Below are 112,891 nucleotides of genomic sequence, written 5' to 3'. Positions count from 1 at the left end.
ATTTCAAAGGCCTCAAGACCGGCGCGGTTGGCACGGTCGGCGTCGGAGAGGCGCACCTCGAGATCCCACGCCCTGTCGCCGCGCCGGATTTCCTCAAGCTGCGTGCCAAGGAAGGCGGCGCGCAATTGGCTGGCGATATCGGCAGCGGTGAGGCCCAGAGCCTCGGCCCCCGGTGAAAGCGTCAGTCGCAGTTCCGGCGCGCCGGGGCGCAGATCAAGGATCGCGTTGCGCACACCGGCATAGCTGGAGAGTTCGGCCAGCGTGGCGCGACCGGCGTCTTGCAGGGTGGCGAGGTCGGGATGGCTCAGGCGCAACTCCACTGCGACGCCCTGCGGGCCGATGCCCGGTTCGGTGAGGATCAGCGAGGAGGCGCCGGCCAGCGGTCCGATCTCGGCGCGCCAAAGGGTGATGATCTGATCAAGCGTTTGGCTCCGTGTGCCGGCGCTTTGCAGATCGACCGCGACGGTGGCGACATGGGCGCCGCTTTCCCCCGCCGACAGGTTGCGCCCCATGCGGGTGATGCGGCGGATCACCAGCGGCGCCGCGGCAGGGTCGGGGGACATTTGCGTATTTACCCGGTCAACCGCCGCCTCGACCTGCGCCACCGCCTCCATGGTGCGGGCGAGGGGGGTGCCGGCGGGCATCAAGATACGCGCCTCAAGCACATCGCCGTCGATCTCGGGCAGGGCCTCGCGCTTGACCACCCCGCCGCCCAAGGCGCCGACGGTGACGATCAGCGCGGCGATGGCCAGCCCCGAGACCAGCCAGCGAAAGCGGATCGCGGCATCGGCCAGACGCCCCACGCCTTGATCGCGCAGGGCGTTGAAACCGGCGTCGAAGGCGCGGCGAAAGCGTGATGGATTGTCCTGTGTTTTGCTGCCCGAGAGATGATGCGGCAGGATCAGGAAGGCCTCGATCAAGGAGGCAGCAAGCGCGGCCAGCAGGACCACCGGCAGCACCTGCAAGACCGCGCCGAGTTCACCGGCGAGAAAGGCCAGCGGCAGGAACACCGCCAGCGTGGTCAGAAAGGACGAGATGACGCCGGGCGCCACCGCCGCCACGCCCGCCGCGACATTGGCGACACTGGTGGAACCCTTGGTATGCACGGCGATGGATTCGGCGATGACGATGCTATCGTCCATCACAATGCCGATCGCCATCAACAGCGCGACCAGCGTCATCATGTTCAGGCTGAGCCCCGTCACCGCCATCCAGATGAACGCACCGGCAAAGGCCGCGGGCAGGCCCATCGCCGCCCAGATCGCGAAACCGGGGCGGAAGAAGAGGGACATCACGACGACGACCAGCACCAGCCCGATGACGCCGTTTTGCACCAGCATCAGCAGGCGGTCGCGGATGATCGAGGTCACGTCCTGTACCACTTCAATGCGCAGGGCGGGTGGCAGACGGGCGGTTTCCTGCGCGACTAATGCGGTGACCGCGTCGAGCACCCGCAGCGCGTCGGCATCCAGCGCCTTGGCGACATCAATGAGGATCGCGGGCGCCCCGTCGATGCTCGCGCGGTCATGGGGCGGCTCGAAACGCTCGGTGATCGTGGCAATCTCGCCCAGACTCAGCGTGGCGCCGCTGGGCAGCACCAGCACAGGGATCGCCGCCAGCCCCGCAGCGCTGTCGCGGGCGGCGGTGACGCGCAGGGTCAGATCGCGGCCCGCGCCTTCCAATGTGCCGGCGGGCAGGTCGATATTCTGCGCCGCAATCGCATTGGCCAAACTGGCAGGGGTCAGCCCGTAGCCCTCGAGCACCACACGGTCGGCGCTGATGCTGAGCGTGCGGGTGCCAAGCCCGCTGCGCGTGGCCGTGGCGACACCCGAAAGCGCGGTGATCCGGTCGGCAAGGCTCTCGGCGTAAAGGTCCAGTTCCGAGAGCGGCAAATCACCCGAAATCGCCACCGAGGCGATCGGATCGGAGCGGTGCATCTCGCGCACAATCGCCGGATCGGCGCGGGCAGGGAAACTGTCAATCGCCGCGACTTCGCTGCGCAGGGCGCTGATAAACCGCAGCGGATCATTGCCCGAACCCATGGTGGCTACGGCGCGGGCGCGGCCGGAGTGTGCGCTGCAACTCAGGGTTTGCAGCCCCTCGACACCCTGCACCCCGTCCCAAAGCGGCGCGCAGATCGCCCGCTCCACATCCTCGGCTGCGGCGCCGCGGTAGGGCACGGTGATTTCGGCCTCGACTGAGCGAAAATCGGGGAAAGTCTCGCGCAGCAGGTTCGGCACGGCAAAAAGCCCCGCCGCGAGGATCACCAGTAGCAGAAGATTGCCCGCCGTCGGATGGCCGGTGAACCAGCGGATCATTCCATGACCTCAACGGGGTGCAGGGGCAAACCGGGGATCGCAAGCGCGATATCATCCAAGACCACACGCTCGCCCGCCACCAGACCTTGGGTCAGCACAACGCGCCCGTTCTGGGTGAACTCGGGCGTGACGGGGCGCAGTTCCAGCCGGTTATCCGGCCCAACGATGCGCAGCATTCCGGCGTGCAACGCGGCTTCGGGCAAGGCGAAGGCATCGGCGATTGGCGCACCGGCAAAGGTCAGGTTGACCTGCATATTCGGCACCAAGGGCAGGCGCTGCGGCGGGTTGGCACCGGCATAGGGCGCCTCGACAGTGACCACCACCGGCACGCTGCGGGCACGAGCGTCAACGGCGCCCTCGATCCGGCTGACCCGCGCGGCCCAAAGCTGCGAGGGATCGGCCAGCGGACTAAGCGTCACATCAATCAGACGGGCGGGGATGTCGCGCATCATGTCCTCAAGCGACAGCCCCTCGGTGGCGCTGCCGAGAAGGCGGCGAAAACTGGCAATCGGCAGATGCGCGACGACCTCGACACTGGCGAGCGCATCGCCACGGATCACCACTTGGCCGGGGGCGATGGTCTGGAAGCGCTCGGCGCTGACCTCGGTAACGCGCAGATCGAACGGCGTGGTTAATGTGGTGCGCTCCAGCGCGCGGCGGGCGCGGGCGAGCGCGGCTTGGGTGCGGGCGCGCTGCGCAGCGATACGGGCCTCGCGGGCGGGGACCAGCGCCAGCGCGTTCTCCAGTTCGGCCACCGTGCGCCGCGCCAGAAGCGTCGCGCGCTCGACCTCATTGGCCCGCGCTTGCGGCATGGTGCCCTGCGCGATCAGGGTGTTGGTGCGGGTCAGATCGGCCTCGGAGAGCGCCAGACGTTCACGCTCGAGCGCCAGAATGCGGGTGGTGTTGCTAGCTTCGGCCTCGAGTTGCGCGGCCTCGGCACCAAGGGCGGCGAGATCGGCCTCGGCCTGCGCCAAAGCCAGTGCGTAATCGGCGGGATCGACGCGCAACACCTGCGTATCCGCTGGGATCAACCGGCCCGCTTGCAGATCGTCATGGCGCCAGATCACCTCGCCCTGCACCTCGGCCACCGCCACCCAGGTTTGCGCCGCGCGCAGGTTGCCCCAGACCGTGGCACTTGGGCGGATATCCTCGGGCGTGACGGTGAGTGTGCGCACCGCCAGCGCCTCTGCCTCGCCCTCGATCTGCGCCGGACCCGGCGCGGTGGAGATCATCCATGCGGCGGAGGCCACAGCGAGCGCGACGGGCGGCAGGGCGAGGAGTGGAGCGAGGCGCATAGGGTTAACCCTTGGCTACTGAGAGTGGATGCGAAGCGGCGGCGGTTGGCGTGGCGGGCGCCAATTTGGCGGCGCGCGACTCGGGGCGTGTGGTTGTGGGTGGGGTGAGTATATGTTAGTGAGTGATTGCTAACAAGAGAGTCGCAATGTCCATCCGTTTGAACGCCAAAACCCGCAAGGCGCAGATCGTGCGCGAGGTGCTGCAACTGGCCGATGAAATCGGGCCGGACCGGCTGAGCACCAATGATGTGGCGCGCGCGGTTGGGCTGAGCCAACCGGCGATTTTCCGGCATTTTCCGACCAAGGGCGAGATGTGGCTGGCGGTGGCCGAGGAGATCGCGCTGCAACTCACCGCCGCCTGGCGCCAGGCCGAAGCCGGGGCGGCGACACCCGAGGCGCGGCTCAGGGCGTTGATCGGCGCGCAACTGGCACAGATCGCGCAGACACCGGCGATGCCCTCGATCCTGTTCTCGCGCGAGTTGCAGGTTGATAATCCGGCGCTGCGCGCGGTCTTCATCAGGGTGCTGGGCGAGTTTCAGGCGCGGCTGGTTGCGGCAATCCAAGAGCGACAGGCAGGCGGCAGCGCGCGTCAGGATATAGCTGCCGAGGATATCGCGATGCTGCTGACCTCATTGGTGCAGGGGGTGGCGATCCGCTGGACCTTGGGGGCACGCGGCTTTGCGCTGGTCGATGAAGGGCTGCGTCTGTTCGATGTGCAGATAGCGCTGCTGGAACCATAGCCGCGGCGGTGGCTTTGTGGTGCCTTGGGTCAGTGTAGAGTGAAATGCGCCGGCGGGATCTGTATCGCCCAGAGGATGCCCTCGGCACCCATCTGATAGGCGGCTTCGGCCTCGAGCACCGCCGAGGCATGGGCGGTGAGCACCGTATGGCCAAAGCCGGTTTTGGCGGGTTGTGCGGCGATCTCCATGCCGGTCTCGCGCCAGTCAAAATGCAACTGCTCCGCCTCAGGCACAACCTGCCAGGTGATCGTAATCTGCCCACGTTCCTGGCTCAACACCCCGTATTTCGCCGCATTGGTGGCCAGCTCATGGATCGCCATGCCGATGGTCTGCACCGCCTCGGGCTGCAGGTTGACCCGCGGGCCCGTGATCGTCACGCGGCTCTCGGCTTCAAGCGTGGTGAAGGGTTCGAGATGACCGGCCACCACCGCCTCCAGCGAGACACTGGTCCAGGCGTTATGCACCAATAGATCGGTGGATTTCGCCAGCGAGGCCAGCCGCTGCCCGAAGCTGCGGTTGAACGCCTCGAGCGAGGGCGCATTGCGCGCGGTCTGGCCCTGAATGGCCAACACCACGCTGAGCATATTCTTGGCGCGGTGGATCACCTCATTGGCGATCAGATCGCGGGCGCGTTCGGCATTGCGGACCTCGGTCACATCGCGGTGGATGTTGGAGATCGCGATCACCTCGCCCTCGGGGTTGCGGATCGGCGCGCAGCTGATCCATACCTCGCGTTCAGCGCCGTCCTTGGCAATCCGCGTGGCCTCGAAATCGGGCAGGCGACCGGCGATGATCTCGTCGCGGTAATAGGTGATCCGCTTGGGCCAATCCTCGGGAAACAGCGTTTCCAGCGATTTGCCAAGAATCTCCTCGGAGCGGTAGCCATAGAGCCGCTCGGCCGAGGGGTTCCAGGTGATGATATTGCCATCGAGATCATAGCTGATCACCGCGTCACTGGTCGAGGCGACCAGCGCGGTCATCGCATTGGCGTTGATATAGGCGTCCTCAACGGCTTTGCTTTCGACGTGGCGGCGGGTGATATTGCGGTGCTGCACCACCAGATAGCGCCTCTCGCCCTTTTCAAAGCGGTTAGCGCTGAGCTCGAACCAGCGTTTCTCGGTCGGGCTGTCGCAGGGGTATTCGCAACGGAAACTCTTGCCGGTGGCGAGGGTTTCCTGCAGCCCCTGCGGCACGATCCGCGCGGCGGTGCTCGACGGCCCCTCGGCCTGCGCGCAGACCGCCATATAATTGCTGCCGATCGAGCAGTGGTTCAGGTCGCCGCCGTTGTCGATGCAGAAATTCTCCCAAGCCGCATTCGAGGCGATGATCTGGCCACCGGCGTCGAGCACGACCACCTCGTCATCGAGCGCCTGCAAAATATCCAGCATGCCGGACAGATCGTCACTCATGGCGGTGTTTTGCATCTGCATTTCCTCGGGTCTGGAGGGGCGGGGGCGGTTTTCGGGCGTTATGACCTTTGCATTTCTAATATGTAACCCTCAGATGTGCATTTTGTTGCGCGCTGTGGCGGTAAATTGCACGGGCAGCTGAGGCGGGCTTGGTTTGTGCGCTGCTCGAAAGGCGCGAATGCGGGTGATTTCGCGGGGCTTAAGGGCGCCACTGCGGGTCTTTGGCGACAAGTTCGACGGTATTGCCATCAGGGTCTTGGGTAAAGATGCCGCGCCAGCCGACCCAGTCAAAGCGCTGGATGCTATAGGGCTGTTTGAGCCGTTCATACCATGCGATCACCGCGTCTTGCTCTGCCCAAGGCAGGCTCAGCGCCAGATGATGCAGCGAGGAGGCAGGGCCGGTCCGGGGCGGTGTCTCGGCGGCCTCCACGCCGCCCGCCGCCGCGATGTCATGGCGAAAAAGTGCCAGCACCGCGGTATGCCCCGCGACGCCCTCGGAGATGCGAAAGAAGGCGATATCGCCGCCGCGCGGATCGTTGAACGGTGCAAGCCCGATCACATCGCGGTAGAAGGCGATCATCGCGTCGAACTCAATGCAGCGGATGGCGATTTCGCCCAAGCCTTGGACGGCAAAGCCTTTTTCAGTCATCGCGCTCTCCCTGTGTTGCGATCAATCCGGCGGCGGCGTTACCCATCGGCGCCCTTCGCGCCACGCTGGTCAGGCGCGCAGATTAGGGGGATGGGCGGCGGCCCGTCAATCATTGGCGTGATCGAAAAAGGCGGCGAAACTGCGCGAAGTGAACCCTCGGGCGGGTGCATGGCGTGGGCAATCTCGGCGCATCCTTTGGCAGGTGTATCAGGGCGATAACCGGTGGTTTGGCCGCAAAGTAATGTTGTTCAATATCAACTGAACACATTGGACAGGCCCCGCCAACTATGGCAGTTTGGCAAGGCGACCAAGACCGGAGAGAGCCGTGGACAGCACCGCCAAGCCCAAAAGCGCCGCGCAGGCGCGGGCCGATTTCATCGAGAAAACCGGCGTCATCGTGCAGTCCGAGGGTCTGCCACGGATCGCCGGTCGGGTGCTGGCGCTGTTGCTATATGACGGGGAGCGGGTGTCCTTTGGGCAGCTGGCCGAGGCGCTACAGGTCAGCCGTGGCAGCATCAGTTCCAGCGTGCGGCTGTTGGAAACCCAGCAATTGATCAAACGCGTCGCTGAACCCGGAGACCGGCAGGATTACTTCCAGATCGCACCCAGCGCCTTTCCCAATCTGATCGAAGCCTCGGTGTTGCGCATGCGCCGCGCCGCCGCCGATATCGAGGAGACGCTGGGCGAGATCCCCGTAACCGAGGCCGGATCACGGCAGCGGGTGGCGGAATTCGTCCGCTATTATCACGCGATGACCGAGGCGATGACCGAAACCGCGCAGCACCTGCGCAGGCGTCCCTGACGGCTTAGCCCTGTTTTGGCGCGGTCACCTTGTCCTCATCATGATCCGGCCCTTTCGGCAGGAACCGGCTGACAAAGCGCCCGAAGCCGTCGACATAGGTCAGCGCCACCGGCACCACCACCAGCGTCAGCAGGGTTGACGAGATCAGCCCGCCGATCACCGCATGGGCCATCGGCGCGTTCTGGCCCGAGCCCTCATGGATGTTCAGCGCCAGCGGCAGCATGCCAAAGATCATCGCCAGCGTGGTCATGATGATCGGCCGGAACCGCGTGCTGCCCGCCTCCAGTAGCGCGTCATAAAGGTTCATCCCTGCGCGCACATGCTGGTTGGCGTTATCCACCAGCAGAATGGCGTTTTTGACCACCAGACCCATCAGCATGATAAACCCGATCATCGAGAACATATTCAGCGTGGAACCGCCGACCAAGAGCCCCGAGAGCACCCCGATCAGCGCCAGCGGCAGCGCCACCATGATCGCGACGGGCTGCAGGAACGAGCCGAATTGCGAGGCCAGCACCAGATAGATGAACACCACCGCCAAAAGCAGAGCCGAGGCGGTGGAACTGGCGGTCTCGGCCAGTTGCTCGGCGTCGCCGCCGGTGCGCACGCGGTAGCCTGCGGGCAGGGATAGCGCATCCATCGCCGCTTGTATCTGCGGCGTCACATCGCCCAGTGTTACGCCTTCGAGATTGGCGCTGACGGTGATTTGCCGCGACAGATCCATCCGTTCGATCTGTGAGGGGCCAAAGGAGGGCACGATATCCGCCACTTGATCCAGCCGCACCATCTCGCGGCTGCCGGTGGCGCCGCTTTGGGCAATCGGCAGGGCGCGCAACACCTCAAGATCATTGCGCAACTCCGCCGGCAGCCGCACCCGCACGGTGAAATTGCGCCCGTCCGGCGCGGTCCAATCGGTGACATCCTCACCGCCCAGCATCGGCCGCAGGGTGGCGCCCAATTGCTGCAGGCTGACGCCGAGATCGCTGGCCGCATCGCGGTGCAGACGCACGCCCAAGACCGGCTGCGCGGCATTGAGGCTGCTTTCGACATCCACCAGCCCTTCGATCCCTTGCAACTGCCGCACCAGCCGGTCGGCAAAGGGCGCCAGCACATCGAGATTGTCACCAAACAGATTGACCTGCACCGGCGCCTCAATGCCACCCATGCCTCCGGCGGCGCCGATCACATAGTCGATGCCGGGGATCGCGCGCAGCGCGGCGCGCACCGGCGCGGTCATCTCTTGCGGGCTGCGGCTGCGCTCGGAGGGTGGGCGCATGCTGGCGATGATCGTGGCGGCATTCTGGCCGCTGGCCTCGGTGCCGGCGTTGATCGTGGCATAGGTGCCGATCACCTCGTCAAACTCGCGCAAGAGACGCTCGATCTGGCGGGTCTTGCCGGCGGTATATTCCAGCGACGAGCCGACCGGCGTCTCCACATTGACCTGAAACTGGCTGTTGTCCTCGGGCGGGATAAACTCGACCCCGACCAAAGGCACCAGCGCGAAACTGCCGACAAACGCGGCCAGCGCAATGCCCATGGTGACCAGCCGAAAGCGCAGCGACCAGCGCAGCACGGCCCTATAGCGCGCGCCGAGCCAGACCATGAAGCGTTCGAATTGCGCCACCAACCGGCCCAGAGGCCCGCGTTTGGCACCAGGTTCGGCGGCGGGATCATACCAGACCGACGACAGCATCGGATCAAGGGTGAAAGCGATGAACATCGAGATCAGCACCGCGACAGACACCGTCACCCCGAACTGCAGGAAGAACCGCCCGATGATACCCTCCATAAAGGCCACCGGCAGGAACACCGCGACAATCGACAGGGTCGTGGCCAAGACCGCCAGCCCGATCTCATTGGTGCCATCCAGTGCCGCCTGCCGATGCGATTTGCCCATATGCAGATGCCGCATGATATTCTCGCGCACCACAATCGCGTCATCGATCAGCAGGCCAATCGCCAGCGAGAGTGCCAGTAAGGTCATGATATTGAGGGTAAACCCCAAGGCATAGATCACCGTCATCGTGCCGATCACGGCAATCGGCAGCGTCAGACCGGTGATCACCGTCGAGCGCCAGGAGTTGAGGAACAGGAACACGATCAGCACCGCCAGCGCGGCGCCCTCGACCATCATATTCTGCACCCCGTGGTAGGATTGCTCGACCGGCAGGGCGTTGTCGCGCACCACTTCAATGGTGACGCCCTCGGGCAGTTCATCCGCCATCAGGCTGGCAATCGCATGGCGCACGGATTCCGCCACGGCGACGGTATTGGCGCCTTGGGTCTTGACCACATCGACCGCCAGCGCCTGTTCACCGTCCAGTAGCGCCAGCGAGCTGCGCTCGGCCTCGCCATCGACCAGCGTGGCGACATCGCGCAGCCGCACCGGCTGGCCACCGCTGCGCGAAACAATGATATCGAGAAAATCCGCCGATTGCTCGATGCGGCCCTCGATTTGCAGGGTCTGGACGATCAGTCCCTGCTCGATATCCCCGGCGGGCATGTTCTGGTTCTCGGCGCGGATCGCCGAGGTCACCTCGCCAACGCCGACGCCAAAGGCAGTCAGCCGGTCGGGGTCAATCTCGACATTCAACTGCCGCGGGATGCCGCCAACCACAGTGGCGCGGCCAACGCCGGGGATGTTCATCAGCCGCGGCTCGATCACATCCTCGGTCAGCGCGGTCAGATCGCGCAGCGACATATCATCCGCACTGACCGCCAGCGACAGAACCGGCAGTTCGGCGGGGTCGAATTTGAACAACAAGGGCGCATCGGCGGTGTCGGGCAGGGTCGCCTCGACGGTGGCAATGCGGTCGCGCACATCCTGCGCGGCGGTGGCGCTATCGATGCCGAGATCAAACATCAGGATGACCATCGCCTGACCTGAGCGCGCGGTTGACTGCACGCTGTCGATGCCGCTGATCGTGTTCACCGCATCTTCGATCGGGATGATCACGTCATTCTCGACCGCCTCGGGCGAGGCGCCGGGGTAAGAGACCACCACTGCCACCACGGGGAAATCCACATCGGGGAGTTGCTCGATCGGCAGGCGTTGGAAGGAATAGAGCCCGATGACGGTCAGCGCGACCATGATCATCGTGGCAAACACCGGTTGGTTGACGCTGATACGGGTCAGGAACATCGCTTAACGCTCCACCAATTCGACCGCGTCGCCGGGTTGCAATCCGGGCAGGGGCGCGGTGATCACCCGGTCGCCCGCCGAGAGCCCCTGCGTGATCCGCGTCAGGCCGCCGGTCCAGGTGCCACCGCTCTCCACCGCCACGCGCTCGAGCCGCCCGTCGGTGATGCGCAGCACATAGGCGCCCTCGGCGTCTTCGCGCAGGGCGGCGGTGGGCAAGGCAATCGCGTCTTCGGCGCGCTCGATCACCACCTGCGCGGTGGCGAACATCCCGCCCAGCAATATCCCCTCGGGGTTGTCGATGGTGACATAGACCGGCACCGTGCGGGTGCCCTCCTGCGCCACTGGGTTGATCCGCGCGACCACGCCGTCAAAGCTTTGCTGGGCGATGCCGTCGACGCTGACCTGCACCGCCTGACCTTGCCGCAATAGCGCACCATCGGCGACCGCGGCATTGGCGCGCAACTCGACGGTGGTCAGATCGACGATGCTGATCAAGGGCGTGCCGGCGCCGACATATTGGCCCGGCTCGACCGAACGCGCGGCGACGATACCGGCGAAGGGCGCGCGCACCGTGGCATGGCGCAGGCGCAGCTCGGCGCTGGCCACCTGATCGCGCAAAGTGTCGAGATTGGCGCGGGTTTGGGTTACGGCATTGCGCGCCTCGTCCAGACTGGCCGAGGTGGTGACGCCGCGATCGACGAGGGTCTGCACCCGCTCGAGCTGGTTGAGCGCCAGATCCAGCTGCGCCTGCGTCGCGGCGGCGCTGCTCTGGGCTTGGTTGAGGTCCAGCGTCAGCGTCTCGACATCCATCTGCACCAGAAGTTGCCCCTCGGTGACCGGATCGCCCGGGCGCACCGCCACCTGCCGCACCTCACCGCCGGTCTGCGACGACAGTTGCGTGTTACGCCAAGGGGCGAGCGTGCCGCTGGCGCGGACACGACGTTCGAGGGCTACGGGCGCCAAAACCTGCATCTCGTCAGGGTTGATCTGCATGACCAAAGCGGGCGGCGCGTCACTGGCGGCCTCAACGCCAACCTCGGCCTGCGACGCGGGGTCAGCGAGTTGCGTGCTGTAATAGCCAAAGCCACCCGCACCGATCACCGCTAGAGCCACCACGGCCCAAGGCCAGACGCGCCGCTTTGGCACTTGCCCCGAGGCGGCGCGCAGCTCGCGGCCCAACTGCCGGTCGGACTTTGCCCAATCGGGTTTGCCACTGGTCGGCGGTGTCGTGACCTGTGTCTTGGTGGACGAGGAATTGGTCTGCGGGGGGCTATCCTGCGGGCTCATCAATGGTGCTCCAGCTTTGATCGGCGCACCATACGCATAATGAGCGTTCAGTCAAGATTGAACGAAATACCCACGGCGTATTGAGCACACACGAATTGGTGCGGAACTGTCGGTATTCCCCGGGGTCGGCGCGGTGATTTTAATCGGTATTTACTATGCGCATTTGCCCCTATATCGTTCCTCTGGAAGGGCGGGGCCTGCCTCTGACACGCAGGCCCGCTCGATATGCGGCGGTGTCAGCTCTCGGCCATCCAAAGCAGGATATATTCGATGAATGAAACCCCGGAACTGGCGTCTTTCCTCATGGATGCGGCTGCAGGTGAGTGCGCCGCACCCGAGGCGCCCCTCGATGCCGCGCCGCGTCACGGCATTAACCCCGCGGTGACGCTGCTGGATGTGACGGTTGCGCCGCCGAATGCCATCCACACCGATGGCGATGCCGAGCGATTGATCCGCGCGATCAGCGAGGCCAACGGCCTGATCCCCGAGATCGGTTTCGCGGTGATGACGACACTGCAGGCGCGTCTGCGGGCGGCGCAATGGCGGGTGACCTGTGTGATCGCCCTTGGCGACGGGCGGCAGGCACCGCGGGTGATCGACCTCTGGCCCGTAGACCCGGCGCGGCGGGCCTACGGGTTGGCGCTCGACATCGGCTCCACCACACTGGCGGCCTATCTCTGCGATCTGATGAGCAGCGAGGTGATCGCCAATGCCAAGATGGTCAATCCGCAGGTCTCTTATGGTGCCGATGTGATGTCGCGGGTCAGCCATTCGATGATGTATCCCGGCGCGCATCTGCAGATGACAGCGGCGGTCCGCGATGGAGTGCGCCGCCTGACCGCCGAGGTGACTGCGCGTTGTGGCATTGAGGCCGCAGAGGTGCTCGACGCGGTGGTCGTCTGCAATCCGATCATGCACCACCTTTATCTCGGCTTTGATCCCTATGAGCTGGGGCAGGCGCCCTTCACCTTTGCCACCTCCAAGGCGCTGCACGTGGCGGCGCGTGACATTGACCTGCCGATCCATCCGCTGGCGCAGGCCTATCTGCTGCCTGCAGTCGGCAACCATGTCGGCGCGGATGCGGCGGCGGTGATGCTCTGCGAAGATCTGCACTGCAGTGAGGCAATGACGCTGGTGATCGACATCGGCACCAACGCCGAGTTCTTTCTGGGCAATAGCAAAGACATTGTCGCCTCCTCCTCGCCCACCGGTCCGGCGCTGGAGGGGGCCGAGATCACCCACGGGCAACGCGCCGCGCCCGGAGCCATTGAGCGGGTGCGTATCCATCCGCTGACCAAAGAGATACGTTTCAAGGTGATCGGCTCGGAACTTTGGTCGGATGAACCGGACTTCGAGGCGTCCATTCGCGGCATTGGCGTCACCGGTATCTGCGGCTCTGGCGTGATCGAGATGGTGGCGGAAATGCGCATGGCGGGGCTGATTGACCCGACTGGGCGCATCGGCACCCGTGACGAGACCGGCTGCGCCGCCTGTTTTGCCGATGGGCGCACCACATCGGTCACGCTCTATCACTGCAAGCGGCATATCTATGTCACCAACAATGATGTGCGCGAAGTGCAGATGGCGAAAGCCGCGCTCTATGCGAGTTTGCGCCTGTTGATGGATGATCTGGGCGTCAGTTCCGTTGACCGGATCGTGCTGGCGGGGGCCTTCGGCAGCCATATCTCGGTCAAACATGCGATGGTTCTGGGTCTGATCCCCGATTGCGCGTTGGAACATGTCAGCGCGGTGGGCAATGCCGCGGGCGCGGGGGCCTGTGTTGCGCTGATGGATGTCGAGGCGCGGCGGCAGATCGAGCGCGCGGTGCAGCATGTGCGCAATGTCGAGACCGCGACGCATGCGGATTTTCAGGCGTATTTCCTGAGCGCCTCCGACATTCCCAATGCCGAGGACCGCTTTCCAAGTCTCGCCGCACGGGTGGTCTTGCCCGAGGTCGCTTTTGGCAAACGCTCCGGCCGCAAAAACCCCGACCGCATGCGGGGCAGGCAATAGGCGCGGGCGCTCCCATCTCAACAGGTTTGACCCGTGGCGCGGCAACAGGCTACCAATGGGGAAACCACATCGGGTGACCCATGCGCTGGCTTGACGAGTTGACCTCGACCGCACCGACAGATGCCATCGCGCTGGTCGATTATGACGGCGCGCGGATCGACTACGGCGCCTTGGATGTGGCGGTGTCGGAGGCCGAGGCCCTCTTGCAAACTTACGGCGTGCAGGGGGGTGACCGCGTGCTGGTGGTGGCAGAGAACTGCGCGCTATTGGTGGCGGTGTTTCTGGCGGCGATGCGCCTGCGGGTGTGGTGCGTGCCGGTCAACGCGCGGCTCTCGGACGCTGAATTGGACGCGATCCGCGAAGATGCGCAGCCACGAGTGACCCTCTTCACCGATCACGCCTCCCACGAGGCAGCGGCACATGGCGCGCGGCTGGGCACCACGCGGGGCGGGCCGGTTTTGGGGCGCGCGACTTGCCTTTTGGCGGACCCGACAGTTCAGGCCGAACCTGTGGCGGACAGCCCCGAGCGGCAAGTCGCCGCGCTGGTCTATACCTCGGGCAGCACCGGCACGCCGAAAGGGGTGATGCTGAGCCATACGAATCTCATGTTCAACGCCCGGATCACCGCCGAGCGGCGCGGGTTTGCCCCGCAAGAGGTGATCCTTCTGGCGCTCCCCTGCACCCATATCATGGCGCTCTCAACCGCGCTTTTGGCGGGGCTCTCTGCGGGAGCGACGGTGCAACTGATGGCACGGTTCTCAGCGGATGAGACGCTCAAAGCGCTGGCCGAGGGGGCGACGGTGTTCTCGGGCGTGCCGGTGATGTTCGAACAGATGCTGCGCCGGATCGAGAGCGGCGAGGCCGACCTCAAGGCGCCACGCTTGCGGCTGATCGGGGCGGGTGGCGCGCCGCTTGATCCGGCGCTGAAGGCAAAGGTCGAGGCGCGTTTCGGGCTGACGCTGAACAACGGCTACGGGCTGACCGAGGCCGCGCCGGGCGTGGCCTCGACCGCCTTTGGACCGCCGCGGACGGATGGCGCGATCGGCTATGTCTATCCGCAATGCGAGGCGCGGATTGACGCGCCCGCCGAGGATGGCACCGGCGAACTGCTGTTTCGCGGGCCGGGGGTGATGCTGGGCTATTACCGCAACCGCGAGGCTACGGCGGCCGTGTTCACCGAGGACGGGTTTCTGCGCACCGGCGATCTGGCGCGGCAGGATGCCGACGGCGCGCTGCATCTGGTCGGGCGCTGCAAGGAGTTGATCATCCGCTCGGGCTTTAACGTCTACCCGCCCGAGGTCGAGGCCGCGCTGATGGGATGTGCGGGCGTCTTGCAGGCAGCGGTGATTGGCCGCGCGGTCGCGGGGAATGAGGAGGTCTTGGGCTTTGTCACCACCGATGGCAGCACCGATGCGACGATGATCGCGGACCAATTGCGCGCGCGGCTGGCGCCTTACAAACGACCGCAGCATATTGTGATTTTGGACGAGATGCCGCTGACCTCAGTGGGCAAAATCCGCAAACCGGCGCTATCTGCGATCCCGCTTGGCTGAGGCGAATGGCGCTGGCCTCTCTCGCCTCGGTTCTATGAGAGCTTAATCGGCGGCACATGCGACTACTGGCTCTCGGCCTCAATCGTGCGCCCTAAAGTAACCACATAACCCAGCGCCAAAGCCACCTATCCACCGGGTGTCGCGGCAGAACCGGCGAGCAGCCCGCCGTCGATATTCAGCTCGGTGCCGGTCATATAGGCGGCCTCATCCGAGGCCAGCAAGACTGCCAGCGCGGCGACCTCTTCGGCGCTGCCAAAGCGTTTGAGCGGCGTATCCGCGACCATTGCCGCCTCGCGCTGGGCGCGGTCCGGCCCGTCGCCCAGCATCATCTCCCACATCGGGGTCATGATCGCCGCCGGATGGATCGAGTTGCAGCGGATCGCCAATCCCTGCGCCGCGCAATAGAGCGCGACGGACTTGGTATGGTTGCGGATCGCCGCTTTCGACGCCGCATAGGCCGCCGCCATCGGAATGCCAACCAGCCCCGAACGCGACGAGATATTGATGATACTGCCCGTGCCCTTTGCCCGCATCGCGCGGATCGCAAAGCGGCACCCCAGAAATGTGCCGTCACTATTCACCGCATGCACCGCGCGCCAATCGGCAAGACTGGCGTGTTCGGGATCATGGGCAGGCGGCGCGCCGTCAAACGGGCCCTCAAAGCCGGTGATACCGGCGTTATTGACCAGCACGTCAATGCTTGGATGCTGCGCGGCGACGGCCTCCCAATCATCCTCGCGCGTGACATCGAGCGGGAGGAAATCCGCCCCGATCCGCGCGGCCATGGCGGCACCGGCCTCAGAGTCGATATCGGTGAGAATGACCGCCGCGCCCTCATTGACAAAGGCCTGCGCGATGGCGGCGCCGATGCCGCGCGCGCCGCCGGTCACGAGTGCAGTTTTCTGGTGCAATCTTGGCATATCGGCTCCGATTCCTTGCGGCGACGGGGTCAGACCCGCGCGGGTTGTGGCTGCGAAATATTAGCGGTTTGATCCCGCATGTCATTGTAAATCACCGGCATCCGGCCTCGCCAGCGCTGCCATTGTTCATCGCGGGTGATCAAATCGGCGATGAAATGCGCGACATTTATCCGGCTGATCTTGCCCGCGTTGAAAATCGCGCTGCGGATCGGCGAGGGATGCGCCTCGATCGCACTGATCTCGGGGTGGTCAACCAGCGCATCGGGGCGCACCACCGCCCATTCGATCTGCGGATCATTCTGCCCGATGGCAAGCCGCAGATACTCCGCCGCCGCCTCGTTATCGACATGGGGCGGCAGCACCAGACGCAGCAGCGCGATCACCGCTTTCTGCGCCAGCGAGATGCGCTCATTGAGGTCGCGGTTGCGATTGCCCGAGGTGTTCATCAGCACGAATTTCACCGGCTGCTGTGGGGCGTTGGCGCGGATCGCATCGCAGAGGCGACGGGTGGCATCGGTAACCAAGCGGCGCGGCGCTCCGTAGATGCCTTTGACGCTGAGCGTGTGGCCCAGACAGGAAGCGACCGCATCGCAACCTGCCACCAGACGCATCAATTCGGCATCACTCAGGACCAGAAGACTGGCTTCGGTGAGGCTGAGATCGGGGTGCTGGCGCAGCGCCTCGGGCAGGGAGGATTTGGCGCGCAGCACTGCCCTGACCCTATGTCCGCGGGCCAGCAAATCCGCCACCAACAACCGCCCCGTGGCACCGCTGGCGCCGACAACCAAAACTTCCATGACCACTCCAATTGCTGTGTTGCTTCGAGATACAGGCAGAATAACCCAGCGGCACGCTCATGCGAATTGACTAGAGTTCTTCATCTGATATGCAAATACGCATGGATTGGCGGGCGGTGAAATTCGACTGGAACAAGGCGCGGGCGTTTTTGGTCACCGCCGAAGAAGGCTCGCTCTCTGCGGCGGCGCGGGCCTTGGGCATGGCGCAGCCGACGCTGGGACGACAAGTTGACGGGCTGGAAAAAGAACTGGGTATTGTCCTGTTCGAGCGGGTCGGGCGCGGCTTGACCCTGACGCCCAGTGGCTTGGAGTTATTGGACCATGTTCGGGCGATGGGCGAGGCGGCGGGGCGGGTGTCCTTGGCCGCTTTAGGCCAGTCGCAGGCGCTCGAGGGCACGATCTGTATCTCCGCCAGCGAGACCTATGCCACTGTGTTGCTGCCGCCCTTGATCGCGCGGTTGCGCCAAGAGGAGCCGGGGATTCAGGTGGAGATCGTGGTCGCCAATCACGCCAGCGATCTGCGCCGCCGCGAGGCCGATATCGCGATCCGCAACTTCCGCCCCACCGAACCCGATCTGATCGCCCGCAAACTCGGCGAGGCGCAGGCCGTCCTCTATGCGACGCCGGACTATATCGCGCGGCTCGGTAATCCGCGTGCGCCCGCCGACCTGCAACGCGCCGATTTCATCAGCATGGATCACAGCGATACGATGCGGAAAGGGCTCAACCAGCTTGGGCTTGGGCTTACTGAGGCGAATTTCCCGCTACTCACCGAGAGCTTTCTGGTGATGTGGGAGTTGGTGCGGCAAGGGGCGGCGATTGGCGTCTTGGACGCCCATATCGGTGATGCCGATCCTTTGGTGCGCCGGGTGCTGCCGGATCTGGAGCCTCTGGTGTTTCCGATCTGGCTGGTCGCACACCGTGAGTTGACCACCAGCCGCCGCATCCGCAGGGTCTATGAGTTTCTCGCCGAGGGGCTCAAACGCCGCTAGGCGGGACGGGCAGGGCGCATTGCCACCCGCCGCGCCAACCCCTATGCAGCACCCAGATTGCGCCCATATGGGGCGGTAGATGGAGCGCTTATGGCCAAGATCCCCAATTCCCGCATCGACCGGCTGCTGGCCTCGATGGGCTATGGCTCGCGCCCCGATATCGCGCGATTGGTGCGCTATGGCGGTGTCACGCTGGATGGTGCTGCGGTGAATGACGTCAGCACGCGTGTAGCGTTGACGCCGGATTTGCCCCAGCGGATGAAGGTAAGCGGCGAGGGGCTGGACCCGCTGGCGGGGCTGGTGATCTTGATGCACAAACCGCTGGGCACGACCTGTTCGCATAAGGAGGCCGGACCCTTGGTCTATGACCTGCTGCCAGCGCGTTGGCGGCGGCGCAAACCGGCGATTTCCAGCATCGGGCGGTTGGACAAGGACACCTCGGGCCTGTTGCTCCTGACCGATGACGGGCCGCTTTTGCACCGGATCACCAGTCCGAAACGCCATATCCGCAAGACCTATCGCGCGACGCTGGCGCGCCCGCTGGATGGGACCGAGGCGGCGCTATTTGCCTCGGGCGATTTGCTGCTGAATGGCGAGGAGAAGCCGCTGGCGCCGGCCGAACTAGAGGTGATCTCGCCGATGGAGGCGCGGCTGACGGTGGTCGAGGGGCGCTATCATCAGGTGCGGCGCATGTTTGCCGCCGCTGGCAACCATGTCGAGGCGCTGCACCGTGAGGTACTGGGCGGGCTGACCCTGCCCGAGGATCTGGCGCCGGGGGAGTGGCGGCTGCTAAATGAGGGCGAGATTGCCTCGGTGCTGGCATAACACAAGAGGGTTAACCCCATTCCAAAGCGCCCGCGCGATGTCTTGGTCCTTCGCAGGTCGCGACGGGGAGGAAGCCGCAAGGCACAAAGGGAAGCCGCTCGGCTTTTACGCATCGCAAGCTAATAAAAAGCTCCGGCGCAGGTTTTGCGCCGGGGTTGTTTTTTAGCGTCTTCCCGATCACCGCTTGCGGTGAGGTCCGGGAATTTTCCACACCGGTTTTACAAGAAGGTCAGGCCGATGGTGATGATAATACCCGACAGAATGAGGTGCATCACGCAGAACCCCATAATGTCTTTGGCGCGCAAACCGGCGATGCCGAGGATCGGCAGGGCCCAGAACGGCTGCACCATATTGGTCCAGGCATCACCCCAGGCCACCGCCATCGAGGCGCGGGCCAGATCGGCGCCCAGCGCTTCGGCAGCCGGCAGGATCACCGGCGCTTGCACTGCCCATTGACCACCGCCCGAGGGCACGAAGAAGTTGACGATACCGGCCGAGAGGAAGGTCCAGAAGGGCAGCGTTGCCGAGGAGGCGAGGCCGACCAGACCTTCGGAAATGCTGGCCGCGAGACCCGATTGCACCATGATCGCCATGATACCCGCGTAAAACGGGAACTGGATCACGATACCGGCGCCGCCTTTGACCGCATCGGTCAATGCATTCAACAAGTTACGCGGCGTGCCATGCAGCAGGATCGCCAGCGTCAGGAACAGGAAGTTGATCACATTCAGCGACAGACCGTTTCCGGCGGCGAAATACTGGATCAACCATGCCAGCCCCGCTGCGCCGATCAGAACCGGCAGCACAAAGCTGTTTTCCAGCCGCTCGGCAGGCGTCGTGCTTTCGGCGCGCGCGGCCTCGTCTTTGGCCAGAAGCGCGGGGTCGATATACACGCTGTCTTCTTCGCGCGGCATCATTGCGCGGTTGACCAGCGGCACGGCGATAAACAATGCGACGACGATGGCGATGTTATAAAACGAGAAAATCGTCTCCGAGGTCGAGACCACGCCGGTGATCCCCTCGAACGGGTGGCCCGCGGTGGCAATCGACAGCGGGATCGACCCCGCCAGCCCGCCATGCCAGACGATGAACCCGGAATAGGCCGAGGCGACAAGCAGGCGGTAGTCCACGCGGATCGTGCGCGCCAACTCCCGTGCGAAGAGGGCGCCGACCACGAGGCCAAAGCCCCAGTTGATCCAGGACGCCGCCAGCGAGACCACGCTGACCAGCAGAATCGCGCCACCCGCGCTTCCTGCCAGTGCTGCCAGCGCTGAGAGACCACGGCGCACCAGCGGCGTCGAGGCCATCATATAGCCGGTGACCAGCACCAGAAGCATTTGCATCGAGAAGGTGAGCAGCGACCAGAAGCCATCACCCCACATGGTGACAACCTGCATCGGGCTGCTGTCCTGCGTCGCAACGGCGGCAACCCCCGCGACAAGGGTGAGCACCATCACAAAGACGAAGGGATCAGGGAGATAGCGGTCTATAAGCCGGACCATCGGGCGAGATAGAAAATTAAGCACGGGGTTTACCTGTTTCAAGAGCTGTTGAAGCAGGGCGGAGTATAGGAACTGAAAATCAGTTTTGGCAAGACAGAGAATCTATGCGGTAAAACACCCCGTATGTTTTCGAAATAAAGCGAATGCGTTCGAATTACTTCGAGGGTCACGGAGAAAGTTACCCGAATTAAGCTAAAGGCGCAGGAAAGTTTCGGGCGGCTGGATTTATCCTGCCAGTAACTGCCCTTCAGGCCTTATGCCGGTCGGATCAGGGTTAATCACTTGGCGTGGTAACGCCCGTCATCTTGCCTTTACCGGCGACACGAAAACTGTGGGTCGCAGGTATCAGGGTCAGCGTTCGCTAGCGGGTTTCCCCTCAGTGACCAGCACATCGCCGATGATCTCATCCATGAAATGGGTCACCAAGCCGATGCGGCCCTGCACGCCGGCCTTGCGAAACACCGCCGCGCTTTGCGATTTGACCGTGCCTTCGCTTTTCTGGCTGATCTCTGCGATCTCGGCATTGGACAGCCCTTTGATGGCGAAAAGCGCCACCTCACGTTCAGTGCGGCTCAGTCCCCAACGGTCGAATTCAGTCTCGACCAGCGCTTGAAACGCACCGCGCGCCACCATCAGCCCCTTTTCCGCGGCATCGGCACGGCGCAGCATATTGCGGATCAGCGCGACATTGATCGCGATGCTCAGGACCAGCGCGAGAATGGCGAAAATCTCGAACAGCTCGCGGGTGTTATAACCGACCGGGCGCGAGCGGATGGTGGTGACATCGACAATCACAAAGCCCAGAAACAACGCGGCCAGCAGGAGTTGCACGGCGACGACGATCAGCAGTCCGATCGAGACGGGGGTCTTTCGGAACATGGGGCGCAACCTTGGTTAGGATCGGATGGGGCTTGGATCAGAGCGGGAGGGATGCGGGTGAGGGCATTGCCCCCACCCGTTTGCGGTCCAACCCGAACATTATATCAGTCTAATCTCAGTTTCCGATTCCGATGCCGCCGTCAATGCCGACATCGCCACCGACACTGCCGCCGACGCTACCGCCGCCAATCGATCCACCGACCGAGCCGCCAACCGATGCGCCGACACTGGCACCCACGCTGGCACCGCCGCGTGACGATCCGCTTTCACCCGCGGTCTCGCTGGTGGTCTGGGCCGAAGTGGTGCCGGTCGCATTGGTATAGACCTCGATCACCGAGTCGCTGAGAATCTCGCCGGTCGATTGGTGCACCACGACTTCGCGCATATGGGTCTCGGTCTGGGCTTGCAGACGCACGCGGCCCAACCATGTGCGCGAGCGCGACACCATCTGGTAACCGGCGGCTTCCAACTCGGCCACCACGGCAAGTTCACCGCGCACCTGTGCCAGTTGCACCTGGGTTTTGGCCAGAAGATTGGCATTCGCCGCGGCGCTGCCCTGGCTGGCGCTGGCCTCGCCGGTGGCTTGGGTTTGGGCCTGGCCGTTGGCGCTTTGGGCCGAAACCATCGCCGGCACGGAGGCGGTCATCAGTGCCGCGGCAACGCAGGTGGCGCGGGTCAGGGCGGTTGCGCGGTTGGCGGTTGCTTGGGGGGTCATCTTGGTCATCATGTCTGGTTCCTTTCGGTAGGTAAGAGCAAAACGCAGCCTTGTGAGCCACGCAAGTGATAACCGAGGGATGCCGTGAGCGTTCACCAAAGCCTAGCCAACCCTGGTTTGAAGCGGCGGTTTTAAACTGCAGGCAGGGGTGGCTGGCGCTGGCGGGATAGCGAAATAAACTGAAGTTTATACCGGAAGGGGCAAATTATACCGCTGCACCTTGGCAAGGGAGCCGCCAATGATGGCCAGCATCACGCGCAACGCCTGCTTACTCGCGTGTTTCAGCGGGTCGTTGCGCCTGAGTGGCCCGTTAAGTGCCTCGTTTGCATTGCTCGGAATCACCAAGTCCCGATCACGCCGCCCGAGTTTGATCGCCGTGGCGCTAAGCTATGGCGCGGCCCACCGGATCAGGGGCGGCGCAACTCTACGGAACGCCTCCACCCGCCTCGCTTGCCGTCGCCAGCAGAAATGCCCGCGCGTCTTGCACCGCGCGGTTGCGGGCGCGGGCGTTGGGCATGACCAGCACGTAGGGGCGCGGTAGGCTGCGTCCGTTGCCGCCGATCTGGCGCAACTCGCCACGGCAAAGCGCATCCGCGACCATCCTTGAGGGCGCCAAAGCCACGCCCAAGCCGATACGCGCCGCCGAAAGGGCCATGGCGCTTGAGGCCACCCGCAGCCCAACCGCCTGATCGGGATAGCGGCGCAGGCCCAGGGCTTCGAAATGCTGCGCCCAATCCGGCTCGATCCCGTAGTCGCGGCCCCAACTGGTGTGGATCAGCGCCGCATCGGGGATCTCCTGCAGGTCCTCGGGATGATCGGTGGCGCGGGCGGCCACGGCGACCAGATGATCGGTGAACAGCGGGTCAATCACATGGTCGGGGTAATGCTCGGCGCCGTAGGCAAGGCGCAGATCAATGCCCGCGCGGGCCAGATCAACCGGATCCTCCTCGCTGTGCAGATCGAGATGCGCGCTTTGCGGATAGGCGCGGAGCAGCGGCATTAACCAATGTTCACATAGCGAGGGCAGGGCCGAGATCACCACCCGCGCGCGCCGCGGCGCATCTTGCAGGCTGCGTGCGGCGCTGCGCAGGCTTGTGAAGGCGATATCGACGCTGGGATAGAGCGTGCGACCGGCGTCGGTCAGGCTGATGCGGTTGCCCAAACGGTGAAACAATTGCTTGTCGAGTTGCTGCTCGAGCGCCTTGACCTGCTGGCTGACCGCCGCCGCGCTGACGCCAAGCTCGACGCCCGCGGCTTTGAAACTGCCGGTGCGGGCGGCAACCTCGAAGGCGCGCATCGCGTTGAGCGGCAGATGACCGGGGTTCAGCATAAGAAATCCTTTGGGCTGAGCAAAACCTGCCGCCTTCCACCGCGCCTGTCCAGTGGGGAATTCAGCCTGCGCCTGTGTCTATAAGGTCGTCAGTTAAGCGGCGGATAATGCTGCAAATAACCTGTTTTCCGCAGCTACTTTAACCAGTCGCGGGTTGATATTGACGAATCGCAAGGGCGTTTTCGGCTTTGAAAGGTGTTCTCTGGGTTGAGTGTAAAACTCCACATAATGTCGATTTATAACATGAATGTATAATACATATTTTGCAGAAAGTATTTGTAAATCATTTAATATCAATATGTTACAGTGTTTGATTTGCATCTTACCTCACCTCGCCCTGCATCTAATACCCGCCACACCCCTTTTCGGATCGATTGTCGCGGGGATCACGCAGGCGGTAGACTCCTATGCAAGATCGCCTAATGTGGGGGCGACAGGGAGTTATCAAGGGAGTGACGCAAATGTCAGAGTTCCTGACCAAATCACGCGCGCGAAATATATTTTATGGAGGCTCGATATTCTTCGTTCTGGTCTTCATCGCGCTGACCATCCACAGCCATTACTATGTGGTGAACAGTTCGACTGCGGGCATGGCCCTGAGCGCCGAAGTGCGCCACGGCAAGCACGTCTGGGAGCGTAATAGCTGCATCAACTGCCACACGCTCCACGGCGAAGGCGCCTATTTTGCGCCCGAGGTCGGCAATGTGATGGCGCGCTGGGGCGTCGCGGATGATCCCGAGGGGGCTTATGAGGTGCTGGCGGCTTGGATGCAGGCCCAGCCTAGCGGCGTCGAAGGGCGTCGCCAGATGCCGTTTTTCGACCTGAGCGAAGAAGACCTGCGCGGGCTGGCCGAATTCTTGCGGTTTGCCAATCAAACCAACACGCAGGGCTGGCCGCCCAATGACGCCGGCTAAGGGGGAGCTGACATGAAATATAGAACCCAATCCATCGCCTATGTCTATTTCGCCTGCGCCATGGCCCTGTTTGCGGTGCAGATGATCGGCGGGCTGACCATCGGCTGGATTTATGTCCAGCCCAACTTCCTGTCCGAGCTTTTGCCGTTCCATATCGCGCGGATGATCCACACCAATGCGCTGATTGTCTGGCTGCTGCTGGGCTTCTTTGGCGCGGCATTCTTTATGGTGCCCGAGGAATCCGAGCGTGAAATCTGGTCGCCCGCGCTGGCCTATGCGCAGCTTGCCATTCTGATGGTCGGCACGCTGGGCGCCGTTGCAGGGTATCTCGTCGGCATCCACGAGGGGCGCGAGTTCCTTGAACAGCCGCTCTGGGTGAAATTCGGCATTCTGGTCGCCGCGGTGATGTTCTTGTTGAACATTTCGATGACCGTGCTTTCGGGGCGTAAAACCGCGATCACCGGCGTCTTGCTCACCGGTCTGTGGTTGCTGTCGCTGTTGTGGATCTTTGCGATCATCAACCCCGACAACCTGAGCCTTGATAAGCTGTACTGGTGGTTCGTCGTGCATCTCTGGGTCGAGGCGACATGGGAGCTGGTGATGGCCTCGATCCTTGCCTTCCTGCTGCTCAAGCTGACCGGCGTCGACCGCGAGGTGATCGAGAAATGGCTCTATGTGATCGTCGCCACGGCGCTGTTCACCGGCATTCTGGGCACCGGCCACCATTACTATTGGATCGGCCTGCCGGGTTACTGGCAGTGGATCGGCACGATCTTTGGCACGCTGGAAATCATCCCCTTCTTCCTGATGATGTCCTTTGCCTTCATCATGGTCTGGAAGGGGCGGCGCAACCATCCCAATAAGGCCGCGCTCTTGTGGTCGCTGGGCTCGGCCACCATTGCCTTCTTTGGCGCCGGTGTCTGGGGGGTGCTGCACAATATGCACGGGGTGAACTTCTATAGCCACGGCACCCAGATCACCGCCGCGCATGGGCATCTGGCCTTCTATGGCGCCTATGTCGCGATCAATCTGGCGATCATCACCTATGCGATGCCGATCCTCAAAGGCCGGGAGCCCTATAATCAGGTGATCAATATGGGCGCTTTCTGGCTGATGACCGGTGGCATGGCCTTCATGACCTTCACGCTGACCTTTGCCGGTGTGATCCAGACCCATATGCAGCGGGTGCTCGGCGATTACTTCATGCAGGTGCAGGATGAGCTTGGGCTCTTCTACATCATGCGCTTTGTCGCTGGTACAGCAGTGGTGCTGGGCGCCTTCCTGTTCATCTATGCGATCTTTGTGGTGCGCCGCCGCGAGATCGTCGAGCCCGGCTCGGCCAATCCGGCCCCGCCCGTCTCGCATAGCATGCCGGGAGAGTGAGAATGAACCTGCACGCTCAACCCTCCGCTGTTCCCTATTACGCCGCGACGGGGACTGAATGTGCGCTCTTCGAGGCCGCCCAAAACAATGGTTTGCCCCTTCTGTTGAAGGGGCCGACCGGCTGCGGCAAAACGCGGTTCATCGAGCATATGGCAGCGCGCTCGGGGCGTAAGCTCTATACCGTGGCCTGCCATGATGATCTCTCGGCAGCGGATTTGATTGGCCGCTATCTGCTGCGCGGGGGCGAGACGGAATGGGTTGATGGCCCGCTGACCCGAGCGGTGCGCGAGGGGGCGATTTGCTATCTCGATGAGGTGGTCGAGGCGCGCAAGGATGTCACCGTGGTCTTGCATCCGCTGACCGACAACCGCCGCACCCTGATGATCGACCGCACCGGCGAGGAACTGGTAGCGCCGCCGGGTTTCATGCTGGTCGCCAGCTATAACCCCGGCTACCAGAATGTGCTCAAACGGATGAAGCCCTCAACGCGGCAGCGGTTTTTGGCGATTACGTTTGATTTTCCCAAGCCCGAGACCGAGATCGCGGTGGTGGCGCAGGAAAGCGGGCTGGATGTGGCGCGGGTGACGCCCTTGGTGCGGCTGGGCGGGCATATTCGCAACCTCTCGGGCATGGATCTTGAGGAAGGGGTTTCCACCCGTCTGCTGATTTACGCCGCGACCTTGATCGCGGGTGGGATGGGCGTCGACAAGGCGCTTGAGGCTGCCGTGATCGAGCCCTTGAGCGATGACGAGGACGTGCAAATTGCCCTGCGCGATCTGGTCACCACGGTCTACGGCTAGGCAATGGCACTGCGCCCCCTTGATCTGATGGACCCCGAAGAGGCGGTCGGCAATATCTGGCATGACTATGCCGTGGGGATTGCTGCGCAGGCCGCTTACCCCGAGGCAGCGGCGGAATTGGCCACGGTCCGCCCCAGTCTGGCGATGATGTTTCGCGCTTTGGGCGGCGCACCGCAGGTGGAGTTCACCGAAGCGCCCGCCGTGGTCGCGCGGCACCGCCGCCCGCATCTGCGCAGATTGGCAACCGAGCGCGACAAGATCTTTCAACCCGCATTTGACGGTGAGCGGCTGCGCCTGCCGCCACGGATCGAGGCATATCCCGACCCAGCGCTCAACCGCGCCGTTTATTTCTGGCTGGTGGCCGTGGCGGCGCTGAGCGATCCGGAGTGTTTGCAGGCGGGCGCGCTGGCTGGAGCGGCGCGCGATATGGCGATGATCCGCGCCAATCTCGCAGCCGGCGCGCGCGCGCATCAGGAATGCCCCGGGTTACGCAAAGCCTTCGCGGCAATGCAGGCGCATACTTTGGCCACACGGCCCGAGGTTAGCCTGCCGCCCTCGGAACAGGCGGTTGAGACAGCCTTACGCCGTGCACTTGACGCGGGCGATCCGCCCACCGCGCCAGCCCCCGACGCACCGCGCAGCTATATGCCTTTCGCGCCGGTGCCCTTCTGGCTGGCGTTGCATCCGCCCGGCTCCGGTGACGCAGTGGATGAGCCGCAAGAGGACGCGCCCGAGGCTCCGGCAGCGGCGGCCACAACCTCGCGCAAACAGGGGTTTCGCAAGGATCAAGAGCAGGCCAACCGCAAGGATAGCTTCATCCTGCACCGGTTTGAGTCGATCCTCTCATGGGTGGAATCGATGAATCTCAACCGCTCGATCCATGATGACGATGAGGAAAACGCCCAAAAGGCCGCCGAGGATCAGGACAATATCACCCTGTCGAAAAACGACCGCCGCGCAGCGACGCGCCTGCGACTGCACCTTGATCTGTCGCCTGCCGATGCCGACCATGAGCGTCTGGCCGATGAATTCACCTATCCTGAATGGAACCACCGGTCGCGCAGTTACATGCCAGACCATTGCCGCGTGCTCGAGGTCGAGGCCGAGCCTGATCCACATCATGCGTTCAAGCCCGACCGCAAGCGGATGGAACAGGTGCGCCGCCAGTTCGAAACCCTGCGCCCGCGCCGGATTTTGCAGCCACGCCAGATTGACGGCAATGAATTGGACCTCGACGCAGCGATTGCCGCACATATCGACCTGCGCGCTTCGGGGCGCTGCGATGACCGCGTATTTCTGGCCTCGCGCCAGACCCAGCGCGACCTGACCGTGGCCTTCCTGGCCGATACTTCGCGCTCGACGGAATCGGCGGTGGGTGACACCTGCGTGATTGACGTGGCACGCGATGCTTTGGCGGCGCTGGCCGGGGGCATTGACGTGGCCGGTGACCGGCTGGGCATCTGGGGGTTTTCCTCGCTCAAGCGCGACCGCGTGTTTGTCACCCGCTGCAAGAGTTTCGAGCAAAAGATGAGCGCGCAGGTCACCGAAAACATCTGCGCCCTGAAACCCGGTCATTACACCCGTCTTGGCGCCGCGATCCGCCATGTCAGCGCGCAACTGGCCGAGGAAAGCGCCGCGCGCAAGCTGTTGATCGTGCTGACCGACGGTAAGCCCAATGATCTGGACCATTACGAGGGCCAGCACGGGATTGAGGACAGCCATATGGCGGTCAGCGAGGCGCGCCGCACCGGCCAGACCGTGCACGGCATCATCATCGACGAAGACGGGCAGGACTGGTTTGCGCGGATATTCGGGCGCGGCGGCTTTCATCTGTTGCCACGCCCCGACCGGCTGACCCGCGTTCTGCCCGATATCTACCGCAGCCTGACACAGGAGAGTTAACCATGTCCCGCATCCGCACCGCGCTTGCCGCGCTCTTTACGATGCTGACCGCACCGACGCTGGCTTTGGCGCAGCAAGGCTTCACCCGCCCGATCCCGCAGCCGCAATCCGCCACCGCCGAATGGTGGTTTTTCGCCGCCTCGGTCAGCTTTGTGCTGGCGCTCGTTGCGGTGCATCTGCTGGTGCGGCGCAGATGAAACAGGAGGGCTGGGGCGTCGGACGCTTGGCGCTGGTGCTATATCCCTTTGGTGCGGGCGCGGCGGTGATCAACCTGTTTATGCTGGGCCTCTTCGGCACTTGGCTGGGCTTGCCGGCGATGCAACCCCTCACCGCGCTCTGGCTCGGGGCGATACTGGGCCTGCCGCTGACATGGTGGTTCGCGCGCCATATTCGCGGCTTGATGGATAAGGCTGACACCGGGAGCTGAGGCTAGCCGATATCTGGCGACAAATTGAGCGGAAAAACCCATTGCTCTGATCTTTCAACGCGCTACGCTCGCGCAACCGCTGGCGGATGCCGTCATCGGATGCGCGCAAGTGTAACGAGTAGGAGCCGATGATGCCGAGACCAACCCGACCCGACGCGACGTTGCACCCGTCGCTGCGCCTGAAGCCTGTCGGCGCGGGGGTGGCGCTTGCGTTCTGCCTCGCCGCACCGCTTGCGGCGCAAGCGCCGGTGGAACTACCGCAGCCGGTCGGCCCGCCCGATCAATATGTGGCGCTGGCGGTGAGCGCGGCGCAGATCGCGCAGGCCATCGCGGCGCTCGACGATATTATCGCCGAGATCTGGCAGCGCAGCGGCGTGCCAGGCTTGGCGGTCTCGGTGGTGCACAACGGCGAGACGGTTTACGCGCGGGGCTTCGGGCAGCGGCGGGTTGATGCGGATCCTGCGGTCGATGCAGACACCGCCTTCCTGCTCGCCTCGCTGTCAAAACCCATCGGCGCCACGGTGATCGCGCGTCTGGTCTCGCAGGGGGTGGTGACTTGGGACACGCCGATGCGCGAACTCCTGCCCTGGTTCGCGCTTTCGGATGATTGGGTGACGCAACATGTCACCATCGGCGATCTCTACGCCCATCGCTCGGGCCTGCCGGATCACGCCGGTGATCTGCTGGAAGACATCGGCTATCAGCGCCGCGAGGTGCTCGAACGCCTGTCGCAACTGCCGCTGAGCCCGTTTCGCGCCAGCTATGCCTATACGAATTTCGGCCTGACCGCCGCCGCCGAGGCCGCCGCAGCGGCAGCCGGGCAGGATTGGGCGGATCTGTCGCAAGAGCTGCTATATGCGCCCTTGGGGATGCAGGCGACCACATCGCACCACGCCGATTTCATCGCCCGTGAGAACCGCGCCTCCAGCCATATCCCCACGCCCGAGGGCTATGCGGTGGCAGATCTGCGCCAGCCCGACGCGCAATCACCCGCCGGTGGCGCCAGTTCCAGCGCCCGCGATATGGCGGCTTGGATGGTGCTGATCTTGGGCAATGGCACCCACAATGGTGAAAGCCTGATCAGTCCAGAAGCGCTGCTGCCTGCGGTGTCGCCACAGATGATTTCCTCGCCGCCGCGGCAGATGGAGGCGCGCGCAGGGGCTTACGGATACGGGTTTAACACCGCCGTGCAACCCTCTGGCCGCGTTGCATTAAGTCACTCCGGCGCCTTTGCGCTGGGGGCGGGCACCAGTGTCTCGATGATCCCCTCGCTGGGGTTGGGCATCACCGTGTTGACCAACGCCGCGCCCACCGGTGCGGCCGAGGCAATCAGCGCGACATTCCTCGATATGGCGCAATTCGGCCAGCCGACCCGCGATTGGTTTGCGGGGTATAGCGCGCTCATGGCCACACTTATGGCCCCGATTGGCGAGTTGGCAGGCGTAGCGCGCCCCGCCGATCCCGCGCCACCGCACGACCTGAGCACCTATGCTGGTCGCTATCAGAACAGCTATTACGGTCCGGTGGAGGTAATCGCGGAGGGTGGCGCCTTGTCGCTGATCATCGGGCCCAATGGCCAAGTCGAGCCGTTAAGCCATTGGGACGGCAATGATTTCACCCTCGCGCCTTTCACCGAGAACGCGCCCGCAGGCTCGATCTCGCGGGTCACTTTCAGCGCGCCGGAGGCCGGGCGGTCAAACAGCCTGCGGATTGAACATCTTGATCCCTATGGGATGGGCGAGTTTCACCGATAGTGCGCACAGACCTCTGGCCATGCGCACGAGAGCGCAGGGCCGGAGCGCTTCAGGCAGGCTCTAGATCCTTCAAAACACTGAGCAATTGCGCGACTTCCGCTTCGGTATTGTAATGGCACAACGAGATGCGGATGCAGTCGCTCAGCCCCAATGGATCGAGCACATTGCCGCTGTAGTGATCGGCCTTGCGGGTGTGGGTGCGGATGCCGTTCTCGTTGAGCAGGCGCACCACATCCGGCGAGGCATGGCCCTTCACCGCAATTGACACCAGCCCCTCGCGCGCCGGATTATCGATACCCGCCAGCACCGTGACATGCGCCATCTCCGCCAGTCCGGGCAGGTTGCCGGTGCCATGCAGCATCGCGTTGGTCAGATGCGTCTCATAATCATGGATCGCACGCCCCGCCGCCTCAATGCGCGCGCGCGGATCCGTGACGTCCGAAACCTCACCGCCCAGCCATTCAAAATAGCGCACCACATCCGAGACTGTGGCATAAGCACCGGTGTCGCGGGTGCCGAACTCCCAGCCGGTGGCAGGCGCATTCATCAGCATGTCATGGGGCAGTGCGGTCAACCGGTCCGAGATCCATGCAATCCCGTAACCATGGCGCGAAAACATCTTATAGGGCGAGATCACATAGCCATCGACATCGTAAGCCGCGAGGTCGATTTGCCCATGCGCGGCGTGCTGGATACCGTCAACGATGATCATGCACTCGGGCGCAACCTTACGGATTTCCTGCACAATTCCCGCCACATCCATGCCCATACCGGTGACCGGCGAGGCATGGAGGATCGTTGCCACCGCGACATCGGGGGTCATGAAAGTGGCATAGGCCTCGGGCGAGACCTGACCGGTGGAATCGTCATGGGGGACGCTGATATAGTCGAGCCCCGCGATCTCGGCCCAGCGTTGCGCCGCGCTGCGGCTGGCCGGGTGTTCGATGCTGGATCCGATGACTTTGCCCCCCTTGGGCGCGTTGACACAGGCGGTGCGGATCAGGCGGAACAACAGTTCGGTGCCGCTTTCCCCCGCGAAAAACTGCCCTGAGGGCGCGTTCATCAGGAGCGCGAGATCAGCCTTGGCCTTGGCAATCGTCGCCATGAGTGCATGCGCCGCAGGGTTGTCGCGGCCTTGGTTGTCGGGGATCGCAGCATAGGTCGCCGAGGTCTCGACCACCGATTTCAGCGTCAACGCGCCACCGGCATTCTCAAAGAAAACGCGGGGGCCCTGAAACGGGCAACTATCGACATGGGCGAAACGGTCACGAATGGCGGCGATCAGGTCGGGATTCTCGCGGATCATCAAAGGGGTCCTGAATTTTTTCATCGATGCAGCGCAGCTCATTTGCGACACAAAACATCCCGCTTGGTATGCGGGCGAAGCGGCCAGCCGTCAACCATGCGCCCAAGGGTGACGTGGCGAAGCGGCACTGAAAACCCCGCAATATGCACCTTAACAACGCTACGCAAGTATTTGATATGTAATGAAAATGCAGGCTTCTGTTGCCAGGTGCCTGCGAACCCCGCCTTACGCGGCTAGGCGCAAGGGCTTAAGTTTCGGTTTAGGTTACTGCTTACGCAGCAACGGCCACCGGAGCACGGTTGTCATTTGCAACTGTACGTTTCGGACCGATAACGGTGGTACCTCACCGAGACAAAGCTAACCCCTTTAAGCGTTCGTCGATCCTGTTTCGGCCCCATGATCCCCAAATGAAGGATATTGGTGGAGCCGCCGGGTACCGCCCCCGGGTCCGATCCGTGTATTACGAGCGCGTTTATGTCCATAGTCACTGTTGCCAGCGACAGGGCAAATATAGGGCCGCGGGGGCGCAGGCTCAAGGGGTAAGCCGCGGAATATCTGCGAAAGCTCTGGGCTCAGGGGATCTTAGCTGCCGTCGGGTGCGGCTCCGTCAGAACTGTCATCCTCGGCGGGCTGCAACGGGGTCAGGCGCTGCACCGGCGGCAGTCTGAGATCGCGCATGCGGGGCGGGCGTTCGGCAGGAGGCTGGTCGTCTTCGGGGTCAAGATGGCGGTTTTGCTCAAACCCCCAAAGTTCGGTCAGGGCGCCGCGCACATCCTCACTGCGCGCGCCCGCGATGCCATTGGCAATGCGCACGTGATAGGAGAGAAACCGCGCGCGGATGCGGGTCGGATAGCCCTCAGTGGGAGTGATGGCGAATTCCGCGGCAATCAACCCCTGCGCCAGAATGCTCATCGAGGCGTTGCCCGAGGCGCTGGCCAACGCCAGATGCATGCGCCGGACGGAAGCGACAAACTCGGCCTCGGAAATGGCGAAATCGGACTGTAGGTCAATCTCGGCGCGCATATCCGAGATGTCGGATTGCCTCAGGATCGCGAGATCGGCGCAGCCCATTTGCAACTGGATGCGGGTTTCGGTCAACAGCGGGCGGTGGGCGTAATCGTCCAACCGTGTGGCCATTGCGACCAAAGCGGAAATCTGATCAGACACCAGATCGGCGGAAGGCTGGGTGACAAAAGCCCCGCCACCGGCGCCGCGTTTGGCTTGGATCAACCCGCGCGCGGTCAACCGGCCCAAAGCCTCACGCAGGGTCGGGCGCGAGACCTTGAAATAGGCGCAAAGATCCGCCTCGGAGGGCAGGCGATCACCGGGCGCGTAATGGCCGGTCAGAATATTGTCTTGAAGAACCGACGCAATCGCGCTCACGCGGTCGGTCGCCTTCCCGTCACTGGGGGCGCTGCTGCTCATGCCATCAACCTGCTGCGTTTTTACACTATTATTATTGCCGATCAGAATGTCAGACATCGGGAATCCTGTCAATCGAGCTGTGACCCTGTTCGGCGGCGATCCGCGTGGCTAAGCTGCCGCCAGATATGGAGATTCGCATGACCCTTGATAGTGATTTTACCCGCGCCCAATTCCCCGCCTTTGCCGAACCCAGTCTGCAAGGGCAGGCGTTTTTTGAAAATGCCGGCGGCAGCTATACCGCCGGTGCGGTGATCGACCGGCTGACGCGCTATTATCACCAGCGCAAGGTGCAGCCCTATGCGCCCTATGAGGCCTCGCAACTGGCCGGCGCCGAGATGGACGAGGCGCGCAGCCGTCTGGCGGCGATGATGGGCGTCGATACGGATGAGCTGTCTTTCGGCCCGTCGACGACGCAGAACACCTATGTCTTGGCGCAAGCCTTCCGGCAGTATTTGCAACCGGGCGATGCGATCATTGTCACCAACCAAGACCATGAGGCGAACACCGGCCCGTGGCGCCGCCTTGCCGATGCGGGCATCGAGGTGCGCGAATGGCAGATTGATCCGGCAACCGGTCATTTGCCGCTCGAACGCCTGCAAGCGCTGCTGAGCGGTCCGGTCAAACTGGTCTGCTTTCCGCATTGTTCGAATGTGGTGGGCGAAGTGAATCCGGTGGCTGAAATCTCCCGTATGGCGCATGCGGCGGGCGCGGTGACCTGCGTGGACGGCGTCAGCTACGCGCCGCATGGGTTTGTCGATGTCGCCGCGCTTGGCGCCGATATCTATCTGTTTTCCGCCTATAAAACCTATGGTCCGCATCAGGGCATCATGGTGATCCGGCGCGACCTTGGCATGGCGCTGCCCAATCAGGCGCATTATTTTAACGCCGAGGTTCTTTACAAACGGTTTACGCCCGCCGGACCGGATCATGCGCAGATCGCGGCCTGCGCGGGGATGGCCGATTACATCGACGCATTCGCCGCCCATCACGGCGGTGGCGGGCTGGATGCCAAGGGGCGGGCGGCGCTTGCCCATCAGTTGATGCGCGACCATGAAACGGCGTTGCTGCAGCCTTTGCTCGATTATCTGGGCACCCGCAACGAGGTTCGCGTGCTGGGGCCCCATCAGGCCGAGAACCGCGCGCCGACCGTGGCCCTGCAAACCGAGGCGCGCGGCGAGGATCTTGCGCGCGCGCTTGCCCGCCACGGGATTATGGCGGGCGGCGGTGATTTCTACGCGCTGCGGGCGCTTGGCGCGATGGGTGCCGACGCCGATCATGGCGTGCTGCGGTTGAGTTTTGTGCATTACACCACGCGCGCCGAGGTTGACCAATTGATTGCCGCGCTAGATCAGGTGTTGTAACAAAAGCGGAGCCGAAATGACGCCCCTCATCCTCTGGTTCCGCCGCGATTTCCGCCTCGATGACAACCCGATGCTGGCGGCAGCCACGGCGACCGGACGGCCATTGATCCCGCTGGTGATTGGCGACGAGGCGGTGCTGGAACTCGGCGCCGCCCCGTGCTGGCGGATGGGCAAGGCGATCGAGAGTTTCGATGCGCGGCTGCGAGGGCAGGGCAACCGCCTGACCCTGCGGCGCGGCGATGCGCTCAGCGTTTTACGCGCGTTGATCACGGAGTCCGGTGCTTGCGGCGTCTGGTGGACGCGGCTTTATGATCCGCAGGCAATCGCACGTGACACGGCGGTCAAAACCGCGCTCACTGCCGAAGGCTATGAGGCGCGCAGTTTCGAAGGCCATACAATGGCCGAGCCTTGGCAGGTCGAGACCGGCGCGGGCGGATATTTCAAAGTCTACACGCCGTTTTTCAAGGCGCTCGACAAACGCGGTGTGGACCGCCCGCTGCCAGCGCCCGCGCGTATCGCGGCGCCGGAAACATGGCCCGAGAGTGAGCGCTTGGGTGATTGGCATCTGTCGGCGGCGATGGATCGGGGCGCTGCGGTGGTGGCGCGTTATGCGCGGATCGGCGAGGCGACGGCGCAAATGCGGCTTGATGAGTTTCTGGCCGATGGTATCGAGAACTACCGCGAGGGGCGCGATTTTCCGATGGTAAATGCGGTCTCGGGCCTGTCAGAAAACCTCACCTATGGCGAGATCAGCGCGCGGCGGATCTGGCATGCGGCGCTGGCTTTAGAGACGACCCAACCGGGGCATTCCGGCGCAATTCACTTCCGAAAAGAGCTGGCGTGGCGCGATTACGCGCATCATTTGATGTATCACACGCCGCATATCCTGAACCGTAACTGGCGCCCAGAATGGCAGAGCTTTGCGTGGCAAACCCATGATGACGTTGCGGAAACTTGGCGGAGGGGGCGCACTGGCGAGGCCTTTGTAGATGCTGGAATGCGGCAGATGTATGTGACCGGCACGATGCACAACCGGCTGCGGATGATCACGGCAAGTTACCTCACCAAGCATCTGATGTTGCACTGGAAAATCGGGTTGGACTGGTTTGCGGAATGTCTGATCGATTGGGATCCTGCGTCGAATGCTATGGGCTGGCAATGGGTGGCCGGGAGTGGCCCCGATGCCTCGCCGTTCTTTCGTGTTTTTAATCCGGCGCTGCAGGCAGAAAAGTTCGATAAATCAGGAGATTACCGCCGGAACCTCATCGCAGAACTTAGCGATGATCCGTTCGAAGATGCGCGGCGTTTCTTTGACGCGGCGCCGCGCTCATGGGGGCTCTCGCCGCGAGATCCCTATCCGGCGCCGATGATCACCTTGGCGGCTGGGCGCAAGCGCGCTTTGGCCGCCTATGAGGCGCATCGTGCGCGCCCGCAGGCGGAAAATTAAGGTTTGCGCAATCATCCACCTTGGCTAAACTTTCGTAAACAAGGCAGTCAGGGTCAAAGGGGAGTGACATGGACGTCTTGACCGACATCAGCGGCGAGGGAGATCTGCCGCGTTATTTTAAACCGGCCTTCGCGCAGCTCCAGCGCATGACGAACGGGCGGCTCGATATTATTATGCCCGACGGGCGGCGGTTTCGCGCGCAGGGCGCTTTGCCCGGCCACGCGGCGGAGGTCCATATCCACAATGCCGACAGTTTCGCGCGGCTGCTGCGCGAGGGGGATCTGGGCTTCTCGGACGCCTATATCGACGGCTGGTGGAGCACGCCGGACCTGCAGGCGCTGATGGATCTTGTGTTCAAGGACAATCCGGCGCTGCTTGATGATTTCACCGGTGTGGCTTTGGTGCGGCTTTATGAGCGTGTGCGCCACTGGCTGCGCGGCAATTCCAAACGTCAGGCCAAAAAGAATATCGCCTATCATTATGATTTGGGTAACGAATTCTATGCAGAATGGCTGGACGATTCGATGACCTATTCATCGGCTTTGTTCGAAACCGGGCAGGAGGATCTGGAACGCGCGCAACAACAGAAATACGCGGCATTGGTGGATTCGCTGGGGCTGCAGCCCGGCGATCATGTGCTGGAAATCGGCTGCGGTTGGGGCGGGTTTGCCGAATATGCGGCAGGAGAGCGCGGGCTGCGGGTGACGGGGCTGACGATCAGTCAGGCGCAGCATGATTTCGCCGTCGCACGGATGCAGCGCGCGGGGTTGACCGATCTCGTCGAGATCAAACTGCAAGACTACCGCGACGAGACCGGTGCCTATGACGGGGTCGCCTCGATTGAAATGTTCGAAGCGGTCGGTGAGAAATACTGGCCCGCTTATTTTGATGCGGTCCATGCAAGGCTCAAGTCCGGCGGGTCGGCGACGATACAGGTGATCACCGTGCCTGATGAACGTTTTGCAAAATACCGGCGCAATGTTGATTTCATTCAGAAATACATCTTTCCCGGTGGCATGTTGATCTCGCCTGCCAGATTTGCCGAAGAGGCGGCGCGCGCTGGTCTGGGCTTGGCGTCCTCGATCGAATTTGGCGAGAGTTATTCGATCACCCTGCGCCGCTGGCATCAGACCTTCACCGAAAAATGGGACCGAATTCAGGCCCTTGGCTATGACGCGCGCTTTAAACGGATGTGGGATTTCTATCTGACCTCTTGCGCCGCGGCGTTCCAGACGGGTATCTGTGACGTGACGCAGATCACCCTGCGCCGCCCGGGCTGATCCTGCGCGGCGCGCCGTTGTTTAGGAGCGCGAATGTTCACCCTGATCCGGCCACTCTCGGCTGTTTTTCTGGCCGTTTTCGCGCTGATCGCTGCGCAGGCCTATGCCCCGATCTATGACCCCGAGGCCGATCTTGGCCGCTTCCCGCTCTATGCGGCGGCGGTCGGTTTCTTGGTCGGCTGGAGGTTTCTGGGCCGACAGATCGGCAAGGCGCTCTGGCATTCGGTCTTTGCCGCATGGCAGGCGGTGGTTCTGGCGGCGGTGGCCACGGCGATGTTTCTGGCCGTGGGCGAGGTGTTCAGACGCGGCTATCGGCGCCAATACGGTGAGGTGATCGAGGCGATCACCGGTTATTTCGGCATTGTCGTCGATTGGTTGAGCCGCGGCTTGGTGCAGGAATTCCTGATCCTACTGGCTGCCGGTGGCACGATCATCGGCGTGGTCCTGCATATTCTATGGGTGATGCTGGAGGCGCGCCGCCATGACCGTTGAGGCTTTGTTCCTTTACGGCACCCTGCGCCACGCCCCGCTGTTGACCTGTGTCGCGGGCTGCGAGGTGCCGACCGAAGTGGCCAGCCTTACGGATCACGCGATCACCCATGCCGCGACGCATGCAGGCGCGCAGCAGGATTTCCCGCTGTTCACCGAACGCGCGGGCGCCATGGCCACCGGCCTACTGGCGCGCCCGAATGCCGAGGCGCGCGCGCGGCTTGATGCCTATGAGCGGGTGTTCGGCTATGACACCACGCAGATCACCGTGGATACCGCCGATGGTCCGGTCGATGCGATCATCTATGTGCCGCGCGCAGAGCTCTGGATGCCGGGGCAGGCGTGGTCGTTAGAGACTTGGGTCGCGGGGCCGGGGCAATTGGCCGTCGATGTCGCCGGCGAGGTCATGGCGCTCCTGGAAACCACCGAGCCCGAGGCGATCTTGGCGCGTTTCGGGATGCTGGAAATGCGCGCGGCCAGCCGCCAGCGCGCGATCGCTGAACCCGCGCCTGCCACGCTGCGCCGTCAATCGGACCCCGCAGATGTGGTGGTCGAAGAGATGCGCCGCCCCTATACGTGGTTTTTTGGCGTTGAAGAGGCCGAACTGAGCTTCCGTCGCTTTGATGGCACCCAATCGGCCCCCGTGACCCGCGCCGGTTTCATCATGGCCGATGCGGTGACCATTCTGCCCTATGACCCGCAGCGCGATACCGTCATGCTGGTCGAGCAATTCCGCTTTGGTCCCTATGCGCGCGGTGACCGCAATCCGTGGCTGCTTGAGCCGATTGCGGGGCGCATTGATCCGGGGGAGACGCCAGAGGACGCCGCGCGCCGCGAGACGCTTGAGGAAACCCGCCTGACCCTGCATGACTTGCACCAGATCGGGCGCTATTACGTCAGCCCCGGTTCGGTCACCGAATATCTGATTTCCTATGTCGCGCTGGCAGATCTGCCGCAATCCGCCGAGGGCGTCGGCGGGGTCGCCGCCGAGGCCGAGGATATCCGCGCCCATGTCATCCCCTTCGCGCAATTGATAGCGCTGATCGAGAGCGGCGAGATCGAGGACGCGCCGCTGATCATCAGCGCGCAATGGCTGGCGATGAACCGCGAGAGGCTGCGCGGTTAAGCATTAACCGGCGCGTCCCAGCGCCGCGCCACCATCATCGCGCTGAATGCCAGAAAGGCGCAGACCCCGACGCCCGCGGTCATCGGCAGCGCGGTTTGATTGTAGAGCGCGGCGATCGGCGCGGCGATGGCGGCCGAGGCCATGGTCGAGATACCACCCATCACCGAACTTGCCGTGCCCGCGATATGGCCCAAGGGCTCCAAGGCCAGTGCATTCAGGTTACCAAACAGCAAACCTATTGAAAAGAAATGCAAAAACATGAAGGTAAAGAACAGCCAGAAGGGTAGCGATCCGATCAGCGCATAGCCGACGAGCACCGTCGCGACGACAGTGCATTGGCCGATCAGCGCGATCACGATCAGCCGCCGCATGCCCAAACGCATGACCAATTGCGCGTTGATAAAGCTGCCCGGCGCCGACAAAAGCGCGCTCAACGCGAACCAAAAGGGGAATTCTGGCAGGCGGTCATAGACATCGTCGTAAATCTGCGCGACCGAAGATAGCCAGACAAAGACCGAGGCGAAGCTAAAGGTTAACGCGGTGAGATAGGCCATCACCTGACGATTGCGGAACACCTCGCGAAAGGCGCGCAAGACCGGACCGGGCTCGAGCGAGACGCGGTTTTCGCGCGGCAAGGTCTCGGGTTGGCGCAGCCAAAGCCAGATCCCGCAGATGCTGCCAAAACCCAGAAAGCTCCAGAAAATCGCCCGCCAGCCGAACAGATGGCCGAGGGTAGCGCCCAATAAGGGCGCGACGGCGGGCACCAGCACAAAGAGCGTCATCGCAAAGGACATCACCCGCGCCATCAACCGCCCCGCGTATTGGTCGCGCACCATGGCTTGGGTAACCACGCGCGGCGCCGCGACGCCCAGCCCCTGCAGGAAGCGCGCGAACAGCAAAACGCCCATATTCTCGCTGGTCGCGGCGATAATCGAGGCCACCATATAGACCGCGATTCCGGCGAGGATCACCGATTTGCGCCCCAAAGCGTCCGAGATTGGTCCGATCATCAACGTGCCGAGGCCCAGCCCGAAGACGAAACTTGTGATCACAAACTGCGCACGATGGGCGGCATCGGGCGCAAGTTCAGCCCCCATATCGGACAGCAGCGGCAGCATGGAATCGATCGAATAGGCGACCGTCGCGAACATCAGCGCGGTGAAGATCACGAACTCGACGAAGGGCATTTTTTGGATTGGTTTCATTGGCTTGCCGCCGCGATATCGTCGATGACCTGGGTCCAGAATTCTGCCGGATGGGCGCCGCTGACGACATATTTACGCCCAATGATAAACCCTGGCACGCCCTGCATCCCGCGTTCGCGGATTTCCGCATCGCGGGCGCGGATGTCCTGTTTGTCGTTATCACCGGCCAAAAGCTGCGCCACCATCGCCCCGTCCAAACCGGCTTTGGCGGCGATCTCGGTCAGCACCATATGCTCCGAGATATCCTGCCCTTGGGTGAAATAGGCCCGAAACAGCGCGTTAACCACCGCGTTTTGCCGTCCCTCAAGCCCCGCCCAGTGGATCAGCCGATGCGCATCCAGCGTCGCCGGCGTGCGGCTGATCTTGGACAGTTCCAACGGCAGCCCGTCGGCATCAGCCGCCTCTTGAATCGGCATATAGGCTTTCAGCACACTCTCGGGCGGGCCGAATTTGGCCTCCAGATATTCGCGCCGGTCCATCCCCTCGGGCGGCATCGACGGATTGAGCATGAAGGGATGCCATTCGATGACAAAGGGATGCTCGGGACGCGCCTCGAGCGCCGCTTCAAGCCGAGATTTACCGATATAACACCAGGGGCAGATCGGGTCGGAAAAGATGTCCAGTTTGGTGCTCATTGCGATCCTTTCCAGCCCGCGCGCAGGGCGGCACGGTTCAATTTGTTATTGGCCGAGCGCGGAATATCCGCGCGCGCGATATAGAGACGCGGCTGCTTATAGCGCGCCAGAACCGTCTCGGCGTGGTCTGCAAGTTCGGCCTCATTGCAGGGGCCATCAGCGACATAAAACAGGGCGATCACTTTGACACCCTCGCGGACCGACAATTCCACCGCGGCGCATTCGCTGATCTGTGGCAGGGCCTCAAAAACGCGCTCGACCTCAAGCGGCGAGACGCGGTAGCCGCCCGCGTTCATCATGTCGTCATCGCGGCCCAGATAGGTGATCGCGCCCGCGTCATCCATCGACACCGTGTCGCCGGTCAGGAACCAGCCATCGGCAAAACGCGCCTCGGTTTGCGCCGCATCGTTCCAATAGCCCAGAAACAACCCTGGGTCCCGCGCGTCGATGGCCATGATCCCCGGCGTGCCACGCACCACCGGTTGATGCGCCGCGTCCAGCACCGCGATCCGGCGTCCGGTCTGGGCAAAACCCGAGGCGCCAAGCGGCGCTGCGCGCTCGGGGCTGGCCGAGACATAGGTTGAGATTTCCGACATGCCGAGGGATTCAAACACCCTTCGTCCGGTGGCCTCCGACCACTTCTCGCGGGTCTCTTCGGGGAGTTTCTCACCGGCAGAGAGCCCGTGACGCAGGCGCGGCAAGGCAGGGATCGGGGACTTCAGAAGTTGCCGGTAAACCCCTGGCGCGGCTGCGAAAATCGTCGCGTCAAAGCGTTTTAGTAAGAGCGGAAGCTGCGCCGGTTTGATGCCGGCGGCGGGGATCAGCGCGGTGGCGCCCAGCGTCCAAGGGTCCAGTAGTCCGGTGCCCAAAGTATAGGTCCAGTTGAATGCGCCCGCATGCAGCAGCCGGTCGCCCTCGGTCAGCCCGTACCAGTCACGCCACATCATCCGCCGCGCCCAAATCGCGCGATGGGCATGCATCACCGCACGCGGCGCGCCCGAGGTGCCGGAGGTGAACACCAGATAGGCCAGACGCTCGGGATCGCCCATCTCAAAATCGCAGGGCGGCAATTCGCGCCAGCTGCGCAAGGTCGCAAGGTCGATCACTTTCGCCGCGATATCAGGGCGCGATATGTCAGGCGCGGCGATCACCGCTTGGGGCGCGATCTGCTGGGCCATGGCGGTGATCTCGGCCTGCGTCAATTGCGATGAGGTCGGCACCGGCACCACGCCCACCGCAATCGCGCCGAGAAAGGCGAGCGGGAAATCCACCGTGTTATCGAGCCTGAGCAACAGCCGGTCGCCTGGGGTCAATCCGGCCTGCAACAGGCCGGTGCCGGTGCCGCGAATGGCGCGGATCAGCGCCGCATAAGACCAGCGTTCGGCGCCGGTGACGCTGAGGATTTGCAAGGCAATCTTGTCGGGCAGCGCTTGCCCCGCGCGCAACACATATTCCGCCAGATTGAACGGCGAGGGGCAGGGCGCGAAGGGGCCGATATCGATTAACGCGTGCATGAAATTTGACTATCCCCGTCACGCGCCGAGGGCAATAGCCCGAGGCCCCGCCCGCGCAATCACCGCCCTGCATCTCGACAAGCGCGCAAATTTGGCGCATGAGACAGCCATTCCAGCAAGGCCCGACGCTATGAGCACATCTTACGCCCCCAGTTTGATCCGTATTGCCCGTGCCGATGGGCGCGACGCTTTGGCCGATCCGGTGGACCTGCCCGAGCGGGTGCGCAGCCTGCGAAAAGAGAGGGGCTGGACCCTCGAGCAAGCGGCGCAGGCGGCCGGGCTGGCACGCTCGACCCTGTCCAAGATCGAGAACGGGCAGATGTCGCCGACCTATGACGGGTTGAAGAAACTGGCCGAGGGGCTGGGGATGTCGGTGCCGCAATTGTTCACCCCGCCGAAATCCGATGTGCCGGGCGGACGGATGACCTCGACGCGCAGTGGCGAGGGCGAGGCGCAGGTGACCACGACCTATGAGCATGAGCTTCTGTCGGGTGGCATGGCGCCAAAGGCGATGCTGCCCTACCGCGCCCGTGTCCGTGCCCGTGCGTTCGAGGATTTCGACGGCTGGGTGCGCCATGACGGCGAAGAGTTCTTATATGTGCTGACTGGCGAAATCCGGCTGTTCTCGGAGTTCTACGCGCCCTTGGACATGAAGCGCGGCGATAGCGCCTATTATGACGCCTCGATGGGGCATAATGTGATCAGCCTGAGCGCCGAGGATGCGACGATCCTCTGGGTCACGTCACTTACCTAAGATCGGGTAAACGGTGCCGTCTGGGTTAACCAATTCAGCGTCAATTGCTTAACAGCCAACCGCCGGAATAGAACCTGCGCAGGGCCCGCGGTTTAACGGCTGAACCAGCCGCGCACGACATTGGAACCGCCGGAAATATCGCGGCCAACGCCTTCAACGGTGTTGCATCCCGCAAGGGTGACAACGCTTAAAGCAAGTGCAAGGCAAAGGCCCATTTTCATTCCGAATACCACCATACCTCGGGCAAGAAGCCGGTCCAGTCGCCATATATGGGCAGATTCTGCGGAAAACGCAACCCCTCGGCCACGGCCAAACGGCTCACCGGCGCATACCAAAACGGGATGACGTAGCGACCGGTCATCAGCACGCGGTCAAGGGCGCGCACGGCGGCGGTGAAGGCCTCTGGCTCCCGCGCATTCAGCATCGCGGTGATCATCGCTTCGACCGCAGGCGTATCGACACCGGCGAGATTGCGCGTGCCCGGCGTCTCGACGCCCTCGGCGCTCCAATAGAGCGTTTGCTCATTGCCCGGCGAGAGCGACATCAGCCGATGCATATAGGTCATGTCGAAATCATATTGATTGGTGCGCTCGACATATTGGGCGGCGTCGATCACCGTGAGATTGGCGGTAATTCCCAGATGTTGCAGGCTCTCGATATAGCTGTTGGCAATCGCCTGTTGGGCGGCGGAGCCCTGTTGCAGCAAGATGTTGAAGGTGAAGGCCTCGCCCGCGCCATTGCGCATAATTCCGCGTTCGTCGGCCTGCCAACCGGCGGCGTTGAGCTGCCGCATCGCCGCGCGCAGGTTGCGCCGGTTCGAGCGTCCGCCGGTCTCGGGCAGCGCATAGGCTTGCAGCGCGTCGGGCGTTAACTCTTCGGCAAACGGGGTTAACAGATCCAGCACCAGCCCCTCTACGGCCTGCGCCCGCATACCCAGATCGGAATTGCCGAAATAGCTGTCTATCCGTGGCTCGGCGCCGCCGTTCACCGTGGCGTTGATCTGGGCGAAATCGAAAGCATGGATCAGCGCATCGCGCACCCGCCAGTCGTCAAAGGGAGCGCGGCGGGTGTTCATCACAAAGCCGCTCATCCCCGAGGGGCGCTGGTGGGGAATTTCCACCTGCCGAATGCGCCCGTCAGTGACCGCGGGGAAATCATAGCTGTCGGCCCAACGCGCCGCGCTCGGCTCGCGCCAGACGCTGATCAGACCAGCTTTGAACGCCTCAAACGCGACGGCGGAATCGCCGTAATACTCATAGCGGATTTCGTCGAGATTATGCTGCCCGCGGAAAAACGGCAGATCCGCACCCCACCAATCCGGCGTGCGGCGGAAGGTGATCGAGCGGCCGGGATCGACGCTGTCGACGACATAGGGGCCCGAGCCGATCAGCGGCGTGAGGGACGATTGATCAAAGGCGCGCCCGTCAGCGTCGAATTGCGCGCGCTGCAGGATCGGGCGCAGACCAAGGATCAACGGCAACTCGCGGTCCGGCTCAGTAAAGGTGAAGCGCAGCGACTGCGGGCCAGTTTGCTGCATCGTAGCAATTTTCGTCCAGGCGTTGCGATAGCGTGGGTGGCCTTGGGTGCCCATCACCTCAAACGACCACATCACATCCGCCACCGTGACCGGGCTGCCATCCGAGAATCGGGCCGATTCGCGCAGGGTAAACTCGACAAAACTGCGCGCTTCATCGGTTTCGACGCTCTCGGCCAGCACACCATAGAGCGCAAACGGCTCATCATAGCTGCGCCCCAGAAGGCTTTGGACGGTCAGCAAATTGACGCCCCAAGGCGCCGAGCCGCGCAGAATATAGGGATTGAGCGAATCAAATCCGCCGATTTCGGCAAAAACGATTCGCCCGCCAGAGGGCGAATCGGGGTTCGCATAGGGTAGAGACACGAAATCTGGTGGTAGAGCGGGCGCGCCATACATCGAAATGCCATGCTGGGGTTGCGCGCTTGCAGGCACTGCAAATCCCGCGTGTAAAATCGCGAAAACCGCCGCTAGGATGCTTGTGGGTAAAGCTCGGGCGCGCATTATATGCATATCGGAAACAATCCTTCTGGCGGGCTGCGATAGGCTGTAAGTAGCTGGGTAAGTCCACGTAATCAAACTTTTAGCTTGGATACCTGAAACGGATTGGCTATAAGTATCTCACTGCTCGATAGGTTTCTTGCCTGTATGAAACCTGCCTCAACGACTTGCGCCCGCCTTGTGCGGGCGCTTTTTTTTGGCTCTGGTCATTGATCTCAAGCGCGGTATGCTGCGGTTGCAACATCACCGATGAGGACCGTATGACCACCAAAATCTTGCACGGAAAACGCGCCATTGTCACCGGATCGAACTCGGGGATCGGGTTGGGGATTGCCGAGGAATTGGCCGCGGCGGGGGCCGAGGTGGTGTTGAACTCTTTCACTGACCGTGACGAGGACCACGCGCTGGCCGCCGAACTTGCCCAACGCCACGGCGTCGCGGTGCGCTATATCAAGGCCGATATGTCCAAGGGCGATGAATGCCGCGCGTTGATCGAACAGTCAGGCGGCTGCGATATCTTGGTGAACAACGCCGGCATCCAGCATGTCGCCAAGCTTGAGGAATTTCCCGCCGAGAAATGGGATGCGATCATCGCGATCAATATGTCGTCGGCCTTTCATTGCACGGCGGCGGCGCTGCCAGCGATGTATCAGGCCGGTTGGGGGCGGGTGATCAATGTCGCCTCGGCCCATGGTCTGACCGCCTCGCCGTTCAAATCCGCCTATGTCGCGGCGAAACACGGGGTGGTCGGGTTAACCAAAGTGACGGGGCTAGAAGCGGCAGGCAGTGGCGTGACCTGCAACGCGATCTGCCCCGGCTATGTGCTGACCCCGATTGTCGAAAAGCAAATCCCTGACCAGATGAAAACCCATAATATGGACCGCGAGACGGTGATCAAAGAGGTGATGCTGTCGCGCCAGCCCTCGGGCGAATTTGCCACCACCGAACAGGTCGGCGGGATTGCCGTGTTCCTGTGCTCGGGGGCAGCCGACCAGATCACCGGCACGACGATTTCCGTCGACGGCGGCTGGACCGCGCTGTGACATTGGCCCACGGATGAGCGCGCCCAAACGGATCAATCTAGCGCTGCAAGGCGGCGGCGCGCATGGCGCGTTCACTTGGGGCGTGCTCGACCGTATCCTCGAAACCGACACGCTGGAGATCGCCGCGATCACCGGCACCTCGGCGGGGGCGCTGAATGGCGCGGCGCTCAAGGCAGGTTTGGTGAACGGCGGGCGCGAGGGCGCGCGGGAGGCTCTGCGCGCCCTATGGGAGGGCTTGGGCGGTGTCGGTGATCTGCGCGCGGTCGGCTGGTTTCGCCCCTTCCTGCCGCCACTCGAGGTCGCCGCGCAGATCAGCGACGCGCTGATGCCGGTCTCGCCCGGCAATCTGGCGACACAGGTGCTCAGCCCCTATGACTGGGGGCCGTTCTGGCAAAACCCGATGCAGCCTGTGGTTGACCGGCTCGATATGGCGGCGGTCTGTGCCGATGCGGGGCCAAAGCTCTTCGTCGCCGCGACCAATGTGCATTCGGGCAAAGTGCGGGTGTTCTCGGAGGCCGAGGTGACGCCCGATGCGATCCTTGCCTCGGCCTGCCTGCCGACGGTGTTTCGCGCGGTGGAAATCGGCGATGCGCATTATTGGGACGGCGGTTATTCGGGCAACCCCTCGCTCTATCCGCTTTATGAACCATCGCTGCCCGATGATATATTGATCATCTCGATCAACCCGTTTTACCGCCCCGAGGTGCCGCAATCGGCGCTTGAAATCATGAACCGCGTCAATGAAATCAGCTTTAATTCCGCGCTGTTACGCGATCTGCGCGCGGTGGCCTTTGTCAAACGGCTGCTGGCTGATGGCAAGATGACACCGGGAACGATGAAGGATGTGCTGGTGCATATGATCTCGGATGATGCGCTGATGCGCGGGCTCTCTGCGCGCACCAAAATGACCCCGACGCCCTATTTGCTTGATACGCTGTTTCAGGCCGGACGCAGCGCCGCCGACCGGTTTTTGGCGCAGCATGAGGCGGATATCGGCACCCGCGGCACCCTCGATCTGGTCGAGATGTTCAGCTAGAGACGCGTTTGCGGGGGCTGGATTTGACCTTGCCTGGATTGTCGGGATCGGGGACCACCAGACCGGCCGAGATCACCAGTTTCGCCGCCTCTTCAACGGACATATCAAGTTCTATCACATCCGCAGCCGGCACGAACAGCAAGAACCCCGAGGTCGGGTTGGGCGTCGTCGGCAGAAACACCGAGACCATCCCCGCGCCATTCCCCGCTTTGCTGGCAACCTCGCCCCGCGTGTCGGTCGAGATAAAGGCCATCGCCCAGATGCCGCGGCGGGGATATTCGACCAGACAGGCCTTTTTGAACGAGGTGTTACTTTGGGCAAAGACCGTCTCGGCGATCTGTTTGAGCCCGTTATAGACCGAGCGCACCACCGGCATGCGCGCGACGATATCCTCGCTCCATTGGATCAGACTGCGGCCGATATAGCCCTTGGCCAGCCAGCCCACTACCAGCGTGAAAATCAGAAACACCGCCACACCAAGCCCCGGCACATCGGGCACGGTGACGGCGCTGGGAATGATACGTTGCGGGATCAGCGGCAGCACGCGGCTGTCGAAAAACTCGACCACCGTGGTGATCAGCCAGATCGTCAGAACCGCAGGGCTTACAATCACCAGCCCGGTCAGAAACGACGAGCGCAGACCGGCGAGAAAACCGCGACGCTGCGGGCGAGGGGGCTGGGACATGGAGATGCGACCAAACTAGGATACAAAGATATTTATGCAGCCACCGGCAGGCTTGCAAGTGCCGATAGCGCGCCGCCGGTGAATAGGCGCGGCGCGCAATAGGCGAAGGTCGCAGGCTTTACATGGGGGGCAGGCGGCCCGGATCGGGCCACCTGATTAACCATTACAGCAATGCCGCGGCGATTTGTGCCGCCAGCCGCGCGTTGTTGCGCACCAGCGCGATATTGGCGTCGAGCGAACGGCCTTCGGTCTGTTCGAAAATTCGCGCCAGCAAGAAGGGCGTCACCTCTTTGGCCGAGATGTTCTGCGCGGCGGCGGCGGCCAGCGCCTCTTCGATCACCGGCACGATCTCGGCGCGGGGGATTTCGGCGTCGGCGGGGATCGGATTGGTCACCAATTGCCCGCCGCGCAGCCCCAGTTGAACGCGCATTTTATGCGAGGCGGCAATCTGCGCGGCGCTGTCCATGCGCAGGGGTGCGGTCAGACCGGACTCGCGTGACCAGAAGGCGGGGATCTGGTCTTGCCCGTAGGCGATCACCGGCACGCCCAAAGTTTCCAGCACTTCCACGGTCTTGGGCAGATCAAGGATCGCCTTGGCCCCGGCGCCGACCACGGTGACCGGCGTTTGCGCCAACTCGTGCAAATCCGCCGAAATGTCAAAGCTGGTTTCTGCGCCGCGGTGCACGCCGCCGATGCCGCCGGTGGCAAAGACCGAAATTCCGGCCATCTCGGCGCAGATCATCGTCGCGGCCACGGTCGTCGCACCGTCGCGTCCCAGCGCCAGACAGGCGGCCAGATCGGCGCGGCTGAGCTTCATCACATCCTGCGCCTGACCCAAAGCGTCCAGCTCCTCGGGCTCGAGCCCGATATGGATGCGGCCCTTGAGGATCGCGATGGTCGCCGGAACCGCGCCGCCTTCGCGCACGTCATCCTCGACGGTCCGCGCGGTCTCGACGTTCTGCGGAAAGGGCATCCCGTGGGTGATGATGGTCGATTCCAGCGCCACAATCGGGCGGCCCTGGGCGCGGGCCTGCGCCACTTCTTTCGAGTAAATCAGCGTGTCATTGGTCATGGTTAATCTCCGTTTTCGCCATCATCGGCAAAGGCAACATAGGCAGCGGCGGCGGCTTGCGCCTGTTTGAGCGCATCAGCGCGTTCTGCGCCGCGGCTTTCGGCGTAAATATGCGCCGCCATAAAAGTATCACCCGCGCCGGTAATACGGCGCGGGCGCACGACATGCGCGGGGCGGGTGAATGTCTCGGCACCGCGCGCCGCATCCGAGGCATCGGTGCCGCCATCGGTGACCAAGGCGCGCGCGGCGCCTTTGGCGACCAGACCTTCGGCGGCGGCGCGGCTACCGTCGAATGCGGTCTCGCAGAGCAGCTCGGCCTCTTGGCGGTTGACGTAAAGCGTCGCGCGCGGATGCGCCATCACCGGCAGCAGCCGCTCGGCCTTGCCCGGGCTGGCGGGCGCAATGCGTAGATCAGCGGCAGAGAAGATCGGCGAGCCGGCAATCTCGGCCAGCAGCTCGGCGGTCAGATTGCCGTCGAGCGCGATTTGCCCCGCCCAAGGCTGCTGCGCCGTGGCCAGCCGCCCGTCGTGCAGCGCCTGCAGGATATCGGCGCCCGCCGCCTCTAGCGTATGCGCATCGGCAATCGCCGCGACCAGACCGGTGGCATCCTCGATCGCCATGTAGCGGTCGGTGGGCCGCTCGGCGATACGGTGGGCGAACCGCGTGTCGACGCCAAGTTGCGCCACCGCCTGCAGCAATTCATCACCTTCGGGATCGCCGCCAATCGCGGTCAATACCGCAGGCGCCATACCAAAGCGCGCCAGCGTCATCGCGATATTCATCGCCACACCGCCGGGCAAACGGGTGATCAACCCGCCCATATCGCGCCGCGTCGCCAGCGCCATCTCGGTGCGCCCGATAATGTCCCACAGGACCGAGCCGATACAGAGGATATCAGGAGAAGGGTTCATGAAAGGTTAAACCTCACGGCAGAAACAGGACCGCGGGCAGAAAACCCACGCGCCGCAGATACCGGGGCAACCTGCGGCCTGCACGCGGATGGCGTCACAGGTGGCAGGGTCGAAAGCGCCATGCGGAGCGGGTGGGTCATCGTCATATTGGGCCACGCGGGGGGCAAAAAGTCCAGAGTGGACAGCGGGTTTGGCGAGGTCGCGCTGGTTTGCGCCTATCGCCAGTGATCGGGGCTGCGCTTGTGCACAAAGGGCAGATTGGTGGATATGCGCTGCTCATACGCGGCTTGCGTGAGGAAACGCAACCCCGCGCGCTCGGTCTCGCTCTGCTGCGCGGCAAACACCTCAAGCGTCAGCTGCGCGGGGCCGCTATCCCACCATGCATAGGGCGTCTGTGTCTTGGTTAACCGATTGGCGATGCGCGCGGTCAAACGGGTGAACAATGGCAGAGCGGGCAGGGTGGCGAGAAAATTATTGGCGATGGTGCCATGGCCCTCTTCGATCACCATCACCGCGCGCGCATCGGCGAGCCAAGGCGTGACCGGCGCACGCGGGAATTCATCGAGATCGGCAAATACCCCGCCCTCCTGCGCGATCAATGCGACGCGAAACAGATCGGCGCGCAAGGCCGGTTGGCTGAGCCGTGCAAAGACCGGCGCGAGGTCCGGTGCATTTTGCTCCAGCCATGCCGCGGCGCTCTGCGCGTCGAACACGCGTTGTGCGAAACCTTGATGCAGTTGCGCCCATGTCTCGATCCCGCGCGACACCCCGCTGCTGCGCGGCCCCTCCCAATAATGCCAGAGCTGGCGCGGGACCACTTGGGTCTGCTGCGGCGGGATAAAATCTGGCGGGGTCAACGCAAAATGGCGCGCGGCAAGCCCCGGCGAATTGGTCGCTGCGCGCCCCTCGGTCTGCGCCTCAGCAGCATCGCGCACAATCATATCACGCAGATCATCCTTCGGGGGCGTGCCCAGTTCGATGGTTTTAAGCTCATGAAAACGCTGCAAATGATCCTGTGCAGCGGCGAATTCACCGGCAAAATACTCCATCCGCGCGGCAGACAAGATCAGCCCCAAGCGGGTCGGATGCCTTGATAATGCAGGCGAAAGCGCGCGGCGCGCGGCCTTGGTATCGCGCTTGGCTAGAGCGATTTCTGCGGCCCAATAGGCGTGATCCGCGCGCAAGGGCCAGTCTTGCGGCATCGGGTCCAACTCTGCCGCAGCCGCCTCCAATGCCCCGCACCGCATGTGCCACTGCGTCCGCGACAGGCGCAACCGTAGCGCTGTATCAGGCGGCAATGGCGGCGGGATTTCGGTGAGCCTTAGCGCGGCGTCCGGCCGTCCGATCCGCGCCAGAATTGCGGCGCGATCCGGCGCAAACCGATTGTCTGACATTAACTCAGCCGCCAACCCGTCCCAATCTTCGCAAATCTCGCGCAGGGTCAGCCAGAGCCCACGCAACGCCGCATTCTCGGGGTAAAGCCGCTGCGCCGCACAGGCATGTTGATAGGCGGCGGCATAGTCGGGGATTGGGGCTTGCGCGGCCTCCAACAGCAGACAGCGCAGGTGCTGCAGATGCTGGCGTTCCGACCATGTCCATGGTGTATCTGCGGGCAGATGTTTGGTTAACAGCCGCCGCGCCGTGGCGGGGTCGTTTTGCTCTATCGCCAGCCGGATACGCTGCGCCACCACCTCCGCGTGCCCCTCGGGATGGGCCGCGCGCAGACGCTCAACCGCATGGCGCGCATGGGTAAAATCGCGCTCGGTTATAAAGACGTCAATTAACCATGCCCAAAGCGGCGGATGCGCGGAAAACCCAAAGTGCAGGGTCTGGTAACGCTGGGTCAGCGCCCGCGCCCCCCGGTTGCGCCACAGATGCAAGAGCGACAGGCGCAAAGCACCGGGCAGGGCCAAAGGCTCCGGCGCCTCGCCGGAGAGGATTGCCAATTCCGCCCGCGCCAGCCGGTCGGCATCATAGCTATCGGACTGTGGATCAAGATCGGCCAGAACCGCCCGCGCCTGTTCGCAGCGGCCCAGCCCCCAAAGGGCCCAAGCCAAGACCCCGAAGCGGCGGCCCTGCGCCTCCACCCGTCGCTGCAATTCGGCCAAAGCGGGCTCGGGATCGACGCGCGCCGATACCGTGGCCTGCATGGCAACCTGCGCCAGATCAATCGACCAATCCCATTGCGCCAAAGCCCTCGTGAGCGCGGGATCCAATGGCAAACCATGTCGCGCCAAAGCCTGTAAAGCGGCCAAAGCCTCGGGATAATCCAGCCCTTGGGCGATCCGCGCCGCCAGATCCTGCGCGGGCGCTTGCGGGGCAGAAAGCGGGCCGGACCACAGGCTGCGCGCCAGCGAATACTCCATGGTTAACGCCCCAACATACGGTCGCCCTCGGTGAACCGCATACCCAGCGCATCCTCTGCCGCCTGCCGATACTGCCACGTCAGACCCTGCAGGAACATCAACACCGCGCGGTCAATTTCGAACTTTTCGGACACCCAAACGCGGCCCGTCATCAGCCCGTTGAATAGCTGCCTTTGGGGCGCATCCATCTCATCCGCATCAAGCCCGAGTTGCGCAAATACCGCCCCAATACTGGCCGCGCGGTCGGTGTGAAAATCCTCATAATTCAACAAGATAAGATCAGGATAGCGCGCTCGCCAGGCGGTGACATTGCGCAGATAATCACCGTGTTCCTCAAGCCGCGCCTCCTGTGCGAATGCCTCGAATTGCGGGCCGAGTTTCAGCGGTTCCGAATGGTCTTTGCCCAGATGCCAGAGCATATGCATCCGCAGCGCCGAAACCGCCCGCGCAAGCGGATCGCGGAGGATGTAAAACACCTTCGCGCCCGGGTTCAACGCCTTGCAATCGTCAATCTGCGCCTCGGTCAGACAGGCGTATTCCGGGGTGAAATCCATCGACAACTGCGCCGGATCTTGCGGGGTCAGCAACTGCCGATACCAATCCGCACCGCGCTGCGCGTTCCAGTCCCAATAATGCGCCTCTTTGTCGGTCGAGGTGACCGGTTCGGAATCGGGAAACGCGTAGGTGGAGGGGTGGCAATTTAGCACCGAATGCAGCCAACTGGTCGAGCCTTTCTGGCAGCCGATACACAGGATATCGGCGATATTCTCGCGGCTCTTCATGCCAGCCCTTCCAATAATCCCGCGCCCTCGGCAAAGCGCAATCCGGTCTCTTCCTCGGTGCGGCGGCGTTCATTCCATGTCGCGCCGTGCAGAAAATGCAAAGCATCCGCGTCAATCGCATAGGCCGGCGTTTGCCAGATAACCCGCGCGGCGCGACTGGTGATCCGCTCTTGATCGGCAGTGGGAAGTGCCTCGAACCCGAGCCCGCAATGCTGCAGGACCGTCTTTAATCCCGCCAGCGGATCGGCGGCGAGATCCTCGAAATTGAGCACCAAGAGATCAGGGTATTGCCGCCGCCAACGCCGGATGTTCGCGCTATAAGCGCCGTGTTCCCAGATGCGCGCCTGTGCACATTTCTTCAGGAATGCGTCGCCATAGGTGATCTTGTAGTCCTCGGCGGCGGCATTCTGGCTCGCCCACATGCTGTGCATACGCTGCGCAGAAAGCGCCCGCGCCAAGGGATCGCGCAGGATATAGATCACCTTGGCCTCAGGGTTCAGCGCCTTGCAATGGGCGATATGCTCGGTATTTAAGAATGCGTAATCAGGCGTGAAATCAAGGCCTTGCAACTCGTCCTTAAGGGGGCGCATTAACACCCGGTACCAGTCATCTCCGCGCTTCAGGTTCCAGTCCCAGTAATGCGCCTCTTTAGAGGTGGAGGTCACCGGCTCGAAGTTCGGGAATGCCCAAGTGCCCGGATGCGCGGACATCGCGTGGTGCAACCAACTGGTCATTGAGCGCTGTGCGCCAATGCACAGAATGTCAGCGGCGTTCACACGGCTCATGCATCGGCCTCGGCGTATGCGGCCAAATCATCCGGTAAATCCCATTGCCCGCGGTAGGCGGCGAGGTGGTTCTGCAGTGCCGTAGCATCGCCCGCCAGATGCGCGGCCTCGATGGCTTTGCGGCGGCGGAAGGGATTGTCGCCCGCGCCGGTTGCGGTGGCAAAACAGGCGAGGGCTTGCGGGTAATCCTCGGCCCGCAGGCAGAGGTCACCCAACATGCGCAGCGCATAACCGGTGCTGCCGCTGCCATCGTCGCGAAACCCGGGCGCAGCAATCCGGCGGCGCAGCACCGGCTCGATCAACGCGGCCAGACGACACCCCGCCGTGAGCCGATTGAAATCGAACAGCGGCAGGATGCTGCCGGCGATGCGCGCGGGATCATGGGGCAGGGCGTCGGGATCGGCGTGCAATTGCGCCATCAACCGCTGCAGCGCCATATCGGCTACCTGCCAGGCGCGAAAGAAATCCAGATACAGAAACAGCGCCACCGGATCAGCAGCATCGCGCGCCGAGGGCCAGCTGGTGGCATCGCCCAAGACCATCGGCTGCGTCATGAACCTGTCGTCCATAGCGTTGCGGGCGCGGCTCAACAGGCGGGCGGTATCACGTTTGGCATGCGGTTCGAAATCGACCAGCCGCTCCTTGCCCTCCTCGTCCAGCACCGTGGCAATGCAGCGGTAACGGCTGCGTTGTTGCGCGACATCGCCAAGCCGCAGGTACAGGTCAATCCCGCGCTCTCCGCGCACGGCAAGATCGGTCGGATCGGGATCGAACATCGGCGTTTATGCCTCCTGAAGACGGCTGACCACCAGATCATGCAGGACCAGCCGGAAGTTATGTGCCTGACGCGGCAGGATAATCGAGAGTTTGGCGGTTTTCGAGCGGCCGAGCAATGAAGCCGGAAACTGCCGGTCGACCTTGACCGCGCCACCGGCGGGGCAGGCGTGGACATGGGACTCTTCGAACCGGTGGGATTTGCGTCCGATGCGGTCGTGATGCGCGACCGAAAGCGCGGTTTCAAACAGATACCCCTCGTTGCCCGAGACCACCAATTCGCATCTGAGCCCCAATCCGCGCGGGTCCAGATCCTGCAGCGAGAGTTCAAGCGCCATGAAGCCCTCGGTCTGCGGCACCTGCAAAACCGCTCGCTGCGCCGCGGTCGAAGCGTGAAACAGCAGCCCGGGTTGATCGCTCGGGGCCGAGAGTTCCAGCCGCGTCAGAAACGGCGTTTGCACTGCCAGCCGGTAGCCGATATCGCCGCCGCCGACCGCATCCCATAGCGACCAGACACGGGCCTCTGGCACGGCATCGGCACCCTGTCGCGGCTCGACATCGCCGATCCGCGCATCCACCGCCTCGATACTGGCGCGCAGGCTTTGCGCCTCGCCGTTGATCTTGTGCCACAGCGCGCTGGTCTCGTCGTTAACCTCTTTGAGCAGGGTCGCGGCACTGGCGCGGATCAGATCCCCGGCCTGAATAGCCGAGAGCGGGGCGGTGTCCTGCGTCAGGTCTTGCGGCGTATTCACCTCGATCTTGGCAAGGTCCGAAAACAGCCGCCAATCATAGGAAGGATTGTCCAAAGTGTTCATCGCCACGCTTTGCGCTTTGTCGCCGCTGCGCTGTATCCGCCGGTGATGATAGGCCAGCGGGCGATCCAGCAGCGCCAGCCGCCAGCGTTGCAAAAACCGGTTCATGAAAGCGCGGTCTTCCATGACGCTGAAGGCCTCGGGAAAGCCGCCGCAGGCCAGCACGGCCTTACGGTTCAGCATCCATTGCACGGGGTAAAGATCATGCCGGTAGGTCGCATAGGCGATTGGATTGACAAAGAAATCCTCTCTGGTGAAGGCCGCGGGCAGGCCTTCGGTGCCCAGTCGCACAATGCTCTCGCGCCCTTTCTCTGTCACGATATCCTCGCGCACGGCAGTGACCAGCGAGGCGACGCCACCCAGATCCGGCGCCATCGGTTTGGTGTCATCATAAAGCCGCAGCAATTCGGCGATGAAAGCCGGCTCCCAAGTGTCGTCATCGTCAAGGCAGCAGACCATCTCGGTCTGCAGGGTCTCGGCGCCGCGGTTGAACGCCGCCGAACGCCCGATCGAGGCGGTCAGATTAAGCGTCGTCATCCGCTGGTCGTCAAAGGCGTGGCTCAATCCGGCCGCGTCAATCGCCTGCGCCAGCGCGCCGGGATCACCGCCGTCGTTAACCAAGATCACCTGCCAGTCGCGCGCGGTCTGCGCCATCACCGCATGTAACGCGCGCGTTACGAACAGCGGGCGGTCTTTGGTGCGGACAACGATTCCAACGCGGGCTTGAGGCATGAAACGATCCTAGGGCTGAACGGGCACTACCGCACAGGGTTACCGCAGCACCCGTTAAGCGTAAATTGAAAAACACCAAGAGGTTAAGGTTTTAGGGCGTTAATTCATAGGGTTTGGACGCAGCGCATGGTAGGCATCGGCGGTCGTTCGCAACCCTGGCGGGAGATGCGGATGGCTTTTTCGGCGTTAGGGCGTTATACAGGCGCTACCTATACACCGTCATCAAGGGCGTCGCGCGCCGAACCTGTGGGCATTGGTCTTGTGGGCATTGGTCTTGCGCATCGACCGCCGCAAGATACCTGTGCGCAGGCTGGCAAAACACCATGGTGGATTTCTCGGCCCCACACCTTGGCAGCGCTTGACTTTGCAGGCGGAAAGCCGGTAAAGCCCACGCGTGCTCCGCATCATCCGATCCGGGGCACGTATCTTTATCATCCTCCGCAAGCCGGGGGCGCAGTTCGAAGGCGGCTTTGCCACAACTCCCATGCGGGGGCCGAAGGACGCGGACAAATCGAAGGAAACAAGGACGATGTTTGCAGTCCTCAAAACCGGTGGCAAGCAGTACCGTGTTCAGTCGGGCGACGTTCTTCGCGTCGAGCGGCTGGCAGCAGATGCTGGCGAAACCGTGCAATTCAACGAAATTCTGATGGTTGGCGGCGAAAGCACCACCATTGGCGCCCCCTTGGTGGACGGCGCCGGCGTGCAGGCCGAAGTGATCGACCAGATCAAAGGCGAGAAGGTCATCCATTTCGTCAAGCGCCGCCGTAAGCACAGCTCGAAGCGCACCAAAGGTCACCGTCAAAAGCTGACGCTGGTCCGCATCACCGACATTCTGGCCTCGGGCGCCGATTCGAGCGGCGTCAAAGCTGCCATCGGTTCGGGTTCGGTCTCGGGTGCGGCTCTGGCGGCTGCGGCTCCGAAAGCGGCGGCAAAACCGGCCAAAGCTGCGGCAAAGCCTGCCAAGAAAGCGGCGCCTGCTGCTGCCGAAGCGGCTGGTGAGCGTCCGGCAAACCTGCTGACCGAAGCCCGCGACGGCAAGGCTGATGATCTGAAAAAGATCACCGGCGTCGGCCCGAAGCTGGAAGGTCTGCTGCACGAGAACGGCGTGTTCCACTTTGACCAGATCGCCGCTTGGGGCGAGGCCGAAGTTGCCTATATGGACGACAAACTGTCGTTCCCGGGCCGGATCACCCGTGACAACTGGATCGAACAGGCCGCTACTTTGGCCGCTGAGAAGGAGTAACACCTCATGGCTCATAAAAAAGCAGGCGGTTCAACCCGCAACGGTCGCGACTCCGCAGGTCGCCGTCTTGGCGTCAAGATCTATGGCGGACAGTCGGTTAACGCTGGCAATATCATCGTGCGCCAGCGCGGCACCAAACACTGGCCGGGCGCCGGTGTTGGCATGGGCCGCGACCACACGCTGTTCGCGCTGACCGAAGGTCATGTATCGTTCACAAAGGGCCTCAAGGGCCGCAGCTTTGTGTCGATCATTCCAGCGGCCGAGGCCGCCGAGTAACACGCAGAATTCACAATTCTCAGTTACCAGGGGCCAGACAGGAAACTGCTGGCCCCTTTCTCGATTCGCCAGCCTGATACCGGAGCTGCCATGACCTTCGCGCCCGCCCAGCCCCCAAAACCCGCGTCGCTTGTGCAACGCGCTTTTGCCTCCGAACGGCTGTTGCTGCGGCCATTGGTCGAGGGCGACGCCGCGCTATTGACCCGCCATGCTGCGGATCGCCGCGTTGCCATGGGCACGCGCTCGATTCCGCATCCTTTGCCCGAAGGCAGCGCCGAAGCCTTCATTCAGGCCGCCCATGCGCCGGATAAGGTCGAGGATATCTGGGCCATCGACGGCACACCCTCGGGCAGCGACAGCCTGCTCGGGGTGATCTCGCTCAAGGCGCTGGACCGCAAGCAAAGCCAGATCGGCTATTGGGTGGCGCCGGGTCATTGGCACAGCGGTATTGCCTCCGAGGCGGTGCGTCTACTGTTGGCCGAAAACCCGCATGACAACCAGACCGTCTTTGCCGAAGTGTTTCAGGACAACCCGGTTTCGGCGCGGTTGCTGACCCAAGCCGGTTTTGAATATATTGGCGATGCCGAGGCTTTCGCCGTCTCGCGCGATATTATCGTGCCCACTTGGACCTATCTGCGCCACATGCGGTGATCCTGCGCCGCCGCGTTATCCTTGATCGCCGGCCCGTGGCGCGCCGGCCTTGAAACAGACCGCTGCTTTGGCTATCGCTTGCAGCAGCGTAACCCCCGGAAGTGTGATATGAAATTCCTCGATCTAGCCAAGGTCACGATCCGCTCGGGCTCGGGCGGCAATGGGTGCGTCAGTTTTCGGCGCGAAAAATACATCGAATTCGGTGGGCCAGATGGTGGCGACGGTGGCACCGGTGGTGACGTCTGGGCCGAAGTCGTGCCCGCGCTCAACACGCTGATTGATTTTCGCTACCAGCAGCATTTTTTCGCCGGCAATGGCGTGCCCGGCATGGGCAAACAGCGCACCGGTAAGGACGGCGAGGATATCATCCTGCGCGTGCCCGCCGGCACCGAAATCCTTGAGGAAGACGGCGAAACGGTGATCGCCGATCTCACCGAGGAGGGCGAGCGTGTGTTGTTGGCCAAAGGCGGCAACGGCGGCTGGGGCAATCTGCATTTCAAAAGCTCGACCAATCAGGCGCCGCGCCGCTCCAACCCCGGACAAGAGGGCGTCGAGCGGATGATCTGGCTGCGGCTCAAGCTGATCGCCGATGCCGGTCTGGCAGGTCTGCCGAATGCCGGTAAATCGACCTTCCTCGCCGCCACGTCGAACGCGCGGCCAAAGATTGCCGATTACCCGTTCACCACGCTGCACCCCAACTTGGGCGTTGTCGGTGTCGACGGGCGCGAGTTCGTCATGGCCGATATTCCCGGCCTGATCGAGGGCGCCAGTGAAGGCCGCGGGCTCGGCGACCAGTTTCTCGGCCATATCGAGCGCTGCTCGGTGCTCTTGCATCTGGTCGATGGCACCTCTGAGGATGTCACCGAGGATTTCCGCATCATCGACAATGAACTCAAGCTCTACTCCGAGATCGTCTACAACAAGCCGCGGATTGTCGGGCTGAACAAGATCGACGCGCTGACCGAGGAAGAGCAGGCCGAACGCATTGCCGCGCTCGAAGAGGTCAGCGGCGCGCGGGTCTATCCGCTCTCGGCGGCGACGAGCAGTGGCGTGATGCAGGTGTTGCGCGCGATCTGGACCGAGATTGCCGCGCAGCGCGCCGAAGCCGCCGCCGAAGAGGAGCCCGAACCGTGGCGACCCTAAGCGCCGACCGCGCGATGCCCCAGCACGCGCCCAGCCTCACCGAGGCAAGGCGCTTGGTGGTTAAAATCGGCTCGGCGCTCTTGGTCGACGCGGCCAGCGGGCGGTTGCGGTCCGACTGGCTCAAGGCTTTGGCGCTGGACGTTGCCGAGGCCAAATCGCGCGGCGTCGATGTGGTGCTGGTGTCCTCGGGCTCGATCGCTTTGGGGCGGCGCGTTTTAGGCCTGCCGGCGGGCGCTCTGGCGCTCGAGCAATCGCAGGCGGCGGCGGCGGTGGGGCAGATCCAACTGGCGCGCGCCTATGAGGAAGCGCTGGCTCCGCATGGCGTCACCACCGCGCAAGTGCTTGTCACGCTTGAAGATACCGAGGACCGGCGCCGCTATTTGAACACCCGCGCGACGATGGAAACCCTGCTGGCGCTTGGCACCGTGCCGATCGTCAACGAGAATGACACCGTCGCCACCGATGAAATCCGCTACGGCGATAATGACCGTTTGGCGGCTCAGGTGGCGATCACCGTCGGCGCGGATCAACTGGTGCTCTTGTCGGATGTCGACGGGCTCTATACCGCCAACCCGCAATCCGACCCGTCTGCGCGGCGGCTTGAACTGGTCACCGCGATCACCCCCGAGATTGCCGCGATGGCCGGTGATCCGGTCTCGGGCCTCTCCAAAGGCGGGATGAAAACCAAGATCACCGCCGCCCGCACCGCCACCGCTGGCGGCTGCGCCATGGTGATCGCGGCGGGCGACACATTGCACCCGCTACTGGCGATAGCCGAGGGCGGGCCCTGCACGTGGTTTGCCGCCCACGGCGACCCGCAAGCGGCGCGCAAACGCTGGATCGCGGCAATGAAAGCGCGCGGCATCCTGCATATCGACGCGGGCGCGGTGGCGGCGCTGCAGGCGGGGAAATCCCTGCTGCCCGCCGGCGTGGTCAGCGTCGAAGACCGTTTCGGGCGCGGCGATGCGGTGGCGATCCACGGCCCCGATGGCGCGTTGCTGGGGCAGGGGCTGGTGCGCTATACCTCGGGCGAAGCGCAGGCCATTCGCGGCCAGCACACGGATAAGATCGCCGAGATTCTGGGCTATCCCGGACGCTCGGTCTTGATCCATCGGGATGATATGGTCCTCTAGGACTGCATTGAAAAGGAACGACAAAATGGACGGTTCAGGCGTTGCGAACATGATGGGCGAGATCGGCACAGCGGCCCGTGCGGCAGCGGCGGAACTGGCCTTTGCAAGCCCGCAAGCCAAGACCCAAGCGCTGACAGCCGCCGCCGATGCGGTCTGGAACGGGCGCGCCGATATTCTGGCCGCCAACGCCGAGGATCTGGAGTTTGGCCGCGGCAAGGGCCTGTCAGACGCGATGATGGACCGGCTGGTTCTTGACGAGCCGCGCATCCAATCCATCGTTGACGGGCTGCGCGCGATTGCGGGTCAGGATGATCCTGTGGGCGCGGTGATTGCCGAATGGGACATGCCCTCGGGCCTGCATATCCGCCGCGTGCGCACGCCTTTGGGCGTCGTTGGCGTGATCTATGAAAGCCGCCCGAATGTCACCGCCGACGCCGCCGCGTTGTGTTTGAAATCCGGCAATGCGGTGATCCTGCGCGGCGGCTCGGAAAGCTACCATTCCTCGGCGGCGCTGCACCGCTGTATGGTTGAAGGATTGCGCGCCACAGGTCTGCCCGAGGCGGCAATCCAAATGGTGCCGACCCGCGACCGCGCCGCGGTGGCCGAGATGCTGCGGATGGTGGAATATATCGACGTGATCGTGCCGCGCGGTGGCAAGGGATTGGTCGGGCTGGTGCAGGCCGAGGCCCGCGTGCCGGTCTTCGCCCATCTTGAGGGCATTTGCCACGTCTACGCCGATGGTGACGCGGATCTGGAAAAGGCGCGCAAAGTTGTGATGAACGCCAAAACCCGGCGCACCGGCATTTGCGGCGCTGCGGAATGCCTGTTGATCGACCGCAAATTCTACGATGCTCATGGCGGGGTGCTGATCGAGGATCTGCTGAAGGCCGGTGTCGAAGTGCGCACTGAGGGGGAACTCTTGCAGATCGCCGGCACGGTGGCGGCGACGCCTGAGGACTTCGGGCGCGAGTTTCTCGACTCGATCATCGCCGCCAAATTGGTCGACGGGGTCGAAGGCGCCATCGCCCATATCCGCGCATTCGGCAGCCAGCACACCGAGTCGATCCTCACCGAAAACCCCACAACCGCGCAGGTGTTTTTCAACCGCGTCGACAGCGCCATTGTGATGCATAACGCCTCGACGCAATTTGCCGATGGTGGCGAATTCGGCATGGGCGCCGAGATCGGCATCGCCACCGGCAAGATGCATGCGCGTGGGCCGGTGGGGGCCGAGCAATTGACCAGCTTCAAGTATCTGGTCGAAGGCGACGGCACCACACGGGCCTAGAGGCGCTCAGATACCGATCTGCACCTCGGTCTCGCTGGTCACAACCCGCAAGGGACCGCTGGCTGCGAGCAGGGCGAAATGCACATTGGCCGAGGAGGGCGCAGCGATCTGCGCGCCCTCGACCATCGGCTGCCAAAGCTCGGTATCCAGTTTCAGCCGCTCGGCCCCCGCGGTCACCGTGTCGTCGCTCACGGTAATCTTGCCGCCCCATGCCAAAGCGGTCTCGGCGCACATTGCCGCCAGCGCCAAACGGCGGGCCGCGGGGCGCGAGACCGAGGCAGATACGTCGCAGGTCAACGCAATCCGCCCGCCGGAGTCCAGCGCGCTCAACCCGTTGACCAGTTCCGCCGCGGTCACCATCTGATCCGCGGATGCACTGCCAAAGGCCAGCCGGAACAGCCGCACGCGCGCCTGTGCCATCTTGACGGCATCGCTCACGAGGTCCAGTTCTGCACTGGGCGGCTGCATCATCTGCAAAAGCTCCACACCGTTGCCGATGGCCCCCAGAGGGCTGACCAGATCATGGCACAGCCGCGAGCCGATCAGCGCCGAGAGATCGCTATCGCTCATGGCCGCGCCCCAAAAGGATGCCGCGATGTCGCTACTCTATGAACCGGGCATGTTTGTGCGCCACCCGCAGCAACCCGATTGGGGCTTGGGACAGGTGCAATCCGCGATCGGCAGCCGTGTGACGGTGAATTTCGAAGAGGCGGGCAAAGTGGTGGTTGATACACGGGTGATCCAACTTGAATGGGTGGTAAAAGCCTGAGACCGGCGGGGATGGGCAACCTAAGGCGCAACTCTCGCGCGAGTCAACCAGCGGGGATATTGCACCTTGGCGCGGCGCGGCCTAGGAGTGCGGCAGGACAAGGCAGAGATGATGATTTCAGAGCGTGAAGACAGCCGACCCAAGGCCGCCAGCTATGTGGTGCGGCTGGCCGATGGCGCTTTGGATCTCAAGGCGGCGCAGCGTTTGCGCTATGAGGTGTTCGTCGCTGAACTGGGCGCCAAGGGCCTGAGTGTTGATCATGAAAATCGGCTGGAAAGCGACGCACTGGATCCCTATTTCGATCATCTGGTGCTGGTCGATCCGTCGATTGATCCGCAGAGCCTGTCGCATGTGATCGGCGTCTACCGGTTGCTGCCTGACACCCGCGCGGCGGAACTCGGGCGGTTCTATTCCGATGCCGAATATGACCTGAGCAAACTGCGCGCGACGGGGCGCCGCCTTGTGGAACTGGGCCGGTCCTGCGTGCATCCCGACCACCGGCGCGGCGCGGCGATGCTGCATCTGTGGAACGGGCTCGCCGATTACGTGCAGGCCCGCGAGATTGAGATCATGTTCGGCGTCGCCTCCTTTCATGGCACCGATGCGCGGCAACACGCGCTGGCGCTCTCGTGGTTGCATGCGCATCACCTTGCGCCGCCCGAGTTGCGGGTGACGGCCTGGCCCGCCCATGCGCAGCCTATGGAGATGTTGCCAACCGCCGGCATTCCCCGTAGCGAAGCCTTGGCCACCATCCCGCCGTTGATCCGCGCCTATCTGCGGCTTGGCGGTTTTGTCGGTGAGGGCGCCTTTATCGACCACGATTTCAACACCACCGATGTGTGTCTGATCATGGACACCTCGGCCATGTCAGAGCGAGCCGTTGACTTCTACACCCGAAAAACCCCGAGAAAGCCAGAGGCGCGCTGATCCCACTTGGGTTTCGCCCGAGGGTGAGGCGCCCGATCTGCGCATTGGTGCGCTCGGTTGGTTGATGGCGGCGTGGCGGTTTCCGGTCATCATTCTGTTCATCGCTACCGGTCTGGCGCTGCATTTGACCCTGCGGCTGATCGAGCGCCCGCTTTTCGGCTTGCGCCGCCCGATCACGCCCTTTGTCACCCAAGGCGTCTGCAAGGGCACCCTGTTCTTGTTGGGCCTGCGCCTGCATGTCACCGGCCGCGCGATGCAGGCACGCGGGGCGGTGGTCGCCAATCACTCAAGCTGGCTGGATATCTTTGTGATGAACGCGGCGCGGAGGATTTACTTCGTGTCGAAATCCGAGGTCGCGGGCTGGCCGGGCATCGGCGTTCTGGCCAAGGCGACGGGGACGGTGTTCATCAACCGCGACGCCCGCGATGCGCGGTTGCAAAAGGAAATCTTCGAAGCGCGGCTGCGCGCCGGTCATCATCTGTGCTTTTTCCCCGAGGGCACCAGTTCCGACGGCGTGCGGATATTGCCGTTCAAACCGACGCTATTCGCCGCGTTTTTCACCCATGGGCTGGAGGATATTCTCAGCGTGCAGCCGGTGACCATCGCCTATATCGCGCCGCGCGGACAGGACGCGCGGTTCTATGGCTGGTGGGGGGAATTGCCGTTGATGACCCACGCGTTGCGTATCCTCTCGCGGGTGCGGCAGGGGCGGGTGGAACTGGTGTTTCACCAACCGGTCGCGGTCAAGGATTTCGCCAATCGCAAGGTTCTGGCCCGCCATTGCGGCGACACGCTGCGCGCGGAACTGGCGCAGCGCCTCCCCGAGGGCGTGATGAGGCAGGCGTGATTACCCGTCGAGCGGCGCAACCAGCGTTTTGAGCGCCGCGAGCGGGTCGTCATTGTCCCAAATCTCGGCCCCGATGGCAAAGAAATCGGTGACCGGCGCGAATTTCTCGACCAATTCCGCGGTCAGCGCGCCTTCGGCGACGACCGGCACTTCGATCACCTCGGACCACCAGGCAAAGAGATCATGCTCGGCGCGCTCGCCGCTGCCCAAGGGGCTGTCACCGATCGGCGCAAAGCTGACGTAATCGGCGCCCGCTTCGGCGGCGTTCAGCCCATCATGGCGCGAATTGCCACAGGCCGCGCCGATGATCGCATCCGCGCCCAACTCGTCGCGCAATTTGCGCACCCCGCGCTGGCCCTCGGGCAGATGCACACCGTCCAGCCCCAGACGCTCGGCCAGCAGCGCGTGATGCTCGATGACCAGCGGGATATCGCGCTCATGCGCCACCGTCCGCAGCGCATCGGCGGCACGCGAAATCAGGTCTTCGTCCGTCGCGGACAGGGTGAGCCGCAGACAGGCGATCTCGATCCCGTCAAGCACATGGGCCAGACGCGGAGCGAATTCCGCCGGATCAAAGGCGGGCGGGGTAATCAGATAGAGTTGCGGGCGCTCTTTGGGATCGGCTTGCTCGGACATGGGAACCTCGGGTGTCTGCGCCAAATTGTTTCGCCCCGTGCATAGCCCGAGGCCGCGCGCGGTGCAATGCGCCGCACGCAGCCAAGGTCAGTGGCATAGCGGCAAGTTCAGTTGCCCGCGCTTTCCATCCGGCGATGCTCCAGCACCCGCTCCAGCCAGCCCAGCTCCATTTCCGGCACCGAGGACAGCAACAGATCGGTGTAATCGTCAAATGGCGGCGTCAGAACCTCGGTCTTGGTGCCATACCGCTGCACACGGCCTTGATACATCACCGCAATCGAATCCGCGATCGCGCGCACCGTGGCAATGTCATGGGTGATGAACAGATAGGCCACGCCTTCGCGTTTTTGCAGATTGAGCAGCAGCTTGAGAATGCCGTCCGCGACCAAGGGATCGAGCGCCGAGGTCACCTCGTCGCAGATGATCAGCTTCGGCTTGGCGGCCAGCGCGCGGGCAATGCAGACGCGCTGTTTTTGCCCGCCCGATAGTTCGGCCGGATAGCGGTCGGCATAGCCTTCGCCCAATTCAATCGCGTCCAAGAGTTCCTGCACCCGCGCATCGCGTTCGCGCCCGCGCATGTTGAAATAGAACTCCAGTGGCCGCCCGATGATCGTGGCGATGGTCTGCCGCGGATTCATCGCCACATCCGCCATCTGGTAGATCATCTGCAACTGCCGCAATTCCTCACGCGAGCGGTCCTTGAGCGCACCGGGCAAGGGATTGCCGTCAAACACCAGCGTGCCTTCGCGCGGCGGCAACAGGCCGGTGATCACCCGCGCCATGGTCGATTTGCCCGAGCCGGATTCGCCAACCAGCGCCAGCGTCTGACCGGCATAAAGATCAACCGAGACATCGCTCAGCACATCCTCATTCATCGCGCCATACCGCGCGGTGATCCCCTCGGCGCGCAGGATCGGCTCGCCCTCGGGCAGCTTTTCACGGTGGTCGATCTTATGCACCGAGACCAGCGCGCGGGTGTAGTCTTCGCGCGGTTCTTCGATGATCTGCTGCACCGTGCCATGTTCGACCAATTGCCCGCCGCGCAGCACCATGATCTCGTCGGACACCTGTGCCACCACCGCCAGATCATGGGTGATATAAAGCGCCGCCACGCCCGAGGTGGCAATCGCGGTTTTGATCGCCGCCAGCACGTCGATCTGGGTGGTCACATCCAGCGCTGTCGTCGGCTCGTCAAAGATCACCAGATCAGGTTTCGGACAGAGCGCCATCGCGGTCATCGCGCGCTGCAATTGCCCGCCCGAGACCTGATGCGGGTAACGCTGGCCGAAGCTCTCGGGCTCGGGCAGCGAGAGGGTTCGGAACAACTCGACAGCGCGCGCCTCAGCCTCGGTTTTGGGCATCAGATTGTGCTTGAGCGTGGCCTCGATCACCTGCTCCATCAGCCGTTTCGCCGGATTGAACGCCGCCGCGGCGGATTGCGCGACATAAGTGACCTCACGCCCCCGCAACCCGCGCAATTCGGTGGAACTGGCGCGGCGGATTTCACGCCCGTTGAGCATGATTTTACCGCCGCTTAACCGGATGCCGCCACGCCCATAGGCCAGTGCCGCCAGCCCGATGGTGGATTTCCCCGCGCCGGATTCGCCGATCAACCCCATCACCTTGCCCGGTTCCAACCGCAGCGAGACGTCATCGACAATCACCGCATTGCGCGGCTTTTCACCCGGCGCGTAGACCGTGGCTTCGATGCGTAAGTTGTTGATTTCTAACAGAGCCTCAGCCACCACGGCCTCCTTTCAGGCTGGTTGTGCGGTTGAGCGCCCAATCCGCCACCAGATTGACCGAGATCGCCAGCGTGACAATCGCCACCGCCGGATAGAGCGCGGCGGAAATCCCGTAAACGATGCCCTCGCGGTTCTCTTTCACGATGCCGCCCCAATCGGCGCCCGGCGGTTGGATACCCAGACCCAGAAACGACAGGGTCGAGATGAAGAGAATGGCGAAGATGAACCGCAGGCCCAGTTCAGCGACCAAGGGCGACAGCGCGTTGGGCAGGATCTCGCGGAAAATCACCCAGCGCTGGCCCTCGCCGCGCAGACGCGCCGCCTCGACGAAATCCATCACGTTGATATCGACGGCCACCGCCCGCGACAGGCGGAACACGCGGGTGCTGTCCAACAGGCCCATGACTAGGATCAGGACCGGCAGGGTCACCGGCATCACCGAGAGCACCACCAGCGCGAAGATCAGCGTCGGGATCGACATCACCAAGTCATTGGTGCGCGACATCACCTGATCGACCAACCCGCCGTAAACCGCCGCGGTAAAGCCCAGAACCGCGCCCAAGGTGAAGGACAGGATGGTCGCAAGCGAGGCCACAAAGATCGTCGTGCGGCCGCCATAAATCATCCGCGTCAGCAGGTCGCGACCGATATTATCGGTGCCCAGCCAGAACTGCGACGAAGACGGCTCCCAGACGTCGCCAACGGTTTCCGACATGCCATAAGGCGCGATGAGTGGTGCGAAAATCGCCATCAAAAAGAACAGGATGGTGATGATCAGCCCGAGAAGGGCAGCGAGCGGGATACCCTTCATTTCGGATGCCTCAATCTTGGATTTGACAGAATAGAGACCACATCCGCGACCAGATTCAGGCCGATATAGATGGTGGCAAAGATCAACCCGCAGGCCTGCACCACCGGCACATCGCGTTTCGACACGTGATCAACCAGATATTGCCCCATGCCGGGATAGACAAAGACCACTTCAATCACCACGACGCCGACCACCAGATAGGCGAGATTGAGCATCACAACATTGACAATCGGGGCGATGGAATTGGGCATTGCATGGCGCGCGATGACGTTGAACCGGCGCAGACCTTTGAGCTCGGCGGTCTCGATATAGGCTGATTGCATCACATTGAGGATCGCCGCGCGGGTCATCCGCATCATATGCGCCAGCACCACCAAAGTGAGCACCAAAGCGGGCAGGGCGACGGCGTTCAGCTTCTCTAAAAAGCTCATGGAATCGTTGATCGTCGAGACCGAGGGAAACCACGAGAGCTTGACCGCAAAGACATACATCATGATGTAGCCGAGCAGAAATTCCGGCAGCGAGATCGAAGTCAGGGTGATCGCGGAGATCAGCCGGTCGGGCCAGCGATCGCGAAACCGCACTGCAAAAAGACCAAGGAAAATCGCCAGCGGCACCGAGACAACGGCGGCCACGGAAGCCAGGAACAGCGTGTTTGTCAGCCGCGAGGCAATCGACTCGGTGATGTCGCGGCCATTCGATAAAGCGGTGCCAAGGTCGCCTTGCAAGGCATTGAAAAGCCACTCGAAATAACGTGTGATGGCGGGCCTGTCGAGGCCCATCTCGGCCCGCATATTGGCCAGTGCTTCGGGGGTTGCGCTCTGGCCGAGAATGGCCTGCGCGACATCTCCGGGCAGGATCTGGGTGCCGAGAAAGATCAACACCGAGGCTGCGAAAAGGAGGAGGAGCCCCAGCGCCAAGCGCTGGGTCACCAGTTTTACAATCGGGTGCATCGGCGGATTATTCCGTCGACCACATCTTGGACGGCGCGAGCCCGTCCATCAGCTCCAGATTCGGGTTCGACACCCAGCCGGTGATCTGGTCGTTATGCGCATCGATGAAGTCGTTGAACATCGGGTTGATCAACCCGCCTTCGTCACGCACGATCCGGCCCATCTCGCTATAGAGTTCCTTGCGGCGGGTCAGGTCCAGCTCGCCACGGGCTTCATAGAGCAGACTGTCGAAACGCTCGTTAAAGAACCGCGTGTCGTTCCAGTCGGCATCCGAAACATAGGCCGTCGAATACATCTGGTCCTGCACCGGACGCCCGCCCCAATAAGAGGCGCAGAAAGGCTCGGTATTCCAGACTTCCGACCAATAGCCGTCGTTGGGCTCGCGGATGATGTTCAACTCGATACCCGCAGCGGCGGCGCTTTCCTGGAACAATTGCGCGGCCTCAACCGCACCGGCAAAGGCGCCATCCGCGGTGCGCAGGTCAATCGGCCCCGAATGGCCCGAGCGCTCAAAATAGAACCGCGCCTGATCGGGATCATAGGTGCGCTGCTCGATGGTGTTGTCGAACAGCGGATAAGAGGCGTTGATCGGCATGTCGTTGCCCAGCGATCCATATCCGCGCAGAATCCGGTCGAGCATATCCTCGCGGTTGATCGCATGTTTCAGCGCCAGACGCAGATCCATGTTGTCAAAGGGCGCGGTGTTGCAATGCATGATGAACACATAATGCCCGCGACCGGCGGTGGTCTGGATGCTGATCCCGGGCGCACGGCCCAAGAGGCCCGCCACGGTCGGCGGCACGCGGTTGACCAGTTGCACCTGACCCGACTGCAGCGCCGAGTTCCGCGCCGTTGCATCGTTGATCACCAGAAGTTCGATGGCGTTGAAATGGCCCATCGAGCTGTCCCAATACTCCTCGAACCGCTCGAAGGTGTGGCGCACGCCCGGCTCGTTATCAACGATCTTATAAGGGCCCGAGAAAATCCCCGCGGTGGGATCGTCAAACCCGCCATTGGGCTGCATCATCAGGTGATAATCCGACAGCAGATAAGGCAGGTCGGCATTCGGCGTCGAGGTTTCGAGGATCAGCGTATCGCCATCCGTCGAAATATTGCTGATGCCGCGCATGATGCCCAGAGCACCCGACTGCGAGTCCTCATCCGAATGGCGGCGCAGGGTCTGCGCACAGTCTTCGGCGGTCAGCGGCTGGCCGTTGTGAAAGGTGATGCCGCTGCGGATTTTGAACCGCCAGGTCATCGCATCCGCCGAGGCTTCGAATTCTTCGGCGACCCGGCCTTCGAGGTTACCGTTGTCGTCGATATTGATTAGCGGCTCGCCCATGATTTTCAGATAGGCAAAGGGCACCTGGCTTTGCGCGGCGGCGGGATCAAGGCTGTTGGTGCTTTCGCCGCCCTGCATCCCCATGGTCAGCGTGCCACCACGACGCGGCCCCTGCGCCAAAGCGGCCGAGCCGAGCAGGCTTCCAGCGGTTGCACCGGCCACACCCAGAGCCGCCGCGCGGCCCATAAAGCTGCGGCGATCGAGTTTGCCACGCGCGGTTCGGTTCAAAAGATATTGGAATTCATCGTTCATCGGTCTCTCCCTGAAGACGCCCCTCTCCTTGGGGTGCGTTTGGCGGAACCCTTGGATAGGCCCCTGTTATTGTTGACCGCCGACTCAGTCACACAGGGTGAATCGACTCGCCGGTTTAATCATTTAAGCGAGTGTAACAATCAGACGTGTTTGCGCGCAACATGCGCAATGAAGTTTCTCTTGATGACTTCGGGTGTCGTTTGTGCCTCGGTGAGTGTCGCGATTAGCTCTCCGGCGATCGTCAGATTGTCGCGGTCACCGGTTTGCGTCGCGCTTACATGGGTTACCACCGACCAATCGCCGCGGCGAAATTCCTGATCCCAAGTGATCGTGCAAGAGGCGCAAAACGGGTCGTCTGGATGGATCGACCAGACCTCTTGCAGCGCGGAATGGGTCTCGAGCCCATGCGCCGGATTGACCATTCGGCCCATATCCGCAGTGACAATCATCTGTTCCGCACCGCTGATCATATCAATGCGCCGCTCGCGCCGGTCAAAGGGCGCGGTGATTGTGGTAAGGCTGGGATCGGGCAGGGGCGGCGCGTCGTCGAAATGGTAAAGCGGCGCCTCATCCGAATGCACCGGCAGCCGCAATTCACCACCACTCAGCCGCAATGAGACCGATTCGGGCGAGGGCCAGATGAACGGCCAATAGCTGTTCGACAGCGCCAACCGCAGCCGATGCCCGGGCGCCAAACGATAGGCCATCTGGTCCAATGTGAGGGTGACATCATAGGTTTCACCCGGCGTCAGCGGCTCGGGCGGGTCCATCCGGTGGTGCAAATTCAACACACCATGCGCGATTCGCACCGAGCTTCCATCCGGCGCCACGTCGCAAATCCGTGCAACAACAAGACCATGCGTGGCATCCGGCGTCAGTTGCAGGTCCAGTTCCGCGGCCCCCATCAGCGCCAAGCCGTCAGGGCAATCCATCTCGAAACAGACAGAACGCGCGTCATCCGCGCTTTGATCCCCCGCCATCTCGCCCGCCAGCCCCATCGGGTAGAACTCGGCGGAATTGGCGCCCAAAGTCTGCGGCGTGGCGATCACCCGCTCGACACCCCAAGCGCCGCCCAATCGGCCATCCGCGCCCAGTCGCAGCGCGGTCTCACTGACGCGCGGCGAGGGATAGCTCTCCGCCAGCCACCGACCCTTGCGACTTGCCGCGCAGGCATTCGGCGGCTCGCTATCAAGCATATAAACGCGGTAATCGGGCAGATCCTCGGCGCCATTCTTGATGCCTTTGAGCCAACGATCCCACCAGTTTTTCATCTCATTCAGAAAGTCGATCCGCGGCGCGGGCACTGCCATATGCGGGTATTGATGCACCCACGGCCCGACAATCGCCTTGGCCATTCTGGCGTTTTTCACCAGCGCGGCGGGGGCGTTCATATAGTTGTCGTTCCAACCGCCGATACTCAGCACCGCAGCATTGATCGCCACGTAATCCTCGCAGACCGAGCCATGTTTCCAATAGTCATCGCGGCTTTGGTGTCCGGTCCAGATCTCGGCCAAAAACGGCATGGTTTCAATGCGTTGCCGGAGATCCTCGCGCCAGTCCTCGCGCAGCAAAGGGTCGGTAGGGCGGGCGTTATAGCTCATCATCAGCGTCGCCCAGCCGAAATTTTCACCGAGCAGACAGCCACCCTTATAGTGGATATCGTCGTTAAACCTATCGACCGTGCCGCAGACTTTGATCACCGCTTTCAGCGCCGGTGGATTGCGCGCGGCGGTCTGCAAGCAGTTGAATGCGCCCCAGCTTTTACCCATCATGCCGACCGCGCCATCGCACCAGTCTTGCGCCGCGATCCATGCAATCACATCGCAGGCGTCGCGCAACTCCTGCTCGGAATATTCATCCTCAAAAACGCCCTCGCTGTCGCCTGCACCGCGAATATCAACCCGCAGACAGGCATAGCCCTGCGCCGCCATCCACGGATGGATTGCCTCGTCGCGGGGCAGCGTGTTGTCGCGCTTGCGGTAGGGAATATATTCCAAAATGGCGGGCACCGGCGCGCCGGATGAAGGCCGCCAGAGCCGCGCCGAAAGCCGCGTGCCATCGGGCAGCGGGATGACAAGCGCGTCGTTTTCGGTAATTTCCATGATCCTCGCCTGCGGTTTTTCATCACCTCAGTGCAGTTGAGCCATGAAATCAATAAGAAATTCCCTGCCAGCCCGCAGCGCAGTGGCCCTATCCGGCGCGAGTTAACCGAATATTGTCTCTTTGCGCGCATATTTATGCCCGCTTCTCAAAGCAGGTGTGACGCCAATCAGGCGAGGGTAAGGGGTAGGATTGTGTTAAAATGCGCGGGATTGCGGCGCCTGCTGCTGGGCGAGGAGGGCGCGGTGACTGTCGATTGGGTGGTGCTGACCGCCGCGTCGATTGGTCTGGCGCTGGTGATGATGGCGGCGATGACCAGCAGCGTGTCCAGCGTCGGCACCTCGGTCGAGGGGGCGCTCACCGAGGTTGATGTCGTCGAGATCGAAGGGGTCGGCTACGCGCCTTAGGGCTTAACCCGCCAATGCAGGTCAAATCCGGGATCAAACAGGGTCACCGGACCGGCGCCTGTGTCGATCTTCTCGGCAAACCGCACCGGCGTCTCGCTGCGCTCAAGGGTCAGCGTCCCGCTGTTGCGCGGCAACCCGTAGAAATCGGCGCCGAAATGGCCGGTGAAGGCATCCAGCCGGTCAAGTTTCCCCGCCGCGTCAAAGACTTGCGCCAGTAGCGGCATCGTATGCGTGGCGGTGAAACACCCCGCGCACCCGCAGGCGTTTTCCTTGGCATCATCCGCATGCGGGGCACTATCGGTGCCCAGAAAGAACCGCTTATCGCCCGAGGTCGCCGCCTCCAAGAGCGCCAACCGGTGGCTCTCGCGCTTGGCGACCGGCAGGCAGTAGTAATGCGGTTTGATACCGCCGACGAGGATATGGTTGCGGTTGATGATCAGGTGATGGGTGGTGATCGTCGCCGCCAGACCGCTCTCGGCGCTGCGCACGTAATCGACCGCATCCTTGGTCGTCACATGCTCCATGATCACCTTCAGCCCAGGCGTGGCACGGCGAATCGGATCGAGAACACGGTCGATAAACACCGCCTCGCGGTCGAAAATATCGACCTCCGCATCGGTAACCTCACCGTGCACACAGAGCGGCACACCGGCCTCGGCCATCGCCTCGAGTACCGGCCGCGCCTTGTCAAAGTCGCGCACCCCCGAATCGGAATTGGTCGTCGCCCCCGCCGGATAGAGCTTCACCGCATGGATGAGCCCCGCGCGATGCGCCGCCAGCAGATCCGCAGCCTCGGTGGCCTCGGTCAGATAGAGCGTCATTAAGGGCGTGAAATCCGTGCCGGGCAGGGCGGCCATGATGCGCTCACGGTAGGCCTGTGCCTGCGCGCCAGTAACCACCGGCGGCACCAGATTGGGCATGATGATCGCGCGCGCGAAATCGCGGGCGGATTCACCGACAATGCCTTGCAGCATCGCGCCATCACGCAGGTGAAGGTGAAAATCATCGGGGCGGGTCAGGGTCAGGGTGCGGCTCATGCCCCTGCCATAACCTGCAATTCCGCAAAGGAAAAGAGGTCAGCTGAGCGGCGTTTCATCGCCCGCCGGCTGACGGGCCTGGGATTTCTCCAGCGCCGCCTCGGCTTTGGCCAAAGCACCGCGCAGTTGCGGATGATCGACCTGCTCCAATGCCGCGCGCAGGGCCTGCACCAAGCGTTTGGGCCGCTCTTGCGACTGGATACGCCCGACCAACCGTCCGAGAAATTGCGGATGCTGCCGCCGTGCTCGCCACAGCCGGTAAAAGCGGTCTGCGTTCAATGTGCCTGCACAGGCGGCATCGATCAATTGCCGTAACACATTGATTCGCGCCAGTTCTGCTTGCGGATCACGGCCAATATGACGGGCGCGCAGTTTGACAATCTGCGGCCCGCGAAACATCGCTGCATGCACCGCATCTACCTGCTGGATCGGATCATAGACGATGAACACCTTGTCACAGCCATCGGTCATATCCGGCGCAAATCCAAAGCGATCGGTGAAATTGAGCCGCCGCGCGCGCAGGAACCGGCGGTCCCATTCGGCCTTGTCGGTGTCCAGCGTCGCCTGTGGGGCCAGCGCCAGAACCGTGCAGCCGGGCGCCGCCACCGAAAACGCCGCCGCGCCGTAACCGCCCATGCCCGCGCCGTAAAACACCACCCGGTCGAAATCTTCAAAAAACGCATCGTCAATCAGCCGGTCGAAAAAGCCGAAAACATGGTTATCGCGGTACCATGTCGGCTCATGCGCGACGATGCTGAGCGAGGACCAACCGCGCGGCGCGGCAATCTGATAGCCCAAGGGCATCTGCGCACCGCCTGCGCCACGCACACCGGGCAGGGTTTCAAAACTGACCAACAACACCGTGCCCAGATCCGAGAAAAACGCCGAATGCTTCTTGCCTAAAGGCTCGAAATAACCGGCTTCCTCGCCGATTTCATCCATGATCGCCAACCAATCGGCATCGGTTTCGGCCTCGCCAGCGTCGAACATCTCGATTGTGTCGTCGGTCATGAGCCCTCTGCGCCGCTTTGGCTGTAATGCTACGGATCGGATGGATGAATTGAATTTATACCGATTCACTGTGTCGGGAAACAGGGAACAGCATGGCAAACCTATGAAACCGAGCGCGAATTTGGAAACGATGCTGTTGGATTGTTCTCATTTCGTCAACAATCACGCATTCACACTTGTCCGATGCAGCGCCCGCTCGTAGCGTCCTTGCAACCCTACATGCCAGAATGCGGAGCACCCGATGAATTTTGATGATGTCCCCGGTTGGTTTATGCCCATCGACCAAGCGGCTTTTACCTGGATTCTCGGGTTTCAAAACCGCAGCGAGCCCGAGGGCGGACTGGTCGAACTCGGTGTTTTCAAAGGCAAAAGCGCCATCGTGATGGGCAATTTTCTGCGCGCGGGCGAGGTGTTTACCGCTTGCGACCTGTTTGACGATATCACCACCTCCGAGGCCGCCGATGAGGGTGAAAAGCGGTTTTTCAAAACCCAATCGCTGACCCAGGCCGAATTCGAGCGTAACTATCTGGCGTTCCACAAAGAATTGCCGCGTATTGTCCGCGCGCCGACCGGTGAGGTCACCCGCCATGTCGCCCCCGAAACCGCGCGTTTTGTGCATATCGACGCCGGTCACACCTATGATCTGGTGCGCGAGGACACCGCCTCGGCCCGTGTCATGCTGCGCGAAAACGGCGTCGTGGTGTTCGACGATTACCGCAAGGCCAACACCATGGGCACCGGCGCCGCGGTCTGGGAGGCGGTGTTGAACGAGGGGCTCAAGCCGATCGTCAACACCGACTTCAAGCTCTATGCGACCTGGGGCGACCCCGCGCCGCTGCAAGAGGAGATCCGCCGCTGCGCTGCCAAATCCGGTTGGTGCGGGGCTGTGGGGCCGGTGATGATCCGCGACATGCCGATGTTGCATCTACGCCGAAATTAACGCCGAAATACAGCCGCTTAGGTAAACCGCACCTTGCCGATAAACGGCAGGTTGCGGTTGCGCTGCGCAAAATCGATGCCGTAGCCGACGACAAACTCATCAGGGATTTCAAAGCCGGTCCATGTCGCGCGGATATCCACCTCGCGGCGGGTCGGTTTGTCCAGCATCGCGCAGACCTCCAGCCGTTTCGGCGCGCGGCTGAGCAGCAGGTTCTTGACGTGGTGCAGGGTGAAACCGGTGTCGACAATATCCTCGACCACCAGCACATCACGCCCGGCAATCTCGCCGCGTAAGTCTTTGAGAATGCGCACTTCGCGGCTCGATTCCATCGTGTCCCCGTAAGAGGACGCCTCCATGAAATCGACCTCTATCGGCAGATCAATCTCGCGCACCAGATCGGCGATAAAGACGAAGGAGCCGCGCATCAGCCCGACCACGATCAGCTTTTCGGTATCGGCAAATGCGGTGGCGATTTCTTCGGCCAGCGATTCGACCCGCGCCGCGATTTGCTTGGCAGAAATCATCTGGTCGATCACATAGGGCTGTTGCGTCATAATGTCCGGCTCTTTGGGGTGTTACGGAGCATTTCTGATCCGTAGATGGGGTTGTCTTTACGCGCTTACTCTAGGAAAAGACGCAGCGAGTTGCCAGAGGTGCTGGATGCCCAGACACAGTGAAAACCGCGTTTTGCCCTATTCGCCGCAGCAGATTTACGATCTGGTGGCGGATGTCGCACGCTATCCCGAATTTCTTCCGTGGACCGCCGCCGCGCGGATCCGCTCGCGCCGTGCCGTGCCCGATCGCGGCGCGGGGGCCGAGGTGATGAAGGCTGATCTGGTGATCTCGTTCAAAGTGTTCCGCGAGAAATTCGGCTCCCGCGTGGTGCTGCTGCCCGAGGCGCAGCGGATCGAGACCGACTATCTGGACGGGCCGTTCAAATACCTGCATTCCCATTGGCAGATGGCGCCGGATGCGGGCGGCTGTCGGGTCGAATTCGAGGTTGATTTCGAGTTCCGCAACGCGGTCTTGCAAAAGATCATCGGCGTGGTTTTCGATGAGGCCATGCGCCGCGTGGTCAGCGCCTTCGAGAAACGCGCCAAGCAGCTTTATGGCTGATATTGCAACGGGTTGCGGGGGTTAGTTAATCCCTGAAAGCAGCAGCGAAAGCGCGTGCTCCATGGCGCGTTGACGCACCTTGTCACGCCCCAGCGCGCCGAATTCCACGGTTTCCACGCGGGGTGTCTGGCCCTGGCGCGCAAGCCCGAAACACACGCGGCCCTCAGGCTTGAACTCCGAGCCGCCGGGCCCGGCAATGCCGGTGATCGACACTGCTAGCTGGGCCTCTGACTGTCGCAACGCCCCCTCGGCCATCTGCCGCGCGACCTCTTCGCTGACCGCGCCGAACTCGGTTAACGCGGCGGGTGTGACGCCAAGCATCTGCATCTTCGAGGCGTTGGAATAGGTCACAAAGCCGCGCTCGAATACATCCGACGATCCGGCAATCTCTGTCAGCGCCGCCGCCACCATCCCGCCGGTGCAGCTTTCGGCGGTGGCGATTTTCACGCCTGCCACCCGCGCCTTATCCAAGACCTGCGCGGGCAGGGCGCTCACATCAGCACCCCATGCGCGACGCCAGCGACAAGGATCACCGCGATACCGGCGAAAGCACCGGCCCAGAGGTCATCCAGCATCACCCCCGCCGGATCGCCGCGCCGGTCCGCGCGTCCGACCAGCCAGGGTTTCCAGATGTCGAACACCCGAAAGAAGATGAACGCCGCGATCCAGCCGGGGTAGGCGGCAATGGCCCAATCCTCTAACCCCATGCGCCAAAAGGCGAAAGCGGGGAACAAGAGCGCCAGCCATTGACCGGCGATCTCGTCGATAACGATCTCGGAGGGGTCGGCCCCGGGCCGGTCGCGCAGCTCATCGGCGCAAACCCAAAAGCCGACGATGGTCGCTAAAATCGTAGCCACCACCAAGGCCCAGAAGCCCAGATAATAGTCGATGGCCAGCCCCGCAGCCAAGGCGCCAGCCGAGCCCCAAGTGCCGGGCGCCGGACGCAGCAATCCAAGGCCGAAACCTGTGGCAATCAGTCGGGTTAAAGTCATGGTTTCACCAATGTCGCGCTGGTAATGGCTGCAATTCCCTCTTCACGGCCGGTGAATCCCAGCCGTTCCGAGGTCGAAGCTTTGACCGAAATCCGCTCAATCTCCAGCCCCATAATCTCGCCAAGCGCCGCGCGCATCGCATCGGCATGGGGGGTGATCTTGGGCCGCTCGCAGATCAGCGTGACATCGATATTGGCAATCCGGTAGCCCATTTCCGCAGCCAATTCCACCGCGTGTCGCAGGAAAATATGGCTGGCGGCACCCTTCCACTGCGGGTCGGACGGCGGGAAATGTCGTCCGATATCGCCCTGCGCCAGCGCGCCATAAATCGCATCGGTCAGCGCATGCATGCCGACATCCGCATCCGAATGCCCCAAAAGCCCGCGCTCATGGGCGATTTTGTGACCGCAAAGCCACAGATGATCGCCTTCGGTAAACGCATGGACGTCAAATCCATTGCCGAGTCTTATGTCCATCTTTGAACCTTCAAGTGCTTGGCCGCTAAATGTCTGGCCTTTAATTGTCTGACGTTCCGAAAGTATCCGCTCTGCACGTGTAAAATCAATGGGATAGGTGAGTTTCAGATTCTCGTCACTGCCCTGAGTTATCCACACCTCCTCACCGGCAGCGCGGATCACCTCCACATCATCGGCGGCATCATGCTTCAAGGCACGGTGCGCGCTAAGGATCGCAGCAAAGCGAAACCCCTGCGGGGTTTGCGCCCGAAACAGCCCATCACGAGCCTGCGTGCCCATCACCACACCGTCGCCACCGCGCCAGAGCGCATCGGTGACTGGTAAGGCAGGGGCGGCGGCGCTCTGCGTATCGAGTGCTTCCATCACCTCGGCGATCACCGCACGCGGGACCAAGGGGCGCGCCGCGTCATGGATCAACACCCGCGCGGGCGGGTCTTGTGCCAGATGTTCCAGCGCCGCGCGCACGCTGTCACTGCGCGTCGCACCGCCATGGACAAGGCTGACCGGCAAACCCGCCGCCAATCCTGCATCCTCGGGGTGGATCACCAGACAAATACGCGCGAAGCCCGCGTCTTGAAACGCCGCCACTGTATGTGCGATCACCGGCTTACCGGCGAGCTGTCGCCACTGTTTGGGCATGCCGCCGCCCATGCGCGACCCGCGTCCAGCGGCGACGATGACAACAGCGGTGTTTTCGGCGTTCCTCATGCCCTCGGGAGTAGGCGAAGCGGGGCAGCGCCGCAAGACCAAGGGGCAGGGCGCTTTTGTGCGGAATGCCCAATTTACGCGCGGCCTCGGCGCGTTTCTGCCCAAACATTGGGCGAAAGGTGAAAAATCGGGCAAAATGCCTATCCATGGCTTTGCACCCTGTCAAAACGCAGGATAAGACGGGCGCCATGACGCGCAAAATCTTTCCCATTCCGCTTGCGACGCCGGTGGCTTTGGCCCCGATGTCGGGCATCACTGATTTGCCCTTCCGGCAGGTGGTGGGGCGGTTTGGCGCAGGGCTTTTGGTCAGCGAGATGATCGCCTCGGGCGAGATCGTGACCGCGCGTCCGACCCGCAGAACCGCCAGTCAGGCCCGCGCCGAGATCGGGGATTTCGCCGCAACCTCGGTGCAGATCGCCGGTCGCGACCCCGATTTGATGGCGCAGGCTGCACGGATCGCGCAGGACCAAGGCGCGCCGATGGTCGATATCAATATGGGCTGTCCGGCGAAAAAAGTCGTCGGCGGCGCCTCGGGCTCGGCCCTGATGCGCGATCCCGATCTGGCGCTGCGATTGGTCGATGCGGTGGTCGCGGCGGTCGATGTGCCGGTGACACTAAAGATGCGTTTGGGCTGGGACGCGGAGCTGTTGAACGCGCCACTGATTGCCCGACGCGCCGAATCCGCCGGCATCAAGATGTTCACCATTCACGGCCGCACACGCGCGCAATTCTACCAGGGCGCGGCGGATTGGCGGGCGATCAAACCGGTGGTCGAGGCGGTCTCGGTGCCGGTGATCGCGAATGGCGATATCACCGATGCGATCAGCGCGCGGCAGGCCTTGGCGCTGTCGGGCGCCGCCGGTGTGATGGTCGGGCGCGGGGCGCAGGGGCGGCCTTGGTTGCTGGCGCAAATCGCGGCAGAGCTCTATGGATCGCAGGCGCCGGAAGTCCCGTCTGGCGCGGCGCTGGCGGATCTGGTGGCCGAACATTACCGAATGATATTAGAGTTTTACGGGCCGGAGTTGGGCCTGCGCGTGGCCCGCAAGCATCTGGGCTGGTATATAGATGCCGCCCATGGCCCCGCCGATTTGCGCGCCATGTTGATGCGCGAGAAATCTGCCGAGCGGGTGCTCGCAATGCTGCCCGCCGCGCTCTCACCGCAACGGAACGCGGCGTGAGCAACGCGGCGCTTTCCCGCCCCGATACCGGATCCAACAAGGGGTCCAATTCTGGCCCGAATGCCAGTGCGAACACCGGCGCAATCTGGTCGGCGCTGCCGCTTCCCGCATTTGTCATTTCCCGCCGCGACAGCGTTGATATCCTGCACAGCTGCAACCCCGCCGCCGAGGATTTCATCGCGACCTCCGCGGCGGTGGTCTGCGGTCTGCCGGTGTTCGATGTCCTGACCCTCGATGCGGCAAATCACAGCGCGGTGGACCGCGCGCGGCGCACGCAATCGCCGGTGATCATCCGCGATGTCGAGATCGCCGCCAGCGGGCAGCCCCCGATCTATTGCAATCTGCAATTGGCAAGTCTGGAAGAGCCCGCGGAAGGCGTTCTGATGCTGATCGCGCCGCACCAGCATGTGGGCCGGATCGGCGGGCAGCGGCGGGTCAATGCGGCGGCGAACTCGGCGATTGGTATGTCGCAAATGTTAGCCCATGAGATTAAAAATCCGCTCGCGGGGATCACCGGCGCGGCGCAGCTTTTATCAATGGGGCTCAGCGGCGAAGACCGCGAACTCACCGATCTGATCGTCGAGGAAACGCGGCGGATCGTGGCGCTACTGACCCAGGTGGAAACCTTTGGCGACCAACGCCCGCCACAGCGGCTGGCAGTCAATCTGCATGATGTGCTCGAACGCGCGCGCCGCTCGGCCAAGGTGGGTTTCGGCGCGCATATGCAGATCCTGACCGACTATGACCCCTCCTTGCCCGAGGTTCTTGCCGATCCCGATCAACTGTTGCAAGTCATTCTAAACCTTTTGAAAAACGCCTCCGAGGCGCAGGGCGAGGGGGGCACCATCCGCTTGCGCAGCTTCTTTGAGCGCGGCCTGCAAGTGCATGGGCGCGACGGGCATGCGCTGGCGCTGCCGCTGCATGTCGAGGTGGCGGATGACGGGCCCGGACTGCCTCAACATATCGCGGAAAACGTCTTTGATCCCTTCATCTCGGGGCGCGAGAATGGCACCGGTCTGGGGCTTGCGCTGGTTTCCAAGATCATCGCCGCCCATGACGGTTGGATCGAGGTTGACTCGCACCCCGGTCACACGGTGTTTCGCCTGTCCCTGCCGATGGCCCCGACCGGCAAATCCCCTAAACGCCCTGATACGCGAAAGGCAGACTGATGGATGGAACGGTCCTGATTGCAGACGACGACCGGACGATCCGGACGGTTTTGACACAGGCTTTGACCCGCGCCGGATGCCGCGTCCACGCCACCGCCAGCCTGACCACGCTGCTGCGCTGGGTCGAAGAGGGCAAGGGCGATCTGGTGATCAGCGATGTGATGATGCCGGATGGGAACGGTCTGGAAACCTTGCCGAAAATCAAGGTGTTACGCCCCGGTCTTCCGGTGATCATCATCTCGGCGCAAAACACGATCATGACCGCTATACAGGCGACCGAGGCGGACGCTTGGGATTATCTGCCCAAGCCTTTTGATCTGCCGGACCTGCTGGCACGGGTAGAAAAAGGGTTAACCAGCGCGCGGCGCGGACGCCGGATCAGCCCCCCGCAGGCGGGCAGCGAGGGTGTCGTGCAGGCCGGACAAGACCTGCCTCTGGTCGGGCGCACGCCCTCGATGCAGGCGCTCTACCGGCTGGTCGCGCAGGTGATGAACACCGCGTTACCGGTTCTGATCATTGGAGAATCCGGCACCGGTAAATCGCTAATCGCAGGCGCCTTGCATGAATTTTCCGACCGCAGCGCACAGCCGTTTCTGGTCGTCTCGGCGCAGGATTTAACCATGGATCCCGCCGGCGGCGGCGACGGGCGCGCGCTGTTGACCCAAGCCCGCGGCGGCTCTCTGGTGATTGACGGGCTGGGCGATCTGGACGGCGATGCGCAGGCGCGGCTGGTGCGTTTGCTCGACGCCGCGCCCGAGGATGGGCCGCGGATCATCGCCATCGCCGACGAGACGCTCACCCGCACCTTCGAGAGCGGCAACTTCCGCCATGATCTCTATTTCCGGATCAGCGGCGTGACCCTTACGGTGCCGCCTTTGCGTGAGCGTCTCGATGATATCCCTCTGTTAACGCAGCATTTTCTGGCTCGCACCACGCGCGAAACCGGCAGCGGTCGACATATGTCCGACGCCGCGCTCGAGGTGATCCGGCGCTACAATTGGCCCGGAAATGTGCGGCAACTCGAGCATATGGTGCAGCGATTGATGATCACCGGCCATGACCCCGAGATCGCCGCGGCCGAGGTCGAAGCGGTGCTCGGCGCGGCCTCGACCGGCGCGGCGCCGACGCATGGCAATGACGGCGGAACATTGGCCGAATCCGTCGCCCGCCATGTGCGCCGGTATTTCGAATTGCACGGCGATGAGCTGCCGCCGTCCGGCGTTTACCAACGCATCATGCGCGAGGTCGAGGCGCCCCTATTGGACATTGCGCTGGAATATAGCGGCGGCAATCAGTTGCGCTGCGCGGAACTGCTGGGAATTAACCGAAATACTTTGCGCAAAAAGACCAATGAGCTGGATATTAGCGTGACACGCCGTCGCAAATTGATGTAGATTGGCAACAGGGCGTGGCGCAATTGTCTCACCCCCTGCGACTTGACCTTATATCAGGCCCGTTACCGCCATGTCCCGACCCGTCGTTTTTGCGATTTTATCTGTTTAACGATGAATGAACGCCCCAGTCCCGAGTTAACGGTTTCCGCGCGGCCCGATCCGTTGTTGCGGCGCAGAAACCCTGCGCAACGGCGGTTTCAGGCGTTGTTGACGCTACTTTTGGTGGTGCTCGCGCCGGTGCTGGTTCTGGCCACGGCCTTGGTGCTTGGCCCGATCGCGGGGATGAGCAACCTGCCGTCGCTGCGCCTCGTTTTGCTGGTCGATCTGGTCTATATTATGGTCGTGGCCGCGCTGGTCATGGCTAGAATTGCGCGGATGGTCGCGGCGCGGCGTTCAAAGTCGGCGGGGTCGAAACTCCATCTGCGGCTCTCGGCATTATTCGCGGTGATCGCGCTTTTGCCGGCTATTACGGTGGCGGTTTTCGCGGTGATCACGATCAATATCGGCCTCGAAGGCTGGTTTTCCGAGCGCGTGCGCAATGTGGTTGGCAGCTCGCTCGCCGCCGCCGAAGCCTATCAGGATGAACAGGTGCGCAGCCTCGTGACCGACGGTCGGATCGTTGCCGAAACGCTGGAGCGGGCGCGTCGCAGCAATGTGTTTCTCTCCGATGGCGAGATCCGGCAAATCCTCGGCCAAGCACAGGCGGGTATCCAGCGCGGGCTGCGCGCGGCCTTTGTCGTCGATGCCGATGGAACCCTGCGTGTGCGCGGAGAACGCTCATACCTCTTTGATTTCGTTGCCCCTTCGCCCGAGGATCTAGAGCTTGCGCTATCCGGTGAGATCGCGCTGGCCAAGGATTGGCCGAATGGCGAGTTCCGCGCGCTGGTGCCTCTGGATGGCTATGGCGACCGGCTGTTGTATATCGCGCGCGCGGTTGACGGTGAGATCCTCAGCCTGCTGGATGATACGCAGCAGACCATCCAGCTATACAACCAGCTTGAGACCGAGCGTGGCAAAGTCCTGTTCAATTTCGGGCTGCTGTATCTTGCCTTTGCGATCATCCTAATCCTCGCCGCGGTCTGGCTGGGCATGTGGTTTGCCGAAGGGCTCTCGCGGCCAGTGGGGCGTCTGGCCGAGGCCGCCGAGCGGGTCGGTCAGGGCGATCTGGATGTGCAGATCGTCGAGGAAACCGGCGATGATGAAATTGCCACGATGGGCCGCGTGTTCAACCAGATGACGCGGCAACTCAAGGGCCAGCGCGAGACGCTTCTGGGCAACACCCGCCAGATCGAAGAGCGCCGACGGCTGTTCGATTCCGTGTTGGGATCGGTGAGCGCCGGTGTGATCGGGCTGGATGAAGATGGGCGGGTGGCTTTCGTTAACCGTGCTGCCGAAATGTTGGTTAAAATCGACTCGCTCGACGCCGCGCAGCAAGATCTGTCCAGCGTTGTGCCCGAGTTCGCGCCGCTCTTGCAACGGTTGCAAAACAGCGACGGCAGGATGATCAGCGGACGGGTGCAGGACGAGGTGCGCATCAGCCGCAATGGACGTCTGGAAACCCTGCTGGTGCGGCTGTCGGAACGACGCACCTCGGCGGGGCTGCTTGAGGGCTATGTGGTCGCTTTTGACGATGTGACCGATCTGGTTTCGGCGCAGCGGATGGCGGCCTGGGGCGATGTGGCGCGGCGGATTGCCCATGAAATCAAGAACCCGCTGACCCCGATCCAGCTGTCTGCGGATCGGATTAAGCGCAAATTCGGTCGCCAATTGCCCGAGGATGAGGCCCAGTCCCTGCAGACCCTCACCGATGTAATTGTCCGCCAAACCAATGACCTACGACGCATTGTTGACGAGTTTTCGCGCTTTGCACGGATGCCTGAACCCGACCGGCGCCCGGTCGATCTGGTGGAAATCCTGCGCGATGCGCTGGTCTTGCAAGAGGCGGGGCAAGAGGCGGTGCAATTCGACGCCGTGCTGCCCGAGGTGCCGCTGACACTCGAGATCGACTCGACAATGATATCGCAGGCGCTGACCAATTTGTTGAAAAACGCCGGCGAAGCCACCGAAGGCCTGATCGAGGCGGGTCGCGCCCCCGTGGGCTATCAACCGCGTGTTTCGGTGGCGATGACACTGGATGATGAGCGCGCTTCGATCACCATTGCCGACAATGGTATCGGCCTGCCGGAAGACCGTGCGCGGCTGTTTGAACCCTATGTGACGACGCGCGAAAAGGGCACTGGTCTGGGCCTGCCCATCGTTAAGAAAATTATTGAGGAACACGGCGGCACGCTGGATTTGCGTGACGCGCCGATTATGGAAGGCTGCGCGCATCACGGTGCGATGGCTGAAATCCGGCTTCCAATCTTGCGCACATCGCGCGGGGGCCGCACGGAGAACGGGCAACAGGCATGAGCGATATTCTAATTGTTGATGACGAGCGTGACATTCGGGAGCTGATCTCGGAAATCCTGCGCGATGAGGGCTATTCGACGCGGCTGGCGCAGAATTCCGACGAAGCGATGGCCGCCGTCGCTGCTGAGCCGCCGATGCTGATGATCCTCGATCTCTGGCTCAAGGACAGCCAGATGGACGGGATCGGCATTCTGATGGCGACCAAACGCGAATACCCCGATGTGCCGGTGGTGATCATTTCGGGCCATGGCAACGTCGAAATCGCCGTCGCCGCGATCAAGAAGGGGGCCTATGATTTCATCGAAAAGCCCTTTAATATCGACCAGTTACTGGTGGTGATCGGGCGCGCGATGGAGGCCTCGCGGCTGCGGCGTGAGAATTCGACGCTGCGCAAACGCGACTCGGGTCCGGCGGAAATGATCGGCCAAAGTCAGGTGATGAAACTGCTGCGCTCGCAATTGGGCAAGGTCACGCGCTCGAACGGGCGGGTGATGCTGGCCGGTCCCTCGGGCAGCGGCAAAGAGGTGGCGGCGCGCTTTATTCATGCGCAATCCAACCGCGCCAGCGCGCCATTTGTCACCGTCTCCTGCGCCGCCATTGAGCCCGAAAAGATGGAACAGGTGCTCTTCGGGCAGGAAAGCGGCGCACGCGGGGTGATCCCCGGGTTGCTGGAAGAGGCCGACGGCGGCATTCTTTACCTCGATGAAGTTGCCGATATGCCCTTGGGAACGCAGTCAAAAATCCTGCGGGTGCTGGTCGATCAAACCTTCACCCGCGTTGACGGTGCCGATAAGGTCAAGGTGGATCTGCGGGTGATCTCCTCGACGACCCGCGATCTGCGGGCGGAAATTAGCGCTGGCACCTTCCGGCAAGAGCTTTATGACCGGCTCAATGTGGTGCCGATCGCGGTGCCGTCACTGGCCGAACGGCGCGATGATATCCCGCTTTTGGCGCGGCATTTCATCGAACTTTTGCATCAAACCCAAGGGCTTACCAAACGCGACCTGTCGCAAGAAGCCGAGGCGCAGCTGCAATCAATGAACTGGCCGGGCAATATCCGGCAGTTGCGCAATGTGATCGAACGGGCGCTGATTCTCGGCGACAGTCAGGGCCCGATTGAGGCGCGCGAATTGATTGCCGATCAGGCGGGCGACTCCGAGGACGGGCGCGTGGTTCTGGCCGGCGGGCTGGCGACGCTGCCGCTGCGTGAGGCACGGGAGTTGTTTGAACGCGAGTATCTGTTAACCCAGATCAACCGCTTTGGCGGCAATATCTCGCGCACCGCGACATTTGTCGGTATGGAACGCTCGGCGCTTCACCGTAAGCTGAAGTCTCTGGGCGTGAATACAGCGGCGCTTTCGGGTGGTCGGGGCAATCGTGACGACAGTTAACGCGCGGCGCCCGGTAGCAATCTCAAGGGCAAATCCATGAAAATCATCATTTGCGGTGCAGGGCAGGTCGGTTGGCAGATTGCGCGGCAATTGTCCGGCGAATCCAACGATGTAGCCATTGTTGATAACAATCCCGTGCTGGTCCGCCGCGCTACTGATGCGCTGGAAGTGCAGGGCGTGGTCGGCTTTGCCTCGCACCCCAATGTGCTGGCCGAAGCGGGCGCGGCCGAGGCGGATATGATCATCGCCGCGACCCATTCGGATGAGGTCAATATGGTCACCTGTCAGGTGGCCCATTCGGTGTTTGACGTTACCCGCAAGATCGCACGACTGCGCGCGCAGGCCTATCTGGACCCCGAATTTCGCGAATTATTCGGCCGTGAGCATATGCCGGTCGATGTGGTGATTAACCCTGAACATGAGGTCGCCCGCGCCGCGCTGCGCCGCTTTGCTGCGCCCTCGACCTTCGATGTGCAGGATTTTCTCGACGGCAGTGTGCGGCTGGCGGGGATATCGCTGGATGCCGATTGTCCGGTGCTCAACACCCCGCTGCGGCAATTGACCGAGCTGTTTTCCAGCCTCAAGGCCATCGTCGTCGGCGTGCGCCGTGGCGGCAAACTCTTCTCGCCTGATCCCGGGGACCAACTGTTCGAGGGCGACCAGATCTATGTCGTCTCGGAAACCTCGGATCTGGGCCGCACCTTGGCGATTTTCGGCAAGCCTTTGGCCAAACAGGAACGCGTGGTGGTGATCGGCGCCGGCAATGTCGGTCTCACCGTGGCGCGGGCGCTGGAAAACCAGCCCGAGCGGGTCCGCGTCAAAGTGATCGAACGCGACCGCACCCGCGCCGAAACCGCCGCCGATCTGTTGGAGCGCACGATTGTGTTGCACGGTGACGGGATGGACAGCGACCTATTGGCCGAGGCTGGTATCGCCCGCGCCGACGCTGTTCTGGCGGTGACCGATGACGACAAAACCAACCTGTTGACGGCCGTGCGCGCCAAGGCTCTGGGCTGCAAAATCTCGATAGCCTTGGTCAATGACCCCTCGCTGGTGCCGCTCCTTGATCACCTTGGCATTGACGCGCATATCAATCCGCGCGCCACCACGGTGTCGTCGATCCTGCGCCATGTGCGCCACGGGCGGGTGCGCTCGATCTACACAATTGGCGACGGTGAGGCCGAGGTGATCGAAGCGCAGGTGCTCTCGACCTCGCCCCTCGCCGGACGCGCGATCAGCAATATCGGCTTTCCTGAGGGCGCTTTGGTCGGCGCGGTGCGCAAGCGCGGCGTGTTCGTCAAACCCACCGGCTCCACCGAATTGGAAGAGGGCGACCATCTGGTGATCTTTGCGCTTAGCAAGGACGTGCCGGAAATCGAACGGCTGCTGCAGGTCGCGGTGGAGTATTTCTGACATGCAGCCCCGTCTGCCCAGAGTGCCCCTCTTGGTCGTATTGATCGGCGCGACAGGGGCGCTGATGCTGGTGCCCTCGATCAAGGCGTTTCTGGACCAACAGGCCTATGTCGGGCGCGTGTTCCTCTATTCCGCCTCGCTCTGCATGCTCTTGGCGGCGTTTCTGGGCATCGCGTTGAACGGGCAAACACGGCTCGGACGCAGCTCGGGATTGTTCCCCCTGTTAACCTTGATCTATCTGGTCATCCCCGCCGCCATGGCGCTGCCGCTGGCCGAGGCGCTGCCACAATTGCGCTTTGTCGATGCTTGGTTCGAGATGATCTCGAGCTTTACCACCACCGGCGCCAGCCTGATCGAATTGCCTCGCCGGATCCCGCCCGCGCTGCATTTATGGCGCGGCATGGCGGGCTGGCTGGGCGGATTGTTCATATTGGCCGCCGCCACCGCGCTGTTGGCGCCGCTGCAATTGGGCGGGTTTGAATTGATCCGCCGCGAGCATGGCACCGCCGAATCCGCCGGCTGGGCCAGCGCGGCACCGGGCGGACGGCTGCGCGCCCATGCGGCGACCATCTTTCCGGTCTATTTTGGGTTAACCGTGGCGCTCTGGGTGCTGTTAACCTTTACCGGCGTGCCCGGATTTGACGCGCTGATGCAGGCGATGGCGGTGCTTTCGACCTCGGGCATCCTGCCGCGCGAATCTCTGGGCGGGGTCGGGCTGGCCGCGGAATTCCTGCTTTTTGCCTTCATGGTCATCGCGCTCAGCCGCAGGTTTCTGCCGGGTCGGGGCGGGCGCCCGCGCCCCGTTTTGCAAGACCCCGAACTGCTGACCGCGGGTTTGATCATCGGCTTGGTGTCGCTGTTCGTGCTGGCCCGCCATTGGGCCGGAGCCTTCGAGGTCCGCGAGGGCGAAAACCTGCCCGCCATGGGCCGCGCGGCATGGGGTGCAGCTTTTACCAGCCTGTCGTTTCTGACCACCACCGGTTTGGTCAGTCAGGACTGGATCGCCAGCCGCGTCTGGTCGGGGCTGACGCCGCCGGGCCTTGTGTTGATGGGGTTAACCCTGTTGGGCGGCGGCGTCGCGACCACCGCGGGCGGGATTAAGTTGCTGCGGGTCTATGCGTTGATGCGGTTGGGCAAGGCCGAATCCGAGCGGATGATCTATCCCTCCATGGTGCCCGGCGCCAATGAATATGACCGGTTTCTGGTCACCGTCGGCGCGCGATCTGCCTGGCTCTTTGCCATGGTTTTCGCGCTGACCGCGATTGTCGTGGTGGCGCTCTTGCTGCTCAGCGGCATGAGCCTTGAGACCAGCCTGATTTTCGCCGTCTCCAGCCTGTCAAACACCGGCCCTCTGGTCAGCGTCGCGGGGCAGGCACCGCTCTATTGGACCTTGGTCAGCGACCCCGCGCGGGCGATTCTGGCACTGTCGATGGTGCTGGGGCGATTGGAAATTCTGGTTTTTCTGGCGCTTTTCCTGGGACGGCAGTAGCCATTTGATAAAATTTCGACTAAGGGAGGCTCTGACATTGAACGAGATGAGGTCATGAGCGCCGCTATCCGCCTGAAATGCTGGTATTTTGGTCTGGAAACTTAACGGGTGGCGCTTCATACTCAACAGATAACGGGAGGATCTGCGACGGCGCAAAGCCGCGCGGGCCAATAAAAAAAGGTAAAGAAAATGGCCGTGGACAAGCAAAACCTGCAGGACGCATTCCTGAACCATGTGCGCAAGAACAAGGTTCCGGTGACGATTTTTCTGATCAATGGCGTGAAACTCTTGGGCGTGATCACTTGGTTTGACAATTTCTGCGTGCTGCTGCGCCGCGAAGGTCAAAGCCAGCTGGTCTATAAACACGCGATCTCGACGATCATGCCGGGCCAGCCGATCTCATTGTATAATGGCGAAGAGTAACGCGGTTTCGGGTTTGCGCCGGTGACGATCGAGGTGTCTGAACTCGGTGGCAGCGGCGGCACGCGTGAGCAGCGCGCGCTGGTCCTGCATCCCGATATCCGCGGTGCACATCACGCCCGCGACGCCAATACCGCATTGAATGAGGCGCTCTCGCTGGCGATGGCGCTGCCGGGGATCGAGGTCGTCGGATCAATGGTTGTGCGCTTGCCGCGGGCCCTTCCGGCGATGTTGTTCGGTTCGGGAAAAGTGGATGAAATCAAGGGTTTGATCGAGGCGGACGAGGTTGATCTCGTGCTCGTCGACGGCCCTTTGTCACCAGTGCAGCAACGCAATCTCGAGACCGCTTGGGACATCAAAGTGCTGGATCGCACCGGTCTCATCCTAGAGATTTTCGCCGATCGCGCGCGCACCCGTGAGGGCGTGTTGCAGGTCGAACTTGCGGCGTTGAGCTATCAACGCACACGGTTGGTGCGGGCCTGGACCCATCTGGAACGCCAGCGCGGTGGCTTTGGTTTTGTCGGCGGGCCGGGGGAAACCCAGCTTGAGGCGGACCGGCGCGCGATTGACGTGCAGGTGGTGCGGCTGCGCAAACAGTTGGAAAAAGTCGCCCAGACCCGCGAATTGCACCGCGCTGCGCGGCGCCGCATTCCCTATCCGGTGGTCGCACTCGTCGGCTATACCAACGCCGGAAAATCCACACTTTTCAACCGTTTGACCGGCGCCGAGGTGATGGTCAAGGACATGCTCTTTGCCACGCTGGACCCGACCATGCGCGCGGTCACGCTGCCGGGCGGTTTGCAGGTGATCTTGTCGGACACGGTGGGGTTTATCTCCAATCTGCCGACGCAATTGATCGCCGCCTTCCGCGCTACGCTCGAAGAGGTGCTCGAGGCGGATCTGATCCTGCATGTGCGCGACATTGCCCACCCCGAAACCGAGGCACAGGCGCATGATGTCGAGACGATTCTGGCAGATCTCGGGGTCAATCCCGAGGTGCCAAAGCTGGAGGTCTGGAATAAAATCGACCTGCTGCCGGCAGATGATCCGCATCTGAATATTGCCGACCGGCGCGAGACCGTGGTTGCGGCCTCGGCGCTGACCGGACGCGGGTTTGAGGATCTGATCGATGCCGTGGGCACCGCACTCGGCGAGGTGCGCTGGGTCGAAAGCGTCGACTTGGGCCATGAACAGGGCCGCGCGCGGGCTTGGGCCTATGAAGAAGGCATTGTTTTGTCAGAGGAAACGGCTGGCGAAGGTATCACCCTGACGCTCTCGTGGTCGCCACGCCAGAAGCGCCAGTTCGAAACGCTATTGGTGAGTGATAGCTAGCAAGTATCGCGATCAATGCGCTTTGGCCGGTGGCCTGAACCCGCGATTGCAGAACAATTGCACTGACACCAATCGGTAAATTCAAATCGTCACGACACACACAAGGCGCCGCACCCCCTGCGGCGCCTATTCTCTGCCATCAGTCCTCGTCGTCGTCATCGGTCAGCAGCGTGATCTCGCCGCTATCGGCCAGATCGCGTAGCGCGGCGACGACATTGGCCATTGCCGATTCCGCCTCTTTCATCTTGACCCTACCGCGGGCTTCCACCTCGTCGCGCAGGGTTGCGGCCATGCGTTGCGACATATTGGCCAGCAGGAATTCCGCCGTGCGCCCCTCGTCGGTATCGGGCAGGGGCAGGGCGGCGGCGAGCGCGGTGATCAATTCGCCTTGCTCGACCTCGCGCAGCACTTTCGGCACGTCGCGGGTGCCGAGCCGCTCATGGATATGGGCGAAGGTGAAGATATTCTTGCGCACCACATCGGCGAATCCTTCGTCTTTCTCGCTGAGGCCGTCAAGCAGCGCTTGCCGCACCGGCGCTGCCGCCGAGTTCAGGATCGCGCCGACCCGCGCTGCGGGCGAGATGGCAAAGGCGCGCGGCGGGCGTCCGTCTAGTTCCAATGCGATCGAGCTGCCGATCCGGTCAACCATCGCCGGTGCGATCCCCTCGGTCAGCGCCACCGCATAGGCGACGCGGCGCGCGCGTTCACCGGGCATTTTACCCAAGAGTTCCGCCGCCCGCGCCACCGGCAGTTTGGAAACCACCACCGCTGCCACTTCGGCGCTTTCGGGCTCCAGCACATCAAGCAGGGTTTCCGCATCCGCCGCCAGAATCCGGTTCCACGGATCGGCGCCATCGCGGGTGCGCGCGATCTTTTGCAGTTTGAGCGCCGCGCCGGGGCTGAGACGGCCGTCCAAAGCCTTGAGCGCGCCCTCGATCCCGCCCGGAAAGCTGAGGCCAACCTGTTCCAATGTCTCGACAAATTCGGTGACCACCGAAGACATCGTGTCGCGGTCTACCAGCCGCATATCGCCCAATTGCTCGGTCAATGCCGTTTGAATATCCTCGGGCAGATTGTTGAGCTTCAGGTCCGCGCCCTCGCTGAGCAGCAGGCGCACCATGATCGCCGCTTTCTGGCGACCGCTGAGCGATGGAATGCGCCGTCCCGCCGGACTGGTGCCATAGCGTTTGCCATCAGCGGCGCTGACTGCGGCGGCGTGGCCGCCAAGTGATGTTGATGCCGTGAGGGCGGTTTTTGATGCGGTATTCTGTGCCATGCGTCCCATCCAAGAGTGAACAGGCCCAGCATCGCCGCAGGAGGTTAACTTGCAGATAACAAGCGCAATAAATTAACCGAATTGATCCAGATCAACGCCGTTTTCGCCAGCGTCCCATATCAACAGAGGTGAAGACTATGTGCGGATATATCCGTGCAGATGTCTTCTCCCGTTGGCGCGCAGAAATGCGTTGAGTAGACTGTAACGCCGCGAGATATCCCTCTCGCGGCGCTTTTCTGTGTCACCCCTGCGCGGGGTTATTCCGCCGCGGTATCCTTGGCCTCGGCGGCAATCTCTTCGGCCCGCTGTTCGACCAATTCGACAATATGATCAACCATCTGCGCGTTCGACATCTTATGGCTCTGCTTGCCCGCCATATAGATCATCCCCGAGCCCGCGCCGCCGCCGGTAAAGCCCAGATCGGTCATCAGCGCCTCGCCCGGCCCGTTGACCACACAACCGATAATGCTCAGGCTCATCGGGGTTTTGATATGCGAGAGGCGGTCCTCAAGGGTCTGCACGGTCTTGATCACGTCAAACCCCTGCCGCGCGCAGGAAGGACAGGAAATGATCTGCACGCCGCGGGTGCGCAGGCCCAGAGATTTAAGGATCTCGTAACCCACCCGCACGTCCTCGACCGGATCAGCCGAAAGCGAGACGCGGATGGTGTCGCCGATCCCCGCCCACAACAGATTGCCCATGCCGACCGCTGATTTCACCGCGCCCGAGACAAAGCCGCCGGCCTCGGTGATGCCCAGATGGATCGGCGCGTCGGTGGCCTCGGCCAATTGCTGGTAGGCGGCGGCGGATAAAAACACATCCGAGGCTTTCACCGAGATTTTGAACTCGTGAAAGTCATTGTCCTGCAACAGCTTGATATGATCGAGACCGGATTCGACCATCGCTTCGGGGCAGGGCTCGCCGTATTTATCGAGCAGGTGCTTTTCCAGCGATCCGGCGTTGACACCGATGCGCATTGAACAACCATGATCACGCGCCGCTTTGATCACTTCGCGCACGCGCTCGGCGCTGCCGATATTGCCCGGATTGATCCGCAGACAGGCGGCACCGGCCTCGGCGGCCTCAATCGCGCGTTTATAGTGGAAATGGATATCGGCGACGATCGGCACCGGGCTTTCGCGCACGATCTCATGCAGGGCTTTGGTCGCGGCCTCGTCGGGGGCGGATACGCGGACGATATCGGCGCCGGCCTCGGCGGCGGCAAGGATCTGCGTCACCGTGGCTTTGACGTCGGCGGTATCGGTGTTGGTCATCGTCTGCACCGAAATCGGCGCATCGCCACCGACCGGCACCGAACCAACCATGATCTTGCGCGAGGGGCGGCGCTCGATGTTGCGCCAGGGGCGGATCGGATTATGTGTCATATGTCTTTTCGTTGGCCATGAAAACCTGATGCCCCTGACATAAGCCGCGAGGCGAGGCGTGGCAATGTGCCTGGCAATGCGGGTGGCAATACGCGTGGCAATAGGGGGGCGGAGATCGGGAATGGAAAAGGCCCGCAGCGGCAACTGCGGGCCGATATTGGCGGTGGTTACTCGTCGCGCAGACGGGCGACATGCACCGCCAGATCGTCGTCGCGGTCCAGATCGGCCACCGCGAACCCCTCACGCAGCGCGGCGACATCCAGCGGGATATTGCGCACCACCTGTGCTCCGGGCGCGGCGGGGCCATAAGCCTCGCCGTTGATCAGGAAATAGACCGAGCCCGAGTTGCCCGCATGGAGCGTCGGCGGCTCTTCGGTCTGCGGGATCGTATAGCGTTCGCCCGCGTCGAGAATACGCTCAAAGACCACCGAGCCATCAGCGGCGCGCACCCGCAACCACGAGGGGCGCACGGCTAGCAGTTCCACCGTGTCCGGCCCCGCGGCCAGCACCTGCGGCGCGGCGGCATCATCCAGCGCATCGGCCAGAGCCTGCGCCACCGCGTCATCGGTGGTGATCGCCCGCGGCGAGGGCGTCGGTGCGACCGGCACAATCGCCGCAATCGGCCCGTCGCGCGGCGTCAATACCGGCACATCCAGCGCCTGCGGACGGGCGATACGCACCATGCCTTCAGCGCTGCCCGCGCTTGGGCTGGTGCTGCTGACCGTGGTGGCGTCGGCGCTGCGTTGACCGCTCAGGGCAGGGCCGGTGCCCTGCGCCGAGGTCAGCGGATCGGAATCAAAAGCGGTCGCCCGGCTGCCGATACCCGCGCCCGGCGCCAGCGGATCGAAATCACTGACCACATTCGGCACCATATCAGCGGGGGCCACCTGCACGCGTTGCACTTCCTTGAGCACGGTATAGCCGGCAAAGCCCAGCCCGAGGATCAGCGCGATCAGCACCGTCACCGAGCCCAGAGCACCGGGTTCAACACGGTGCCAGAAGGGCGTCGGGTCGGGCAGCAAGCCAACCCCTTTCAGCGGCGCGCCGCGCGGATCATGCACCGGGATCTGCTTGGCGGTGCGGCTGGCCCCGATGGCGCCATTCGACATGCCATGGGCGACCTGAAAATTATGCTCGATGCAAAACCGCTCATAGACCCATTCCGGGTCCATGCCGAGATAGCGCGCATAAGAGCGCACGAAACCGGCCACGAAACTCTGGGTCTCGAAAGCCTCAAGTTCGCCATTCTCGATAGCAGCAATATGGGCTGCACGAATGTGCAGCTCCCGTTGGACATCCAATAAGGATTTGCCCAAAGTCGCCCGTTCACCGCGCAACACATCGCCAAGCTGGAGTTCGAAGTCGTCGAAGCCCCGTTGCCCGTCGTCGGTCTGCGCCGGAGGTAGTTCCTTCCGCCAGATCATCGCTCTGTCCCTGATTGCCGCCTGCCCGAATGGGTCGCTTTCACCTAAGTCTCGATCAACGGCGGGAAACCATCTTTCGAGTCACCTTGGAACGACCTCTTATAGGTATCTTAGCAGAACGAAATAAGCATTTGAAGACAAAGGCGTTGTCATGCCGAAAGTTCGGCACGATTCAGCGCACAATGCGACCACATCGCGTCCATCGCGCGCACCACACGGTCGATTTCCTTGGGATCATGCACCGGCGAGGGGGTAAAGCGCAGCCGCTCGGTGCCGCGCGGCACCGTGGGGAAGTTGATCGGCTGCACGTAAATCCCGTATTCCTCAAGCAGCATGTCCGAAATCGCCTTGCAATGCACCGGATCGCCGACATGCACCGGCACGATATGGCTGCCGTGATCAATGATCGGCAGTCCCATCGCCTTGAGGCGGGTTTTCAGAATGCTGGCGTATTCCTGCTGTTTGTCACGCAGTGCCTGATCGGTTTTCAGATGTTTGATCGAGGCCGCGCAACCCGCCGCAATCGCCGGAGCAATCGAGGTGGTAAAGATGAAGCCCGGCGCGTAAGACCTTATTGCGTCTACCATTTTCGCGCTTGCGGCAATATAGCCGCCCATCACGCCGTAGGCTTTGGCCATGGTGCCGTTGATGATATCCAGCCGGTGCATCAGCCCGTCACGCTCGGCGACGCCAGCGCCGCGCGGACCATACATGCCCACCGCATGGACCTCGTCGATATAGGTCAGCGCGTTGAATTCATCAGCCAGATCGCAGATTTCCTTGATCGGGGCGAAATCCCCGTCCATCGAATAGATCGACTCAAAAGCGATCAGTTTCGGCGCGACGGGATCATCGGCGGCGAGCAACTCGCGCAGATGCGCCACATCATTATGCCGGAAAATCCGCTTTTCACCGCCATTGCGGCGTACGCCTTCGATCATCGAGGCATGGTTGAGCGCGTCGGAATAGATAATCAGCCCCGGAAACAGCCGCGGCAGGGTGCTCAGCGTCGCGTCATTGGCGATATAGGCCGAAGTAAAGACCAGCGCCGCCTCTTTGCGGTGCAGATCGGCGAGTTCCGCCTCAAGCCGCTTGTGATAAAGCGTGGTGCCCGAAATATTGCGCGTGCCGCCCGAACCGGCGCCGGTGGCATCCAGCGCCTCATGCATCGCTGCCAGCACCGCCGGATGTTGCCCCATGCCCAGATAATCGTTGCCGCACCAGACGGTTATGTTCTTTTCGGTGCCGTCGGGCTTGCGCCAGATCGCATGCGGATATTGCCCTTTGCGACGCTCGATGTCGATGAAGGTGCGATAGCGCCCCTCGTCATGCAGGCGTTGCAATGCAGTGTTCAGGGCGGCGTCGTAAGTCAAGAGATCTCTCCGTAGCGGCTGGCTGGGGCGGGTGGTGACTGCGGCAAACGGGTGCAATTCGATGCCTTTGGACTGCAAGACCACCCATATATGTTTAACATGCTACACAACCATGACCTGGATCAATTTAGTATTATGTCGCACCCGAGTGTATTCACTCATAAAACTCTTAGTCTGCAATGACAACGGCACAATCGGAAACATTCGTCTCCCCTTGACAGGCGGAAACGGCCTCATCCTGCGCGCCATCACCAAGCGCCACGCCCCATTGGCCGGTGCTCGCCGAGATTGCAAAAGCCCGCGTGCCCGTCGCGCGGCGGTAGTCGTCATTGAAATGGGTGGTGGCATCGGCGCTCAGTTGCAGATTGCGCGGCTCCCAGCCCTGCGGACGCACTTCCATTGCGATGACACAGCGCGCGCCGCCGCTGCGCCGCTCGTTGCAGGTCGATAATGCCGCCTCGCGCGCGGCCTCGATATTGTGGAAATTGGCCGACATAACAGTAGGTTCCGCCATGATCCCGGCCTCGGGGGCAAAGGCCAGCGCGGCATAGTATTTCTGGCTCTGCGCGACCGTGGTCAGCACCTGCAGTTCGTCCTCATCCAGCCCCGAGGTGTGATAGCGCACCACTTCCACACGGTCGGCGCGGTAAAGCTGCTCACGCGCCGCGCCGGTATCCACCGGATCAGCGGCGGCGGCGCTGGCAAGCAGCGCGCAAAGGGCAGGGATCAAAACCGGTTTCAGGGTCGCGCGAGGGGTCATAAAGGGCTCCATTCCGAAAACTTGCCGGTCAAGTTTACAAGGTTTTTCAGGCAAGTGCAGCCCCTGCCGCGGCGATAGCCGGATGGTTTCTTATTCCATCGGCGGGATTTCACCGGCGCAATTGACCCGGCGCCAAGCCTGCGGGGGACTGGACATCGGAATCACCAGCGGACTAGGTTGGCGCCAAGATTTGTCGCATCTGATATGCGCCGCAACAAAAGGGAAATATTCCATGACTTCCAAGGCTCTTGATCCGGTTCTTGCCCATGTCGACAGCACGCTCGACGATTCCCTCGAGCGGCTAAAGGCGCTGCTGCGGGTGCCGTCGATCTCGACCGATCCGGCGTTCAAAGAGGATTGCGACCGCGCCGCCGATTGGATGGTGAATGAGCTACAATCCCTTGGTTTCGCATCAGAAAAACACGCCACCCCCGGTCATCCGATGGTCGTGGCCCATGACGCGGGCGATGTTGAGGGGCTGCATGTGCTGTTCTACGGTCACTACGACGTGCAACCCGTTGATCCGCTTGAGCTTTGGAGCCGCGACCCCTTTGATCCCGCAGTCGAGGAAACCGCCAACGGCAAGGTGATCCGCGGGCGCGGTGCGGCGGATGACAAGGGGCAGTTGATGACCTTTGTCGAGGCCTGCCGCGCGTGGAAAGCGGTGCATGGCAGCCTGCCGGTCAAGGTCTCGATGTTCTTTGAGGGCGAGGAGGAATCCGGTTCGCCCTCGCTGGTGCCCTATATGGAGGAACACGCCGCGGCGCTGAAGGCCGATCTGGCGCTGATCTGCGACACCGGCATGTTCGACCCGCAGACCCCCGCGATCAGCACCTCGTTGCGCGGTTTGGCCAAGCTGGAACTGAGCATCACCGGACCGGACAAAGACCTGCACTCGGGCATGTATGGCGGCGCGGCGATGAACCCCGCGCGAGTGATGGCGCGGGTGCTGGCCGATCTGCATGACGAGACCGGACGCATCACGCTGGACGGTTTCTATGACGGCGTGCCGGAACTGTCGAACGCGCAGCGCGCGCAATGGGATGATCTGGGCTTTGACGCCGACGCCTTCCTTGGTGACGTTGATCTGAGCATTCCCGCCGGTGAGCAGGGCCGCAGCGCGCTTGAAATGATCTGGTCGCGCCCGACCTGCGAGATCAACGGTATGACCTCGGGCTATACCGGCGCCGGTTTCAAAACCGTGTTGCCCTCGCAGGCGCATGCGAAAATCAGCTTCCGGCTGGTCGGCACCCAAGACCCCGAGGCGATCCTCGCCGCCTTTGAGCGCCATGTCGCGGCGCGCGTGCCGGCGGATTGCAAGTTTGAAATCCTCGAGCCCGAGGGATCGCCCGCCACGGTGATGCCGGTCGACAACCCCGCCTTTGAAGCCGCGCGCGAGGCGCTGTCGGATGAATGGCCGCGTCCGGCTGCCTTCATCGGCTGCGGCGGCTCGATCCCGATTGCGGGGTATTTCCAGACGCTTCTGGGCATGGATTCACTGCTCATCGGCTTTGGCCGCGATGATGATCAGGTCCATTCGCCGAACGAGAAATACGATCTGGAAAGCTTCCACAAAGGCATCCGTAGCTGGGTGCGTGTGCTTGACGCGCTCTCGCGTCAGTAAGCCCTCGGCCAAGCCCGTCAGACCCGGTTCACCCTTGTCTGGCGGGCTGCGCGATCAGCGCCCATAACAGCAACGCGCCGCCGGTCATCACACTGCCCGCCGCCAGCCCCATATCGGCCAAAGTCAGGGTGACGGGCAGGGCGAAGGCCAGCGCGCTCCAGCAAATCGCCAGCAACGGGCGGCGTTCGGGCGCGGTGATCACACCGGCAACGCCCAGCGATCCGGCGACACCGGCCAAGAGCCCCAAAACATCGCCGCGCATCGGCATCTGTGCCGCGACCCCCGCCAATAGCGCCAAGATCAACAGGGCCAGCGTGCCGCGCATCCGGCAGGAGGGCGGCGCGCTGGCCCGTGTTGCAGAGGGTTTTGCGGGCGCATGCGGGGCCATTGAGGCGGGGAGGATCTGGGTCATGCGGATAGGTCGGCGCAGGCAACACAAGGGTTCAATCGTGATACGGATGACCGGCCAGAGCCTGCTGCGATGACCTGAAACGCCTCATTGGCGTGTCAGCATATGCCCTGCGATCCTGCCTCACCCCAGCGGAAAATCCACTGATCCGATCAACCGCGACCAACAGCAACCCCCCATAATCACGGATAAAATCCACGCCGCCAAAACCAGATCACCTCATCTGCCCGCCGCTTGACCTTCCCCCAACCGGCGGGCAAGTTCCGCGCTCAGTGAAAGGACATCCGATGCAGCATATCTCGCAATCCCCCGTTGATCCGGAGTTCGTGCAAAACCCCTATCCCTTCTATGACCGCGCGCGGGCCTTGGGGCCGGTGGTCTATTGGGACGAGTATCAGATGCCCTGTGTTTTCGGTCAGGCCGCCGCCAATGCGATCCTGCGCGACCGCCGTTTTGGCCGCGAAGTGCCCGAAAGCAAACGCCAGCCGATCGCCCCGCATACCGCGCCCTTCTACGCCATCGAGGCGCATTCGATGCTGGAGTTGGAGCCGCCAACCCACACCCGCCTGCGCTCTTTGGTGCTGCGCGCTTTCACCTCGCGCCGGATCAATGAACTGCGCCCCGAGATCGAGGCACTCACCCATCAGTTGATCGATGATTTCCCCGCTGGCCCCTTTGACCTGATCGAAGCCTTCGCGCAGGTGATCCCCGTAGTGATCATCTCGCGCCTCCTTGGCGTGCCCGAAGAGATGAAAGACGATCTCTTGCGCTGGTCGCATGACATGGTGGCGATGTATCAAGCCAACCGCACGCGCGAGCTGGAAGATATCGCGGCGCGCTCCAGCGCGGCCTTCTCGGATTTCATGCGCAGCTATGTCGAGGAACGCCGCGCCAAACCCGCCGATGACCTGATCACCCATCTGATCGGCGCCGAAGAAGCGGGCGAGAAACTCTCGACCGATGAGTTGATCACCACCTGCATTCTGCTGCTCAACGCCGGTCATGAGGCGACGGTGCACGGCATCGGCAACGGCGTCAAAACCCTGCTTGAACAGGGCGGGCCGAAGGATTGGCTGGGCGAGGCGAAATTGGCAGGCACCATCGAGGAACTTCTGCGCTTTGATCCACCGCTACATATGTTCACCCGCTGGGCCTATGAGGAAATCGACGTCATGGGCCATGTGTTCCAGCCCGGCGATCAGGTCGGTGTGATGCTCGCCGCCGCCGGACGCGATCCCGGCGCATGGGAAGACGCCCATATCTTCAACCCCGAACGCCCGCTCAAGCCGCATCTGGCCTTCGGTGTCGGGCTGCATTTCTGCGTCGGCGCGCCCTTGGCGCGGCTGGAACTGGCGGCCTCGCTGCCGATCCTCTTCCAGCGTTTACCGGATCTGCGCCTGACCGAGCCACCGCAATTCGCCGACCGCTACCATTTCCACGGGCTCACCCGTTTGATGGTCGAAGGCTAGACCCCAGCCTCCGCGCGCCACGCCGCCCAATCCTCAGGGGTATCAAGATCGGTTGTGGCGCGCCTGTCCGGCAAGGGGATCAACGCGGGCGGATGCGCGCGCAGGATCGCCCGCGCGCCCTCATCGCCCGACAATGCGGCAAATGCGGGCAGCGCCTCGGGCGGAAAGATCACCGGATGCCCGGGCACGCCTGCGTCATCACACGCACGCAGGCCGACCCCGACGTAAGCCGTGGCCATCTTGTGGAAATCCTGTGCGGTCAATTCCGGCATATCACCGGGCACCACCATCAGCGCATGCCCCTCGGCCCAATCTGCCGCCGCCTTGAGGCTGGCACTCATTCCCGCCTCGGCATCAGGCACCGGCAGCGCGGTGATCGCCAAACCCTCAAGCGCCGCCAGACGGGCAGGGCGGGAAGGGGCGAGCGTCACCGCCACCGCCCCGATCTCGCCCCCTGCCACCGCCTGCAGACAGGCCAGCGCCTGCCGCCGCAGTAATGGCACCCCGCCGACAGGCTCCAGTAGTTTGTCACCGCCGCGCATGCGCCGCGATGACCCGGCAGCCAGTAACACCAGCCGCAAATGACCCTTGCTCATTTCTCGGGGATCAACCCGCGCGGCGCAAACCGCAGCATGAACAACAGCGCCGAGCCCATCAGGATCAACCGCGTATGCGCAGCCTGGGTGACCAGATGGATGCGCAGCGCGTTGTCCTCGGCCATGCCGGAAGTCAACAGTTCCATCACCGCGCGGCCCAGAGGCTCGGCCTGCACCCAGAGGAACCAGATCACCATTCCGCCCAGCACCGCGCCCCAGTTGTTGCCGGAACCGCCGACAATCACCATCACCCACATCAGGAAGGTAAAGCGCAGCGGTTCATAGGTGCCCGGCGTCAACTGCCCGTCCAATGTGACCATCATCGCACCGGCCAAGCCACAGATCGCCGAGCCCAGCACAAAGATCATCAGATGCCGCGCTTTGACATCCTTGCCCATCGCCCGCGCCGCGATCTCATTGTCGCGAATGGCGCGCATCATCCGGCCCCATGGCGAGTTCAGCGCCAGTTCCGAGAGCACGATCAGCATGATCAGCACCACCGAGAACAAAGCCGCATAGCCCAGTTTCTCGACAATCGAGGCCATCTCGACAATGTCGATACCGCTGCGCTCGGACAGGGATTGCACAAAGCCCGAGCCCTGCAACTCCACCGGCCGTGGCACCGCACGCGGCAGACCGGCGACGTTGTTCACCCCGCGCGACAGCCAGCCTTCGAACTTCATCCCGGCAATGACGATTTCCGAGATGCCCAGCGTTGCAATCGCCAGATAATCCGACCGCAAGCCGAGGCTGATCTTACCGATCACCCAAGCCAGACCCGCGGCGAACAAAGCGCCCACCGGCCATGACAGGAGCACCGGCAGGCTTGCGCCGCCCAGATAGCCCTCGGTCGCCGGATTGACCGCCATGATCGCCTCCCGCGCCGGTGCAAAGACCGAGCGGGTGATGACATAGCCGACCACCAGCGTGGCAATCAGCGCCAAGACGCGGGCGAGGCTGGGCTGCATCCGGTTCCAGACCGCAATCGCCGCCATCACCGTCGCCGCACCCAGAGCCAGCCCCATCAGGGCGCCCAGACCGCCAGCGCTCCAGGCTTCGGGCACCGGATCGGCCGAGATCAGCACCACCGCCAAACCGCCGATCGCGGTGAAGCCCATGATCCCGACGTTGAACAGCCCGGCATAGCCCCATTGCAGGTTGACCCCCAGCGCCAGAACCGCCGAAATCAGGCTCATATTGAGGATCGTCAGGGCGAGGGTCCAGCTTTGGTTAAAGCCGGTGAACAACAGCGCCAGCCCGACAAGGCCGAAGAGTAGAAATGCACGCAAAGTCGGGTTCATATCACTTTCCCCCTGAAGATACCGGTGGGACGGAAGATCAGCACCAAGACCAGAATGGCAAAGGTGACGGCGAATTTATAATCGACGGGCAGGATCTGCATCAGCCCCTCGGGCATCCAGTCGGGCGGCAGGAAATACCCCGCAAAGCGCCGCCACGCATAGGTTACCCCCAGTTCCGAAAAGGCGATGACATAGCCACCGACAATCGCCCCCAGAGGGTTGCCCAATCCGCCCACAATCGCCGCCGCAAACATCGGCAGCAGCAATTGGAAAAAGGTGAAGGGGCGGAAGATCTTGTCCAGCCCGTAAAGCGTGCCCGCCAGACACATCAATGTGCCTGCGATCACCCAGGTGATCATCACCACGCGCTCGGGGTTGATCCCCGACAGAAGCGCCAGATCCTCATTGTCGGAATAGGCGCGCATGGATTTCCCCGACCGCGTGCGGTTGAGGAAATAAAACAGAATCCCCATGGCGATCAGCGCCACTACCACGGTCAGCAACTGCGTCGAGCGCAGCGCCAGCCCCTCCGAGAGCCCGGTCCAGGTGCGAAAATCACGCGCCGAGATCACAAACCGCGCGCCATCGGCAAAGCGCTGCTCGCCCGGTCCGATCAACAGACGGGTGAGGCCGTTGGTGACAAACATCACCCCCAGCGAGGCCATCACAAAGACCATCGGCTTGGCCCGCACGCGCCGGTAAAACCGGTAAACGACACGGTCCATGGCCAGCAGATACAGGATGGTAAAGGCGATCCCCACCGGCAGCGCCAAAAGCGCCGTCGGCAGAACCCCGAAGCTGACACCGGCGCCCTGCAGGCCCCAAGTGGTCAGGATCACCACCGCGGTGCCAATCGCCATCACATCGCCATGCGCGAAATGCGAGAACCGCAAAATACCGTAGATCAGGGTGATCCCCAATGCGCCGAGCGCCAATTGGCTGCCATAGGCGGTGGCCGGGATCAGAACGAAGTTGGCCAACATTATCAATGCGTTGAGGGCGTCCATCAGATGAAATCTCCGCATGTTTCAAAGGACGGGGCCCCGCAGGGCGCGCCGTGGTCCGCGCCGCGCGCAGGATGGATTTTGTCAGTATAAAAGCCGGTCATCCTCAGCCCCCCAGGAAACTGCGGCGCACATCGGGATCGGCCAGCAAGGCCTCGCCGGTGTCGGTGAACCGGTTGGCGCCCTGCACCAGCACATAGCCTTTATCGGCAATCGCCAGCGCCTGCCGCGCGTTTTGCTCGACCATCAGGATCGAGATGCCGGTGCGGGCGATCTCGATGATCCGGTCAAACAATTCATCCATCACGATGGGCGAGACCCCCGCCGTCGGCTCATCAAGCATCAACACCGAAGGTTTGGTCATCAACGCACGGCCCACCGCCACCTGCTGGCGCTGCCCGCCCGAGAGCTCCCCCGCCGCCTGATGGCGCTTGTCACGCAGGATCGGGAACAGCGTATAGACCTGTTCCATCGTCTGGGCGTAATCATCGGTGCGGATGAAGGCGCCCATTTCAAGGTTCTCTTCGACCGACATCGAGGGAAAGATATTATTGGTCTGCGGCACGAATCCCATGCCCTTATTGACCCGTGCCTGCGGGCTGAGCGCGGTGATATCCTCGCCACCCAGACGCACCGCGCCCGAACGCAGGTTCAGCATCCCGAAGACCGCCTTCATCGCGGTGGATTTCCCGGCGCCATTGGGGCCGACAATCACTGCAATCTGGCCCTTTTCCACGGCAATCGTGCAGCCATGCAGAATATCCGCGCCGCCATAACCGCCGGTCATCGCATCGCCAATCAAGAATGGCTCAGACATGCGTGCCCCCAATTTCATCTTGCTTTAAATACTCCCGCCGGAGGCTCCCCAAGGCGGCATAAGGCCCGAACTGCGGGCCACTCATGCGCCCGCTCCTGCGGTGACTTTGTTCTTCAAGCCGGTGCCGAGATAGGCTTCGATGACCTGCTCGTTGGCCTTGATCTCGTCGAGACTGCCTTCGGCCAGAACCTTGCCCTCGGCCATACAGATCACCGGATCGCAAATGCGGCCGATGAAATCCATGTCGTGCTCGATGACCACGAAGGTATAGCCGCGCTCTTGGTTCAGACGCACGATGGCATCGGCAATGGTGTTCAGCAGGGTGCGGTTGACGCCGGCGCCGACCTCATCAAGGAACACGATCCGCGCGTCGGTCATCATGGTGCGGCCCAGTTCCAGCAGCTTTTTCTGCCCGCCCGAGATATTTCCGGCTTTCTCATCGGCGATATGGTCGATGGTGAGGAATTCCAGCACCTCATCGGCCTTGCGGCGCAGCGTCGCTTCCTCCTGCGCGATGCGCGCGCGGTGGAACCATGTTGACCACAGGTTCTCGCCCGATTGTCCCGGCGGCACCATCATCAGGTTCTCGCGCACGGTCATCGAGGCGAATTCATGGGCGATCTGGAAGGTGCGCAACAGCCCCTTGTCAAACAGCTCATGTGGCTCAAGCCCGGTGATATCCTCACCGGCCATCAGCACCTTGCCCGATGTCGGTTTGAGCACACCGGCGATCACGTTGAACAGGGTGGTTTTTCCCGCCCCGTTCGGACCGATCAGCCCGGTGATAGATTTTTCAGCAATATGCAGTGTGGCACCATCGACCGCGTGAAAGCCGCCGAAGTGCTTATGCAGGTTCTCGACCTGTATCATGGATCCCCCCGTTCATGGGTGCCCCCCTCGTTTGCGGGGGGGCGTTTACCCAATAATTGGCCCGAGGAGCATAACCCCCCCGGGCCCGGTATTATAGCCTAAATGTGCAGAACCTTAGTGGTATTGAACCGTCGCAAAGTCGCCGTCGACGACGTTGAACTCACGGTAGCTACCCGAGGCTTCGCCAAAGCCGATAAGCTCGACATTGGTGGCACCCTGATAGTTGACCTCACCACCTTCGGCGAGAATCTGCACCGCGCGGGCCAGATCACCGGCAAAGATCTCCTCGCCCGGTGCGTTGGCCACATTCAGCACATTGGCAGCGATGCCTGCGGGGGTGGCTTCGCCTGCGGCCTGTGCGGCCAGCATCAGCAGCGCAGCGGCGTCATAGGATTCCGCCACATACGAGCTTGCGCCGTCAACGCCGGCTTCGGTGTAGACTTCGACAAAGCGGTCAGCCGCAGCACCCACGGCCCAAGGCACCGTGCCGACCAGACCGCTGGCGGCCTCACCGATGCGCGGCAGCAGATCGTCGCCATAGACGCCGTCACCGACAAAGAAGTGGTCGAATGCGCCCAGATCCCAAGCGGTCGAGATCATGCTGCCGCCACCGTCGACATAGCCCAGAACCATCAGCGCTTCACCGCCAGCCGAGGCCAGCGCGCCGACTTCTGCCGAATAGTCGCCCTTGGCTTCTTCGTGGGGAACAGTCGCAGTGACCGTGCCGCCAGCCGCCTCAAAGGCTTCGTTGAAGGCGGTGGCCAGACCCAGACCATAGTCGTTGTTGGTATGGGTGGTGGCGACGCTGGTGATGCCGCGACGCACGAGGATATCGGCCAGAACCTGACCCTGACGCGCATCCGACGGCGAGGTGCGGAAGAACAGACCGCCCGAATCGAACTCGGTGAAACCGGGCGAGGTGGCCGAGGGCGAGATCATCGGAATGCCGTTCGCCATAGCGACGTTTTCCAGGATTGCGCGGGTCACGCCCGAGCAGTCGGCGCCCATGATCGCAACCACATTGTCCGAGGTGATCAGACGTTCGGCACCGGCCTGTGCGGCGGCGCTGTCAATGCAGGTACTGTCGGCGCGCACCGAGTTGATCATCGACCCGCTGAGGATGCCGCCACCGGCGTTGACTTCGCTCATCGCCATTTCCGCACCGGCAGCCATGCCAGGGGTGATGGATTCCAGCGGGCCGGTGAACCCAAGGATCACACCGATGTTGATATCTTCGGCGAAAGCCCCGCCTGCGGCGAGCGCTGAGATAGCGCTGGCAAGAACCAATTTTTTCATGAAACACACTCCCTTGTGTTGTTAGACTTATTGTTGTCAGCGAACCTTATCGCCGGTATTTCGGTTTGAACAGAGGGGCTGACCCCCAATTTTCAACTCAAAATATTCATCTTTTGCAAGCCCCCTTATGCACCCTCCCAAAGTGCTGTAAAATAAGGGAAATCGCGGATCGTCGCGGTAAAATCCCCGCCGCATGAGGCCACGGTCAGCTGTCGCCGTCGCTCATAATATCGTCGGGCAGGCTGGTATCCTCTTCGCCCGGCTCGGCGCCCATCTCGTCGTCCATCCCATGTGCGCCGCGCTCGCGGTAGGGGGTGGTGCCATATTGTGCGCGGTAACATTTCGAGAAATGTGACGGCGAGGCAAAGCCGCAGGCCAGCGCCACATTGATCACGCTCAGGTCGGTCTGCATCAGCAGATTGCGCGCCCGCGCCAGCCGCAACTCCATATAATAGCGTTTCGGGCTGCGGTTCAGATAGCGCCGGAACAATCGCTCAAGCTGGCGCGTCGACATGCCGACCTCCTGCGCCAGATCGGCGGGCGAGACCGGCTCTTCAATCGACTGCTCCATGCGCTCGATCACCCGGCTCAGACGCGGATGGCGGACACCGATTCTCGTCGGGATCGACAGCCGCTGGATATCGCGATCGGTGCGGATCGTCGTATAGATCAACTGGTCGGCCACCGCATTCGCCAGATCCTTGCCATGATCATCGGCGATCAGCGTCAGAATCAGGTCAATCGACGAGGTGCCACCGGCGGCGGTCAGCCGGTTGCCGTCGATCACGAACACCGATTTGGTCAGATCGGTCTCGATGAACTCCTCAAGGAAACCGTCGCGATTCTCCCAGTGGATGGTGGCGCGGCGGTTGTCGAGCAATCCCGCCGCCGCCAGCGTATGCGCGCCGGTGCAAAGCCCGCCGATCACCGACCCCTTGCGCGCGGCGCGGCGCAGCCAGTTCATCACCACGGTGGTGGTATTCGCCTTGACGCCGACCCCGCCACAGACAATCGCCACATCATCGCGCCCGATATCGGTCAATCCACTGTCAACGCGCAGCCTTGTGCCGTTGGAACAAGTGACATCGCCGCCACCCTCGGAAATCACCGTCCATGAGTAAATTGACTGCCCGCTCATCCGGTTGGCAATGCGCAGAGGCTCGATCGCGGCGGAAAATGACAGCAGGGTAAAATCATTGAGCAAGAGGAACACGAAATGCCGCTGGCGGGCGTTTTCCCGTGGCATCCGCGTCGAAGCAGGGGCCGATGCGGTGGCGGGCGAGCGCCGGGGCGAATCCTTTCCCGCAGGCACTTGCCCATGGGGATTGGCAGCTTTGGGGGCTGGGCGTGAACCGGGGGCGTAGCTCATCTTGAAAGCCGTTCTAACAATATGCCGGAGGTGGCAGGTCAATCCAATCAGGAAATTTCCGGCCTCGCAAGGCAACACGCAAGGCAATACGCTAGGCAACTCCCTTGCCGGTAGCGCGGCCAATGCGGGTTTGCAAGCCTCCGTGAGCCGGTGTAAAGAGCGCTGATACCGCTGCCATAGCGCCGAAACCCGCGCCATGGCCCACCGACGGAGGCGAAAATGACCACATCTTGGAGCAAATCCAACTGGCGTAACAAACCGCGCATTCAAATGCCGGATTATCCCGATGCAGCGGCGCTGGCCGCGGTCGAGGGCCAGCTGGCCCAGTTTCCGCCGCTGGTCTTTGCCGGTGAAGCGCGGGATCTCAAGCGCCAGCTAGGCGAGGCGGCTGCCGGTCGCGCGTTCCTGCTGCAGGGCGGCGACTGCGCCGAGAGCTTCGGGGAATTCAGCGCCGACCTGATCCGCGACACTTTCAAAGTGATGCTGCAGATGGCGGTGGTGCTGACCTTTGGCGCCAAAGTGCCGGTGGTCAAAGTCGGTCGCATGGCGGGTCAGTTCGCCAAGCCGCGCTCGGCCCCGATGGAGGTTGTCGACGGTGTCGAACTGCCCAGCTACCGCGGCGATATCATCAATGCCTTTGATTTCACCGAAGCGGCGCGGATCCCCGATCCCTCGCGGATGCTGCAGGCCTACACGCAAGCCGCGGCCAGCCTGAACCTGCTGCGCGCTTTCTCCAAGGGCGGTTTCGCGGATATCCATAAGGTGCACTCCTGGACGCTGGGCTTCACCGAAGGCGAGAACGCCAAACGCTACCGCGAGCTGACCGACCGGATCACCGATGCGCTCGACTTCATGACCGCCGCCGGTGTCACCAGCGCCACCATCGACGCGATGGAGACGGTGGATTTCTTCACCTCGCATGAGGCGCTGTTGCTCGAATACGAAGAAGCGCTCTGCCGGATTGATTCGACCACCGGCCTGCCAGTCGCGGGCTCGGGCCATATGATCTGGATCGGCGACCGAACCCGCCAGCCCGACGGCGCCCATGTCGAATTCTGCCGCGGCGTTCAAAACCCGATCGGGCTGAAATGCGGCCCGACGATCAGCGCCGAGGATCTCAAGGTGCTGATGGCCAGGCTGAACCCCGAGAATGAGGCCGGTCGCCTGACGCTGATCTGCCGCTTCGGCGCGGGCAAAGCCGGTGACCACCTGCCGCGGCTGATCAAAGCGGTGCAGGAAGAGGGCGCGAATGTGCTCTGGACCTGTGATCCGATGCACGGCAACACGGTGAAATCCGCCACCGGCTTCAAGACCCGCCCGTTCGAGCGGGTGCTGCAAGAGGTGCGCGAGTTCTTCGCGATCCACAAAGCCGAGGGCACAATCCCCGGCGGCGTGCATTTCGAGATGACTGGCAAGGATGTGACCGAATGCACCGGCGGGCTTCATGCGGTCTCGGATGAGGATCTCTCGAGCCGCTACCACACCGCCTGCGACCCGCGCCTGAACGCCAGCCAATCGCTGGAACTGGCGTTTCTGGTGGCCGAGGAACTGTCCGAGCGGCGCAAGGACATGGCCCGCAAAGCCGGTTAACAGTTCGCGGCGGTTTTGTCGAAAAAGCCAATAAAATTAAGGGGATCGGGGCGACCGATCCCCTTTTTTATGCGCTCAATCCGCCCTTGAGCACCCGCAGCAAGGGTTTGGATGAGGGCCGTTCAGGCGCGGGGGTCGGCGCGCTGGTCTGGCGCTCCATGCCCTGCGGCAGCGGTGTGGTCAGACGGAACTTGCGCGGCGCATGGCCGACCTGACCATGGGTCTCCATCACCCCCAGAATGCGGGTGATATTGCCCTCGTGATCGGTCAGCGGCATCAGCGCCAGCAGCCCGTCCATCCCCGGACGGCCAAGGCCTTTCTCGGCGCGCAGGGGCAGCACCGCGCGCACCCCTTGCGCCACTTGCCGCAGAGCCGCGGCCAGATTGCCGCGCGCCTCATGGGCAAAGAGCACGCTCAGCGGCATGCCCCGCGGCTCCATCCCCAAGAGGTTGGTAAACTGTTGACCACACAGGCGAAATCTGGCGATGCCGGGGGCGACCTGCTCGGCAATGAACAGTTTATCGAGGCAGTCCCCCAGACAGCGTGGGTCAATCTGCGCGCGTGCAGGCGCCAGTTTCTGGCCGCGCAGCACCTCCCAATGGCTGACCACAGTGTCCACCGCCGGATAGCTCAGCGGCTGCGGTTGAAACAGACCGGTCAGCCGCGACACGCCCGTCGCAGCCTCGGGCGCAGCGTGGTCGTCGAATATGCGAATCACCGTCATCACTCGTCTCCAGTTGGACCAAAGGCCGACCAATTCCAGCCCAGAGGGCGCATTGCGGGCGCATTTCGCGCAATCTCAGCGCATTTGCGCGCGTCGCAGAGGTTTGGTCGATCCCATTGTCTACTTATTACTTTTGATTGAGAAGTCTTACTTATGCCTTAATGTAGCCTTAATTCACCTCGGTAGGGATAAAATCTGAAAAAATGGTTAAATCTATGACAGGTTACGCCGCATCGAGTTGCGAAATCGCCACCGATAGCGGAGTCTTTGCGTGCCAATGGGAGATCCGCAGCGTCAACGGGCGCGGGCTGGATCTGCGGTTTCGCCTGCCGGATTGGCTGGAGGGGCTGGAACCGGCGCTGCGCAAACGCCTGCCCGAGGTGATCAAACGCGGCCATGTCACCACCTCGCTGCGGGTCACGCGGCGCGAACATTCCGAAGAGACAGCAAGCGAGAGCCCCGATCATAGCGCTGTACATGGCCTCAATGGCCAGGCCCTCGACGCCGCGCTCGCCCTGCTGCGCAAGATCGAGACCCATGCGGCGGCGCACCATCTGACCCTGCAGCCGGTTAGCGCTGCGGATATTCTGGCGATGCGCGGGGTGATCGACAGCGGCCCCGATCTGAGCGCCGCCGCGCCCTTGGTGGCCGCATTATTGGACCACGCCACCCCGTTGATCGCCGATTTTGACGCCAACCGTGCCGCCGAGGGCGCGGCGATGGCGCAGGTCATCGACCGGCAGGTGATCACCATTGCCGCTTTGGTGCATGAGGCCCGCGCCGCCGCCAGCGAGCGGCGCATGGACCAGCACATTGCGCTGAAATCCGCGCTGCAACGCCTGCAGGAAACCGCGCCGCATGTCGAGGCGGGGCGCTTCGAGCAGGAGCTGGCGCTGATCGCGGTGAAAACCGATGTCACCGAGGAACTGGACCGGCTCGAGGCGCATATCGCCGCCGCGCGCCTGCTGCTGGCGGCCAAACAGCCGAACGGGCGCAAGCTGGATTTCCTCATGCAAGAGTTCAACCGCGAGGCCAACACCCTGTGTTCCAAGTCGCAGAACCCCAAGCTGACAAGGATCGGCCTTGACCTCAAGACCGTGATCGACCAGATGCGCGAGCAGATACAAAATTTGGAGTGATCATGCAGCGCCGCGGGCTTCTCATTATCTTGTCGTCGCCCTCGGGGGCCGGAAAATCCACCATGGCGAAACGCCTGATGGCTTGGGACCCCTCGCTGAAATTCTCGGTCTCGGCCACCACCCGCGCCCCGCGCCCCGGCGAGATCGACGGTGTCGATTACCAATTCACCAGCAAAGCCGAATTCGAGCGCATGGTAGAGGCCGAGGAGATGCTGGAACACGCCGAGGTCTTCGGCAATTTCTACGGCACCCCGAAAGGGCCGGTCGAGGCTGCGATGATGGAAGGCCGCGACACGCTGTTTGATATCGACTGGCAGGGCGGGCAGCAGGTGCGGCGCTCGACGCTGGCGCAGAATGTGCTGTCGATCTTTATCCTGCCGCCATCGATCGAGGCGCTGGAATCGCGGCTGCGCGCGCGCGGGCAGGACAGCGACGAGGTGATCGCCCTGCGCATGTCCGAGGCGCGCGACGAGATCAGCCATTGGGCCGAATATGACTATGTGATCGTCAACGACGACCCGGATCAAGCCGAGGAAGAGTTGAAAACTATCGTCAAGGCCGAACGCGCCCGCGCCGACCGCATGCCCGGCCTCAATGACTTTGTGCGCGGCCTCAACAAGGAATTCGAGGCCCGCCAGATTGGTGCCCGAAGCTGAGAGCCGAAACACCGCGACCCGCCTATATCACCCGCCAAACCGGAGACCCCCGATGCTCTATGCGCTTGACGACCTGACCCCCGAGATTGACGCCGACAGCTGGGTCGCGCCAAGCGCCAGCGTGATCGGCCGCGTGCGGATGCTCTCGGGTGCCTCGGTCTGGTTCGGCGCCACCCTGCGCGGCGATAATGAGTGGATCGAGGTTGGCGCGGGCTCGAATGTGCAGGAAGGCTGCACTTTGCACACCGATTTCGGCTATCCGCTGGTCATCGGGCGCGATTGCACCATCGGGCATAATGTCATCCTCCACGGCTGCACCATCGGCGACGAGACGTTGATCGGCATGGGGGCGACGGTGTTGAACGGCGCCAAGATCGGCAAGAATTGCCTGATCGGGGCAGGGGCGCTGATCACCGAGGGCAAGGTGATCCCCGACGGCTCATTGGTGATGGGCGCGCCGGGCAAAGTGGTGCGCCAGCTGGACGCGGCGGCGATCGAGCGGCTGCGCGGCTCGGCGGTGATTTACCAAGAAAATATGCGCCGGTTCCGCGCCGGTCTGCGGGCGCTGTAACTCTGGCGGCTGTCGGTGGAAGGAGAAAGGGGGCTTCGCGCCCCCTCTTGGCCTGCGGCCAATTCACCCCTGCGGGATATTTTTGGACAGATGAGCGGGCGGCGCTGGTGCGGGCGGCTCGTCGTTACTGGCCTGTTCCAGCAGATCGTTGAGCACGGCGACGCGAATCGCCGAGGCCAGCCCCTGATCGCCGCGCGCAATGTCGATTTCCGCGGCCAGTGCATTGATCCCCAGCCCGCGACGGGCGGCCAATTCTAGAAACGCGGCCCAGAACTCGGGCTCGAGCGACACCGAGGTGCGGTGGCCTTTCAGCG

At 62.7% G+C, this 112,891-nt stretch carries 102 protein-coding genes, 1 other RNA gene and 2 pseudogenes (2 of these 105 cut by a window edge); 50 read left to right on the top strand and 55 right to left on the bottom strand.

Annotation, left to right across the window (positions count from 1 at the left end):
- Both DDE20_RS11650 and DDE20_RS11645 read right to left on the bottom strand, forming a co-directional pair.
- Positions 1-2,318: the 5' portion of an efflux RND transporter permease subunit gene (locus DDE20_RS11650; RefSeq protein WP_116558663.1), read on the bottom strand. The gene continues 778 nt to the left of window position 1, outside the view; 2,318 of the gene's 3,096 nt are visible here — the first part of the coding sequence; the start codon lies at positions 2,316-2,318; its stop codon lies off the left edge, out of view.
- A complete protein-coding gene (locus DDE20_RS11645) occupies positions 2,315-3,613 on the bottom strand; it encodes an efflux RND transporter periplasmic adaptor subunit (RefSeq protein ID WP_116558662.1) in 1,299 nt (432 codons plus the stop codon). Before DDE20_RS11645 ends, DDE20_RS11650 begins: the two co-directional genes overlap by 4 nt.
- A 146-nt stretch (positions 3,614-3,759) precedes the next feature.
- Between DDE20_RS11645 and DDE20_RS11640 the strand changes: the two genes are divergently transcribed.
- A complete protein-coding gene (locus DDE20_RS11640) occupies positions 3,760-4,353 on the top strand; it encodes a TetR/AcrR family transcriptional regulator (RefSeq protein ID WP_116558661.1) in 594 nt (197 codons plus the stop codon).
- 29 nt (positions 4,354-4,382) lie between these two features.
- On the opposite strand, the gene DDE20_RS11635 is transcribed toward DDE20_RS11640, so the two are convergent.
- The gene (locus tag DDE20_RS11635; RefSeq protein ID WP_165814504.1) at positions 4,383-5,777 is read right to left on the bottom strand and encodes a PAS domain S-box protein; all 1,395 of its coding nucleotides are present in this window, start codon (positions 5,775-5,777) and stop codon (positions 4,383-4,385) included.
- A gap of 184 nt (positions 5,778-5,961) precedes the next feature.
- Complete coding sequence (locus tag DDE20_RS11630; RefSeq protein WP_116558659.1) at positions 5,962-6,411, bottom strand: VOC family protein; 450 nt, start codon at positions 6,409-6,411, stop codon at positions 5,962-5,964.
- A 325-nt stretch (positions 6,412-6,736) separates the two neighbouring features.
- On the opposite strand from DDE20_RS11630, the gene DDE20_RS11625 reads away from it, so the two are divergent.
- Positions 6,737-7,213, top strand: coding sequence for a GbsR/MarR family transcriptional regulator (locus DDE20_RS11625; protein WP_165814503.1), 477 nt, complete (start codon positions 6,737-6,739; stop codon positions 7,211-7,213).
- Positions 7,214-7,217: 4 nt separating this feature from the next.
- Here DDE20_RS11625 and DDE20_RS11620 read toward each other — a convergent pair whose 3' ends face one another.
- Both DDE20_RS11620 and DDE20_RS11615 read right to left on the bottom strand, forming a co-directional pair.
- Positions 7,218-10,355 (bottom strand): efflux RND transporter permease subunit, encoded by a 3,138-nt coding sequence (locus DDE20_RS11620; protein WP_116558657.1) that lies wholly within the window; start codon positions 10,353-10,355, stop codon positions 7,218-7,220.
- Positions 10,356-10,358: 3 nt separating this feature from the next.
- Positions 10,359-11,642, bottom strand: a complete 1,284-nt coding sequence (locus DDE20_RS11615; RefSeq protein ID WP_116558656.1) for an efflux RND transporter periplasmic adaptor subunit — start codon at positions 11,640-11,642, stop codon at positions 10,359-10,361.
- A gap of 270 nt (positions 11,643-11,912) precedes the next feature.
- Between DDE20_RS11615 and DDE20_RS11610 the strand changes: the two genes are divergently transcribed.
- Positions 11,913-13,655 (top strand): ASKHA domain-containing protein, encoded by a 1,743-nt coding sequence (locus DDE20_RS11610; RefSeq protein WP_165814502.1) that lies wholly within the window; start codon positions 11,913-11,915, stop codon positions 13,653-13,655.
- A gap of 80 nt (positions 13,656-13,735) precedes the next feature.
- Positions 13,736-15,208, top strand: a complete 1,473-nt coding sequence (locus tag DDE20_RS11605) for a class I adenylate-forming enzyme family protein (protein ID WP_116558654.1) — start codon at positions 13,736-13,738, stop codon at positions 15,206-15,208.
- Between the two features lie 125 nt (positions 15,209-15,333).
- Here the strand turns inward: DDE20_RS11605 and DDE20_RS11600 are convergent, their stop codons facing one another.
- Positions 15,334-16,128: an SDR family oxidoreductase gene (locus tag DDE20_RS11600; RefSeq protein WP_116558653.1), complete on the bottom strand. Its 795-nt coding sequence runs from the start codon at positions 16,126-16,128 to the stop codon at positions 15,334-15,336.
- A 29-nt stretch (positions 16,129-16,157) separates the two neighbouring features.
- Complete coding sequence (locus DDE20_RS11595; protein ID WP_116558652.1) at positions 16,158-16,925, bottom strand: NAD(P)-dependent oxidoreductase; 768 nt, start codon at positions 16,923-16,925, stop codon at positions 16,158-16,160.
- Positions 16,926-17,014: 89 nt separating this feature from the next.
- On the opposite strand from DDE20_RS11595, the gene DDE20_RS11590 reads away from it, so the two are divergent.
- Together DDE20_RS11590 and DDE20_RS11585 are read left to right on the top strand one after the other, a co-directional pair.
- A complete protein-coding gene (locus DDE20_RS11590) occupies positions 17,015-17,917 on the top strand; it encodes a LysR family transcriptional regulator (RefSeq protein WP_116558651.1) in 903 nt (300 codons plus the stop codon).
- 90 nt (positions 17,918-18,007) lie between these two features.
- Positions 18,008-18,742 carry a 16S rRNA pseudouridine(516) synthase gene (locus tag DDE20_RS11585; protein WP_116558650.1) on the top strand — a complete coding sequence of 245 codons (735 nt, stop codon included), beginning with the start codon at positions 18,008-18,010 and terminating at the stop codon, positions 18,740-18,742.
- Positions 18,743-18,960: 218 nt separating this feature from the next.
- On the opposite strand, the gene DDE20_RS11580 is transcribed toward DDE20_RS11585, so the two are convergent.
- The 4 genes from DDE20_RS11580 to DDE20_RS11560 all read right to left on the bottom strand — a co-directional run bounded on the left by DDE20_RS11580 (position 18,961) and on the right by DDE20_RS11560 (position 23,168).
- Positions 18,961-20,268 (bottom strand): short-chain fatty acid transporter, encoded by a 1,308-nt coding sequence (locus tag DDE20_RS11580; RefSeq protein WP_116558649.1) that lies wholly within the window; start codon positions 20,266-20,268, stop codon positions 18,961-18,963.
- A gap of 327 nt (positions 20,269-20,595) precedes the next feature.
- A complete protein-coding gene (locus DDE20_RS11575; RefSeq protein ID WP_116558648.1) occupies positions 20,596-21,123 on the bottom strand; it encodes a helix-turn-helix transcriptional regulator in 528 nt (175 codons plus the stop codon).
- Positions 21,124-21,238: 115 nt separating this feature from the next.
- Positions 21,239-21,850, bottom strand: coding sequence for a hypothetical protein (locus tag DDE20_RS19015; protein ID WP_165814501.1), 612 nt, complete (start codon positions 21,848-21,850; stop codon positions 21,239-21,241).
- A 412-nt stretch (positions 21,851-22,262) separates the two neighbouring features.
- A complete protein-coding gene (locus tag DDE20_RS11560; protein ID WP_116558645.1) occupies positions 22,263-23,168 on the bottom strand; it encodes a LysR substrate-binding domain-containing protein in 906 nt (301 codons plus the stop codon).
- Between the two features lie 461 nt (positions 23,169-23,629).
- On the opposite strand from DDE20_RS11560, the gene DDE20_RS11555 reads away from it, so the two are divergent.
- The 7 genes from DDE20_RS11555 to DDE20_RS11525 all read left to right on the top strand — a co-directional run bounded on the left by DDE20_RS11555 (position 23,630) and on the right by DDE20_RS11525 (position 30,348).
- On the top strand, positions 23,630-24,082 hold the full coding sequence (locus tag DDE20_RS11555) for a c-type cytochrome (RefSeq protein ID WP_116558644.1): 453 nt from the start codon (positions 23,630-23,632) through the stop codon (positions 24,080-24,082).
- A gap of 12 nt (positions 24,083-24,094) precedes the next feature.
- Positions 24,095-25,465, top strand: coding sequence for a cbb3-type cytochrome c oxidase subunit I (locus DDE20_RS11550; RefSeq protein WP_116558643.1), 1,371 nt, complete (start codon positions 24,095-24,097; stop codon positions 25,463-25,465).
- Positions 25,466-25,467: 2 nt separating this feature from the next.
- Positions 25,468-26,265: a CbbQ/NirQ/NorQ/GpvN family protein gene (locus DDE20_RS11545; protein ID WP_116558642.1), complete on the top strand. Its 798-nt coding sequence runs from the start codon at positions 25,468-25,470 to the stop codon at positions 26,263-26,265.
- Between the two features lie 3 nt (positions 26,266-26,268).
- Positions 26,269-28,167 carry a nitric oxide reductase activation protein NorD gene (locus tag DDE20_RS11540; RefSeq protein ID WP_116558641.1) on the top strand — a complete coding sequence of 633 codons (1,899 nt, stop codon included), beginning with the start codon at positions 26,269-26,271 and terminating at the stop codon, positions 28,165-28,167.
- Between the two features lie 2 nt (positions 28,168-28,169).
- Positions 28,170-28,364, top strand: coding sequence for a protein NnrT (locus DDE20_RS11535; RefSeq protein WP_116558640.1), 195 nt, complete (start codon positions 28,170-28,172; stop codon positions 28,362-28,364).
- Complete coding sequence (locus tag DDE20_RS11530) at positions 28,361-28,594, top strand: NnrT protein (RefSeq protein WP_116558639.1); 234 nt, start codon at positions 28,361-28,363, stop codon at positions 28,592-28,594. The genes DDE20_RS11535 and DDE20_RS11530 overlap by 4 nt, the downstream gene beginning before the upstream one ends.
- Before the next feature lie 131 nt (positions 28,595-28,725).
- Positions 28,726-30,348, top strand: a complete 1,623-nt coding sequence (locus tag DDE20_RS11525; protein ID WP_116558638.1) for a serine hydrolase — start codon at positions 28,726-28,728, stop codon at positions 30,346-30,348.
- Positions 30,349-30,397: 49 nt separating this feature from the next.
- On the opposite strand, the gene DDE20_RS11520 is transcribed toward DDE20_RS11525, so the two are convergent.
- From DDE20_RS11520 to DDE20_RS11510, 3 genes are all read right to left on the bottom strand, one after another.
- Positions 30,398-31,654, bottom strand: coding sequence for an aminotransferase class V-fold PLP-dependent enzyme (locus DDE20_RS11520; RefSeq protein WP_116558723.1), 1,257 nt, complete (start codon positions 31,652-31,654; stop codon positions 30,398-30,400).
- Positions 31,655-31,840: 186 nt separating this feature from the next.
- Positions 31,841-32,194: a transfer-messenger RNA gene (gene ssrA / locus DDE20_RS11515) on the bottom strand.
- 42 nt (positions 32,195-32,236) lie between these two features.
- Positions 32,237-33,079 (bottom strand): FadR/GntR family transcriptional regulator, encoded by an 843-nt coding sequence (locus tag DDE20_RS11510; RefSeq protein ID WP_165814500.1) that lies wholly within the window; start codon positions 33,077-33,079, stop codon positions 32,237-32,239.
- A 137-nt stretch (positions 33,080-33,216) separates the two neighbouring features.
- On the opposite strand from DDE20_RS11510, the gene DDE20_RS11505 reads away from it, so the two are divergent.
- From DDE20_RS11505 to DDE20_RS11485, 5 genes are all read left to right on the top strand, one after another.
- Positions 33,217-34,440 (top strand): aminotransferase class V-fold PLP-dependent enzyme, encoded by a 1,224-nt coding sequence (locus DDE20_RS11505; RefSeq protein WP_116558636.1) that lies wholly within the window; start codon positions 33,217-33,219, stop codon positions 34,438-34,440.
- Between the two features lie 16 nt (positions 34,441-34,456).
- Positions 34,457-35,887: a cryptochrome/photolyase family protein gene (locus DDE20_RS11500; protein ID WP_116558635.1), complete on the top strand. Its 1,431-nt coding sequence runs from the start codon at positions 34,457-34,459 to the stop codon at positions 35,885-35,887.
- A 68-nt stretch (positions 35,888-35,955) separates the two neighbouring features.
- Positions 35,956-37,167, top strand: coding sequence for an SAM-dependent methyltransferase (locus tag DDE20_RS11495; RefSeq protein WP_116558634.1), 1,212 nt, complete (start codon positions 35,956-35,958; stop codon positions 37,165-37,167).
- A 33-nt stretch (positions 37,168-37,200) separates the two neighbouring features.
- Entirely contained in the window at positions 37,201-37,659 is a 459-nt protein-coding gene (locus tag DDE20_RS11490) for a TrgA family protein (RefSeq protein ID WP_116558633.1), read from the top strand.
- Positions 37,649-38,782: an NUDIX domain-containing protein gene (locus tag DDE20_RS11485; RefSeq protein ID WP_116558632.1), complete on the top strand. Its 1,134-nt coding sequence runs from the start codon at positions 37,649-37,651 to the stop codon at positions 38,780-38,782. The genes DDE20_RS11490 and DDE20_RS11485 overlap by 11 nt, the downstream gene beginning before the upstream one ends.
- Here DDE20_RS11485 and DDE20_RS11480 read toward each other — a convergent pair.
- The 3 genes from DDE20_RS11480 to DDE20_RS11470 are packed head-to-tail and all read right to left on the bottom strand — an operon-like array spanning position 38,779 to position 42,136.
- Positions 38,779-39,987: a multidrug effflux MFS transporter gene (locus DDE20_RS11480; protein WP_116558631.1), complete on the bottom strand. Its 1,209-nt coding sequence runs from the start codon at positions 39,985-39,987 to the stop codon at positions 38,779-38,781. The two genes, DDE20_RS11485 and DDE20_RS11480, sit on opposite strands and share 4 nt — an antisense overlap.
- The gene (locus tag DDE20_RS11475; RefSeq protein ID WP_116558630.1) at positions 39,984-40,622 is read right to left on the bottom strand and encodes a DsbA family oxidoreductase; all 639 of its coding nucleotides are present in this window, start codon (positions 40,620-40,622) and stop codon (positions 39,984-39,986) included. Before DDE20_RS11475 ends, DDE20_RS11480 begins: the two co-directional genes overlap by 4 nt.
- Entirely contained in the window at positions 40,619-42,136 is a 1,518-nt protein-coding gene (locus DDE20_RS11470) for a class I adenylate-forming enzyme family protein (protein WP_116558629.1), read from the bottom strand. The genes DDE20_RS11475 and DDE20_RS11470 overlap by 4 nt, the downstream gene beginning before the upstream one ends.
- Positions 42,137-42,266: 130 nt before the next feature.
- Between DDE20_RS11470 and DDE20_RS11465 the strand changes: the two genes are divergently transcribed.
- Positions 42,267-42,890 carry a helix-turn-helix domain-containing protein gene (locus tag DDE20_RS11465; protein WP_116558628.1) on the top strand — a complete coding sequence of 208 codons (624 nt, stop codon included), beginning with the start codon at positions 42,267-42,269 and terminating at the stop codon, positions 42,888-42,890.
- Positions 42,891-43,107: 217 nt separating this feature from the next.
- On the opposite strand, the gene DDE20_RS11460 is transcribed toward DDE20_RS11465, so the two are convergent.
- Positions 43,108-44,928: an extracellular solute-binding protein gene (locus DDE20_RS11460; RefSeq protein WP_420812367.1), complete on the bottom strand. Its 1,821-nt coding sequence runs from the start codon at positions 44,926-44,928 to the stop codon at positions 43,108-43,110.
- A gap of 257 nt (positions 44,929-45,185) precedes the next feature.
- Between DDE20_RS11460 and DDE20_RS11455 the strand changes: the two genes are divergently transcribed.
- Positions 45,186-45,968 (top strand): 3-hydroxybutyrate dehydrogenase, encoded by a 783-nt coding sequence (locus tag DDE20_RS11455; protein WP_116558626.1) that lies wholly within the window; start codon positions 45,186-45,188, stop codon positions 45,966-45,968.
- A gap of 13 nt (positions 45,969-45,981) precedes the next feature.
- Positions 45,982-47,004 carry a patatin-like phospholipase family protein gene (locus DDE20_RS11450; RefSeq protein ID WP_116558625.1) on the top strand — a complete coding sequence of 341 codons (1,023 nt, stop codon included), beginning with the start codon at positions 45,982-45,984 and terminating at the stop codon, positions 47,002-47,004.
- Here DDE20_RS11450 and DDE20_RS11445 read toward each other — a convergent pair.
- From DDE20_RS11445 to DDE20_RS11410, 8 genes are all read right to left on the bottom strand, one after another.
- Positions 46,997-47,689, bottom strand: coding sequence for a DUF502 domain-containing protein (locus DDE20_RS11445; protein ID WP_116558624.1), 693 nt, complete (start codon positions 47,687-47,689; stop codon positions 46,997-46,999). The two genes, DDE20_RS11450 and DDE20_RS11445, sit on opposite strands and share 8 nt — an antisense overlap.
- A 163-nt stretch (positions 47,690-47,852) precedes the next feature.
- Positions 47,853-48,761, bottom strand: a complete 909-nt coding sequence (locus DDE20_RS11440; RefSeq protein WP_116558623.1) for a pseudouridine-5'-phosphate glycosidase — start codon at positions 48,759-48,761, stop codon at positions 47,853-47,855.
- A gap of 2 nt (positions 48,762-48,763) precedes the next feature.
- The gene (locus tag DDE20_RS11435; protein WP_116558622.1) at positions 48,764-49,672 is read right to left on the bottom strand and encodes a PfkB family carbohydrate kinase; all 909 of its coding nucleotides are present in this window, start codon (positions 49,670-49,672) and stop codon (positions 48,764-48,766) included.
- A 215-nt stretch (positions 49,673-49,887) separates the two neighbouring features.
- Positions 49,888-52,038 carry a glycosyltransferase gene (locus tag DDE20_RS11430; RefSeq protein WP_116558621.1) on the bottom strand — a complete coding sequence of 717 codons (2,151 nt, stop codon included), beginning with the start codon at positions 52,036-52,038 and terminating at the stop codon, positions 49,888-49,890.
- Between the two features lie 2 nt (positions 52,039-52,040).
- On the bottom strand, positions 52,041-52,820 hold the full coding sequence (locus DDE20_RS11425; protein ID WP_116558620.1) for a sulfotransferase family protein: 780 nt from the start codon (positions 52,818-52,820) through the stop codon (positions 52,041-52,043).
- Complete coding sequence (locus tag DDE20_RS11420; RefSeq protein ID WP_116558619.1) at positions 52,817-53,605, bottom strand: sulfotransferase family protein; 789 nt, start codon at positions 53,603-53,605, stop codon at positions 52,817-52,819. Before DDE20_RS11420 ends, DDE20_RS11425 begins: the two co-directional genes overlap by 4 nt.
- The gene (locus DDE20_RS11415; RefSeq protein WP_116558618.1) at positions 53,602-54,381 is read right to left on the bottom strand and encodes a hypothetical protein; all 780 of its coding nucleotides are present in this window, start codon (positions 54,379-54,381) and stop codon (positions 53,602-53,604) included. Before DDE20_RS11415 ends, DDE20_RS11420 begins: the two co-directional genes overlap by 4 nt.
- Before the next feature lie 6 nt (positions 54,382-54,387).
- Positions 54,388-55,923, bottom strand: coding sequence for a glycosyltransferase family 2 protein (locus tag DDE20_RS11410; protein ID WP_116558617.1), 1,536 nt, complete (start codon positions 55,921-55,923; stop codon positions 54,388-54,390).
- A 529-nt stretch (positions 55,924-56,452) separates the two neighbouring features.
- Between DDE20_RS11410 and DDE20_RS11405 the strand changes: the two genes are divergently transcribed.
- From DDE20_RS11405 to DDE20_RS11380, 6 genes are all read left to right on the top strand, one after another.
- Positions 56,453-57,166, top strand: coding sequence for a 50S ribosomal protein L21 (locus DDE20_RS11405; protein WP_116558616.1), 714 nt, complete (start codon positions 56,453-56,455; stop codon positions 57,164-57,166).
- A 6-nt stretch (positions 57,167-57,172) separates the two neighbouring features.
- On the top strand, positions 57,173-57,442 hold the full coding sequence (rpmA, locus tag DDE20_RS11400) for a 50S ribosomal protein L27 (protein WP_116558615.1): 270 nt from the start codon (positions 57,173-57,175) through the stop codon (positions 57,440-57,442).
- A gap of 90 nt (positions 57,443-57,532) precedes the next feature.
- On the top strand, positions 57,533-58,093 hold the full coding sequence (locus tag DDE20_RS11395; RefSeq protein ID WP_116558614.1) for a GNAT family N-acetyltransferase: 561 nt from the start codon (positions 57,533-57,535) through the stop codon (positions 58,091-58,093).
- 108 nt (positions 58,094-58,201) lie between these two features.
- A complete protein-coding gene (gene obgE, locus DDE20_RS11390; RefSeq protein WP_116558613.1) occupies positions 58,202-59,236 on the top strand; it encodes a GTPase ObgE in 1,035 nt (344 codons plus the stop codon).
- Between the two features lie 14 nt (positions 59,237-59,250).
- The gene (proB, locus tag DDE20_RS11385; protein ID WP_116558722.1) at positions 59,251-60,369 is read left to right on the top strand and encodes a glutamate 5-kinase; all 1,119 of its coding nucleotides are present in this window, start codon (positions 59,251-59,253) and stop codon (positions 60,367-60,369) included.
- 25 nt (positions 60,370-60,394) lie between these two features.
- The gene (locus DDE20_RS11380; protein WP_116558612.1) at positions 60,395-61,657 is read left to right on the top strand and encodes a glutamate-5-semialdehyde dehydrogenase; all 1,263 of its coding nucleotides are present in this window, start codon (positions 60,395-60,397) and stop codon (positions 61,655-61,657) included.
- Between the two features lie 6 nt (positions 61,658-61,663).
- Here DDE20_RS11380 and DDE20_RS11375 read toward each other — a convergent pair whose 3' ends face one another.
- On the bottom strand, positions 61,664-62,227 hold the full coding sequence (locus DDE20_RS11375; protein WP_116558611.1) for a histidine phosphotransferase family protein: 564 nt from the start codon (positions 62,225-62,227) through the stop codon (positions 61,664-61,666).
- A gap of 25 nt (positions 62,228-62,252) precedes the next feature.
- On the opposite strand from DDE20_RS11375, the gene DDE20_RS11370 reads away from it, so the two are divergent.
- The 3 genes from DDE20_RS11370 (at position 62,253) to olsA (ending at position 64,200) form a co-directional block, all read left to right on the top strand.
- Positions 62,253-62,426, top strand: a complete 174-nt coding sequence (locus tag DDE20_RS11370; RefSeq protein WP_116558610.1) for a DUF3553 domain-containing protein — start codon at positions 62,253-62,255, stop codon at positions 62,424-62,426.
- A gap of 108 nt (positions 62,427-62,534) precedes the next feature.
- Entirely contained in the window at positions 62,535-63,353 is an 819-nt protein-coding gene (olsB, locus tag DDE20_RS11365) for an L-ornithine N(alpha)-acyltransferase (RefSeq protein WP_240608007.1), read from the top strand.
- Positions 63,307-64,200: a lyso-ornithine lipid O-acyltransferase gene (gene olsA, locus DDE20_RS11360; RefSeq protein ID WP_476704017.1), complete on the top strand. Its 894-nt coding sequence runs from the start codon at positions 63,307-63,309 to the stop codon at positions 64,198-64,200. Before olsB ends, olsA begins: the two co-directional genes overlap by 47 nt.
- Here olsA and DDE20_RS11355 read toward each other — a convergent pair whose 3' ends face one another.
- The 6 genes from DDE20_RS11355 to DDE20_RS11330 all read right to left on the bottom strand — a co-directional run bounded on the left by DDE20_RS11355 (position 64,201) and on the right by DDE20_RS11330 (position 72,041).
- A complete protein-coding gene (locus tag DDE20_RS11355) occupies positions 64,201-64,836 on the bottom strand; it encodes a thiamine phosphate synthase (protein WP_116558608.1) in 636 nt (211 codons plus the stop codon).
- A 107-nt stretch (positions 64,837-64,943) separates the two neighbouring features.
- Positions 64,944-66,581 carry an ABC transporter ATP-binding protein gene (locus DDE20_RS11350; RefSeq protein ID WP_116558607.1) on the bottom strand — a complete coding sequence of 546 codons (1,638 nt, stop codon included), beginning with the start codon at positions 66,579-66,581 and terminating at the stop codon, positions 64,944-64,946.
- A complete protein-coding gene (locus DDE20_RS11345; protein ID WP_116558606.1) occupies positions 66,574-67,392 on the bottom strand; it encodes an ABC transporter permease in 819 nt (272 codons plus the stop codon). The genes DDE20_RS11350 and DDE20_RS11345 overlap by 8 nt, the downstream gene beginning before the upstream one ends.
- The gene (locus DDE20_RS11340; protein WP_116558605.1) at positions 67,389-68,345 is read right to left on the bottom strand and encodes an ABC transporter permease; all 957 of its coding nucleotides are present in this window, start codon (positions 68,343-68,345) and stop codon (positions 67,389-67,391) included. Before DDE20_RS11340 ends, DDE20_RS11345 begins: the two co-directional genes overlap by 4 nt.
- A gap of 7 nt (positions 68,346-68,352) precedes the next feature.
- Complete coding sequence (locus DDE20_RS11335) at positions 68,353-69,939, bottom strand: ABC transporter substrate-binding protein (protein WP_116558604.1); 1,587 nt, start codon at positions 69,937-69,939, stop codon at positions 68,353-68,355.
- Between the two features lie 140 nt (positions 69,940-70,079).
- Positions 70,080-72,041 carry a CocE/NonD family hydrolase gene (locus tag DDE20_RS11330; protein WP_116558603.1) on the bottom strand — a complete coding sequence of 654 codons (1,962 nt, stop codon included), beginning with the start codon at positions 72,039-72,041 and terminating at the stop codon, positions 70,080-70,082.
- 243 nt (positions 72,042-72,284) lie between these two features.
- Between DDE20_RS11330 and DDE20_RS11325 the strand changes: the two genes are divergently transcribed.
- Positions 72,285-72,446, top strand: coding sequence for a hypothetical protein (locus DDE20_RS11325; RefSeq protein WP_240608005.1), 162 nt, complete (start codon positions 72,285-72,287; stop codon positions 72,444-72,446).
- Here the strand turns inward: DDE20_RS11325 and pyrC are convergent.
- Together pyrC and DDE20_RS11315 are read right to left on the bottom strand one after the other, a co-directional pair.
- Positions 72,443-73,483 carry a dihydroorotase gene (pyrC, locus tag DDE20_RS11320; RefSeq protein WP_116558602.1) on the bottom strand — a complete coding sequence of 347 codons (1,041 nt, stop codon included), beginning with the start codon at positions 73,481-73,483 and terminating at the stop codon, positions 72,443-72,445. The genes DDE20_RS11325 and pyrC overlap by 4 nt on opposite strands.
- A 39-nt stretch (positions 73,484-73,522) precedes the next feature.
- Complete coding sequence (locus tag DDE20_RS11315) at positions 73,523-74,494, bottom strand: phosphoadenosine phosphosulfate reductase (RefSeq protein ID WP_116558601.1); 972 nt, start codon at positions 74,492-74,494, stop codon at positions 73,523-73,525.
- 241 nt (positions 74,495-74,735) lie between these two features.
- Between DDE20_RS11315 and DDE20_RS11310 the strand changes: the two genes are divergently transcribed.
- Complete coding sequence (locus tag DDE20_RS11310; RefSeq protein WP_116558600.1) at positions 74,736-75,434, top strand: class I SAM-dependent methyltransferase; 699 nt, start codon at positions 74,736-74,738, stop codon at positions 75,432-75,434.
- Between the two features lie 17 nt (positions 75,435-75,451).
- On the opposite strand, the gene hpt is transcribed toward DDE20_RS11310, so the two are convergent.
- Positions 75,452-75,988, bottom strand: coding sequence for a hypoxanthine phosphoribosyltransferase (gene hpt / locus DDE20_RS11305; RefSeq protein ID WP_116558599.1), 537 nt, complete (start codon positions 75,986-75,988; stop codon positions 75,452-75,454).
- Positions 75,989-76,094: 106 nt separating this feature from the next.
- On the opposite strand from hpt, the gene DDE20_RS11300 reads away from it, so the two are divergent.
- Complete coding sequence (locus DDE20_RS11300; RefSeq protein WP_116558598.1) at positions 76,095-76,550, top strand: type II toxin-antitoxin system RatA family toxin; 456 nt, start codon at positions 76,095-76,097, stop codon at positions 76,548-76,550.
- A gap of 21 nt (positions 76,551-76,571) precedes the next feature.
- Here DDE20_RS11300 and DDE20_RS11295 read toward each other — a convergent pair whose 3' ends face one another.
- Genes DDE20_RS11295 through DDE20_RS11285 form a run of 3 tightly spaced genes read right to left on the bottom strand, consistent with a single transcriptional unit; the run spans position 76,572 to position 78,726 of the window.
- Positions 76,572-77,045, bottom strand: a complete 474-nt coding sequence (locus tag DDE20_RS11295; RefSeq protein ID WP_116558597.1) for a CinA family protein — start codon at positions 77,043-77,045, stop codon at positions 76,572-76,574.
- A complete protein-coding gene (locus tag DDE20_RS11290; RefSeq protein WP_116558596.1) occupies positions 77,042-77,542 on the bottom strand; it encodes a phosphatidylglycerophosphatase A family protein in 501 nt (166 codons plus the stop codon). Before DDE20_RS11290 ends, DDE20_RS11295 begins: the two co-directional genes overlap by 4 nt.
- Positions 77,539-78,726, bottom strand: coding sequence for a bifunctional 2-C-methyl-D-erythritol 4-phosphate cytidylyltransferase/2-C-methyl-D-erythritol 2,4-cyclodiphosphate synthase (locus tag DDE20_RS11285; protein WP_116558595.1), 1,188 nt, complete (start codon positions 78,724-78,726; stop codon positions 77,539-77,541). The genes DDE20_RS11290 and DDE20_RS11285 overlap by 4 nt, the downstream gene beginning before the upstream one ends.
- Before the next feature lie 188 nt (positions 78,727-78,914).
- Here DDE20_RS11285 and dusB point away from each other — a divergent pair, with 188 nt between their 5' ends.
- The 11 genes and pseudogenes from dusB to hflX all read left to right on the top strand — a co-directional run bounded on the left by dusB (position 78,915) and on the right by hflX (position 90,924).
- Positions 78,915-79,904, top strand: coding sequence for a tRNA dihydrouridine synthase DusB (gene dusB / locus DDE20_RS11275; protein ID WP_116558593.1), 990 nt, complete (start codon positions 78,915-78,917; stop codon positions 79,902-79,904).
- Between the two features lie 83 nt (positions 79,905-79,987).
- Positions 79,988-81,073 (top strand): two-component system sensor histidine kinase NtrB, encoded by a 1,086-nt coding sequence (locus DDE20_RS11270; RefSeq protein ID WP_240608020.1) that lies wholly within the window; start codon positions 79,988-79,990, stop codon positions 81,071-81,073.
- A pseudogene (locus DDE20_RS19390) lies at positions 81,073-81,405 on the top strand (response regulator); the annotation flags it as partial. The gene DDE20_RS11270 and the pseudogene DDE20_RS19390, both read left to right, overlap by 1 nt.
- 162 nt (positions 81,406-81,567) lie before the next feature.
- Positions 81,568-82,176: pseudogene (locus DDE20_RS19440) on the top strand (sigma-54-dependent transcriptional regulator); the annotation flags it as partial.
- 132 nt (positions 82,177-82,308) lie between these two features.
- Positions 82,309-82,467 carry a helix-turn-helix domain-containing protein gene (locus tag DDE20_RS19435; protein ID WP_476704018.1) on the top strand — a complete coding sequence of 53 codons (159 nt, stop codon included), beginning with the start codon at positions 82,309-82,311 and terminating at the stop codon, positions 82,465-82,467.
- A 111-nt stretch (positions 82,468-82,578) separates the two neighbouring features.
- A complete protein-coding gene (locus tag DDE20_RS11260) occupies positions 82,579-84,879 on the top strand; it encodes a sensor histidine kinase NtrY-like (protein WP_116558590.1) in 2,301 nt (766 codons plus the stop codon).
- Complete coding sequence (gene ntrX, locus DDE20_RS11255) at positions 84,876-86,270, top strand: nitrogen assimilation response regulator NtrX (RefSeq protein ID WP_116558589.1); 1,395 nt, start codon at positions 84,876-84,878, stop codon at positions 86,268-86,270. The genes DDE20_RS11260 and ntrX overlap by 4 nt, the downstream gene beginning before the upstream one ends.
- Positions 86,271-86,306: 36 nt before the next feature.
- On the top strand, positions 86,307-87,683 hold the full coding sequence (trkA, locus tag DDE20_RS11250; RefSeq protein ID WP_116558588.1) for a Trk system potassium transporter TrkA: 1,377 nt from the start codon (positions 86,307-86,309) through the stop codon (positions 87,681-87,683).
- Position 87,684: 1 nt separating this feature from the next.
- Positions 87,685-89,172 (top strand): potassium transporter TrkG, encoded by a 1,488-nt coding sequence (locus tag DDE20_RS11245; protein WP_116558587.1) that lies wholly within the window; start codon positions 87,685-87,687, stop codon positions 89,170-89,172.
- A 189-nt stretch (positions 89,173-89,361) separates the two neighbouring features.
- Complete coding sequence (gene hfq / locus DDE20_RS11240) at positions 89,362-89,595, top strand: RNA chaperone Hfq (RefSeq protein WP_116558586.1); 234 nt, start codon at positions 89,362-89,364, stop codon at positions 89,593-89,595.
- Between the two features lie 21 nt (positions 89,596-89,616).
- Positions 89,617-90,924 (top strand): GTPase HflX, encoded by a 1,308-nt coding sequence (gene hflX, locus DDE20_RS11235; protein WP_165814499.1) that lies wholly within the window; start codon positions 89,617-89,619, stop codon positions 90,922-90,924.
- Between the two features lie 139 nt (positions 90,925-91,063).
- Here hflX and DDE20_RS11230 read toward each other — a convergent pair whose 3' ends face one another.
- The 5 genes from DDE20_RS11230 to DDE20_RS11210 form a co-directional block, all read right to left on the bottom strand.
- On the bottom strand, positions 91,064-92,200 hold the full coding sequence (locus DDE20_RS11230; RefSeq protein WP_116558585.1) for a flagellar motor switch protein FliG: 1,137 nt from the start codon (positions 92,198-92,200) through the stop codon (positions 91,064-91,066).
- A 257-nt stretch (positions 92,201-92,457) separates the two neighbouring features.
- Entirely contained in the window at positions 92,458-93,585 is a 1,128-nt protein-coding gene (gene ispG / locus DDE20_RS11225; RefSeq protein WP_116558584.1) for a flavodoxin-dependent (E)-4-hydroxy-3-methylbut-2-enyl-diphosphate synthase, read from the bottom strand.
- A 167-nt stretch (positions 93,586-93,752) separates the two neighbouring features.
- Complete coding sequence (locus tag DDE20_RS11220; RefSeq protein ID WP_116558583.1) at positions 93,753-95,009, bottom strand: helix-turn-helix domain-containing protein; 1,257 nt, start codon at positions 95,007-95,009, stop codon at positions 93,753-93,755.
- 149 nt (positions 95,010-95,158) lie between these two features.
- Positions 95,159-96,382, bottom strand: a complete 1,224-nt coding sequence (hemA, locus tag DDE20_RS11215; RefSeq protein WP_116558582.1) for a 5-aminolevulinate synthase — start codon at positions 96,380-96,382, stop codon at positions 95,159-95,161.
- 169 nt (positions 96,383-96,551) lie between these two features.
- Positions 96,552-97,142, bottom strand: coding sequence for a 5-aminolevulic acid synthase (locus DDE20_RS11210; RefSeq protein WP_116558581.1), 591 nt, complete (start codon positions 97,140-97,142; stop codon positions 96,552-96,554).
- A gap of 232 nt (positions 97,143-97,374) precedes the next feature.
- Between DDE20_RS11210 and DDE20_RS11205 the strand changes: the two genes are divergently transcribed.
- Positions 97,375-98,766, top strand: coding sequence for a dipeptidase (locus DDE20_RS11205; RefSeq protein ID WP_116558580.1), 1,392 nt, complete (start codon positions 97,375-97,377; stop codon positions 98,764-98,766).
- A 28-nt stretch (positions 98,767-98,794) separates the two neighbouring features.
- On the opposite strand, the gene DDE20_RS11200 is transcribed toward DDE20_RS11205, so the two are convergent.
- Positions 98,795-99,178, bottom strand: coding sequence for a hypothetical protein (locus tag DDE20_RS11200; protein ID WP_116558579.1), 384 nt, complete (start codon positions 99,176-99,178; stop codon positions 98,795-98,797).
- Positions 99,179-99,462: 284 nt separating this feature from the next.
- On the opposite strand from DDE20_RS11200, the gene DDE20_RS11195 reads away from it, so the two are divergent.
- Positions 99,463-100,644 (top strand): cytochrome P450, encoded by a 1,182-nt coding sequence (locus tag DDE20_RS11195; RefSeq protein WP_116558578.1) that lies wholly within the window; start codon positions 99,463-99,465, stop codon positions 100,642-100,644.
- On the opposite strand, the gene DDE20_RS11190 is transcribed toward DDE20_RS11195, so the two are convergent.
- From DDE20_RS11190 to DDE20_RS11160, 7 genes are all read right to left on the bottom strand, one after another.
- A complete protein-coding gene (locus DDE20_RS11190) occupies positions 100,641-101,240 on the bottom strand; it encodes a nucleotidyltransferase family protein (protein WP_116558577.1) in 600 nt (199 codons plus the stop codon). The two genes, DDE20_RS11195 and DDE20_RS11190, sit on opposite strands and share 4 nt — an antisense overlap.
- Positions 101,237-102,541, bottom strand: coding sequence for a branched-chain amino acid ABC transporter permease (locus DDE20_RS11185; protein WP_116558576.1), 1,305 nt, complete (start codon positions 102,539-102,541; stop codon positions 101,237-101,239). Before DDE20_RS11185 ends, DDE20_RS11190 begins: the two co-directional genes overlap by 4 nt.
- Entirely contained in the window at positions 102,538-103,548 is a 1,011-nt protein-coding gene (locus DDE20_RS11180) for a branched-chain amino acid ABC transporter permease (protein WP_116558575.1), read from the bottom strand. Before DDE20_RS11180 ends, DDE20_RS11185 begins: the two co-directional genes overlap by 4 nt.
- A gap of 103 nt (positions 103,549-103,651) precedes the next feature.
- Positions 103,652-104,362 carry an ABC transporter ATP-binding protein gene (locus DDE20_RS11175; protein ID WP_116558574.1) on the bottom strand — a complete coding sequence of 237 codons (711 nt, stop codon included), beginning with the start codon at positions 104,360-104,362 and terminating at the stop codon, positions 103,652-103,654.
- Between the two features lie 81 nt (positions 104,363-104,443).
- A complete protein-coding gene (locus DDE20_RS11170; RefSeq protein WP_116558573.1) occupies positions 104,444-105,232 on the bottom strand; it encodes an ABC transporter ATP-binding protein in 789 nt (262 codons plus the stop codon).
- A 114-nt stretch (positions 105,233-105,346) separates the two neighbouring features.
- Positions 105,347-106,528, bottom strand: coding sequence for an ABC transporter substrate-binding protein (locus DDE20_RS11165; RefSeq protein WP_116558572.1), 1,182 nt, complete (start codon positions 106,526-106,528; stop codon positions 105,347-105,349).
- Between the two features lie 205 nt (positions 106,529-106,733).
- Positions 106,734-107,774, bottom strand: a complete 1,041-nt coding sequence (locus DDE20_RS11160; RefSeq protein ID WP_116558571.1) for a GlxA family transcriptional regulator — start codon at positions 107,772-107,774, stop codon at positions 106,734-106,736.
- 342 nt (positions 107,775-108,116) lie between these two features.
- Here DDE20_RS11160 and DDE20_RS11155 point away from each other — a divergent pair, with 342 nt between their 5' ends.
- Entirely contained in the window at positions 108,117-109,487 is a 1,371-nt protein-coding gene (locus DDE20_RS11155) for a class II 3-deoxy-7-phosphoheptulonate synthase (RefSeq protein WP_116558570.1), read from the top strand.
- A 67-nt stretch (positions 109,488-109,554) separates the two neighbouring features.
- On the opposite strand, the gene DDE20_RS11150 is transcribed toward DDE20_RS11155, so the two are convergent.
- Positions 109,555-110,211, bottom strand: coding sequence for a PAS domain-containing protein (locus DDE20_RS11150; protein WP_116558569.1), 657 nt, complete (start codon positions 110,209-110,211; stop codon positions 109,555-109,557).
- A 215-nt stretch (positions 110,212-110,426) separates the two neighbouring features.
- Between DDE20_RS11150 and DDE20_RS11145 the strand changes: the two genes are divergently transcribed.
- From DDE20_RS11145 to DDE20_RS11135, 3 genes are read left to right on the top strand one after another with little or no spacing between them, the layout of a single operon-like run.
- Positions 110,427-111,350, top strand: coding sequence for a YicC/YloC family endoribonuclease (locus tag DDE20_RS11145; protein WP_240608003.1), 924 nt, complete (start codon positions 110,427-110,429; stop codon positions 111,348-111,350).
- A 2-nt stretch (positions 111,351-111,352) separates the two neighbouring features.
- Positions 111,353-112,006 (top strand): guanylate kinase, encoded by a 654-nt coding sequence (gene gmk, locus DDE20_RS11140; protein ID WP_116558567.1) that lies wholly within the window; start codon positions 111,353-111,355, stop codon positions 112,004-112,006.
- 52 nt (positions 112,007-112,058) lie between these two features.
- Positions 112,059-112,577, top strand: coding sequence for a gamma carbonic anhydrase family protein (locus DDE20_RS11135; protein ID WP_116558566.1), 519 nt, complete (start codon positions 112,059-112,061; stop codon positions 112,575-112,577).
- Between the two features lie 63 nt (positions 112,578-112,640).
- Here DDE20_RS11135 and DDE20_RS11130 read toward each other — a convergent pair whose 3' ends face one another.
- On the bottom strand, positions 112,641-112,891 hold the 3' portion of the coding sequence (locus DDE20_RS11130; protein ID WP_116558565.1) for a ribbon-helix-helix domain-containing protein. It continues 25 nt past the right edge of the window; only the last 251 of its 276 coding nucleotides appear in the window; its start codon lies beyond the right edge, outside the window; the stop codon is at positions 112,641-112,643.

The sequence above is a fragment of the Pararhodobacter oceanensis genome, from assembly GCF_003076755.1.
GTDB lineage: Bacteria > Pseudomonadota > Alphaproteobacteria > Rhodobacterales > Rhodobacteraceae > Pararhodobacter > Pararhodobacter oceanensis.
This window is presented reverse-complemented; position numbering and strand designations above follow the sequence as displayed.

What these genes read in the sequence shown, in the direction of transcription:
- DDE20_RS11605 (WP_116558654.1), top strand. Translation starts at nt 13,736, where the DNA reads ATGCGCTGGCTTGACGAGTTGACCTCGACCGCACCGACAGATGCCATC.
- DDE20_RS11410 (WP_116558617.1), bottom strand. Translation starts at nt 55,923, where the DNA reads ATGCCTCAAGCCCGCGTTGGAATCGTTGTCCGCACCAAAGACCGCCCG.
- DDE20_RS11230 (WP_116558585.1), bottom strand. Translation starts at nt 92,200, where the DNA reads ATGGCACAGAATACCGCATCAAAAACCGCCCTCACGGCATCAACATCA.
- DDE20_RS11380 (WP_116558612.1), top strand. Translation starts at nt 60,395, where the DNA reads ATGGACGGTTCAGGCGTTGCGAACATGATGGGCGAGATCGGCACAGCG.
- DDE20_RS11200 (WP_116558579.1), bottom strand. Translation starts at nt 99,178, where the DNA reads ATGACCCAGATCCTCCCCGCCTCAATGGCCCCGCATGCGCCCGCAAAA.
- DDE20_RS11150 (WP_116558569.1), bottom strand. Translation starts at nt 110,211, where the DNA reads ATGACGGTGATTCGCATATTCGACGACCACGCTGCGCCCGAGGCTGCG.
- DDE20_RS11505 (WP_116558636.1), top strand. Translation starts at nt 33,217, where the DNA reads ATGACCCTTGATAGTGATTTTACCCGCGCCCAATTCCCCGCCTTTGCC.
- DDE20_RS11645 (WP_116558662.1), bottom strand. Translation starts at nt 3,613, where the DNA reads ATGCGCCTCGCTCCACTCCTCGCCCTGCCGCCCGTCGCGCTCGCTGTG.
- DDE20_RS11405 (WP_116558616.1), top strand. Translation starts at nt 56,453, where the DNA reads ATGTTTGCAGTCCTCAAAACCGGTGGCAAGCAGTACCGTGTTCAGTCG.
- pyrC (WP_116558602.1), bottom strand. Translation starts at nt 73,483, where the DNA reads ATGAGCCGCACCCTGACCCTGACCCGCCCCGATGATTTTCACCTTCAC.
- DDE20_RS11590 (WP_116558651.1), top strand. Translation starts at nt 17,015, where the DNA reads ATGCAAATACGCATGGATTGGCGGGCGGTGAAATTCGACTGGAACAAG.
- DDE20_RS11475 (WP_116558630.1), bottom strand. Translation starts at nt 40,622, where the DNA reads ATGAGCACCAAACTGGACATCTTTTCCGACCCGATCTGCCCCTGGTGT.
- DDE20_RS11575 (WP_116558648.1), bottom strand. Translation starts at nt 21,123, where the DNA reads ATGTTCCGAAAGACCCCCGTCTCGATCGGACTGCTGATCGTCGTCGCC.
- DDE20_RS11510 (WP_165814500.1), bottom strand. Translation starts at nt 33,079, where the DNA reads ATGAGCAGCAGCGCCCCCAGTGACGGGAAGGCGACCGACCGCGTGAGC.
- DDE20_RS11285 (WP_116558595.1), bottom strand. Translation starts at nt 78,726, where the DNA reads ATGAGGAACGCCGAAAACACCGCTGTTGTCATCGTCGCCGCTGGACGC.
- DDE20_RS11485 (WP_116558632.1), top strand. Translation starts at nt 37,649, where the DNA reads ATGACCGTTGAGGCTTTGTTCCTTTACGGCACCCTGCGCCACGCCCCG.
- DDE20_RS11160 (WP_116558571.1), bottom strand. Translation starts at nt 107,774, where the DNA reads ATGCCACGGGAAAACGCCCGCCAGCGGCATTTCGTGTTCCTCTTGCTC.
- DDE20_RS11290 (WP_116558596.1), bottom strand. Translation starts at nt 77,542, where the DNA reads ATGACTTTAACCCGACTGATTGCCACAGGTTTCGGCCTTGGATTGCTG.
- olsB (WP_240608007.1), top strand. Translation starts at nt 62,535, where the DNA reads ATGATGATTTCAGAGCGTGAAGACAGCCGACCCAAGGCCGCCAGCTAT.
- DDE20_RS11640 (WP_116558661.1), top strand. Translation starts at nt 3,760, where the DNA reads ATGTCCATCCGTTTGAACGCCAAAACCCGCAAGGCGCAGATCGTGCGC.
- ntrX (WP_116558589.1), top strand. Translation starts at nt 84,876, where the DNA reads ATGAGCGATATTCTAATTGTTGATGACGAGCGTGACATTCGGGAGCTG.
- DDE20_RS11555 (WP_116558644.1), top strand. Translation starts at nt 23,630, where the DNA reads ATGTCAGAGTTCCTGACCAAATCACGCGCGCGAAATATATTTTATGGA.
- DDE20_RS11190 (WP_116558577.1), bottom strand. Translation starts at nt 101,240, where the DNA reads ATGAGCAAGGGTCATTTGCGGCTGGTGTTACTGGCTGCCGGGTCATCG.
- DDE20_RS11185 (WP_116558576.1), bottom strand. Translation starts at nt 102,541, where the DNA reads ATGAACCCGACTTTGCGTGCATTTCTACTCTTCGGCCTTGTCGGGCTG.
- DDE20_RS11165 (WP_116558572.1), bottom strand. Translation starts at nt 106,528, where the DNA reads ATGAAAAAATTGGTTCTTGCCAGCGCTATCTCAGCGCTCGCCGCAGGC.
- dusB (WP_116558593.1), top strand. Translation starts at nt 78,915, where the DNA reads ATGACGCGCAAAATCTTTCCCATTCCGCTTGCGACGCCGGTGGCTTTG.
- DDE20_RS11335 (WP_116558604.1), bottom strand. Translation starts at nt 69,939, where the DNA reads ATGAACGATGAATTCCAATATCTTTTGAACCGAACCGCGCGTGGCAAA.
- DDE20_RS19015 (WP_165814501.1), bottom strand. Translation starts at nt 21,850, where the DNA reads ATGATGACCAAGATGACCCCCCAAGCAACCGCCAACCGCGCAACCGCC.
- DDE20_RS11445 (WP_116558624.1), bottom strand. Translation starts at nt 47,689, where the DNA reads ATGTCCCAGCCCCCTCGCCCGCAGCGTCGCGGTTTTCTCGCCGGTCTG.
- DDE20_RS11310 (WP_116558600.1), top strand. Translation starts at nt 74,736, where the DNA reads ATGAATTTTGATGATGTCCCCGGTTGGTTTATGCCCATCGACCAAGCG.
- DDE20_RS11355 (WP_116558608.1), bottom strand. Translation starts at nt 64,836, where the DNA reads ATGTCCGAGCAAGCCGATCCCAAAGAGCGCCCGCAACTCTATCTGATT.
- DDE20_RS11545 (WP_116558642.1), top strand. Translation starts at nt 25,468, where the DNA reads ATGAACCTGCACGCTCAACCCTCCGCTGTTCCCTATTACGCCGCGACG.
- DDE20_RS11370 (WP_116558610.1), top strand. Translation starts at nt 62,253, where the DNA reads ATGTCGCTACTCTATGAACCGGGCATGTTTGTGCGCCACCCGCAGCAA.
- DDE20_RS11415 (WP_116558618.1), bottom strand. Translation starts at nt 54,381, where the DNA reads ATGTTCGATCCCGATCCGACCGATCTTGCCGTGCGCGGAGAGCGCGGG.
- DDE20_RS11145 (WP_240608003.1), top strand. Translation starts at nt 110,427, where the DNA reads ATGACAGGTTACGCCGCATCGAGTTGCGAAATCGCCACCGATAGCGGA.
- DDE20_RS11340 (WP_116558605.1), bottom strand. Translation starts at nt 68,345, where the DNA reads ATGCACCCGATTGTAAAACTGGTGACCCAGCGCTTGGCGCTGGGGCTC.
- DDE20_RS11520 (WP_116558723.1), bottom strand. Translation starts at nt 31,654, where the DNA reads ATGATCCGCGAGAATCCCGACCTGATCGCCGCCATTCGTGACCGTTTC.
- rpmA (WP_116558615.1), top strand. Translation starts at nt 57,173, where the DNA reads ATGGCTCATAAAAAAGCAGGCGGTTCAACCCGCAACGGTCGCGACTCC.
- DDE20_RS11530 (WP_116558639.1), top strand. Translation starts at nt 28,361, where the DNA reads ATGAAACAGGAGGGCTGGGGCGTCGGACGCTTGGCGCTGGTGCTATAT.
- DDE20_RS11525 (WP_116558638.1), top strand. Translation starts at nt 28,726, where the DNA reads ATGCCGAGACCAACCCGACCCGACGCGACGTTGCACCCGTCGCTGCGC.
- DDE20_RS11300 (WP_116558598.1), top strand. Translation starts at nt 76,095, where the DNA reads ATGCCCAGACACAGTGAAAACCGCGTTTTGCCCTATTCGCCGCAGCAG.
- DDE20_RS11450 (WP_116558625.1), top strand. Translation starts at nt 45,982, where the DNA reads ATGAGCGCGCCCAAACGGATCAATCTAGCGCTGCAAGGCGGCGGCGCG.
- DDE20_RS11175 (WP_116558574.1), bottom strand. Translation starts at nt 104,362, where the DNA reads ATGTCTGAGCCATTCTTGATTGGCGATGCGATGACCGGCGGTTATGGC.
- gmk (WP_116558567.1), top strand. Translation starts at nt 111,353, where the DNA reads ATGCAGCGCCGCGGGCTTCTCATTATCTTGTCGTCGCCCTCGGGGGCC.
- DDE20_RS11615 (WP_116558656.1), bottom strand. Translation starts at nt 11,642, where the DNA reads ATGAGCCCGCAGGATAGCCCCCCGCAGACCAATTCCTCGTCCACCAAG.
- DDE20_RS11375 (WP_116558611.1), bottom strand. Translation starts at nt 62,227, where the DNA reads ATGAGCGATAGCGATCTCTCGGCGCTGATCGGCTCGCGGCTGTGCCAT.
- DDE20_RS11315 (WP_116558601.1), bottom strand. Translation starts at nt 74,494, where the DNA reads ATGACCGACGACACAATCGAGATGTTCGACGCTGGCGAGGCCGAAACC.
- DDE20_RS11635 (WP_165814504.1), bottom strand. Translation starts at nt 5,777, where the DNA reads ATGCAAAACACCGCCATGAGTGACGATCTGTCCGGCATGCTGGATATT.
- DDE20_RS11395 (WP_116558614.1), top strand. Translation starts at nt 57,533, where the DNA reads ATGACCTTCGCGCCCGCCCAGCCCCCAAAACCCGCGTCGCTTGTGCAA.
- ispG (WP_116558584.1), bottom strand. Translation starts at nt 93,585, where the DNA reads ATGACACATAATCCGATCCGCCCCTGGCGCAACATCGAGCGCCGCCCC.
- DDE20_RS11435 (WP_116558622.1), bottom strand. Translation starts at nt 49,672, where the DNA reads ATGAACCCTTCTCCTGATATCCTCTGTATCGGCTCGGTCCTGTGGGAC.
- DDE20_RS11220 (WP_116558583.1), bottom strand. Translation starts at nt 95,009, where the DNA reads ATGATCTGGCGGAAGGAACTACCTCCGGCGCAGACCGACGACGGGCAA.
- DDE20_RS11170 (WP_116558573.1), bottom strand. Translation starts at nt 105,232, where the DNA reads ATGATACAGGTCGAGAACCTGCATAAGCACTTCGGCGGCTTTCACGCG.
- DDE20_RS11620 (WP_116558657.1), bottom strand. Translation starts at nt 10,355, where the DNA reads ATGTTCCTGACCCGTATCAGCGTCAACCAACCGGTGTTTGCCACGATG.
- DDE20_RS11460 (WP_420812367.1), bottom strand. Translation starts at nt 44,928, where the DNA reads ATGCGCGCCCGAGCTTTACCCACAAGCATCCTAGCGGCGGTTTTCGCG.
- DDE20_RS11595 (WP_116558652.1), bottom strand. Translation starts at nt 16,925, where the DNA reads ATGGAAGTTTTGGTTGTCGGCGCCAGCGGTGCCACGGGGCGGTTGTTG.
- DDE20_RS11480 (WP_116558631.1), bottom strand. Translation starts at nt 39,987, where the DNA reads ATGAAACCAATCCAAAAAATGCCCTTCGTCGAGTTCGTGATCTTCACC.
- DDE20_RS11180 (WP_116558575.1), bottom strand. Translation starts at nt 103,548, where the DNA reads ATGGACGCCCTCAACGCATTGATAATGTTGGCCAACTTCGTTCTGATC.
- DDE20_RS11330 (WP_116558603.1), bottom strand. Translation starts at nt 72,041, where the DNA reads ATGGAAATTACCGAAAACGACGCGCTTGTCATCCCGCTGCCCGATGGC.
- DDE20_RS11205 (WP_116558580.1), top strand. Translation starts at nt 97,375, where the DNA reads ATGACTTCCAAGGCTCTTGATCCGGTTCTTGCCCATGTCGACAGCACG.
- DDE20_RS11600 (WP_116558653.1), bottom strand. Translation starts at nt 16,128, where the DNA reads ATGCCAAGATTGCACCAGAAAACTGCACTCGTGACCGGCGGCGCGCGC.
- DDE20_RS11465 (WP_116558628.1), top strand. Translation starts at nt 42,267, where the DNA reads ATGAGCACATCTTACGCCCCCAGTTTGATCCGTATTGCCCGTGCCGAT.
- DDE20_RS11155 (WP_116558570.1), top strand. Translation starts at nt 108,117, where the DNA reads ATGACCACATCTTGGAGCAAATCCAACTGGCGTAACAAACCGCGCATT.
- DDE20_RS11135 (WP_116558566.1), top strand. Translation starts at nt 112,059, where the DNA reads ATGCTCTATGCGCTTGACGACCTGACCCCCGAGATTGACGCCGACAGC.
- DDE20_RS11495 (WP_116558634.1), top strand. Translation starts at nt 35,956, where the DNA reads ATGGACGTCTTGACCGACATCAGCGGCGAGGGAGATCTGCCGCGTTAT.
- DDE20_RS11260 (WP_116558590.1), top strand. Translation starts at nt 82,579, where the DNA reads ATGAATGAACGCCCCAGTCCCGAGTTAACGGTTTCCGCGCGGCCCGAT.
- DDE20_RS11540 (WP_116558641.1), top strand. Translation starts at nt 26,269, where the DNA reads ATGGCACTGCGCCCCCTTGATCTGATGGACCCCGAAGAGGCGGTCGGC.
- obgE (WP_116558613.1), top strand. Translation starts at nt 58,202, where the DNA reads ATGAAATTCCTCGATCTAGCCAAGGTCACGATCCGCTCGGGCTCGGGC.
- hpt (WP_116558599.1), bottom strand. Translation starts at nt 75,988, where the DNA reads ATGACGCAACAGCCCTATGTGATCGACCAGATGATTTCTGCCAAGCAA.
- trkA (WP_116558588.1), top strand. Translation starts at nt 86,307, where the DNA reads ATGAAAATCATCATTTGCGGTGCAGGGCAGGTCGGTTGGCAGATTGCG.
- DDE20_RS11345 (WP_116558606.1), bottom strand. Translation starts at nt 67,392, where the DNA reads ATGAAGGGTATCCCGCTCGCTGCCCTTCTCGGGCTGATCATCACCATC.
- DDE20_RS11585 (WP_116558650.1), top strand. Translation starts at nt 18,008, where the DNA reads ATGGCCAAGATCCCCAATTCCCGCATCGACCGGCTGCTGGCCTCGATG.
- proB (WP_116558722.1), top strand. Translation starts at nt 59,251, where the DNA reads ATGCCCCAGCACGCGCCCAGCCTCACCGAGGCAAGGCGCTTGGTGGTT.
- DDE20_RS11210 (WP_116558581.1), bottom strand. Translation starts at nt 97,142, where the DNA reads ATGACCCCTCGCGCGACCCTGAAACCGGTTTTGATCCCTGCCCTTTGC.
- DDE20_RS11560 (WP_116558645.1), bottom strand. Translation starts at nt 23,168, where the DNA reads ATGCTGAACCCCGGTCATCTGCCGCTCAACGCGATGCGCGCCTTCGAG.
- DDE20_RS11455 (WP_116558626.1), top strand. Translation starts at nt 45,186, where the DNA reads ATGACCACCAAAATCTTGCACGGAAAACGCGCCATTGTCACCGGATCG.
- DDE20_RS11490 (WP_116558633.1), top strand. Translation starts at nt 37,201, where the DNA reads ATGTTCACCCTGATCCGGCCACTCTCGGCTGTTTTTCTGGCCGTTTTC.
- DDE20_RS19435 (WP_476704018.1), top strand. Translation starts at nt 82,309, where the DNA reads ATGCGCGAGGTCGAGGCGCCCCTATTGGACATTGCGCTGGAATATAGC.
- DDE20_RS11610 (WP_165814502.1), top strand. Translation starts at nt 11,913, where the DNA reads ATGAATGAAACCCCGGAACTGGCGTCTTTCCTCATGGATGCGGCTGCA.
- DDE20_RS11470 (WP_116558629.1), bottom strand. Translation starts at nt 42,136, where the DNA reads ATGCACGCGTTAATCGATATCGGCCCCTTCGCGCCCTGCCCCTCGCCG.
- DDE20_RS11195 (WP_116558578.1), top strand. Translation starts at nt 99,463, where the DNA reads ATGCAGCATATCTCGCAATCCCCCGTTGATCCGGAGTTCGTGCAAAAC.
- hfq (WP_116558586.1), top strand. Translation starts at nt 89,362, where the DNA reads ATGGCCGTGGACAAGCAAAACCTGCAGGACGCATTCCTGAACCATGTG.
- DDE20_RS11420 (WP_116558619.1), bottom strand. Translation starts at nt 53,605, where the DNA reads ATGAGCCGTGTGAACGCCGCTGACATTCTGTGCATTGGCGCACAGCGC.
- DDE20_RS11500 (WP_116558635.1), top strand. Translation starts at nt 34,457, where the DNA reads ATGACGCCCCTCATCCTCTGGTTCCGCCGCGATTTCCGCCTCGATGAC.
- DDE20_RS11430 (WP_116558621.1), bottom strand. Translation starts at nt 52,038, where the DNA reads ATGGAGTATTCGCTGGCGCGCAGCCTGTGGTCCGGCCCGCTTTCTGCC.
- DDE20_RS11425 (WP_116558620.1), bottom strand. Translation starts at nt 52,820, where the DNA reads ATGAAGAGCCGCGAGAATATCGCCGATATCCTGTGTATCGGCTGCCAG.
- DDE20_RS11440 (WP_116558623.1), bottom strand. Translation starts at nt 48,761, where the DNA reads ATGACCAATGACACGCTGATTTACTCGAAAGAAGTGGCGCAGGCCCGC.
- DDE20_RS11535 (WP_116558640.1), top strand. Translation starts at nt 28,170, where the DNA reads ATGTCCCGCATCCGCACCGCGCTTGCCGCGCTCTTTACGATGCTGACC.
- DDE20_RS11630 (WP_116558659.1), bottom strand. Translation starts at nt 6,411, where the DNA reads ATGACTGAAAAAGGCTTTGCCGTCCAAGGCTTGGGCGAAATCGCCATC.
- DDE20_RS11245 (WP_116558587.1), top strand. Translation starts at nt 87,685, where the DNA reads ATGCAGCCCCGTCTGCCCAGAGTGCCCCTCTTGGTCGTATTGATCGGC.
- DDE20_RS11550 (WP_116558643.1), top strand. Translation starts at nt 24,095, where the DNA reads ATGAAATATAGAACCCAATCCATCGCCTATGTCTATTTCGCCTGCGCC.